We start from the raw sequence: 115,343 nt of genomic DNA on the forward strand, positions 1-115,343 counted from the left end.
AGCTATATCGAAACTTAGTGAAAGTAATGCCGAAGCAGGAAACAAACATCTGCAAGTTTTAGCAGAGATTATGAAACTGCGTCGTGCTTGCTGTAATCCTAGTTTAGTGATGCCTGACACTGAGTTATCTAGTTCCAAGTTACAACTTTTTGGTGAGGTACTGGGTGAACTTCTAGAAAATCGCCATAAGGCTTTGGTGTTTAGTCAGTTTGTTGATCATTTACATATCATCCGTGATTATCTGGATAAGCAAAGTATTAAATATTAATACCTGGATGGCAGTACCCCAATGGCACAACGGAAAAAAAGCGTAGATGCCTTTCAAGCTGGGGATGGGGATGTTTTTCTCATTAGTCTTAAAGCTGGGGGTACAGGACTGAATCTGACGGCTGCTGATTACGTTATCCATACTGACCCTTGGTGGAATCCCGCAGTGGAAGACCAAGCCTCTGACCGCGCCCACCGGATTGGACAACAACGCCCGGTGACTATTTATCGCTTGGTAGCTAAGGATACTATTGAGGATAAGATTGTGGAGCTGCATCACCACAAGCGAGATTTGGCGGATAGTCTGCTAGAGGGTACTGATATGAGTGGTAAAATATCAACGGATGCTTTGCTGCAATTGATTCATGAGGGATGATTAAAAAGGGAACAGTGAGTAACAAAAAGGAGGGATTTAGACCCTACCTGAAACACTCTACTTATAGAAGTCGGGGTCTCTTACTCCCATTTCGGGAATAGGAAATAGGAAAAACTGTTCCCTATTCCCTGTTCCCTTCTTCGATGAAAATTACTGCTAAGAAATCGGAAATCTAAGAAAATCAGTTTTTACTTGTCACCTTCTTTCTAGGAAACCAATCATCTAAAATTGCGTAAAATACTGGAACAACAAATAAACTGAGAATAGTTGAACTTACTAAACCACCAGCTATAGATACGGCCATAGGCGATCGCAATTCCGAACCCGCACCTAAGCCCAAAGCAATGGGAACCATTCCCAAAATTGTCGCCGCCGTAGTCATCATAATTGGCCGCAAACGTACAGGTCCTGCTTTGAGAATTGCCTCAGTTCGTTCTAGTCCAGAATCCCGTAACTGGTTAATGTAATCTACGATTAAGATGGCATTTTTGTTAGTAATCCCCAGCAAAAACACAAAACCAATCAGAGAAATCATCCCAAAATCACTTTTTGTAAATAGCAGTGTCAGCAGCGCCCCAACCACAGCTAAAGGTAAAGAAAGACCAATAACTATGGGGTCTACCCAACTTTTAAACAACCAAACCAGCACCACAATAATACAAAGTGCCGATAATCCCAAAGTTGTGCCGAAACTACCAAAAACTTCATTCTGACGGGCAGAGTCTCCCCCTAAATTCAAAGAAACACCCGCAGGTATAATAGCTTTAGCCTCAGCTACCACCTGATCAGTTGCATCACCTAAAGTTAAATTTTGACCCAGATTAGCACCGATATAAACTACTCGCTGATTATTCAAACGTTCAATTTGTAAAATCGCGTTTTGTTGGTAAGATGCACCTGTAATAGTCACATCAGCAAAACCAGATATTTTTTCAATTCGGTTTTTAACCGCTTTAGCGGCTGTAGTCAAAGCCTTGATATCATTACCCTGTAAAGCTATTTGCAGAGGTTTTTGCCCACCTGTATCTACAAACTGAATATCTTCTACACTTGTAGTTACACCTACCAATTTTGGCAAAGCAGCGCGGAGTTGGTCTTGTACTTCTGCCGTTTGCACTTCTCGCTCCGCTTTGAGCTTAACGTACAGCGTACCCTTGTTTGGCTCACCTTCACGAGAACCCACAGTAGTAAACACCGTTGCCACTGCGGGGGAATTCCTCACTACTTTTTCCAGTTTCTTCGCAACATCCAAAGAATCATTTAAAGGATTAGTCATGGGAATAGAAGATGATAAAGCAGCTAAAGCCGCAGCAGACAAAGACGAATTTCCTAATTTATCTTTTTGTCCCGGTTCTCCTGGTTGTCCTCCTGGTTGTCCTTGTCCTCCTGGCACCCCTTGTGCAAGATCCGCAGGAAAACTAGGTAAAGGAGCAGTATAAACAATATTAAATTCTCCTCGGTCGAGTTTGGGAATAAACCCTTTGGGAATCAGGGGAATCAGGGCGATACCAGCAATGAAACTACCTACAGCCAAACCAACAACTATCAAGCGGTGCTTCAATGACCAGGCTAACAAGTTCCGGTAAGCTTGATCAAATTCTAGCCAAATTTTACTTTGTTTCTGGGGAGAATTGGATGGTTTAGCTTTGAGCCAGTAAATAGCTAAGACTGGTGATAACGTCCGTGCTACTAACAAAGATGTCAGCATAGCAGCGGAAACAGTAATCCCAAAGGGTTTGAAAAACTGACCAATGACTCCACCCATTAAACCGATGGGTAAAAATACTGCTACCGCTGTCAAAGTGGCTGCGGTGACAGTTAAACCAATTTCATTAGTGGCTATCAGGGCGGCTTCGCGGGGGGTTTTCCCTTCTTCAATATGCCGCATGATGTTTTCAACATCTACTATAGCATCATCAACTATTGAGCCAATTACCAAGGCTAAAGCTAATAGGGTGATAGTTTCTAAATTAAATCCATATATCGCCATAACGATAAATGTCCCTAACAAAGATATGGGAATAGCTAAAGCTGAAATCAGGGTAGCTTGCCAATTCCATAAAAAGGGAAAGATAACAACTACCGATAGGACAATTGCTTCTATCAGTGCATCTATGGTGGAATGGGTGGCATTGCGGATATATTCTGCTTGGGTAGCAGCTAAGGTGAGGGTAACATCTTTTAAGCTAGACCTTAGCTGTTGGACTTCTTTCTCTACCCGACTAACTACTTCTAAGGTATTAGCATCACCTTTTTTAATTACCTGAAAGGCTAAAGCGTCTTTACCATTAAACCTGATTAATGTCCCCACTGGGGGTAATAAAGCATTTTCTTTTTTTTCTGCTTTCTGACTCATGGGCGCAGGCCCTGCGCCCCTACGTTGCTGACTCCTTGTTTGGGGTGGTGTATTGTTACCATCTCCTAATAGGGAGACTTTTAGCACTCCTGGTATTTTAGCGATCGCTGGAATAATTTTATCTTTTGCTAGTTGCTGTAAATTATCAATCTTCCCCGAGGCACTTTCAATCGCATAGCTGACAGCGGCTGATTCGTTCAGATTCAAAGGGATGATTTTTTTATTTGCATCCTTGGGTAGATTTAACTGATTGACTATTTGCGAAATTTTGCTTGTCGCAGTTTCTAAATTAGTACCGACAACGAAAGATAGACTAACAGCCGTTTGACCAGGATAAGTTGATGAACGAATATCCTCAAGTCCTGCTAGTGATTTTAGACTTTCCTCCAGTGGTTTAGTCAATTTTTCTTCCGTATCTAAGGCATTGGTTAAGGGTGCTTGAACATTTACCACCACTACGGGAAAGGTGATATCTGGAAATAAAGCATATTTGAGGGAACTGAAAGCGAGGACACCAGCTACCGCTATCCCTATCCAAAAACACACCGTCAACCAAGAAAACTTAATTGCTAATTTGGAAATATTGAAGCTTTCGCGTGCAGATTCTGATTTATTGGTTTGTACCATCTGATAAAATTATCTTAGTCATTGGTCATTAGTCATCGGTTTTTTTATAACTGACAACTGACAGGTTAGTATAGAACTTCTCAGAGGAAAATGGCTATAGTTAATTTAGCTAAGGTGTTCTCAGCAACACCATAATCTATATATAGTTATCTGATTTCCTATTCTTATGTCAACTTTGATCTTAGTCCCCCAGGGAGCAGAATATCAAGCCGTCTGTCGCGGATTAGGTCGCGTTACCAGTTCTTCACCCCAAGTATTAGCGATTCCAATGGGAATCGAACCTGTGCGGCAATATTTACAACAATTAACCCATGACCAAGAGCATCGCATTCTGATGATGGGTTTATGTGGTAGTTTGAGCAAAAATTATCAGGTTGGAGATATTGTTTTATATCAAAATTGTCTTTATCAAGGAAATCTGCAAGAATGTCATAATTCATTTACCGCAGATATACATAATCAACTTGGGGATCATGTATCTTTAGTCAAAGGATTAACGAGCGATGCCTGCGGCGGGCGTAGCCAACGCATCATAAGTACAGCCAAAGAAAAACACCACTTACATCAACAATCTGGTGCTGAGGTTGTGGATATGGAAGGATACGCGTTTCTAGAATTTTTCCAAGAGTTGCCAAAGGTACAAGTAGCTATACTGCGAGTAGTCAGCGATGATGCTCATCATGATATCCCAAATATCACATCAGCCATTAGTGCAGATGGTTCATTGCAACCTTTACCCTTGGCTTGGGAATTAATCTGTCAACCCCTAGCAGGAATAAGACTAATTACTGGTTCATTAAAAGGACTCAAAGCTTTAACAGCAGTCACAGAGTTATTATTTAGGGCTTGCTGAAAAAGTGGCAAACCTCAGAGGCTAAATTTTGTACTGTTCTAATGTACTAAGGAATGTGAATTACAGCAAATTGTCATCAAACCTGGAACAAGAACCCCACCCCCCACCCCCTCCGGTGCAAGCGATGAGGGGGCTAAGATGTACCTTGTATAATTGGAAATCGGTGTAAATAAAGTGCAAAAGTAGGGTGTGTTAGCGATAGCGTAACGCACCATTCCACGTTAACTCAGAATTGCAGGTTATTAAATTTGCGTTCCTAAATGTATCGGTTTTCTTGGGGTGTGATATTTAAGGGTGCGGAATGTGGGTTCAAAGAATCCAGAATCCAGAATCCAGGGAATAAATTCCCTGTCTGATAGCTAAAGTCGGTTAAAACCGACTCTAGTAGTCTGTCAAGAACTAATTGACGGGTTCATTTGTTGCCATTTTGATTCTTCCTTCTTCCTTCGTGTCCTTCGTGCCTTCGTGGTTCGTTTCTTATCCGTCAAAATTTATTTGACAGACTACTAGTTCCCCCCCCTTTCTTCGTTTCGGCCTATTTCGCCCCCTAAATCCCCCAATTTTGGGGCAAGACCAACTGATGACAAGGAAGGATAGTAGACAAGGAGGATTTTATCCACAGAATACTCGGTTTATGGGTTGTTTTGTTACCAATCATCCATTCGTTTGTCCGGTTTTCCTCCCTTGTCACCTTATCTGCCTTGTCCCCCGTAAAAGCAAGACTAGGAAGACAAGGAGGGACAGTAGACAAGGAGGATTTTATCCACGAAATCCTCAATTTATGGTTTGTTTTATGACCAATCATCCATTTCTTGTCCGGTTTTCCTCCCTTGTCACCTTGTCTGCCTTGTCACCTTGTCTGTCTTGTCCTCTTGTCCCCCAAGTCTTGAATTTTGGGGGTTAGGGGGCGATTCAATCACTTGTGTGTACAAGATCCTGTTCCTACCCCCGACTTCTTGGAGAAGTCGGGGATCTGAGGGGATCTGAGGCTGAGAAATGTCTTTTAAGCAAAAGTCAATTTGACTTGAGCAACTATATCATTAAAATCTCTGTCACCACCACCACGTTGATCATCGAAAGCAAAGGTATTATTACCTAAAACCCGCACATGATCAACACCATCTGAGTTAGCACCCAAGAAGGTGAAGTAAGCTTCTGGGTTACTGGTATTTATTGTATTATTCACTACAATAAATGGTACATACATAGCACCACCTGCAAGAGTATTATTGAAATTTGCTGTTCCACCGTTGTTCACACTTAAAGCAATGTCAGAAACACGGCCATTAATAGCTGCTTGAGTATAACCATCCTGTCCTGGGAGGATATCAGCCGTACCATCACCATTGGTATCAATACCGCCATTATCACCAGTCACGCGGTAGAAGCCAACAAAATTGTTGTAACTTGCTTCTCTGTTAACTACAAATTCAACGTTTACTGGACCAGTAATACCCCGTAAATCTAGCGATTCCCTTTGTATTGGATTTTGCTCAGATGAACTCAAAGAGTTACCAGTTCCAGTTCCAGTTCCAGTTCCAGTTCCAGTTCCAGTTTCAGTTCCAGTTTCAGTTCCAGTTCCAGTTCCAGTTCCAGTTCCAGTCAGTCCAGTTCCAGTTCCAGTTCCAGTTCCAGTCCCAGTCCCAGTTCCAGTCCCAGTCCCAGTTCCAGTTTCAGTCCCAGTTTCAGTTCCAGTTCCAGTCCCAGTTCCAGACCCAGTTCCAGTCCCAGTCCCAGTTTCAGTTCCAGTTCCAGTTCCAGTTCCAGTTCCAGTTCCAGACCCAGTTCCAGTTCCAAACACCACTAATGCTTCACCTGCTCCGGAATTAGCAAAGGGTGCGCTAATAATCAAATCGTTAACACCGTCACCATTGACATCTCTAGCACCACTGACTGAGTAACCTAAGTTACTATTTTCAACGCCGTTAATTATAAAGCCCTTTTTACCGTCGTAGTTAGGTGTGTCGAAACTTGAGAGTTCAAAGGTAGGATCAAAGCCTGTTTTGCTGCCATAAATGACATAGCCTTGTCCAGAACTATTAGTAGCATTTATTGCCCCAATAATAATGTCATCAACACCATCACTGTTAAAATCTCCTAAAGCACTGACAGACGCGCCGGTGTTGTCAAAGGGAGCAATACCATTGATGGTAAAGCCATTTGTGCCATTTAGCTCAGAGAGGGTTAAGGTCGAATCTAAACCGCCCTGTTTACCAAATACTACATAGCTGCTGCCAGCAAATTCTTTATTATTAGGGTTTCCATCTTTTGCCCCAATAATGATGTCATCAATACCATCATGGTTGATATCTCCCGCATTGCTAACAGAGAAGCCGGATTTATCAACACCTTGTCCATTGATGGTAAAGCCATCACTGCTAATCAGATTAGAGACGTTGATAATATTGGAAGTAGCGGAGTTTTCGGAGTTAGTCTTCCGTCCATAAATAACAAAACTGCTTCCAGAGTTATTACCATTGGTCTGAGCATAGGGCGCACCAAGAATGATATCATCAATACCATCATCGTTGATATCTCCAGCATCGCTAACAGAATAGGCAAAGCTATTTGGATCATCGCTAATGATTTTTAAGCCATTATTGCTATCTAAATTGGCGAGGTTTAAGTCTGAACTAAAACCATCTTTTTTCCCAAAGATGATATAGGCTGCTCCATTGCTACCTGAACCGTTGTCACTGGGATTAGTTGCACCAATTAATAGGTCTTTAATGCCATCACCATTAAAATCGCCAGCACTGCTAACAGCTAAACCTGCATAATCATCAGACTGACCACCTTGGATGGTAAAACCCTTAGTAATGTCAAGGTTAGAGAGTTCGATGGGATTATTAAAATAGTTGGCCTCTTTACTGCCAAAAATGACATAAACAGCCCCAGAATTATCCCCATTGATGTCAGAAAAGGGTGCGCCAATAGCTAGGTCATCAATACTATCACCGTTAATATCCCCAATATTGCTAACGGAACGGCCTGATTTATCACCTTGTTCAACCCCATTAATCACAAAGTCTGGAGTAACACCGAAAGTGGCAGGATCTATAGTTTGTTGAAAGTTATTTTTGCCAAAGACTATATAAGTTTTCCCGGAGTTACTTCGATCATTAGGATCACTCAAAGGTGAGCCGATGACTATATCCCCAATTCCATCACCGTTAATATCACCAGCATTGCTAACTGAATAGCCTAAATTATCATCATTTACACCTGCGATGACAAAGCCATCATTTTTAGTATCACCATTTGCAGCATTTATATCAGTATTAGTACCAACTAAAGGATCTACAAGTGCTAATTGATTGATGTTATCTTCGGGTATAGTGGAGTTAATATTTGGTTCCATGATCTAGTATTGTTAGTTTTTTGGTTGATAAATTTCGATTACAGCAAAGCGGGTGTAATAGGTCATTTCTCGTTAGTTACACAAATATTTGCTATAAATCTGCGTTAAAAAGTAGCTCTAGGCTGTAGTTGAGTAGCTAGAGTTGGTGTTGATGATGTTATGGATAGAATTTCACACCTTTGGGGTAAATATGCGTGTTCGTCTCCAAGCTTGAGTAGCTAGAGTACCTTTTGACTGAGCTTTAAACTGGTGCAAATGAGTGTTTCTTATCTGTTCCCTGTTCCCAGTTAAGAGTTCCCTTCTTTTGTAATAAAGCGCATAGAGTCTTTCTTTTTATGAACATTGGTTAAGGTGCGCGAAGTTTTGTCATCTTCGCTCTCAATGGTGCTATACTGTTTACAACAGGAATGGTAATCAACCTGTATAAAAACCTAACTGCCTAACGGCAATCTGTACCTTGACAACTGAAGATGTGGGGTTCTATTCCATAGTTCTAGTGACTGCCCTCCGAATAGGTAAAATCTTCATGGGAACTAGACGACACAGAATTTAAACTCAATCAAAATTTGCAGTAATGCAACTACCTTCGGGCAGAGGGAAAGTTAACGCTTGGGGAGAGAACCACCTCTGGCTTAGATACCGCAAGGGTTCTAAGTTAAGTGGACTCGTTGAACCAAGAATCTTAGTGGCTAAAGCCAGTGAGAGTGTCAATTTATCCCCCATTAGCAATGTCCAATCCGGACTTATTTTAAATATTTTGACTACTTTTGATCTACTGTCTTTACCAGTAATCCTGCTTAACGGGTGAGAATGGGCATTTTGGGAAAAAATGTCTGCTACTTGTTTTGAAATACTCTACCTTTCCATGTACCCCCACGCCCTTGCCAATGTTGTAATGCTGAATCTACTGTCATGAGAGTATATAAAAAAGCAATGATTGGTAAACTAAAAGCAAAACTTGGAGAACATTTATAAAAGCGAATCATTGGGAAATAAGCGAAAGTCATGAGTAGATATGCGATGAAAGCGGACAGGGTGATCATCCAATTCCCCAACACCGCACCCAAAATAATTCCTATTGGTGGTAATAAATAAACTAATGTCATTCCCAACAAACTCCCTACTAGTAATAAAGGGGAATAATTTAGTTGGGTATAGGCGCTGCGGGCTACCATATCCCAAATTGTTTTCAGGGAATCATAAGGACGTAAGCTAATTGTGGAGGTGCTGAGTCCTAACCAGATTTTTCCATGATTGGATTTGACGGCTTTGGCTAGGGAACAGTCATCAATTAAAGCCTGACGAATAATTTGTAGTCCTCCAATTCTATTCAGGGCTTCTCTGTGAATTAAGATACAACCTCCAGCAGCAGCGGCGATCGCTTTTTTGGGGTTATTTACCCAGGTAAAGGGGTAAAGTTTTTGGAAGAAAAAGACAAAAGCAGGAATTAATAGTTGTTCCCAAAAGCTTTGACAACGCAAGCGTACCATGATGGATACGAGGTCTAATTTCTGTGTTTCGGCTTTGGCAACTAAGCGGCGTAAGTTGCTGGGATCATGTTCTATATCTGCGTCAGTCAGTAAAAAATAGTCTGGTTTCAATTTACTGGCTGTTTGTACACCTTGTTCCATTGCCCACAATTTTCCTGTCCAACCTGTAGGTAATGAGGTGCTAGATACAATCTGCAATTGTTGCGTTTTGTCGAGGGCGTAGGCTACTCCTTGGGCAAAATTGGCTGTACCATCGCTACTCCCGTCATCTACCAAGAAGATGGTGAAATTACCAGGATAGTCTTGGAGGAGGAGCGATCGCAAGCTAATGGGAATTACATCGGCTTCGTTTCGGGCTGGAACTATTACGCACACAGTTGGCAAAGTGGTGATATCAATATCTTTATTTACTTCTAATTGCTGATCAACTCGCCAAAATTGCCCCCAAAATAAGAGTAAAAATAACCAAATGACTAAGGATAGAAGTGTAGAACTCAATAAAATTGCTGCCATAACTGTTGTTTTATCCCCATTCAAGATGTAAAAAACAAATTTAATTCTCATGCTCCTTGGACAGAATACAATGTTTACTCAATTTTGGGGAATAATGTTCTCTCATTTGCGGTTATGTTATTTAATATTATTTGGTGCTGAGGTAGGTATTTGATGCAAACACAAGATCGGGCAAAAGTCAAGCAAGTTGTAGATGCGATTACAGCTAGTCAACAACATCTGCTTTCCATTCAAAACCCTGATGGTTATTGGTGGGCAGAGTTAGAATCTAATGTTACCATCACTTCTGAAGCTGTTCTACTACATAAGATTTGGGGAACTGACAAAACCAGACCTTTACATAAGGTTGAAAATTATCTCCGTTCTCAACAACGAGAACATGGAGGTTGGGAATTGTTTTATGGTGATGGTGGGGATTTAAATACCACTGTAGAAGCCTATATGGCTTTGAGGTTGTTAGGTGTACCTGCTACAGATCCGGTAATGGTAAAAGCGAAATCGCTAATTTTAGCAAAAGGTGGTATTAGCAAAACTCGCATTTTTACAAAGTTACATCTGGCTTTAATTGGCTGTTATAATTGGCGCGGACTGCCTTCTTTACCATCTTGGGTAATGTTGCTTCCCGATAATTTTCCTTTCAATATTTATGAACTTTCGAGTTGGGCGCGTTCTAGCACTGTGCCATTATTAATTGTTTTTGATCGTAAACCTATTTTTAAAATTGATCAGCCAATTAATTTAGATGAATTATATGCAGAGGGTGTGGATAATGTTCGTTGGGAATTACCAAAAAATGGTGATTGGTCGGATATATTTAACATTCTGGATAATGGTTTTAAATTAGCAGAAAGTCTGAATTTTGTTCCTTTCAGAAATGAAGGTCTTCAAGCGGCAGAAAAGTGGATTTTAGAACGTCAAGAAGTTACAGGTGATTGGGGGGGAATTATTCCCGCTATGTTAAATTCTCTGTTAGCTTTAAAATGTTTAGATTATGATGTTAATGACCCAATTATAGAGCGGGGTTTAAAAGCAGTTGATAATTTTGCCATCGAAACAGAAAATAGTTACTGTGTGCAACCTTGTGTTTCTCCTGTATGGGATACTGCTTGGGCGATTCGGGCTTTGATTGATTCAGGTTTTGCAGCAAATGATCCGGCTGTGGTGAAAGCTGGAGAATGGTTAATAGAGAAACAAATTCTCGATTATGGTGATTGGAATGTCAAAAACAAGCAAGGAAAACCCGGTGCTTGGGCATTTGAATTTGAAAATCGCTTTTATCCTGATGTGGATGATTCGGCTGTAGTTGTTATGGCTTTATATCAAGCAAAATTACCAAATGAAAACCTGAAAAAACAAGCTATTGATAGAGCTTTAAATTGGATCGCTTCGATGCAATGTAAACCAGGAGGTTGGGCGGCTTTTGATCTTGATAATGATCAAGATTGGCTCAATTGGGTCCCCTATGGTGATTTGAAAGCTATGATTGATCCTAATACTGCTGATGTCACAGCTAGAGTATTAGAAATGTTGGGTGCCTGTAACTTATCAATTCAACCAAATAATTTAGAGAAAGCCCTAGATTATCTCACAGAGGAACAAGAAATAGAAGGTTGTTGGTTTGGGCGTTGGGGTGTAAATTACATCTATGGAACTAGCGGCGTTTTATCGGCTTTAGCTTTAATAAATCCTATCAAATATGCGGGAAATATAAATCAAGGTGCAGCTTGGTTAGTGAAAGTACAAAATACTGATGGTGGTTGGGGAGAAACTTGTTTTAGTTACAATGATCCTAGTTTGAAGGGAAAAGGTGACAGTACAGCATCTCAAACTGCATGGGCGTTAATTGGGTTAATAGCCGCAGGTGAAGCTACGGGTAAATTAGCTCTTGATAGTATTGAAAAGGGGATTAATTACCTATTGGAAACACAAAAATTAGATGGTACTTGGGATGAAATTTACTTTACAGGAACTGGTTTTCCTTGTCATTTTTATTTGAAGTATCACCTTTATCAACAGTATTTCCCTTTAATGGCTTTAGGACGATATCAAGCAATACGTTACTAACAGACAATATTGTAGGGATAATTGATGAATTGTCCCTACTATTACAATAGAAATTGTATTTAATAACCAGCCAATGGATAGAATTATATTAATATAAATTAACTTAAATTTATTCGTTAAGAAGCAAAGAGCGTTAAGGGTTAAAGGTGCAGATTACCCCTAGATATTACACAGAGTATAATATCTATAATTTGCTCTGTGTTTATTTATTCTCATCCAGAATAATAGAATAGATCCCCTGAAATCTCTCTTTAGATATATCTCTATTTACTTCTTTAGCGCGAAGTTAAGTTAATGGTTAAAGGTTAGACTGAAGTAAGTTTTCTAAATCAGGAGGGATCATTCTAAAAAGTAGTAAATACGGATTAGATGTGAACCAGACCACCCTGAGCATAGTCAAAGGGTAAACGTTATTTAAGTCATGACACCTTGGGATTCGCTAGTTCCATGATCTGTCGGTACTGATTAAACATTCTGAAAGGAAAGTGTCTTTACCTTAACAAGCTTAGATAACTAGGTTGAAGCAAACTTTACTTAGAAATAATGACTGGTCAAACCGACCGCAAACGTCAATAGCGGGGAAATATTTTCCTGCTATTGACTACGAAACACTACATTATTCTGTGATTAGGACGTATGGCTCAGGTTTTAGAATATTCAATCTTACTCCCTTCCCACTACCGAATATAGATTAAATGAACCACGAAGGAGCGAAGAACGCGAAGGAAGAAGGAAGAAGGAGGAAGGAGGAAGATAGGTAATCGGAGGGGAGTAACAATATTGTTCAGTTAAGGAAATGTATTGCCACTCATAATTATTTCGTTATTGATTTAAATACTGGAGATAAAAAAAATGGAATATACTGAATTTATCACCCATGTCCAAAGTCTAGCGCAATCAGAATCCCGTCAAGAGGCAGAAGTTGCTACCCGTTCTACTTTGGAAATTATTAAACAAATTATTCCTAGTGATGAAAGAGAAAAATTAGCAGCAGAAATACCCCAGGAGTTGAGAGAATATTTGCATGGAGGTGAAACAGAACCTATTCAATCTTTGAATTTACAAGAATTTATTGAATGTATCAGTCAGAAAGAAAAGGTAGAACCTACAATAGCTGTTATTCATGTGCGGGCTGTTTTTGCTGTTGTCCAGCTTGCTGTTTCTCCAGAAAATTTCCGCAAATTCTATGACTATTTTTCCCATGATTATGAGGAATTATTTAATATATCAATGATAAATACAGTCCCTGCTTAGTCAGAAAAATTTGCAAGTCAAAAATTTAAGATACTCGATTTTTATAATAAATCGGGTATCTTTTTGTTTACCAATCGTCGAGAATGAATTACTATAAATAAAGTTACAAAATCATCTAAGTTAATTTCGGGAATTATGCTGACTTTTACCCAACGTCAACTACCTAATAATGATGCTATAGTGACCATTACTCTTTCACTGACTGCCCAAGAACGGACTCGTAGCCGGCATAAATTTATATTAGCAGATGGTAAGGAGGTTTTTTTGCGTTTAGCTAGAGGTACAGTATTACATGATGGCGATATTCTCACAGATGAAAACCAAAGTATTTATATGAAAATTATTGCTGAACCTGAACCTGTTATCACTGTATTGGCAGAAATTTCTTTGTTATTAAGGGCTGCATATCATTTAGGAAATCGTCATGTCCCTGTGGAAATTACTCCCACTTATTTACGCTTATCTCCAGATGTAGTTCTAGCTGCTATGTTAACACAATTGGGGTTAGAAATTAAAGAAGAAATTGTCCCTTTTCAACCAGAATTAGGAGCTTATGGAAATCACTCTCACCCATAGCCATTTTTTGGCGATTTTACAATTCGCAAGTCCCGCTTTACCTGTTGGTGCTTATAGCTATTCGGAAGGGTTAGAAATGTTAATAGAAAATGGTACTATTACTAATGTTGAGAATCTCCAATATTGGCTAAAATCTGAGTTAGTTTATGGCTCAATTCGTCTAGATGCGGCTGTAATGGTGAGGGGTTTTTATGCTGTAAAAAGCGATGATAGGTCGGCTTTAAAGCGGTGGAATTTATGGTTATCAGCCGCCAGAGATACGGAGGAATTACGGGCTGCTAGTTGGCAAATGGGACGGTCTCTGATGCAATTATTAGGTAAGCTAGAACCGGAAATTTTGCCTATGGTTAATGCTGTGGGTTATCCTGGCAATTATGCGATCGCTTTTGCCATAGCTTGCGCTCATTGGGATATAAATATTCAAGCTGCTTTATTAGCATACTTACACAGTTGGGCAAATAATTTAATTACGGCTGGGATTAAACTTATTCCTCTCGGACAAACTGCGGGACAAGAGTTATTACTGGGTTTACAACCTTTATTAACTTCTACTGTGGGGGAAATTCTCACAATGGCAGATGATGATTTGGGATGTTGTAATTGGGGTTTGTCTTTAGCAAGTATGCAGCACGAAACCCAGTATACTAGATTGTTTAGGAGTTAATAATTATGACTGCTTTAAGAGTGGGAGTTGCGGGTCCCGTGGGTTCGGGGAAAACGGCTTTGGTAGATGCTTTATGTAAGGGATTACGAGAAAAATATCAGTTAGCAGTGGTGACAAATGATATCTATACCCAAGAAGATGCTCAGTTTTTAGTCCGTTCTCAAGCTTTATCAAGCGATCGCATTTTAGGAGTAGAAACGGGAGGTTGTCCCCATACTGCTATTCGTGAAGATGCTTCCATGAATTTAGCCGCAATTGAACAATTAGAAGAAAAATTTACAGATTTAGATTTAGTCTTTTTAGAAAGTGGTGGGGATAATTTAGCTGCTACCTTTAGTCCTGAATTAGTAGATTTAACCATTTATGTAATTGATGTAGCTGCTGGTGATAAAATTCCCCGTAAAGGTGGTCCAGGTATTACTAAATCTGATTTATTGGTTATTAATAAAACCGATCTTGCTCCCTATGTGGGTGCTGATTTAAATGTCATGGAACGGGACGCGAAGAAAATGCGCGGTGACAAACCTTTTGTTTTTACAAATCTGAAAACTCAAGCTGGTTTAGGAGATGTTATTCACTTTGTTAATGCAGCTATTTGTTAATTGTCTGAATCAGGATTTACAGGATTAAAGGATTTTCAGGATGTTAGCTTATGATTGATTTTATTTTATATGAAATATGAATTTCGCGTCGGGACGCAAAAGTACAAAGTTTTTAATTTTTGTAGGGATTTAGCATTGCTAAACCGTGATTAGGTAAACAAGATAATGAGGAATTTTTAATTTCTCTTAAAATATAATAGTATAATTAATAACATTTAATTGTGATTTACAGTGCTTCGTCTGGCTATTTATGCGTAAAATTTGTCTACAAATGCGCCTAAACTGCCCTACGGACTGAGGGATGATAGGGTTGATTAACCCTGATCCCTACATCTCTATGATTATTATTCAAAAGTAAACATTACTTAGTTCATTTAATGTACTCTGTTATAATAAATATTAACTCCAACTACAATGAAAAAATAATGATGACAACCCAAGCAGAAATAATTAATCAATTAAAAACTTTAGAAGCACTTTCTCAACAAGGCGGATATAGTGATATCCTGGCTTTATCTCTCAGAAAGATAATTATTCAGGAAAAAAATAATATTCAGGTACAAATTCAAGAACTAGAGATCGATTTACAAGAATTTGAGCAACAGTATCAATTATCATCTAAAGATTTCTATCGCCAATTTAAAACCGGACAATTAGGAGATGACGTAGACTTTGTTGAATGGAGTGCTTTTTATCAAATGTGGTTGGATTTACAAAAGCGTTTAACATTACTTCAATCTTAAATTGAATATGATAATTCAGGATTATTTGACCGAAATAAAAGCTAAATTAATCACCAGTCCTATAATTGATAAAATTACTATTGTTAAAGAAAGAGCATTATCTGATCAAGGTTATTTTCGAGCCAGATTGAATTTAATTAATGGTGATTTTTTAGAAGTGGTGGAATTTTTTAAAATCAAGGGAGATAAATGTATTGCGGAAACCTATCGTCATCAATGGATGGATTCTACTCAAACTCAGTTAAAAAAGAGATGGGATAATGTGGAGCATTTTCCTAATTTACCAAATTTTCCTCATCATGTTCATATTAGTGAAGAATTTAATGTTTATTCAAGTGTTTGTATGAATATTTTAGAAGTTATTGATTTAATCAGTCAAGAAATAAAATAGGATGGGTACAAAGGTAGTTATCATTGATATTCAGGTTTTTTCTTTCCTTCCCCTGATGAATTTTCTTGTAAAAATCAAACACAATTGCTATATGTACAATTACAAACAATATCTTTTATCCTTACTTTTGGTAGCATTCTCCACTGTTATTAGTAGTTGCGATACTAACAACACCGCTAATAACCCAACTCCAGAAACAACACCAAATAGCAAAATTAACACCAGTCCCCCAAAGAAACTACAAAAGTCTCCAACCCCTGTAGTTGAACCATATACCAATAATTCCAATACTAAAGCTATCTCTGGTAAAACTACAAACGTCACCGTATACACAAGTGATGCCCAATGTCAAGAGCTAATTCCCAAAAAAGCTGACGTTTCCGCCCAAGAACCTATGAATGAGGCCATAGGTAAAATATTCAAAGAACAAAATACAGCCGATTTTAGCGTGTCAGGTTATCGTGTTAATGTTAAGAATGGTGTTGCTATTGTTGATTTGAGAGTCTCACCAGAGTCAAAACGACAATTATCTTCTCTGTCTAGTTGTGAACAGTTTGCATTGTTTAGTAGTGTCCGCAAAACCTTAATTAGTAATTCTCAGTGGAAAATAAAAGATGTCCGCTTTACTGAGCGTGGAGAAGACATTACCCTCTAAGGAACGTGAATTTATTAACTTACAATTCTTGGTAACGACTGTCTAACCCAAGGACAGATTACATCCATCAAGAGTTGCACCTTATTTATACTCAAAACGGTTGGGACCTGGACTCTACCCACTTAAATCAAATCAAATAATTAAGCCATGTTGAGTATAATCCTAGTGTGTTAATTTTGATGAAATTTCTCCGTTTTTCGTTCATGCAAATCTTGTAGAGATTTTTGAAAGTGGCTGAGAGTGCATATCTTATAATTTTTGATGAGGAAGTTAATTAATATTAAGAGTGATCGCTGATCAAGATTTGCTGTGAAATAAAATCCTGGGAAAAATACTTATAAGAATACCCGGTAAGTGGGAAACTCAGCGGCTTTAGCCGGTGAGAGGGAAACGGCACGAGCGGTTTTAACCGCCTTGAAATTTTTTCATTACCGCCTTGGAGTTGGTAAGTTCGGTGTACTTTTGTAATGTACTTTCAACGGGACAATTACCGATTCAAATTTCCCAACTCTGTACGCATAATGTTTTGCTCCAAAGAGCCTCCCATTTCTGGGGTAATGTTAGCTTTGACCTGTTATAAGAGCTTGTTATACTTGCAACACTGTTTCAGTGACCTTAAAACTGTTTAATTGCAAATGACAGAGCAGGGAACTAGCTACGCATTCGGTGGGTGTCGTGACTCAAATAACGGCTACCCTTCGACTACCCTTCGACATCGCTCAGGGCAAGTCGCTTGTGGGTGGTCTGGTCAGTACGGCTTGCTTGATTACTCTTGCAAGCCCAGTCCCTTTAGGGCTGGGTTACTGACACTAAAACACTTAATGGCTTAACAATATAATCTTCTTTAGGGATAGGTTGATGATCAGCCATTAGACTTTCAAGATATAATTCTACAGCTTCTGTTATATTGGCGATCGCTTCTTCAAAAGTATCTCCTTGGGAATGACAACCCTTAAGAAGAGGACAAAAAGCGTGATAACCTCCGTCTTCTTCCCTTTCGAGAATGACGGTGTAATTGTAAACTTTTTTGTCGTTGTTATTCATCGTAAGTTTCTCACCAAAATCTATTTCATTATAAACTGTTTTGATAAATTCGCCAAAGGTCATTGAAGCTGTACCCAGACATACAGAAATTAAGGAATTGTTAGCCCAGCAAATTCTCAAAAGCTTAAATGCTGAATAGGGCAATAGTGAAGCGCGACCTAATATAGCGGTATGCACTTGAGTGAGATACAGTCAGCCAATCGCAAACTCTGTAGGGGCGCAGGGTCTGCGCCCTCGATTATATTGCATCAAGAGCGATAACCGCTATAATCGCTTATAGGTAGTTGGTGATAAAATCCCTGTCTTCATCCTCTAATCCTGGACATCTTGATTCTGACAAGTTGCCCCTGACCATACCATAAAAGTGCTATATTTACATAGAACCCAAGCATAGTAAAGATTTTATGCTGATTCTGCTCAAAGGCAAAAACACTCAGATAAGATCAAAAAATCTTAGTTCAAGGATAAAAAATAAATGGATATCAAGCTGATTGTAGTGGGTTTAACTGTTATATTTACGGTTTCGTGCTTATTCTTTGGTACGAAAAATGGCTTTTATGATTCTAAAGACTATCATGGTAATGGTTCTGCACATTAATAAGAGTTATAACCAAGGTTTGCAACTTTTAGAACTTTGCTGAAAAATATTGCTAAAAACCAAATTTCTCAGCCAATAGTTTGATGGAGGTGAGGAGCAAAGGATGGATAATATATCAATTGATGCGGTCGAAACCGGTAATGAGCTAGAATGTTTACCCTATAGTGTTCAGCATCAAGATGAGGGTGTATGTCTACTAGTGAGAATGGGTCCGCACCGTATCCTGTTAGATTTCGGCTTGACAAATATTTCACCTATAGCGCACAATTTAACTGAATCGGCAGACAGTGGTACATCACCAATGCCAGCGGATTTGGTTTTAATTAGTCATGCTCATCCAGATCACTGTAGAGGCTTATTAACACTACATCAAGCGTTTCCCTTGTTGCCGATATATGCTAGTGAGGTGACAACGAAATTATTACCGCTAAATTGGCTAGAAGAAGAAATACCAAGAATTTCTTCATTTTGTCAGGCGTTACCATTGCGATCGCCTGTAGAAATCAGAGAAAATTTAATAGTAGAATTATTTCCCGCAGGTCATTTACCCGGTGCTGTGGTTATTCTCCTCATTTACCACACCCCCAACCGCGATTATAAGTTACTTTACACTGGTGATTTTTTCCTATCCAACTCCCGTTTAGTAGAAGGGTTGCGACTAGATGAACTTAGGGGTTTAAATTTAGACGTGCTATTAATTGAAGGTAGTTATGGAACATCCCGCCATGTCCATCGCCGCAACCAAGAAAATCAACTCGCAGAAAGGATTCATCGCGCTATTAGTGCCACGGAGATATATGAAAGACATTCAGTAATTTTACCAACACCAGCTTTAGGTTTAGGTCAGGAATTGCTCATGCTGTTACGTTCTCATCACCACTTTACCGGCAGAGATTTAGACATTTGGGTTGATGGTACTGTAGCTGATGGTTGCGATGCCTATTTAGAACTTTTACCCCATCTTCCGGCTTCAGTTCAGAATTTTGCTCGTCATCAACCCTTATTTTGGGATGAACGGGTAAAACCTCGTGTCCGCAGATTAAAGCCGGAAAACCTGGCAACTTTAGGGACATCTCCTTGTATTGTTCTCACGGAGTCTTCCGCAGATTTACGTAAATACTGCCAAGCCAACACAGGCAATTGGCTGATTCTTTTACCGGAAAAAATTGATATTAAAGTTAATCAAGAATATTTAGCGCCGACAAAAGTTGAAAGTTATCTTTTAGCGCAACACAGTGATGGACCGGGAACAACTCAACTAATTCATAATTTACGACCCCAGCACGTGATTTTTGTGCATGGTTCTCCTAGTTATCTGGCAGACCTAACTTGTTTAGAAGAGTTACAAAACCGTTATCATGTCCATTCACCAGCAGCCGGGACTCTAGTAGAATTACCGATTGGGGAAACATTTTTACAACCTGCGCCCCCAGAAATTAATTATGAGGGGGAATTGACAGAGTTAGGAACTGTTATTACTATCACTCTCCCCGATGCTGTGACGGCAGATCTCCGCTGGCGACAATTCGCTGATACAGGTTTAATAGAAGCGCGTTGGCAGGGTGAAGATTTGGTATTACGGGGGTTATCTCCACGAGAACTATTAAACTCAAATAACCTTCGTCCTAATTCTGGTGATGTTGCTTGCTGTGGTAGCTGCCGACACCAAAGAGGGCAACGGTGTTGGAACCCCGCTGCCCCCTTATATAATTTCAAAGTTACCCTTGATGGTTACTGTCCTGCTTTTGAACGCTTGACATGAATTTAATTTAGGAGCGTTTAATCTGGATTTAGGTCAGTATAAGGGTTAGGAATACGCTCTGCTTCTGGACAGTCCTCAGTTGTAAGCGGATCTATATTACCGCGTTGCACTGAAGCTAATTTTTGAGTAACAGATCCGATGCTTTCGAGACGAACCATTTCCTCCCAAGAGCAAAGCTCATCTTCTTCGTCTGTTTCATAGCGTAAAGTCACTAAATCGCCTTCGATATCAATGATGCGGGCCCGCTCTATCCAGCGTTGCTGATCCCGCAAAAAAACACATACCTCCCGCCCGTCGCAACAAAGTTGATAAATTTTGCGGTGTAGCATGTAGTGCTTCTGCCTTTTTATACAACGTAGTTAAACCTGTCAGATTTGGGTTTTATCCTGGAAATATCAGCCCCTAAGAGGTGAATTTCTTAGTGAAAACCTAGTAAGTTTAGTGACTCAATTTTACCACTTATTTTTAGTCATTAGTGATTAGATGAAATTTTGGGTCTTAAGCTTTAGTTTACCGCATTAGTTGAACGGCTATGGCAACTGTTAACATCTACAGAGATTTTTGTTTGATTTGGCGTTACTTCCAGGGACAGTTAGTTATCCTTGATAGCACGCTTTACCAATAAAAATATTATTCTGAACATAACACAGCTTTCTGCCCTTTAACCAGACTATCTAGCTAAGTACAGACAACCGAGTAGATAGTATCTAGAAGATTTTCGCCAGGGTTAGAATCTGTATTATCTATAAATGATAACATTATTTTTAATTTCTTAACCGTGAATAATTTTTTGAGTATAAATATTTGAGTAACATGAGGAAGGCGCTACTTAAACAAGATATAAATTTATGTGTAGAGATATTATAACAACACATCTCTACATAGGTTTCGGTACGGCAAAAGTAATTTCATACATTTAATTAACAATCTTATATGCAGTATGCAAGTGAGTAAAATTAATCAAGTTAATTTTTATGCTGTATAATGAAGAATACAGCGGGGAAATTTACAAACACTTCACAATCTTCACAAAAAATTAAGTATTACTTAGTATGGGTAGTTTACGGTGATCTAACTAGGTTAAAAACTGCCGAAAATCTTCATCTTGCTGGCTCAATTGCACCCAATCTAAGTTAATGGCTTGAAATTTCTGGACTAAGCGATCGCAAGCAGGACGTTCTGTGGCATAATGACCAGCATCAATTAATACAAGATTACGATCACGGCTTTCTTGAAATTGATGAAATTTACAGTCAGAAGTTAGGTAAACTTGGGCATTAGTTTTAACTACCTCTGAAATATAACCTGCACCCGAACCACCTAAAACAGCTACCCGTGAAATTTGCTGTTGTAAATCAGCCATTGGAGAAAAAATCAAATGGGACGGATTTAATTGAGCTTGAATATTATTTAGTAATTCTTGTAATGTCAGAGTAGGTTTTAATATTCCTACACGCCCATAACCTAAACCTGCTTGGGTAGGAACAATGGGTGATACTTCTTGAAGTTGGAGAAGTTGCGCTAAAACATCAGCAGTTCCATCTGCAACTTGGTCAAAATTAGTATGAGCGGTGTAAATACCGATATTATGGGTAAAAGCTAACCGCACCATTTCCGTTAAAGCTTCTCCAGTGCGGAAAGATTTGGGGGGGTAAAAAATGAGGGGATGATGGGCAAAAATTAGGTTAGCATGGAGAGCGATCGCTTCCTGCATGACTGCTAAAGTGGGAGTTAAACACACCAAGACCCGCGCTTTTGTGGACAAAATACCTGGTTCTACTTGCCAACCGCAATTATCCCAACTTTCGCACCAAGCGGGATTTGCCCATTCTTCAAACCAAGTAATTAAATCAGCAACTTTCATTAAATTTAAATAAGTTAATATTAAACGTATTTAATTATAATCCTATTGGTGGAGATAACTGAAAAAAGTGGTTCTTAATCCAGAAAGATACACCGACTAAACTAATTAAGACTGGCACTTCTACCAAGGGTCCAATGACAGCAGCAAAAGCCACACCAGATTTAATCCCAAATACAGAAATAGCTACGGCTATTGCTAATTCAAAATTATTACCAGCAGCGGTAAATGCCACACTAGCAGCTTTTGCATAGTCGGCTTTAATTTTCCATGCTAGGTAAAAACTACTTAAAAACATCAATAGAAAGTAGATAATTAGGGGAATGGCAATGCGGACAACATCCAGAGGAATTTGCACAATCAAATTTCCCTTTAAACTAAACATTACCATGATTGTAAATAAGAGAGCAATTAAAGTAATCGGACTTATTGTGGGAATAAACTGCTGATGATACCACTGTTTACCTTTAGCTTTCACTAAAATAACGCGAGTCATAAATCCAGCCAGAAAAGGAATACCTAAATAGATAAAAACGCTGTTGGCAATTTCCCCAATACTGATATTTACAATAGTTCCTTGTAAGCCAAATAAAGGTGGCAAAACAGAAAGAAAAAACCAAGCATAAACGCTGTAAAAGAAAACTTGAAAAATACTATTAAAAGCAACTAATCCGGCTGTATATTCAGTGTCTCCCTTAGCTAAATCACTCCAGACAATTACCATAGCAATACAAGGAGCTATTCCTACCATAATTAACCCAGTCATATATTCAGGTTTATCGCGTAAAAAAAGAATGGCCAGTGTAAACATTACTATTGGAGCAATTATCCAAGTCAGCGATAATGATAATCCGAGAATTTTTAGGTTACGAAATACATCTCCTAATTCTTCATATTTTACCTTTGCTAAAGCTGGGTACATCATCAAAATTAGACCAATGGCAATGGGGATATTAGTAGTTCCCACTTGAAAATGATTGATGAAAACTTCTACTCTGGGGAAAAAATATCCTAAACCGACTCCAATTGCCATTGCAATAAATATCCACAATGTCAAAAAGCGATCCAGAAAAGAAAGGCTTTTGATAGTCGGTTTTTTAGTTATATATTCCACTTAATTAACCTCTTTAGTTTCAGATCCCCAACTTCTTCAAGAAGTCGGGGATCTTGTTGTTATTTATTATAAAATGTGTATTTATTACAAATTAGTATTTGGATAAGAGACAAAAACTGTCACCAATTGCCTATTACCATATTTCAACTCAAATAGATTTTGGAGTCATCCCACTAGGGTAGGATATACTTATTCCCATAGCATATAGCGTGAAATACAAGAACCCCACCCCCAACCCCCTCCCCGCAAGCGAGGAGGGGACTATTATGTATTTTATTCAAGTACATACCACTATATCTTTAGACTGAGGAATATTAATCTCCACCTTTACAAGCTATATAGCAATCCTAAATGAGATGTGAACATCTCTTCCTTCTCTACCTCTGCGAACTCTGCGTCTCTGCGGTTCGTTTAAAAAATCCATTCATAATTCAAATAGGATTGCTATAGCTATTAAATGGTTAAATCTTCTATCAATTTAATCACTCTTTCCTTAACTTCATCACGGACACGGAGAAAAGTTTCAATACCGTGACCTTCAGGATCATCAAGTTGCCAATCTGCAAAGACTTCTCTTAATACCCATACTTCTGGTAAATTAACTCCACAACCACAGAGAGAAATTACCGCATCAAAATCTTCAGGATTAAAATCACTTAAACATTTAGAACTTTGATTACTAATATCAATACCAATTTCTGCCATAACTTCGACAGTGATAGGATCTACATGACTTGATGCTAAACCAGAACTAGCAACGGCTATTTTACCCTCTCCTAAAGTTCTTGCAAAACCTTCTGCCATTTGGGAACGACGAGAATTTTTTTTGCAAACAAACATTACTTTTTTCATGATTTTATTAGTTATGGTAAGGTTTTCAGATCCCCGACTTCTTCGAGAAGTCGGGGATCTAGTTTTTAGTTGTTTTTTTCTTTACGTTCACTGTAACGGTCTGTGAGATAATCAACTTGGTCGCGTAACAGCAAAGTAAACTTATATAATTCTTCCATGACATCAATTACTCTGTCACGATAATCAGAATCTTTCATTGTGCCATCTTCATGAAATTCTTGATAAGCTTTGGCTACAGAAGATTGATTAGGAATGGTAAACATTCGCATCCAACGCCCTAAAATTCGCATTGTATTCACAGCATTGAAAGACTGGGAACCACCACTTACTTGCATTACGGCTAAAGTCCTTCCTTGAGTTGGTCTAACAGCACCAATACTCAAAGGAATCCAATCAATTTGATTTTTTAAAATTCCGGTAATATTACCGTGCATTTCTGGAGAAGACCAAACTTGACCTTCAGACCAGGTACTCAATTCTCGCAGTTCCTGAACTTTAGGATGAGTATCACTAACACTACCATAAATTGGTAATTCACGCGGATCAAAAAACTGGACTTCTGCACCAAATTCTTGAATAATTCTGGCAGCTTCTTCTGCTAACAAACGACTGTAAGAACGTTCGCGCAAAGAACCATATAAAAATAATATTCTGGGGGGATGATCACTCATAAAACTCTTAATTACCTCTCTCTCTTTGACTCTGTGTGAGATAAACTCTTATAAACCCAAACTGCAAAATGTGAACCTAAAATTGGTGCTACCCAATAAATCCAATGATGTTGCCAAATTCCTCCTACCAAAGCTGGTCCAAAAGAACGAGCAGGATTCATACTTGCACCAGTAATTGGACCCATAAAAGCCGCCTCTAATCCTACAGTTAAGCCAATTGCTAAACCTGCAAAACTACTATTTGCACGTTTATCTACTGCTGAACCTAAAATAACTAACATTAAGATAAATGTCAGGATAAATTCTAAAATTAAAGATTGCATCCAGTTATTATTTAAAGGAAGAGTTGCACCTAAATTAGCAACTTTACCTAAACTAATTATTAGTAAAGTAGAAGCTATGGTTGCCCCAACTAACTGGGATAAAATATAGGATAAAACTTGTCTTTTAGGGAAAAAACCACCGTTCCATAATGCTAATGTTACTGCTGGGTTAAGGTGTGTGCCACTAATATGACCTAAACTGTAAATTAATGCAGCTACGACAGCCCCAAACACAAAACTAATGCCAAGATGAGTAACAGCACCTTGACTAATATTATTCACCATTACAGCACCAGTACCAGCAAATACTAAGATAAAAGTGCCAATGGCTTCTACTAAAACTTCGCGTCTAAATTGATAAATTTCCTGGAAAAATGATTTCATTGGCGATAAAACTGACTATATATTAGTATTTGTTTATCATTTCAAAAAAAATTGATATGTTAATGTTTACCCTACCATGAGACATGAAAATTAATCAAGAAAAATTGATATGTTCTTTACAAGCAGTAAAAACAATGTTATTAACCACTCACCACAGTCATATATATTTATTTTTAATTTAAATTACTGTGAACGTTTGTTCACCAACCTCAATCGGAGTAGCAGGTTTTGGACTAAAGTGGAGTAAAAGCTTTTTCCTCGCGTGGAGAATCACAATTGTGAAGTTACAGCGACCAATATTAGTGGGAGGACTAGGACTATCGTTCTCCCTGTGGATGTTAAACAGTTGGCATGATTCAATAGTTCAAGTGGGAGAGTTCGGACTCTTGAGTGCTTTAGCTGTCGGTGGGGGTTTGTGGTTATTCAACAAAAATCAGCCCCAATTAGGTGAACAGCTAAATGATATACTTGTAAACCGGGCATCTATAGATAAAGCGATCGCTCAAACAGAAGTAATAATTAATCAATTGGCTCAAGAAGCAGCTACTCATCCTGCTTTAGAAATTCTCCGGGAAAACCTGGCTAAATTACCTTTAGAACTGGATAGAAAGGAAATTGCCGTTGCGGTTACTGGCGGAAAATTTGTAGGTAAAAGTACGATTGTTGAAGTTATAAAAAATGCTCAGACGTTTCCAGAAATGTCTTTACATTTTGCGGAAACAGCGCCTTTATTTGCGGTAGTTGGTGAAAATTCTGATGTTGTCACTTTATCAGAAATGCAGAAATCTGATTTTGTCTTATTTCTGACAAACGGTGATTTAACAGATTCAGAATTTCAGGTTTTACAACAGTTAAAAACTGCAAAACAGCCGACATTGCTAGTTTTCAACAAACAAGATCAGTATCAGCCCGAAGAACGCGCTACAGTTTTACAATCATTAAAACAGCGCATTGGTGCAAATAATGTAGTTGCAACTGCGGCTGCTCCCCTAGCTGTGAAAGTGCGAAAACATGAAGAAGATGGTTCTTTCCAAGAATGGATGGAACAACCAACGCCAGATATCCAGCAGTTGACACAACAACTAGGGGAAGTTGTGGGACAGCAAGGAGAACAGCTAGTTTGTAATACCACTAACCGCAAAGTATTATTGCTGAAAGCTGATGCTAAAAATTGTTTAAATGGCGTGAGACGCGATCGCTCTACACCGTTCATAGAACAATATCAATGGATTGCAGCAGCAGCAGCTTTCGCTAATCCCGTACCTGCTTTGGATATTCTAGCAACTGCGGCAATTACTGCTCAAATGGTCATGGATTTGGGTAATATTTATCAGCAGAAAATTTCCTTAGAACAGGCGCAACAAGTAGCTGGAACTATGGGAAGCTTGATGTTGAAATTAGGTTTAGTAGAACTTTCAACTAGGGCTGTAACAGGTATTCTTAAAACTAACGTTGCTACCTTTGTCGCTGGGGGAATGGTAGAGGGAGTTAGTGCTGCTTACTTAACAAGAGTAGCCGGATTAAGTTTAGTGGCATATTTTGAACAGCAAGAAATTGCTTTAGAATCAGGAAATGCCTTAAATCTCGACAAGTTGCGTCAAATTTTGCAAAGCGTATTCCAGCAAAATCAAAAAATGGCTGTTTTAGAAGCTTTTGTGAAACAAGGTGTGAAACGGTTGTTACCAGAAGCAAAGCCAGTAGAAGTTGTGGTTTAATTTTCCATCTCCCCGACTTCTTTAAGCAGTCGGGGATCTGAATCTCTCAATTGTCTGAATCAGGATTTCCAGGATTTTAGGATTTTCAGGATATTAGTTTATAGATGGTTTGTTGGTGATGAAAGTTGTATTTGTCTGAATCAGGATAACCAGGATTTTAGGATTTTCAGGATGTTAGTTTATAGATGGTTTGTTTGGTGATGAAAGTTGTATTTGTCTGAATCAGGATAACCAGGATTTTAGGATTTTCAGGATGTTAGTTTATAGATGGTTTGTTTGGTGATGAAAGTTGTATTTGTCTGAATCAGGATAACCAGGATTTTAGGATTTTCAGGATGTTAGTTTATAGATGGTTTGTTTGGTGATGAAAGTTGTATTTGTCTGAATCAGGATAACCAGGATTTTAGGATTTTCAGGATATTAGTTTATAGATGGTTTAAATTATTTAAAAACAATCATTCAAAAACATCCTGAAAAATCCCCAAGTTCCCACCAAAAATCATGCAACAACATCCAGAAAATCCTCAAATCCTGGAAATCCTGATTCAGACAAAATAAAATCCCCAAGTTCCCACCAAAAATCATGCAACAACATCCTGAAAATCCTCAAATCCTGGAAATCCTGATTCAGACAAAATAAAATCCCCAAGTTCCCACCAAAAATCATTCAACAACATCCTGAAAATCCTCAAATCCTGGAAATCCTGATTCAGACAAAATAAAATCCCCAAGTTCCCACCAAAAATCATGCAACAACATCCTGAAAATCCTCAAATCCTGGAAATCCTGATTCAGACAAAATAAAATCCCCAAGTTCCCACCAAAAATCATGCAACAACATCCTGAAAATCCTCAAATCCTGGAAATCCTGATTCAGACAAAATAAAATCCCCAAATCCCCAAAAATCATCCAACAACATCCTGAAAATCCTCAAATCCTGGAAATCCTGATTCAGACAAAATAACAAAAATCATCCAACAACATCCTGAAAATCCTTAAATCCTGGAAATCCTGATTCAGACAAAATAAAATCCCCAAGTTCCCACCAAAAATCATCCAACAACATCCTGAAAATCCTCAAATCCTGGAAATCCTGATTCAGACAAAATAAAATCCCCAAATCCCCAAAAATCATTCAACAACATCCTGAAAATCCTCAAATCCTGGAAATCCTGATTCAGACAAAATAAAATCCCCAAATCCCCAAAAATCATCCAACAACATCCTGAAAATCCTCAAATCCTGGAAATCCTGATTCAGACAAAATAAAATCCCCAAATCCCCAAAAATCATTCAACAACATCCTGAAAATCCTCAAATCCTGGAAATCCTGATTCAGACAAAATAAAATCCCCAAGTTCCCACCAAAAATCATGCAACAACATCCTGAAAATCCTCAAATCCTGGAAATCCTGATTCAGACAAAATAAAATCCCCAAGTTCCCACCAAAAATCATGCAACAACATCCTGAAAATCCTCAAATCCTGGAAATCCTGATTCAGACAAAATAAAATCCCCAAGTTCCCACCAAAAATCATGCAACAACATCCTGAAAATCCTCAAATCCTGGAAATCCTGATTCAGACAAAATAAAATCCCCAAATCCCCAAAAATCATCCAACAACATCCTGAAAATCCTCAAATCCTGGAAATCCTGATTCAGACAAAAAAATCACCAACTCCCACCAAAAATCATTCAACAACATCCTGAAAATCCTCAAATCCTGGAAATCCTGATTCAGACAAAAAAATCACCAACTCCCACCAAAAATCATTCAACAACATCCTGAAAATCCTCAAATCCTGGAAATCCTGATTCAGACAAAATAAAATCCCCAAGTTCCCACCAAAAATCATTCAACAACATCCTGAAAATCCTCAAATCCTGGAAATCCTGATTCAGACAAAATAAAATCCCCAAATCCCCAAAAATCATCCAACAACATCCTGAAAATCCTCAAATCCTGGAAATCCTGATTCAGACAAAAAAATCACCAACTCCCACCAAAAATCATTCAACAACATCCTGAAAATCCTCAAATCCTGGAAATCCTGATTCAGACAAAAAATCACCAACTCCCACCAAAAATCATTCAACAACATCCTGAAAATCCTCAAATCCTGGAAATCCTGATTCAGACAAAATAAAATCCCCAAGTTCCCACCAAAAATCATTCAACAACATCCTGAAAATCCTCAAATCCTGGAAATCCTGATTCAGACAAAATAAAATCCCCAAGTTCCCACCAAAAATCATGCAACAACATCCTGAAAATCCTCAAATCCTGGAAATCCTGATTCAGACAAAATAAAATCCCCAAGTTCCCACCAAAAATCATGCAACAACATCCTGAAAATCCTCAAATCCTGGAAATCCTGATTCAGACAAAATAAAATCCCCAAATCCCCAAAAATCATGCAACAACATCCTGAAAATCCTCAAATCCTGGAAATCCTGATTCAGACAAATAAAAATCCCCAAACTATGTAAAATAATGACAAGATATTTAAATCAACATCTGCGGTATTTAATTCATGATTAAGGCACTCAAACTACCCCAAAAATTAATGCTTCTGGGTTCAGGAGAATTAGGAAAGGAATTTGTAATTGCTGCTCAACGTTTAGGCAATTATATCATTGCTGTTGACAGATATGCCGATGCTCCTGCGATGCAAGTAGCTGATTGTGCAGAAGTTATTTCTATGCTAAGTGCTGATGATTTAGAAGCAGTAGTAAATAAACATCAGCCCGATTTTATTATTCCCGAAATTGAAGCAATTAGAACCGAAAAATTACAAGAATTTGAACAAAGAGGAATTACCGTTATTCCCACAGCAGCAGCGACTAACTATACCATGAACCGCGACAGAATTAGGGAATTAGCACATCAAGAATTAGGAATTAGAACTGCTAAATATGGTTATGCTGTCACCTTAGAAGAGTTAATTACTATTTCTGAAGAAATTGGTTTTCCCAATGTTGTCAAACCTGTGATGTCATCTTCTGGAAAAGGTCAATCTGTAGTTAATGAGAGCAGTGAAGTAGAAAAAGCTTGGAATTATGCTATTTCTAATTCCCGTGGTGATAGCCAAAAAGTAATTGTTGAAGAATTCATTAATTTTGAAATTGAAATTACTTTACTGACAATTAAACAATGGCACGCACCCACGATTTTCTGTTCTCCCATTGGCCACCGTCAAGAAAGAGGAGATTATCAAGAATCTTGGCAACCCGCAGCCATTTCTGAAGATAAAATATTAGCATCTCAAGAAATTGCTAAAAAAGTTACTGATGCTTTAGGTGGTGCGGGAATTTTTGGCGTTGAATTTTTCATTACTAAAGATGAAGTTATTTTTTCTGAACTGTCTCCCAGACCTCATGATACAGGCATGGTGACATTAATTTCTCAGAATTTGAATGAATTTGAATTACATCTGCGAGCAATTTTAGGTTTACCAATTCCCCACATTGAACAGTTAGGATTTTCAGCAAGTGCGGTAATTTTAGCTTCAGAAAAATCTGATTCTTTTAATTTTACTGGGGTTGCGGAAGCCTTAGCAGAAAAAGATGTAGATATTAAGTTATTTGGTAAACCTACGGCTTATCCTTATCGGCGTATGGGTGTAGCTTTAGCCAAAGGTGGGGATATTCAAGAAGCTAGAGAAAAGGCCACAAAAGCAGCTAGTCAAGTGAAAATAAACCCTAATTAACAATTCTTAACCCTATTCCCCTATTCCCTATTCCCTGTTCCCCTATTCCCTATTCCCTGTTCCCCTATTCCCTATTCCCTGTTCCCTGTTCCCTATTCCCTGTTCCCTGTTCCCTACTGTATGAGATCAAGAATTGAAAATAACGTTTTATTTATTCACCATGAAGATGTACCAGAATTTAAAAAAGGTGGTTCTGTGGTTAGAAATTCCTACTTTTGGGCTTTACGTTCAATTGCTGGACGTGCTAGACGTTATCATGATTGGGAATATGAATCAGAAGTTTGGTTTGCACTCGAACGAATGCTTTTATCTTTTACTGAATCTGGGTATTTAGGTTATAAAGAAACAATGTTAGAGTTTCCCTTATCACAGGGTGAAATTCCAACTGTATTAAGAAATGCAGCTACTTGGGAATAAATTCATTTGTTTAAGAATATCTAGCCAATTAGTGTAATTACGTGCAGGAGAGTGATCAATGAGAGAACACAGTAAAAATTTCAAATCTTTATTTACTCAAGAAACTCCTACAGAAGTAACGCAAATGGGACTAACTTGGTTAGTAACAGCGGCTATACTTACAACTATTATCTGGCAATTACCTATAGGTAATTATATTTTATACCCATTTTCTATCCTAGCGACTTGGTTTCATGAAATGGGTCATGGTTTAATGGCCTTGATGTTGGGGGGACAATTTCAAAAATTAGAAATTTTTGCCAACGGTTCTGGCGTAGCTCATTATACTTTAAGTAACACTTGGGGATACCTTGGTATAGGCTTAGTAGCGGCTGCTGGTCCAATGGGTCCACCTATTGCCGGTGCAAGTTTAATTCTCGCTTCTGGGAGTTTAAAAACAACTTCCTTGAGTTTAAAAATTTTAGGCGGATTTTTACTGCTATCTACATTGATTTGGGTGCGTTCTTGGTTTGGTTTTGTGGCAATTCCCCTGTTAGGTTTGATGATATTGGGAGTTGCGTTAAAAACACCCCTTTGGGTACAAGGGTTTACAATTCAATTTTTAGGTGTGCAAGCTTGTGTAAGTACCTATCATCAGCTTGATTATTTATTTAGTTATACTGCGGGTTCCCTAGGATTATCAGATACAGGACAAATGCAGCGGTATTTGTTTTTACCTTATTGGTTTTGGGGCTTATTAATGGCGATCGCATCTCTGATCATCTTAATCCAAAGTCTGCGCGTTGTTTATTCAACAAAATAGTAATAAAAATTCAAAATTAAACATTCAGGACTTTACCCGCATTGTTCACCAATCTCCTCAAATATACAGTGGATTGCAGATAAATCATGTACAGAATCTGACTCCTGATTCCTGATTCCTGACTCCTGCGGTATTATTCAATTTGTTCACAATAAATTAACAGTTTTTCCATAGATTCAGCTAAAGAAATCAACTCTTGCCAAGAAGAACCACTGACTAAGTTTTGAGCGTGTGCTAAACGATTACGTAAATGTTTAATTTGATTATGCAAATTAGATGTTTTTTAGCTTAGAGTATTAATACTGAATGTAATATAACACCATTATTCCCTATGCCAACACAACAATCATCTGTTAGTCTAATTCGGGCTAAGTCCTACGAACAGGAAGCTCTAAAAGAATCCTTGGAAACACTGCTAGAACCTTTAGGGGGAATGGCTGCTTTTGTAAAACCAGGAAACCGGGTTTTACTCAAACCTAATCTCCTGACTGGTTCTCGTCCAACAAAAGAATGTACCACCCGTCCAGAATTAGTGCGTGCCGTTGCCGAAATGGTAATTGCCGTTGGTGGCAATCCATTTTTAGGAGATAGTCCTGCTTTTGGTAGTGCCAAAGGTGTGGCAATTGCTAATGGTTTATTACCAATTTTAGAAGAATTAAATTTACCGCTTGTGGAATTTCACGGTAAACGTTATCAAACAGTAAATGACAATTTTAATCACCTACTTTTATCGAAAGAAGCAATGGAAGCAGACGTGATTATTAATCTGCCAAAAGTTAAATCTCATATGCAATTAACCCTAACTTTGGGAGTTAAAAATCTCTTCGGTTGTGTTCCTGGCAAAATGAAAGCTTGGTGGCACATGGAAGCGGGAAAAGATGCTGATAAATTTGGAGAAATGTTAGTAGAAACTGCCAGAGCAATTAACCCAACTTTAACAATTTTAGATGGTATTATTGGTCATGAAGGTAATGGACCAAGTGGGGGAGAACCTCGAAAGTTAGAAATTTTAGCAGCTTCGACCAATGTATTTGCTTTAGATAGAGCAATGTTAGAAGTTCTCCAAGTTGCACCGGAACAAGTTCCCACAGTTGCAGCTTCCCAAAGATTGGGAATATGTCCCGAATTAAGTGATATTCACTTTCCTAATTTATCACCTGATTTATTACAAATTGCAGATTGGCAATTACCCGAAAAGTTAATGCCCATAGATTTTGCCATGCCTCGTGTCATTAAATCTACATTCAGGCATCTTTATATCCGCTTTATCAAAGAACCTATGAGCGCTTATAGGGTAAATCGGTAATTAAAAAAAGGGGACTCACCCCTTTTTTATCCTAAACGTGATCATTAATTTGAAACCTATAAGTATTCAGCCGTTGTTCATAAGTTATAAATTTATCAATGATAGGCAAAATAGAAGCAATTTTTGCATAAGTTATTGGGAATTGCTATAATTTCCTCACTATAATGAGATTTAATTTTAGCGGTTTAATCGCTGATCCCCGTCAGGGTTACTCCAGGATACGCTATAAAATAAAATGACAAAACAAAACCCTAAAACTCAGAATTGCTGTTGACTGCAACGCCCATGAATCAACTGAACAATGGTTTTACATTATTTCTCAGTCTGCTAGTTGAGGCGATGCCCTTTTTATTGCTAGGTGTATTTTTCTCCAGTGTGTTACTATTCTTTATTGATGAAAGTAAATTAGTCGAGAAAATGCCTAAAAATCCCCTGTTGGGGGCTTTATTTGGCAGCCTGATGGGTCTTTTCTTTCCAGTTTGTGAGTGCGGTAATGTGCCAGTAGCAAGACGCTTATTGATGCAGGGAGTACCCACACCAGTAGCAATTGGCTTTTTATTAGCAGCACCGACAATTAACCCGATTGTAATTTGGTCAACTTGGACTGCATTCCGCGATCAACCAGAAATAGTAGTGTTAAGAGTGGTATTTTCCCTAGCCATTGCTACTATTATTGGCTTTATCTTCAGTTTTCAACCAGACTTAGTTCCTTTTCTCCAACCACAAATCGCCCGTCATCTCAAATTCACCCCCCCCGCTTCATCGAAAACAAACCGCAGAGGAAAACAATCTCAACTACAACTCCAAACTAGTACGTCTAGTTTATTGCAATCAGGAACATATATTCTTGGTGGAACAACGGGAGCATCAAAACGCATAGATAATAATTACGGTGAAGCTGCGGCAATTTCTAACCTCGATAAACCCTTACCAGAGAAACTTCGCTCCCTCTTAGATAATATTGTCCAAGAATTGCGAGAATTGGGAGGAGTAATGGTACTAGGAAGTGCAATAGCCGCTGCCATTCAAGTTTTAGCCCCCCGTGAACTAATTCTTGGTCTTGGCGCTGGGCCAATTACTTCAATTTTAGCTATGCTAGTATTAGCAGCAGTTGTATCAATATGCTCTACAGTTGATGCCTTCTTTGCCCTGTCTTTTGCTTCCACATTTACTAGCGGGTCATTATTAGCATTTCTAGTATTTGGACCGATGATTGATATCAAAGGCATTGGTTTGATGTTATCAATTTTTAAACCCAAAGCCCTTTTCTATCTCTTTTCCTTAGCAGGACTGTTGACACTCTTATTCACTTTATTCCTGAATCTGCACGTAATCTGATGTTAGTTGTCCGTTGTTGTAAAAAAGCAATGTGGGGTGTGGGGTATAGGGTTTAAATCTTAGAAAGGTGGGAATATAGAAATTAGAGATTGGGAAATATGTATTTGGTAATTTGATCAAATGACTTACCAATCATCTTATTCACTGTCAACCGTCAACCGTCAACCGTCAACCGTCAACCATCAACCATCAACTGTCAACTGTCAACCGTCAACCGTCAACCGTCAACCGTCAACCGTCAACCGTCAACCGTCAACCGTCAACCGTCAACCGTCAACCGTCAACCGTCAACCATCAACCGTCAACCATCAACCGTCAACCGTCAACCGTCAACCGTCAACCGTCAACCGTCAACCGTCAACCGTCAACCGTCAACCGTCAACCGTCAACCGTCAATAATGCTGAATTCCCAAACTAAAGCCCCAAATAAATTCATTCCTTGGTTAGATGTGGTAGCCATTACGGCTTGGGGTATTTTGATGTTGAAATACTGGCTGACAGGGAAACTTTACCTGTTGATTCACCCTGATTACTTTTGGTTAGCCATTTTGGCGGGAATAGCTTTATTAGTTATTGGTTTTTTTAAAGCGTTAGAACTTTGGAAACATCGCCGCCGACCTGAAATATCTAATGCTCCACATATTAGCTTATTTCCGCCTGGTTGGGGGAGTTTCCTGCTATTAACAGCGGCAATTTTAGGATTAATTATTACACCCCGTGCCTTTGCTAGTCAAACAGCACTAGATCGAGGTGTAACTGAATCAGTTGGTGCAACCCGCACCCAACCCCAAGCATTTCGGGCTACAGTTCGCCCAGAAGAGCGATCGCTTGTAGACTGGGTACGTACACTAAATGTCTATCCTGAACCCGACGCATACATAGGACAAAAAGTAAAAGTTCAGGGATTTGTGATTCATCAACCTAACGTCACTGAAGACTATATGTTTTTAGCCCGGTTTATCCTCACTTGCTGTGCCGCAGATGCCTATCCTGTGGGATTACCAGTGCAAATATCAGGCTCACGTCAACAGTACCCTCCCGATACATGGTTAGAAATAGAAGGACAAATGACAACCCAAACCATTGCCCAAAAGCGCCAATTAACTATCAAAGCTAACGCGCTGAAAAAAATTCCTCAACCTCAAAATCCTTACAGTTATTAGTCAGTAATCAACTGACAACTGACCAATGAACAAATCCTATAAACTTATTCAACCATTAGACAGAGTTGCGATCGCTGTCATGCTCCTACTGAGTATGCTGATCGGGTTGATCATCTGGAAAGGGGATGTAGTCAAACCTGGTGTCCGCAATTTTACCTGGGAAAACCAACAAATTGGCGCAGAGGATCTTTCCTTTTCCCTTACCTTTAGTCGGCCAATGGATTACAAAAGTATTGAGGAGAATTTAAAAATAGATCCACCTCTAGCCGGTAAAACCAGTTGGGCAGGGAGAAGAATGGTATATACACTGCTGACACCAGCCCCCTACGGGACAAATTACCAAGTTAAATTAGCACAAGGTAAAGATAAATATTCTCAAGCAGAAGGAAAAAACCGCGTCATGCAGCCCTTTACAGGTAGCTTTGCCACCCGTAATCGTGTCATCCTTTACATTGGATCTGCCCCAGACATCCAAGGGCAGTTGGTACTTTATAACTTAACCCAAGAACAAAAAAAAATCCTTACCCCCAAAGACTTAATTATCATGGATTTTGAGCCATTCCCTAATGGTGAAAAAATCCTTTTCTCTGCCCGTTCTTCTAAAAATCCTGACCTCCTTTCAGCCCAACTTTTTACAGTCACCACAGGTGTCCCTAGTCAAATTGGAGGGGAAACAGAAGCCCCTGGTAAAGTTGACCTAATTTTAGATAACAAAGAATATCAAAATCTCAAATTTGACCTGTCAGCAGATGGAAAAATCATTGTTATTCAACGAGGTAAACGAGATAATCCCGGTGACTTTGCTCTGTGGTCTTTATTAACCAGCAATGATAAATCCGGCGAAAAACCCACCCCAAAACGTTTACAAGGGCAACCTGGTGGAGATTTCCTGATTACACCTGATAGCAAAGCCGTAGCAGTTTCCCAAGGAGAGGGAACAGCAATTGTATCTTTAGAAGGTGATAGCGGTAAACCTCTCGATTTTCTCCCTCAATTTGGTTTAGTCCAAGCTTTCTCTAAGGACGGTTCACAGGCAGCAATGGTCAAATTTAATACTGACTATACGAGAGATTTGTTTTTAGTCACCAACCAAGGCGTACAAAAACAATTATTAAAAACTACAGGCTCAATTCTTAGCTGTCAGTTTGATTCTGCTTCCCCTAGTCTTTACTGCTTAGTTACACAACTTATTTCTAAAGAACAATACATAGAACAGCCCTACTTGGTATCCATTGACTTGAAAACAGGAAAGCAAAAACCACTGATGCTTTTACCTCCGGCTCAACGCAATGTGCAAACCAGTTTAGCCCCCGACGGTTTAGGCTTCTTATTTGACCAAGTAGTCCCCATTGCTAATAACACTACACCATTACCCGCAAATACCTTAAAAACTGATGATGGTGAACCGATTGCTAGTAGTAGTCTTTGGTTAATGCCTTTGCTACCTATTGCTGATAATACCAACATTGATATTAAACCTGAACAACTGCCTCTAGTGGGCTTTCATCCCCATTGGCTACCTTAATTAATTGACAATTGACAACTGATAATTAACAATTATGAAATATCCACTGTCAATTTTTCTTTGTGTAAATAAGTAATAACGGCTACGTATTTGTAAACAACCACAATATGACCGTAACAAATTTATCTTTCACAAAGCTCAAGCCACGCTATCGGCCAACTATAGTTCAACTTCACTCACTATAAACGGATTGTTAATGTGAAACCGTAGTTATGGAAAAATTGGAAGACAGCAACCAACAAGACTGGATTGCAGAACCTAACATTGATCAACAAGCACAGGTTAATTTAGAATTCCAGCAGTTAATCAAGTTAAATACAGAATTAACTACAGCTAATAATCATCTATATACTCAGGTAGAGCAGCTAAAAACTGAATTAGCTGAAGCCGAAAAGATTTTGCAGTGGCACAAAACACGGTCTACTGTTACGGAATCCATGTTTAACCAACAAAATCAAGAACTTTCTGCTGGTCAAGAGCAAATTCATTCCCTGTATCAGCAGTTAGAAATCTCTGTACAAACAGTTCAAGAACAAGAAATTTGTATTGAAAATTATAAAGCTAATTTGCAAATTAGCCAACAACGGTTAGCGCATTTAGAAAGAGAATGTTCTCTGCTACAAACTAATTACAGTCAAGAGTCCCAGCAGTTATTACATTCCGAAAATACTTGTCGTGAATTGCGGGCTAGACTAATGCGTCAACAACGACAGACTATGCAATTCAAATCGGCGCTGGAAAAATGTCTAGATACTCCAATTCCTAGTCATGAGAATTTAGAGGATCATATTCATCATCCCCATGATGTCATCCACAAACAAACGAGATTCGCCCGCAAAGCCAGGTCTTTGTTTCCCAACGCTCAACCTATTCGACCTTGGACAGGAGAAGGAGATTCTCTGCACGATTCTGTTAATAGTTCCTGGGTTAAACCGACAGCAACAACGGCTGAAAACTATACACACCATCAAGAACCATCAATTTCCCAGCCTACACAAGTTAATGAATCAACTATACAATCAACAACTGTAGATAATTCTGAAGTATTATCTTTAGACCAGCAATTAGAAGGGATAATTCATCGGTTTTTTATTACACCATCACCGGATGAAGCCACGACCCAGGAGACAGAAACTGAGGTAAATATTCATCAAGCTGATACATCTGTTTTAGAAAGTTTAGTATCTACTCCTGGAAATCATGAACAACCAGAAATAATAATTCAACAGGATTTGCAGCTAGAAATTGATCCTTATGGTATTAATGAAAATTCTGGAAAGGAAGATTTTTCAAGATCATTAATCCAGGAATTACCAATTATTTCCACTTCCCTCAGCCCTCAGATAAATACTGTGGAAATGGAAGATTTTTGGTTAGATATTTCCCCGGAAACAGAATCTAGTTTACCAACTAATGATATTTTGCCGGAGTTATTGGCTGGTAATACATCTGACAATAGGTCTCCTTCACCATTGATTTATCCACAACGACCACCCAAGGGACGCAAATCTTTAGCATCTGTAGAATTGCCGAATTTTCAACCTAAGCACAAATAGATGATTAAGCATTTGATAAAATTGCTATATTTCAGTTGTTATACCATTTTTAGAGAAAGATGCGCTTAGTTAACGAGTATATTGAAACTTCTGTAGAGACGTTCTATGGAACGTCTCTACAATAAATTGCTATTACCTTCTATACTCGTCCCCACAATCACCAATTAACTTATATAAATCTTTTGACTGTTGAGAAACTGCATCTATTTTCCCTATATCTTCAGCATCTAAATTAAAACTAAATACCCTAGCATTATCTTCTAAATGTTCCGCAATTCCTAATCTTGCACCCACAATTACACCACCCACTGCTGGCTGATTTAAAATGTAATTTACAGCCACATTAGTAATACTCACTTGATGTTTATCAGCAATGGTTTTCAAGGTAGTTAATAATTCTTGAAATAATCGCCAACTCCCCCAATTAGCAATCATTTGTTTGTATTTTCTCAAACTTGTAGTATTGATTTCTGAATTTTTTGGTTCTGGTTTACCTAAATATTTTTCTGATAATAAACCACCACAAACACTACCATAGGTAAATAGTTTTATATGATGTTCTTCACAGAATTTCACCATATTTACTTGAGGTCTTCTGTCAACAAGAGAAAACTGGACTTGATTAGAAACAATCTGGATTCCTGCTTCTGTAATAATTTGTAAATGTTCCGTATCAAAATTAGTTAAAGCTAAATGTTTGATTTTTCCTTCTGTTTGCAACTCTGCCATATATTTAAGAGCATCTAAATAATTAGAGTCTTTATAGTCCCACCAATGAAACTGCATTAAATCTAATGATTTAACATCCATTCTTCTCAAGGAAATATCAATATTTTCCTCAACCAGTTTTTTTGTCATTTTCCCAGCCCGGGGAACCCATTTTGTAAAAGCTTGAATATTATTAACTGCTTCCTCACCACGAGTCGCAATTAATTGACGACGAAACTCACCAATTAAATCTTCTGCTGGTCCATAATGATCTGCTAAATCCCAAGTTGTAAAACCAGCATCTACATATTCAAACATCGCTTGAATAGCGGCTGTACGGTCAATGCGTCCATGTCCTCCAGAAACTTGCCACATTCCATTCAAAATTCGGCAAATCTTTAAGTCGGGGGTAAATTGTAAATAGCTGTCTTGAGGTAAAGTCATATTTTTGGTATTATTATTTCCAATCTTTTTCTGCTTGTTCCAAAACATAAGCTGCAACGTTTTGAATTTCCTCTGTTGTTAAACGATCTTTATAGGCTGACATATTATTTTTGCCATTAGTAACAATCGTTGTAATCGCTTCTAAAGAATCCATTCCATATTTTTTGAGTGCATTCTTTTTTAAGTTTTTACCACGTCTAATGATGTTTCCTCCATTAATATGACAACCAGCACAATGGACACTAAAAATTTCCGCCCTTGGGTCTGTATTTAAAGCGTTAGCAGGTAAAGTAAAATTGATAGTCCACAAGCAAAGTGTGCATAATATCAATGTTATGAGTTTTTTCATAAAGCTTCAAAATCAGAAATAAAGCCAATAAACTTTGTACATTCTTCTTGAAAAGCTTCTGCTTCGCTGACATCTTCCATTTTATAGGACATGATCCGGTTTCCATCTGGCATTTTTTTAGAACCAACCAATTCACATTGGTATTTTTCTACCATTTTCTTAAATTCAACACCAGATACTTTCCATGCTTCACTATCACAAGTGATATTTATGCGCCACATAATTAAAATTTACTGATTGACCAATATTGATTATTTCATAAATTGGTAACATTTCCCTAAAAAATCAAAAATTCAGAGATATTCTTGTTAATGTCCTTTGCACTACCTGAAGATAGATATGGTTCTATTTCTTTAGAGGGTGTTTATAGCCAGAAGATTTCGCCAAAATGAGTGTAAGTGTTACATGAGATTTATATTCAGTATGACCATTAATAAGAACGTTAAAGAACAAATTCAAGTAGATTTACGCCAAGCGAAAGAAACAGGACAATTAAAAGCTGAACGGATTCGAGAAATTGTGAAATCTGCTATTTCTCAAGTAGGTTCTGAGTTTCAAGAAGGTTCTCATGAACTGCGTAACTTAGTTAATGATGCTGTTTCTACCGTCATTGATAATTTACAAGAAAAAGGTAGTGAAGTTAAAGAAGGAGTAGTAGCTTCAATTGAAGGGGCTATGGAAGCTATAAATCTGAAAAAACACTCAGATATTGTCAAAACACAAGCAGATATTAAGCGTCTACAAGCTCAATTAGATCGAGAAGAAGAAGAACTACAAACAGAAATTGAAGGAATTTTAACGAAGATAGTAGAAACCAGTCAAAATAAATCAGCAGATACGAAAATTGCGATTGATTCAGCAATTAATTCTATCCAAGATAGTGAAGAAATTGGATTATTAAAGAAACGCTATGCACAATTACAAGCACAATCAGCAATTGTCAGAGCAAATTTATCGGCACGTTATAGTGGAAGTGATCAAGAGGTACAGGATTATTTAAATGAAGCCAAACAATGGTGTGATAAATCCCATCCAAAAGCTGAATCTATCACCTTACAAGTCAAAGAAAGTTACTCACTTCTAGAACAAAAATTGGCAAATGCAGGTGGAGTTATAGCGAAAAAAGAACGTCAATTAAAACAAACTTTACGGGAGTTACTTTTAGCAACGGCTGATTTATTCAAAGAAAAAGATATTCGCGCTTAAATAATTTATTTTAGATCCCCGACTTCTTAAAGAAGTCGGGGATCTTTTCTGTTTTTTCTTCTCGCTATACTTAGTAAGTACCGATACTTTTTTGCTAACAAAAGTTAACAAATACATAAGTTGAGGTTTTCTCTCAACCAAGGCGTATCAACCAATGCACGGAGAAAAATTCCCCGCGCACCATTCAAATCTCTATCCATGACATTATTTGTGGATGGAGATTTTATGGTTTTAGAACCACCAAGATTCTTAACTATTTCGCCAGTCCAACTAACAGTCTTTGAAGTATAGGCTTCATTCACGTCCAGCACTATTTTTCTGTATTCAAATGCTTTGTGTTTAATAAATTGTTTGAATTGATAGTGCGATAGCGTTAGCATTTGCCGGACTGATTTGGATCTAATCCTTCTTTTTCCTTTCTTTGACATCTGAGATGTTTCAAAAGTTGGTAAAAGAATTACATCGAAATTATCAACTAAGAACTTGGTAGTCTTTTTGTGTAATTCAGATCCAAGATTCTTAATCTTTCCTCTCAATTTAGTTGCGGCTAATTTAAGTCTTCTTTTTTGTTTGCATTTAGCTTGAGATATTTTGCTAACTAACTTATCTAGTTTAAAGCAAAGTTTTTGAATTTTGATGTTAGCAGTATCTCCCAACCAACCAAAAGAATCCTCGGAGAAGAATGTTAAAAATGTTCTGATCCCTGGATCTAAAGCCACGACTCGTCCTTGGTTTTCGGCATCGAGTCGCGGTTTTTCTTCGGGAACTGTTAAGTAGTAATCACCATGAGAGAGAACTAATCGGCAGTCTCCACATCCTTTGGGCAAAGATTCCTTATAGGATGTTTCGCCTAATATGGTGTAAAAAATTCCTTTTTCCAGCACTGCCGATTTGGGAATATAACAGGATTGAACTGGATATTTTCTGGATCTAAATCTACATCGACTTATTCCTCCGCCATTTTTGTATTTCTTTTTGGCATTGCTAACTGCTTTGCAAGCATCCTTAATTGCTATTGATTTAATTTGATAAGGAACACTTTTGCACCAGTCAGGTAAATCATTAAGAATACCTGTCTTTATAGCTTGCCAATTAGCCTTGATTTCTCCATCTTGCAATAACTTGATAGTTTTGTTGTAAACAAATCTAGAAATACCAAACCATTGCTTAATTATCGCTTTCTGTGCAGGTGTCAGGCTTAGATAAATCTTCCTTGATTTTTTTAGAGTATTTTCCCCTGCCGTGCATTCTGCATGAAAAGACGTGAAGGATTGAGAGTAAATCCTGGGTGAGTTCAGTATTTGGGCAATGTACAGTTGCGTCGAGAACCACGATTTGTCCACCGTTTTGTTCGACCATATACTGTACAAGTTCAACAAGCTAAGATCCAAATCTTGCGAGTCTATCACGACAGGCAACAACAAGCGTGAACTTATCTCCTCGCAAAAGCTTGTCCAGTAAGGATTGCAATCCTTTCCTTTTGAAGTTGATTCCACAAGGCGATGTCTTTGATGATTTTGGCTTCTGGGTAGAGGGATTGCTTATGGGCGATTTGTCTATCGAGATCATCTCGCTGTTTTGAGGAACTAACTCGACAGTAACAAATAATGGTAGCTCGTTCTGAGCTACCGTTGACATATGATTCGACATCATACAGTCTTTGTCCTGCGGGGTTTTTGATGCTTTTGATTTTCCCTTCATCCGCATATCTCCTCAACGTATTTGGGTGCAATCCCAGAAATTCGACCGCTTTTCACCAGTGGTATGTATGCCATTCGCATACTATAGCATAAGTTAAGAAAAATTAGCAAATAAGCAACTAAGTAGGTAAACAGGAAAATTTAAAGGTATGTAACGGTATACAAAGGTGTCTCAACGCAAGATTCTGATTGAGTTTCAGCCATTTTACAAAACGCAATAAATTTCGCTTTTATTATGTACACCTACTTAGTTACTTGCCTCTCTATTAATATTTTCTTCATGCTTGACAATTACCCAAACTGCATGAATGCTACCAGGAAGCCAACCAAGCAGAGTCAGCAAGATGTTAATTAACAAAGTTGGACCAAATCCAACTGTCAGAAAAACCCCCAATGGGGGTAAAAATACACCGAGCAGTATACGCAATAAGTTCATAAAACCTCGCGGTATGCGGGAAACTCAGTCACTTTAGTGCTGAGAGGGAAGCGACACGGGCGATTTTAACCGCCGTCAATCTTCTGACGGATACAGCACTTTCCGGTGTTATGAGGTACATATATAGCGGGCAAGATGCCCGCACTACAAGAGTTTCATAATTCAAGTTTGTACCTCATTAGAGCGAAATCTGCTGTATTTCCTCGTTTTAAATTTGGCTTATCTATTGACTATCTTGTAATTCAAAACCTTTTTCTGCAAAGTATTTACTGAGAAAGGTATTAGCTAAAGACAGAACTACAGGACCGATAATAAAAGCGATAAATCCTTGAACTTGAAAACCTGGAACTAAAACTGATGCTAACCAAAAGCAAATTCCGTTGACAATTAGGGAAAATCCCCCCAAGGTGAGATATGTTAAAGGTAGAGATAGGATATTGAGAGTTGGTTTAATGCCACTATTAATTGAACCAATCACAACAGCAGCAATTAAAGCGGCAGGAAAATTAGCAATATTGACACCGGGAACAACTAAGTCAACAATTAGCAAACTTAAAGCTGTAGCGAGGGCGATGAAAAAATATCCCAACATTTTTTTACCTCAGTAATAGCAATATCAGGGCTAACCACTATTCTCAAATATGGATTAATGTTTGACATCTTTTGTTGGGTAGAACTATTATCTGTCTGAGGTTAGAGTTGATTTTTTTCACGCAGAGTCGCTCCAGACACAGAGAGAATTAACTTATTAGTGTTGATTCTGTGATTTTATAATTATTCTAATTCCTGATACTATTTCTGAATGAAGATGTGCTTTATTTTTATTTGTAGAGACGTTCCATGGAACGTCTCTACATTTATTTGACGCAACTTCACATAGAATTGGTATGACTCCTAATTCCTGACTCCTGACTCCACAAGAGGGGCAACCACAGGGGGATTGCCCCTACTGACTTCTTCTTCTTATTGCTTAATTCCTTTCATTGATAAACTTATGCGTTTGAGTTTTTCATTTATTTCTAAAACTTGGACTGTGACAACTTGTCCAACTTTGACAATTTTTTTGGGATCATCTACAAATCTATCAGCAAGTTGGGAAATATGCACTAAGCCATCTTGATGTACACCAATATCAACGAAAGCACCAAAGTTAGCAACGTTGGTAATCATTCCTTCTAGTGACATTCCTACTGTTAGATCCCTAATTTCTTTGATTCCCGCTTTAAAGGTAGCATATTTGAATTCAGCCCGAGGATCTCTTCCTGGTTTCTCTAATTCGCTGAGAATATCCCGCAGAGTTGGTTCTCCAATAGTGTCAGTAACGTATTTTTTCAGGTTAGCTTTTTTAAGGTTTTCCGCAATTTGTGTAACTTGATTTAAGGATACTCCTAAATCAGCAGCGATAGATTGCACTAGGGAGTAACTTTCTGGATGAACTGCGGTATTATCTAAAGGGTTTTCACCACCACGAATTCTTAAAAAACCTGCTGCTTGTTCAAAGGCTTTTGGTCCTAATTTGGCTACTTTTAAAAGTTGACGACGATTTTTAAATGCGCCATTTTCGTTGCGATAGGCAATAATATTATTGGCTATGGTTGGGGTAATTCCCGATACAAATGTAAGCAGTTCTTTGGAAGCTGTATTTAAATCTACACCCACATAGTTAACGCAACTTTCTACTGTTTCATCTAATTTCTTTTTCAGTAATTTTTGATCAACGTCATGTTGATATTGTCCGACACCAATTGATTTAGGATCTATTTTCACTAATTCTGCTAAAGGATCTTGTAATCTGCGGCCAATACTAATTGCACCCCGCACGGTAATATCTAAATCCGGAAATTCTTCTCTAGCTACTTCGCTGGCAGAATATATAGATGCACCAGATTCATTTACCATGACTTTAACTGGGTTATGGGCTATATTTGGTAATACTTCTGCTACAAATTCTTCTGTTTCCCGCGAAGCTGTCCCGTTACCAATAGCGATTAATTGAACTTGGTATTTTTCCAGTAATTTTTTAATAGTTTGTCCGGCTTTTTGGCGTTGTTCTACTGCTTGGTGGGGAAATACGGCTTGATATTCTAAAAATTGACCTGTTTCATCTAGTATAGCGACTTTACACCCAGTTCTAAAACCAGGATCTATAGCCATTGTCGGTTTCATTCCTGCTGGTGCTGATAATAGCAATTCTCGCAAGTTTGTTTCAAAGGTTTTGATTGATTTTATGTCAGCAAAGGTTTTTTTCTCGTTAGTTACTTCGCTAATTAAGGAAGTTTTCATCAAGCGGTTAAAACCATCTTTTATCATGGCTTGATAAAAATCTCTAATATTGCTAACTTTGGTTTTTATTTCCTGAGATTCTAAATAACCAAGGACGATATCTTCATCAAAAGCAACTTCAAAACTGAGGATTTTTTCATCTTCTCCTCGACATAAAGCCAACAGATTATGAGGGGCAATATTTTTGACTTTAATCTGATAATTGCGGTACATTTCAAATTTTGTTGTCCCTTCGGGATGTTCGTCTTTAATTCGAGAAATAAACAGCCCATTTTCTAAAAGATAGTCGCGTATATAAGCGCGTGATTCTGCTTTTTCTGCTACTTCTTCCGCTAAGATATCAGATGCACCTTTCAAAGCTTCATCTGCACTTTTTACTCCCAAAGTTTCCGAAATATATTTTGCTGCTTCTGCTTCTAATGATGCGGAAATACCATTTTTAATATTCAGAGCTTGAATAAATCTTGCGAGAGGTTCTAGACCTTTTTCCCTAGCAATGGTAGCACGAGTCCGGCGTTTGGGGCGATAGGGTAAATATAAATCCTCAAGTTCGGTTTTTTGTAAACAGGATGCTATTTTTGCATTTAATTCTGGGGTAAGTTTATCTTGTTGAGCGATCGCATTGACAATAACTTTTTTTCTTTCTTCCAATTCCGTTAAGTAATTATGCCTATCTTGTAAATCTCGCAATTGCACCTCATCCATTTCATCAGTCCGTTCTTTGCGGTAACGGGCAATAAAGGGGATTGTCGCCCCTTCTGCTAACAGTTCCAGGGCATTTTGTACCTGGTTGGGTCTAAGATTGAGTTCAGTAGCAAGGAGTTGGGAAATGTTCAACATTGGATATTCAAATTGAAAGTGTTAAATTGATTTCAGCACGAATAGATAGTGTTAATTTAATTTAGCAAATAATGGCACCATTATAAAACAGCCACACAATAGGATTCCCATCAGGTTCTTGCCATTTTGCCTTACTTAAGTATAATGTTAATAACGCTCCCAAAGATAGTTTTAATCTACTAGTATTAAATAGTAGATCGTAGTTTAGAGATTAGCAAAGATGCCTTTATTTTTTTTAATGACATTAGTTACAGGTGTAATGACTGGTTATCTCTTCCAAAGAGATGGTGATGAAATCACTAATATTGCAGGTGTTTTAACAGCCGTCATTTTTATTGTGAGTTTAGTGTTAGCACCTTGGCAAATTCAGTTTGGTTTGTTGATATTTGTTGTCATTGTTAGTAACAAACTGCTGAAGAAAAATTGGTTTTAAATCAATTTTCGCAATTTAGCACCAAAATACAATTAAGTCGGCAATTATCCACCCTCGTCAAAATTAATAATTGAGGAGAAAGAGGATGTTGACAGTTTTATCAAATATAGTTAGTTTGAAACTATATAATTCACGACTTGCCTAAAATTGTCTGTTCTTTTAGTTGATGAAGGTATGAATATATTTCTTTATTCAGATTAGCCAACTCAGTAATATATCACCAAGATACAAATATCCCATAAATAGTTTGAATATGTTGCTTCATACCAACATCAGTAACTCCTACAAGATATTTTAATAACCCATCAACATCCTTGATAGCTTTAGCTGTCAGTCTAACTTTTCCTGTTGATGTTTGTGTCCAAGAATTTGCAGGAATAGGAAAGCCATGAGCAAAACTGTGTCTTACTTGCAGAATCTCGTTTAGCATCTGCCGAGTGGCTAGTGCATTTATATTTCTTTTTGACCAAACCCAATCATTTATCGGGTCGTAACCAGTATATTGAACTAAAAGATTACGAGAATTATCTGCATTTGGCGTATTAAATTGTTTAAGCGAACGTTCTGCGGCATTTTTCGCAAGGGAATGTACAGCATAAAACTGAGGATTTAAAGGGTTTGCAGTTACATCAAAAAAGTTGCGAACTAGTTCTTCAATATACGTTTCCCATCCTGCTACAAACATTGCTAAAGCTGAATGGTAATATATTTGAGTGTGACTATTTAATATTGGACGTAGGCGAATATCTGTAGCAGTATCACGTAAGACACGAGCCTTCTGAGCTACCAAATCATATTTTAAGGCTGCTGGTGATGACACTGTAATACTCTCAGAGACAGTTTACAAATGCTTCAAGTGCTTTTCGATACCTTTGTAATGGCTCTGGATTTAATTGTATTCGCTGCTCACCAATTGTTTTAGGACCTGGTTTAAGTTTATGTAATGGAGTACCAGTTGTTGCAGCAACGACACAAGCACTGTGATAATCTGGAATTTCAATAAAATTTTCGCTGGGAAAGTCTTTAGGATTAGCAAAAATATGACGATTTTTGTTATGTATATCATCCATAGTTTTCTTAATAATTTTATTAACAGCTATAAATGCGGAGGCAGCTTTACCTTCATACATAGTTACCCTATTACTCACAAATGTATGTAATTTTGGTACAGATAAACCTTCATCTTTTGCGCGTTTTGCAAAACTAATTCGTGCATAAGGGGCAGTATTCGGATCGCTAATACCATATAGAAGTGCCACCACATTTTCAATTGCACGACGTGAACTATCATCCGCAGTGAATGGAACAACTATACCTTCTGCTGCAGCTAGACCAAGCTGTGTATATACAGCAAAACTAGGATTACAATCAATTAAAAACAGAGTATCTCTGTCACCACTATGTGTACGCAGAGCAACTGTTAAATCTCGAATCCAACTCAGCACCTGCTTCCAAGCATCTATTGGTATTTGCAGTTGAGAAGTTTGTCGAATTGCTTCAGAAATTATTTCTAAGAGATTGTCACCACAAATAAGCCTCAAATTTTCTGGTATTTGTGGATTAAATTCTTTTGGCTCACACACATAAGGAGATACATCTTGAATCATTCGGAAGGGTGAGTTAAGACGTGCTTCCAAGTAGCCCGCTACTGTCGCACGAGGTGTCTTACTACTTAAAGAATTGAGAGCTTCAGGACTTTTCAGATATCCCCCTAATAAAGTTTCTGAAACATTAGCTTGCGGACACAAATCAATTACATAAACATCTGTATCGGGATAAAGGTGAGCATATTCAGAAGCAGCTACAAAGCAAAGAAAGCTTTTTCCTACTCCGCCTTTGTTGTTCCAAAAAGCATAAGAACTCATTTTTTAGATTCCTTTTGTTGATAAAACAGTCTCTTTAGTTATTAATAATTTTGGGAAACGTTTACCTCTATTATTGCAAAATTAAGTTGAGTAAACTGGCATTTTATCTCAAATTGTATATAATAACAAAAATCATACCGTATAAAAAATACATTATTTATTTCCGTCATATCCGATCTTACAGTAAATTGCAATCAATTGTGCCACAGAGGGAAATAATCAAAACCAGTGATAGACTTCGTTCTGTGATTTATTTTGTAGCGGGTTTGATTCCTACGAAAAGCTTCACTATTGAACCTTGCTGCAAAAGACAATATGGCGGAAAACCCTACCGCCTAACTGCCAACAACGGCTTTCATAGATTTGTTAGACTGAGTACACCAGGATATTGTCAGTCACATCTATAGATAACGCCAGCAGACGAGGCTTTTAATGCTTACAAACACCCTACTTCTCTCAAATCAACTGCCCAGTTTACAATATTCATCCACCACAGAACGCTTCGATGACACTTGGGAAGCCCCACTGGCAACCCTTTTGGGACTAGGACGCGCTGCCGGGGCTGATTTTGTGGAATACTTCTTGGAACATCGCAACTACATCAGTTGTTTAGCCGAAGAAGACACCATTACCAGTATTTCCCCCAGTTTATCTACTGGTGCAGGAGTGCGGGTATTTCGTGGCAAAGCTGACTGCTACGTTAGCACCAACAACCTCACATTCAACGGTTTAAAAGCCGCCTTAGAAAAAGCTCTTTCCATCTTAGGACTACAACTACCCGGTCCGAGCGCCTTCATTCCCGAAATCAACCTAGAATTACTCAGAGACTACGCCAGCAAACGCGGTAAAGACAGTTGGCTACCTTTGTGCAGTTCTATCCGCGAAATGGGAGAAGTCCTCCTTGATGGTACAGCCCAACTCAATAAAAAAGCTACCCATATTCAATCCCGCCGCGCTTCCTACTTCCGTGATTGGCAAGAAGTATTAGTTGCTGGTAGTGACGGAACATTTGCCCGTGATATCCGCCTCACTCAGTCTGTCGCATTCAACCTGCTTTGTGCTGACGGCGCTAACCGCTCCTCTATTGGTGAACGGGCTGGTAACACAAGTGACCCTAACTTCCTCACAACCTGGGATTATCAAAAAGCTTCCGAACAAATCGCCGAATCTGCTGGTAAAATGCTTTACGCAGATTACGTAGAATCAGGAACTTACCCCATTATCATGGCCAATCATTTTGGCGGCGTAATTTTCCATGAAGCTTGTGGACATCTTTTAGAAACCACCCAAATTGAACGCCAAACCACCCCATTTGCCGATAAAAAAGGCGAAAAAATCGCTCACGAAAGCCTCACAGCATGGGACGAAGGCCGCGCTGATAATGCTTTTGGCACAATTGATATGGATGATGAAGGAATGCCAGCCCAAAGAACATTATTAATTGAAAAAGGCATTCTCAAAAACTTCCTAGCAGACAGAACCGGTTCAGTGCGGACTGGACACCCCAGAACAGGCAGTGGCCGCCGTCAAAATTACACCTATGCAGCCGCAAGTCGGATGCGAAACACCTATATTGATTGTGGAGAACACACAACAGAAGACCTATTTGCCTCCGTTGATAAAGGTATTTACTGTAAGAAAATGGGTGGTGGCAGTGTCGGTGCAACCGGTCAATTTAACTTCAGCGTTGACGAAGCTTACTTAATAGAAAATGGCAAAATTACCAAACCATTAAAAGGTGCTACTTTAATCGGTGAAGCCAAGGAAATCATGAATAAAATTTCCCTATGTTCCCAAGATTTAGAACTAGCTCCCGGCTTTTGTGGCTCAGTCAGCGGCAGCATTTACACCACAGTTGGACAACCCCATATCAAAGTTGATTCCATCACCGTTGGCGGCCGATAAAAAATTTTGGATTAACAAGATTGATGTGATGTTTATGTAGGTTGGGTTGACGTAAGGAAACCCAACGTAACAGATGCTTTTGTTGGGTTGTGCTGTCGCTTAACCCAACCTACAAATTATTAATTGTGAACCGTGAATTAGATTATGAACAAAATCCAAGAAATTGCAACTTACGCCCAAGAAAATGCCGCCAAACTCGGCATTAAAAAATTCGATATTTACGGCTCAACCGTAGATGATACCAGCGTTCAAGTTTACCAAGGAGAACCTAAAGAAGTCAAAGCTTCCAATCGTTCTGGAGTAACAGTTCGAGTCTGGAATGAAGAAAATACAATGGGTGTTACCAGCACCACAGATGTAGATTCTCAAGGATTAGAATTAGCCCTGAAAACAGCTTACGAAGCCAGTTTTTTTGGAGTCAAAGAAAACGTTCCTGATTTTAGTCCAGAAGCGACTATTCCTATCCCTAATAAACATCGAGAAAAAGCCCTGCAAGCACCTGTTTCTGAACTGATAGAAAAGCTATTAGTAGCAGAAAAAGAATTACTAGCAACTCATCCGGCTATTACAAGTGTGCCTTACAATGGTTTAGCACAAAAGGATATTGACAGATTTTATCTCAATAGTGATGGTGCTGTGAGAACTGAATCTCATTCTTTCGCTTATATTTCTTTGTACAGCAAAACTGAAGAAGAAGGTAAGAAACCCCGCAGTGGTAGTGCTTATCGAGTTAAAGAAAGTGTCGCTGATTTAGATATTGCCGGTTGTATCAAAGAAACTGCTGAGAAAACTATCAGTCATTTGCATTATGAAAAAATCAAAACTGGTAAATATCAAGTAGTTTTCTCTGCTGAAGCTTTTTTAAGTTTGTTGGGGGCTTTTTCTAATTTATTTAACGCCCAAAGTATCCTTGATAATCAAAGTTTATCGAAAACTGATGATATTGGTAAAGAACTTGCTTCACCTTTACTTTCAGTTTATGATGATGCTTTACACCCTGCTAATATTGGGGCTGAAAGTTTTGATGGTGAAGGAACACCAACTCGGCAAATTAAGTTAATAGAAAATGGCATTTTAACTAGCTTTTTGCATAGTGCGGGAACTGCTAAACGGTTAAATGCTCAACCTACTGGTAATGCTAGTATTGGCGCAAAAGTCAGCGTCAGTCCTAATTTCTATCATGTGTTTGCAGCAGGTACACCGGAACAAGAATTGAGTTTAGATACTGCGGAAAATGTGATTCTAATTGATGATTTACAAGCGCTTCATGCGGGTGTTAAGGCTTTACAAGGTTCTTTTTCTTTGCCTTTTCATGGTTGGTTAATTAACAAGGGTGAGAAAACCAGTATTGAGTCTGCAACGGTAGCTGGTGATTTTCTGGAGTTGTTGAAATCAATTGTTTATGTGGAGAAGGAAGTTGAGTTAACACCAGGAGGAGTTGCTCCCAGGGTTTGGGTGAGTGAACTTTCTATTACTGGGGATTAAAAGTTAGTCTTTGGGTAGTACCTATAAAATCCAAATAATGGTGGGTATTACCCATTTATTAAGCTAAAAAACATCTAAACAGAGATCGAAAAAATTGAGCGCAGTTTTACAAAAAAATGCTATGAGTTGATAAATGTCAAAAAAACGAAAGTTACTAGATAAAGTTCTTTCTGGTTCTAAAAATATTCAATTTAATGAACTTGTAAGTTTAGTTGAAGCCTTTGGATTTTGTTTATCAAGAGTTAATGGCAGTCATTATATTTTTATTCATCAAAACATAGATGAACTTATTAACTTACAAAATCGAAATGGTCAAGCTGTTCCATATCAAATCAAACAATTTTTAGCTATCATTGAGGAATATGGATTAACTTTAGAGGATTAAGAATGAAAAACTACCATATTAATATTTTCTACAGTGAAGAAGACGGGGGTTATATAGCAGATATTCCTGATTTAAAATACTGTTCTGCATTTGGTGACACTGAAGAAGAAGCATTATCTGAAGTTTTGCAAGCAAAAGCAGCATGGTTAGAAACTGCAAAATTAGAGGGTAAATCTATTCCTGAACCTAAATACCGTCCTGCAATTTATCAAATAGCTTCATGAAGATTATTTACTAATTCTTTCATACAACCAAGCTAAGGACGCGCCAATAGTTTCTACTAAGATACTCATGAGACGATAAAGAGCGATCGCACTAATTACCAAAGCCGCCGGAAAATGATATTGTAGTAGTAATATCGCCGTAGTTTCAAACACTCCCAAACCACCAGGCGCACCCGGAACAACTAACCCCAACACCCACGCACAACTAAAAGCCCCCACTAATAAGGGTATTTGCTGCCAAGTTAAAGAATTTAACGCCAACATAGTTAAAATAAATCCACAAGCACGCAACCCTAAAAAAACTAATTCTCCCAATAAAGGTTTCACCGGATAGCGTTTAATTATAAAACTATTAACTAGCTCATTTTCTGCATTAGACTTCTTATTTTTCCACTTATCTAAAAGTTGAATAGCTGGGTTTAAAAATCGAGGGTGAAGTATACCCAAGACAATTATTAAAGCCAGAGATTGTAAAATAATTAAATTAAAATTCAGATTATTAACAACTAATTTACCACCAAATAAAACAATAATAATTAAAGCTGCTGCTAACATTAATAGTGGTTCTAACAAAACACTCAAAGTAGCAATATTAGTAGGAATATTAGCATTTTTAGCCGCCATAACTCGCCCATAATAATGCCAAACATTACCAGGTAAATATTTAGCAATATTCGTTTTTAAATAAACTCGAATAAACTCAATAGTAGATACAGATTGATTTAACTCCTTGAGTACCCAAGTCCAAATCCAACCCGCCCAAATATGAGCAAATAAAGTTACACCCGTAGCCGTTATTAACATTAACCATCCAGTTCCATTAATGCGAATAGCACTAACCCCCAACCAATTATCTTTCAGAGCTTTCAACAAAAAAAACAGTGTTCCACCCAAAATTAAGCAACGGATAATTTTCTTCATTATTTTCCTAATTCAGCCGTTACTATGATTGCACTTTAAATCTTATATTAAGCCCAGCGACATATCTCAAGCTGATCAACGTTAACAACAATATCTGTCCATAGTTATACTCAAAACGGCTTAATTATTTGATTTAAGCAGGTAAGGGTTTAGCACTGCTCATAAGTGTCAACTTAAATAAGGGTGTATTCCAATAGGTCTTTACTTATCCGTTGGCTTCCACACCCCCTCAGCGTCAGCCATATTTCAGGGCTAATAACCAAAGTCTACTGAAGTGGACTAAAGATTTTTTTTATATTTAGTTATCTTTAGATAACTTTGGCTATTAGACTGGGAATTCATTCCCGGGCGGGCTATGATTTTACGTGAAGTTGACACATATCAGTACTGCTAAACCCCTACAAATCTAGGTTTTTCGTGATTTTATAAAAGTCTATGTCCCAACCGTTTTGAGTATAGATAAAACATAGAATCTATCTGCTCTATAAGAGGATGAATGAACAAGTTTTTAATGTATAAACAAACCCCTCTTGTAAACCTCTCCCCGAAGCGGGGAGAGGCTTTGAAACCCCCCTTCCCTAGGAGGGAAGGGGGGCAGGGGGGTTAGGTTTTTGGAGATTATCGGTTTGGTTTCATCTAATACTTTATGGCTAACGCCACGCTTCGCTATCAAACAACCTCTAATGCCGTATATGCAAAATGCCATAATTATTTTGTATGTTCTAAATGCCAACTTTGTAATGCTAACCGATGAACTTCTTGCCAAGGAAGATTATTTTTGCGGGCTAAAATAGCACAATCTTCATATTCTGGCTGAATATTAGTAATTACCTTGACTGCGGCTGTTCCTGTCCAGGCAACTTTTACTGATATTGTCCCATAAATAGTTTCGACTTTTTGAATTTCCCGTTGTAAAATTGACCGTTCTTGAGTAGTGCGACGAATCCCTAAAGTGCTAGTTTCTCGAAATAACACCGCTTCACAACTAGCTACATTATTTGGATGACAAATAACAGTTAATAAAATTCCCGGACGAGATTTTTTCATTCCTATAGGTTGGGTAAAAACATCCACCGCACCAACAGCAAATAAAGCCTCAAATACATAACCGAATACTTGCGGATTTAAGTCATCTATTTGAGTTTCTAGAACCGTAATGGTTTCTAAATTTGGGGAATATGCCCCTAAATCAGAATTATCAGGCTGTAAAGATTCATTTTCACCGTACCAGAGCCGTAGTATATTAGGAATAGGTAAATCTAGAGAACCCGCTCCTAATCCTACCTGTTTGATAGTCATTGGTGGTGGAGAACCAAAGTCTTGAACTAAGGTAGTAGCGATTGCAGCCCCCGTTGGTGTTACCAATTCTCTATCAATACCATTGCTATAAACTGGACAACCCCGCATTTCCCACAACTTTAACACCGCCGGTACTGGTACTGCCATGCGTCCATGTGCAGCATGAACAGTTCCACCTCCAGTAGGAAACGCAGAACAGTATAGCAAAGGCAACCCTTCCTGATTGCTGTCAATACCCAACCAATCCAACCCTAAACAAGTACCAACAATATCCACAATCGCATCCACAGCACCAACTTCATGGAAATGAACTTTTTCCGGTGCGATGCCATGAACAGCCCCCTCTGCTACTGCTAACCGTCGGAATACAGCTAAACTCCAAGCTTGCGCTCGCGCTGGTAACTTCCCGTGGAGAATCATCTCCTCTATTTCTGGCAAATGACGGTCGTGGTGGTGATGATGTTCATGATCATGATGATGGTGATGATCCACCAAATCCACATGAACCTTAGTCCCTTGCTGGCTTTGACGCTGAACAAATTCCGCCCATAATTGGTATTCCTGCTCAATTCCCAAGCCATTGAGTTTTTCCACCAAATACTCCACAGGCACACCGAGACTGACTAAAGCCCCCAGGCACATATCACCAGAAATTCCTGTTGGACATTGAAGATAAGCGATTTTATTCATAAATTTATTTGTGATTAGTCATTCCCCATTCCCCATTCCCCACCCTATTATGTCCAAAATTTTCACCATTCATCCTGATAATCCTCAAAGCCGCCGAATAGAGGAAGTAAAGTCAGCGCTCTTAGGTGGCGCTATCATGCTCTACCCTACAGATACAGTCTACGCAATTGGTTGTGATTTGAATGCCAAGTCGGCGGTGGAAAGAGTGCGGCAAATCAAACAGTTAGCAAATGATAAACCACTGACATTTTTATGTCCCTCACTCTCCAATGTGGCGACTTATGCCTTCGTAAGTGATACAGCCTACCGACTAATGAAGCGGTTAATACCAGGACCCTACACATTTTTGCTCCCTGCAACCAAACTAGTACCGCGTCTAGTGCAAAGTCCCAAACGCAAAACCACAGGAATTCGAGTGCCAAATCATAACGTTTGTTTGGCATTAATGGAAGCATTAGGAAACCCGATTATTTCTACTTCGGCTCATGTCAGAGCCAATGACGAAGAGGAGGAAATCGTTGAGAATGGACAACAACCAATGTGGTCACGGGTAGATTTATATGACCATTTTGATAAATTGGTAGATATCATTATTGACACCACCGAAGAACCTACATATCAAGTGTCTACCATATTAGATTTGACCGATGAAGAACCAGTTATTATTCGGAGAGGTTTAGGTTGGGAAGCCGTAGCTACTTGGGTTTAAGAATAAAGCTTTATAAGTGCAACCCTTTGTTTTGGACTCCGTTGCGCTAATTTATAAATCTCTCGGTAAGCGTAAAACTCAGCGTCTAAAGACGGTGAGATATAAGCGACTCGTGCGACTTTAGTCGCCTACGTTCTTCTTGATTAATTTATCATTTTGTGAAATCATAAATATAATAGCAAAAATCCAAATCATGGTCAAAAATAAACCCTTAATGGGAGTTCAACAAGTCCTATTATCCCCTGATAAAGATACTAAAGCAATATTAGAGTATCTTTGTCAACAATCAGGTAAACTCTATAACTCAGGGGTCTATTTTGCTAGACAAACACTTTTCAAAACTGGTAAGTTACTCACTGGTAAATTCGACCTAATATATGAGTCAACTGTGAGCAAGACCAGATTAGCAAGTTCACTACCTTCGGTAGTTGCTCAACAAACACTAATCTCAGTAAGCGAAGCTTTTAAATCCTTTAAAGAATTAAAAAACAAGTTCAACAAAGGTGAGTTACTTTTTAAACCTAAGCCTCCTAGTTATCTCGAAGGATCTAAACTTTTTAAAGTTGCCTTTCCTAATACTGGAGCGGGTAAGCCAACTCTTGAAAATAATCAAATTAGATTCCCTTTAGGTTTAACAGTAAAAAGATGGTTTGGAATATCTGAATTCTTTCTCCTGATGCCAATTAACTTAGATTTCTCAAAGATCAAAGAGTTGACTATATTACCCAAAAATGGGGCTTTTTACCTGGAGTTGTCTTATTTGGTTGAGAAAAAGATCACTGACTTAAATATTAGTGAAGCCCTATCAATTGACTTGGGAACTGCCGATAATTTAGCAGCCTGTGTAGACACTTTAGGTAATTCTTTTTTAATTGACTCAAGAAAATTGAAAGCTGACAATCAACTCTGGAATAAAAGAGTCTCTACTAAAAAAGAAGGCAAGTCAAGCGACTACTGGGACAGTTGGTTAGATCGAGTTACCAGAAAACGAAACCATCAAATGAGAGATGGGATCAACAAAAGTGCAAGGTTGATTATTGACCACTGCCTCAAAAATAAAATAGGTAACTTAGTTCTAGGTTGGAACGATGGGTTTAAACTGAATTCCAATATGGGTAACTTGAACAATCAAAAGTTTGTTCAAATGCCATTAGGTAAGTTGAAAGATCGACTTAATCAACTGTGTTGCCAATATGGGATCAACTTTCACCTGACAGAGGAGAGTTATACTTCAAAATCAAGTTTTTTAGATGGAGACTCCCTACCCAAGTACGGTGAAAAACCCGAAGGGTGGAAAGCATCTGGAAGACGAATTTTGAGAGGACTTTACTTAACAGGTGAAAAGTTTTTAGTAAATGCTGATCTTAATGGATCAGCGAATATCTTAAAAAAAGTAACGGGAAAACTTAAACTCAATTTAAGTAAACTCACTAGACGGTGTTTGACCACCGTAACGAGAATTAGATTAAACTAATTCTGTCTGTAGAATCTCAGTGTCTTTAGACCTGAGAGTGTCAAGATTACCTTATTCCAATTTTAAAATTGTCATCCTCACATCCACCGTAATCTATAAGTCACTCGATTTTGGATTTTGGATTTTGGATTGACTCCACCAAACAAGTGTAGAAGCTCGAAAATTTTAGATTTTGGATTGACAATTTTTCCGTTTTGAGAATGACGGGGCTTGTACCAAATTTTTTTAATCTAAAATCTAAAATCTAAAATTCCCGGTCATGAAATTATGGCTACACCACGTATGCCATCAGTCAATCTTACCATGACTAAGCTTTTGGCAATTTGTCCTCAGAGTAAATATCTTATGTGCCATCTTTGATTTAGTGGCTAAAAATACAGCGACACCATTAACAAGCCCTTAACTTTGGAAATTTATGACAGTGTTTATATATCAGCCGTCTAGTTGGTGAATTTTCAGGAATAAATCCCCAAAGATTTTCATCTCTAACACTGGCATTAAATACTGTATCTGCGTTTGAGTTAAGGTGCAATACCAATTTCACCCAAAAGTATGAAAGCTAACATCGCCAATCTGCCTAATTCTACATCTGCTTTTGATAGCTATATTTCTCTTGAAGAATTATCTGTTCCCACCAGCGATACATTGGTGCAACTTTTATCCCATGAGATGCAATCTCAAGTCAAAGCTACATCTGTCGGTGTGCAAGATGTCGTCGGACGCATAGCCAAAGAAGTAGAACGGATATGTGATAAAAGCTCCCGCATTCAAAATTCAGGACAAGTTCAGTCTTGGCAAATTACTTTAGGAAGACATCGTTTACAAAAGTGCCTGCGTTACTACCAACTCGGTTCTAAACAAGGACGTGTAGAATTACACAGCAGTTTGGGCGCAATTGTTTATCGTCATGTGACCATGGCCGGCTCAGATTTAGGGTTTGAGGCTCGTTACAATCTCATTGAAGATTTTTTACAAGCTTTTTATATTGAAGCCATTAAAGCTTTTCGTCGGGAAACCGAATTACCGGAAAATTATACCCCTCGGACTCAGTTACAAGTAGCTGAGTATATGGCATTTACAGAACAGTATGCCAAACGCCGGATTAATTTACCTGGTGGTGCTAATCAACAGTTAATTGTTTTACGCGCTCAAGGTTTTGCCCGTCGTCAACCGCAAGAAACTACTGTAGATATTGAAATGGCGGTAGATTCTGCGAAAACGGAAGAAGCAGAATCTTATCAACGCAATGTAGCCGTCCAGCAAATTCGCTCACAAATGATTGCTAAACCTGGTTTTGATCCTTCTGAGGAGTCAGAACGCAATCGGGTGATTACCGAATTGATGAAATATCTGGAGTCTCAAGGACAATCTGACTGTATGAATTACTTGACTCTCAAACTTCAGGATCTTTCTGCACCAGAAATTGACCAAATTCTCGGTTTAACCAGTCGTCAACGCGATTATTTACAACAAAGATTTAAATATCACGTTGAGAAGTTTGCCAAACAGCATCAATGGCAATTAGTTCATCAATGGTTGGGTGCTGGTTTAGAACACAAATTAGGTTTAACTTCCCTGCAATGGGATATTTTTTGGAATAAACTTACACCACAGCAACAGCAAATTTTTGAATTGAAAACCGCTTGTCAAAGTGATTTACTTATTTCTAAAGCAGTCCAATGTACTCCTAAACAACTGCAAAAACGCTGGACGCAAATGTTAGAATTAGCATGGTCTATTCGTAACGGTCATGCTGAATCTAAGAACAATTAAAGTTAAGGTATTCCTTAAATTAGTAGGTTGGGTTGACGCTCATGTTACCCAACAAAATCATTTACCTAAAAAACCATATATTCCCAGACTTTTAACGCTATTCCCTGCTATAAGAAGTTACTAATATTTCAGTAATTTTCCCTCTTCTCTGCGCGTTAGAATTAATTGATCTCGCTGCTGATATGGTGTGAACATTAAACCCACTATAAAGATCACGAATAAATGGACAGTCAGAATTAGATAGCATGACTTTTACGCCTTTATTAGCTAATTTAATAAAAATGTCCCTGAGTTTTATTTGTTGATTTTCATCAAAACAAAAATTACTGTAAGCCGTAAAATTGCTAGTTGGACTTAGAGGATAATAAGGTGGATCAAAATAAACAAAGTCATTACTACCAGTTGCATAATTTAGCACTTCATCAAAATTAGCGTGTTTAATTTCTACTTTCTCTAGGGCAACAGATGCCACTTTTAAAACTTCTTCCTGACAAACACCAGGATTTTTATATTTTCCTACAGGGACATTAAACTTCCCCTGAGAATTCACCCGATAAAGTCCATTAAAACAAGTTTTATTCAAATAAATAAACCGAGCTGCTTTTTCTAAATCTGTCCCATTCTGACAATTTCTCACATCATAGTAATACTCGGAATTATGTCCTTGCTTATGTTTTTGTAGCAAAGCTATTAATTCCTCAAGATGATCTCTAACGCACCGATAAGTAAGAATTAAATCTGCATTAATATCGGTCAAAATGGCTTGAGATGGTTGCAAATAGAAGAAAATTGCTCCACCACCTAAAAATGGTTCATAGTAAGTTTTGTAATCCTTGGGAAAATAAGCTTGATATTGTGAAATTAGGCGACTTTTACCCCCAGCCCACTTTAAAAATGGCCGTGGGTAAGTTTGTTTAAGGATTTGACTTACCATCTACTTATGATTAAACTAAAAACTAACTAATCAATGAAATCTAGATCAGGCATTGCTGATAGCCTGCGTGGCGAAGCCATATTAAAATATTAACCTTTGCAACCTTAATTCTTTGCGTCTTTGCGCCTTTGCGTGAGACATGAGGTATATTAATACTTTTACTCAGCAATGATAATAAAAAACTCTCTTCTATAGAACAATCAAATAGGATAGCTGTATATTATAATTAGGGCAAGCAAACCACGCAAAAACAAACTTACATTTTATAATAAGGCAGTCTAAATTCAAATGTTTGATGGATTTTGGGATAACGTCTTTCGCTACCCTCGGTACTTGATTAGTATCGTTCTTGGTGTTTTTCTAAACAGCCTAGAGCCGCTGTTTCCACTCTTAAAACGCCCAGTAACGCTAATTGCTATTTTAGGTTTTTTGGCGGGTGGTCTTTTTTTCGTAACGCTTACCGTCCGGGCTATGTTGGGATTGAATACAATCTAGGATAGAGCTAGAAAACGGCTTAGTGCGTTGGACTGTTGCTGTTGATTTTATCACCTCAAGCACCGTTCACTCGAACTTGCATTTAGAATCATGTTATCAAATCTCTGTGAGAAGGCGGAATTTATATGGCTACAAATCGCCGCGTTTCCCGCGTTGCTGAATTAATTAAACGGGAAGTTAGCCAAATGCTACTCAACGGTATTAAAGATGACCGTGTGGGTACAGGAATGGTCAGTGTTACCGATGTGGATGTTTCTGGGGATCTCCAACACGCTACAATCTTTGTCAGTATTTATGGAACCGAGGAAGCTAAAACGGAAACAATGGCTGGTTTAAAATCAGCTACAGGTTACGTCCGCAGTGAATTGGGAGCTAGAATCAGATTACGGCGGACTCCAGAAGTGATCTTTATGGAAGATCATTCTATCGAACGAGGTACTAAGGTGCTGAGTTTGTTGAATCAATTAGAACAAAAACGGACATCATCAAGTATGGATGAAGTAGCAGAAGAAATGGCCGAATGATTGATGCAACATTGACAAAAATATAAAGAAATCTGGAACTTCTGGCTTGTGGGAGCCATCTAAACAAAGATAATTAGCAATGCCTTTATTTCCTATTTTTAGTGAATTATGGGTATTGCAAATCTTGTATCTTAGGGTAGATGTTAAAAAACATGAATCCATATAAACTAGTACAGTTAGCATAGCAGCAAATCTAGCATGGTTTTAATTATTTTTATACAAATTAATGTTGAAAATATAAATATCTAGGTTTGATTAGTAGTCTTAACTACTGTTATCTTAATAATATGAAGTTCAAATACCACGAATGTCATGTTTTCTTGACAAACTTAACATTTCTTTAGATAATTTGGAGGTGTATAGCGTCAAAATGATAATAGTTCCGTATAGCAAACTACAAAACCCTGGACACAGTTTTAATTATTGTCATCTTTGTTCTTCGTGAATAACGGGAACAGTTTCTAAATGTAATTTTGTGAGAAAAAAATCATGAGTGTGAATACGGTGCCTTCTATCAATTACAATTACTACTCTCTGAATGTGATTCAGGACGAAGCACGCCGACTGGTTGAAAGAGGAATGATTGGCCGTCAGCAACCAATATATACACTTTGCCAGTTCATCCCAGCCAGAGAGTGGGTTTGTGTGGAATGTGAATTAGAGAAATGTGATTTTTTACTCCGCGATCGCATTGGTGATTTAATCGGACGTGAAGAATGGGATAACGACTAATTTATTGTTTTTTTAATAAACTACTATTATTTTTTATTGTACTTGTTTGTAGTTTCTGGCTATAAACAGGTATATTTTTTTCTATTTCTACTAGTACACTGCTGAAACCAAGTTCATGTAATTTAGAGACTTCCAAATAAAAAAATATCCCAAAATTTCTTGTGGTGCAGGCATAAACAGCCTGCTAATCATATCAGGACGGGCAGGATGCCCATCCCACAAGATTGGAGCATCTTTTTTATGGAGCTTGTTTGATTTTTCTTGCAAGCTCAGTCCCTTTAGGGCTGGGTTACTGACCTACATCTTCATAGCCGACATTCCGCACTTCATAATGTAGTATGAGCCTTTTCAAGAATTATTCTTAATAAGGGTCAAAGGTTTACGTATTAAAACTTAAAATATTTGATAAAATATGTATTTTTAAGGACAATAAAAAATAAAATTAAGGAAACATTCGCATATTACAAAATGAAGTGCGGAATATGGGTTCATAGATAAATTCACCTTCCCCACTCAATTCATGATCATAGCGAAATACTCCTACTCTGTCAGTATTTAGTAATTGACGGACTTCATTAACTGTGACGGCAAAAATGATATCTATATCTAGAGATTCTCAAATTCTGGCAATTACCCTGGACAAGGCTTGTTGTTTTTCACCCTGATTGAGCGAAAATGGCATATTTGTTTGATATATTGGTTGGGATGTTGATTGTTGGGTTTCCATGTTAAAAGTATTCTCCCTTCCCATTCGGATTTTTAATATTTTTGGACTTATATATAATGTAGCAATAAATATGAGTATTGGTGGGGGTGATAGATATAGATTATGTAGGGATACGAATAGCTGTTATCCCTACATAAACACTTTTTAACGCAGAATACAGCAATGTGTATGCTGTAATAGAATCATTTTCGCTTGCTAGTACTGCGTCGGGTTTCGCGGGTTTCGTCTTCGAGACGACGGCGATCGCGCCAATCTGCTAATGTTAGATAAACAACACCACCAGTGACTCCTAGTAGTAGCACTACGCCAAATACGGCTAAAATACCCAAAAATGGACTTTCCACGATTCCCCTATAGTCCGTTGCGTCCCCAAACTACCATAGAAATCGACCAAGTAAACACAACTAACAGTGATACCCAACCCAGTGTCAAAATCATAGTTCTACTTTTCAAATAATTACAAAAGGTCTCTCATATTTATCATACCGGGAAAACGCGGTTGATTCATTAACTATATTGATGGCAGGTTTGGTAAGTTCATGGAACTAATGGCAGAACGGTTAGAATCTCTCAAAGCAGGAGTAATTGGCAGCATATCTTTAGGTTTAGCTTTCCTTAGCACTAGCTTTATCAATGCTTGGTGGCTATCCAAGTATTTTCCAACACTTAGTTATGAGCAAATTGATCTAGTAAATCTACAGATGTTATTAAATGGTGTTATAGCAGGTTTTTCTGGTTTTCTATTTGGTGTCACTTACCGTTATATTATCCGCTTAGATGCAAATCCTCACCTCAAAACTGGTGGAGTTTGGGCTTTTGGGTTGGTGCGGGGATTAACTCAAATAGAAGTTGGTTGGAATATAAATAATTCGGTTTTACCTTTTTTGATCTTAGCAGGAGAAAGTATCCTCTGGTTTGCTCTTGCTGCTTTTGTTCTCGATACCGCTATTTTACAAAAATGGCTGAAACCTTTTTCCTAAATTTATTGATAATTCCCTATGAATCACTATTTTCTGATTATTGATCTTGAAGCTACTTGCTGTAACCACAAGAGTATTCCCCGTCATATAATGGAAATTATTGAAATTGGTGCGGTGATGCTAAATCGCCAAACTTGGGAAATTGATTCTGAGTTTCAACAATTTATTAAACCTGTGCGAAATTCCCAACTTACAGCTTTTTGTACAGAATTGACTAGTATTTCTCAACAACAAGTTGATATAGCACCAAATTTCTCAGCAGCGATGTTAAATTTAACAAGTTGGATGAATTCATTTCCTAATAATATATTTTGCTCTTGGGGTAATTACGATAAATCGCAATTTATCCAAGATTGCAAATTTCATCATATTTCTTATCCTTTTGGTGGAGAACACAGAAATATTAAAACGGAATTTTCTGAATATTTAGGTGTATCTGATAAATTTGGTATGGCACAAGCCCTGCAACATTTAGGAATAGAATTAAAAGGTACACATCATCGAGGAATTGATGATGCTCGGAATATAGCCGCTATTTATCGTTATATGCAAACTACTAAAAAAATGAAATGATACAAAATATTTAAATAAAAATGGTGGGCATTGCCCACCTTACGAAAAACAGATTATATTTAAATTTTGTCAACTGCAAAATTATGGAGGTTGAGATTTTATTAAGACTTGGAAATAGTATTAATAGTTTTTGTTAATAACTGTAATGATGCTAATAACTTGTTTTTTTGGGGTTTAGAAGCTTTGAGTTCACCAGAAATCTCATCCATACTTTTTTCTACAGCTTCATAATTATCACGGGATTTAGCTTTGATACCATCTTCTACTTCTTTCCAAGCATCTTCAAACTTGTCAAATTCTTTTTTAGCTTGGACAAAATTGCCAGATGTAACTGCGGTTTTAGTTTTGGATACTACAGCTAGTAAACCCTTATTACCTGGTATAGATTTTTTTGTCGTTGCTGTTCCTGTAGATTTGGAAGTTGCTGCGGGGGTAGTTTCTGTGGTAGCTTTTTCCGCACTGGTACAACCTACTAAGGTTAGTAAGCTGATACCTGCAATAATTAACATTGGTTTGAAACTCTTCATTGTCAACTCCTAATAGATATTTTTAGTTGTACTACTACTATTCTCTAAAATAAAATAGCAAAGGTAAAGAATTTAGAAAAGGGCAATATGGCAATTAGCTGGGAAACACTCTGAAATATACGTCTAATGGCGGTCTGATCAGGGTAAAAATCGTTAAATGGGATGATTTTTTTGTCATAGAAGTGGCGGATACTGGCATTGGTATCGCCTTTGATAGCGCAACGTGGACATAAGCCGATAGTTATTAGGAACGCTCCACTGAGAATAACAGTTTTTAGGGGCTTTTATTATAAGTTTTTCTTTATTTTCTGAGCGCTTGCTATATGTGATTTGCACACTACGTGAACATGAAAACAAAACTTTTATTATGAGTCATAAAATTGAACTGGAATCTATTACAGGGTTATCCGTATTAACCGCAAGCGATCGCCTGAAAAAAGAAGGATATAATGAGTTACCATCTACTGAACGACGAAATTTTTTAGGAATTGCGTTAGAAATTTTCAAAGAGCCAATTTTCCTCCTTTTATTAGGCTGTGGTATCATTTATTTGTTTTTGGGTGATGCTCAGGAAGCTTTAATTTTACTAGGCTTCATCTTTTTCATTGTCGCCATTAACTTATACCAAGAACAAAAAACAGAAAAATCCCTAGAAGCACTACGCGATCTTTCTAGCCCTCGTGCATTAGTGATTCGTGATGGCGAACGGCAACGAATTGCAGGGCGGGAAGTAGTCCGTGAAGATGTGATTGTTTTATCAGAGGGTGATAGAGTTCCTGCTGATGCTGTGGTGATGTGGTCTACGCATTTAAGTGTTGATGAATCGCTGTTAACAGGTGAATCTTTACCTGTTCGCAAGCAATCAGTAGAAGATAGCAGGGATTTAGAAAATACCCTCAGAAGGGCAAATCAGCATCGTTTGGGTGGTGAAGATTTACCTTTTGTTTATTCGGGAACGTTGATAGTCCAAGGTCAAGGAATTGCCCAAGTCTATGGAACGGGTATGCAGACAGAAATGGGCAAAATTGGTAAAACCTTGCAAACTCTGGAACAGGAAGATACGGTTTTACAACGGGAAACGCGACGGATTGTTAGTAAATTGACCTTTGTGGCGATCGCTATCTGCGTGGCTGTGATCGTTATTTACGGTGCAAATACGGGAAATTGGCTACAAGGATTTTTAGCCGGTTTGGCTTTAGCTATGGCAATTTTGCCTAATGAAATTCCTGTGGTCTTGGCAATTTTTCTGGCTTTGGGGGCTTGGAGATTTTCCCAAGCAAGGGTTTTAACTCGTCGTGTCCCTGTAGTAGAAACCCTGGGTTCAGCCACCGTTCTCTGTGTAGATAAAACCGGAACTTTGACATTTAATCGGATGTCAATTCAGCAACTTTTTGTATATGAATCTTTAAGTTTAACTCCCCAATTTTATGATGTAAATTTACATGAAAGAGACGCACTGCCAGAAACTTTTCATGAATTAATTGAATTTGGGATTTTAGCCAGTCGTAAAGATCCTTTTGATCCGATGGAAAAAGCCCTTAAACAAGTGGGTGAAGACTATTTAGCCCGCACCGAACATTTACATCATGATTGGCAGATACAGCGCGAATATCCCCTTTCAGGTGAATTGTTAGCCATGTCCTGTGTGTGGGAATCTCCAGAACATAAATTAGTAATTGCGACCAAAGGAGCGCCCGAAGCGATCGCTGATCTCTGTCATTTTAACCCCCAACAGATGCAAGATTTGGAACAGCAGATTAGTAAAATGGCAACTGCTGGTTTGCGGGTTTTGGGTGTGGCAAAAGTCATTGGTCAACATCAAAAAACAAAAAAACCAAATACCCTTCCTGAACAACAGCATGATTTTGAATTTGCCTTTTTAGGACTTTTAGGAATGGCTGATCCTGTGCGTCCCACCGTCGCCCCAGCCATTGCTGAATGTTACACTGCTGGTATCAGAGTAGTGATGATTACAGGAGATTATCCCGCCACAGCCCAAAATATTGCCCGCCAAATTGGACTGACACCCGCTACTGAAGTGATTACTGGGGCAGAATTAGAACAGATACCAGAAGGTGAGTTGCTGTCTCGAATTCAAACCGTAAATATTTTTGCCCGGGTTGTCCCAGAACAAAAATTACTGATTGTTAATGCCCTCAAACGCTGCGGTGAAATCGTGGCTATGACTGGAGATGGGGTCAATGATGCCCCAGCTTTAAAAGCTGCTAATATTGGTATTGCTATGGGGGAAAGAGGTACAGATGTTGCTCGTGAGGCTGCGGATTTGGTCTTGCTAGATGATGATTTTTCTGCCATTGTCCAATCTGTCAGGTTAGGACGGCGAGTATTTGACAACCTGAAAAAAGGTATGGCTTATACCTTAGCAGTTCACATTCCTATTGCCGGAATGTCGTTGATTCCTGTAATATTTCATTGGCCGCTGGTGCTATTGCCTATTCACATTGCTTTTTTACATTTGATTATTGACCCTGCTTGTACTGTAGTATTTGAGGCAGAGCCAGAAGAAAGCAATGTTATGAACCGTCCACCGCGTAATCCCAGAGAGTCCTTATTCAGCCGTCGAACTTTGAGATTAGCACTTCTGCAAGGGGTGAGTGTGTTGGTGGTGCTGGTGGTGGTATTTGGTGTGGCTTTTTACTCTGGACATGGAGAATTTGATGCTCGCGCTTTGGCTTTTACTACTTTAATTGTATCTAATTTGAGTATGATTTTGAGTAATCGTTCTTGGTCGCGGACTATTCCCGAAATGTTACGCACTCCTAATGCAGCACTTTGGTGGGTATTAGGTGGCGGTGTGATATTTATGGGATTAGTGCTTTATGTTCCTTTATTACGTCATCTATTCCGGTTCTCTTTTCTGCATTTTGATGATTTATTAGTCAGTCTCACCTCTGGGGTGTTTAGTGTTTTGTGGTTTGAAGGATTGAAGATTTGGCGACGCAGAAAAGGTCATATAATTGTATAAAAGGAGTCACCGAGTCAGAATTTTAGGAGTCAGGAGTCAGGAGTCAGGAGTCAGGAGAAAGAAGAAAGAAGAAAGAAGAAAGAAGAAAGAAGAAAGAAGAATCACCAATTACCAATTACCAATTACCATGAAAAAGGCATTTCGCAAATATCACCGTATTCTGGGCATTATTGTTTGTTTACCACTGCTATTAACTGTATTGACGGGAATGTTAGCAACTATAGCTGGAGAATGGCCAATTAATCTGGGACTTTCATCTAACCTAATGTTGAAAATTCATACGGGTAAAATTTTTCATTTACAGGCAATTTACCCAATTTTAAATGGCTTTGGGTTAATTGGTTTGCTGGTAACTGGTATGAGTATGTCGGGTTTATTTAATCAGAAAAAAAGACCTAATACTAGTAATTAAGATTAGATTCTTTCTTTCACAAACTTTGACTATTTTACTTCAGTTACCCGCCAGCTTAGTTTTAAGTTAACCCAGAAATTCCAAATTGTGGCAATTGCGATCGCAATAAAGTTAGCAATATAACGATTAGGAATTAGGAAATTAAATACTAAATTCAAAATTACCACATTCAACAATAACCCAGCCAAGCAAACAACATTGAACTTCAAAAACCGTTTCAATCTGGGTTTCCACCCTTGTTGTTGCATCGAAACATCAGCAAATGTCCAAGCATCATTCCACAGGAAATTATTGAAAATAGCAATTTCACCAGCCATTATTTTACTACGTGTTAATGGTAAAGCTAAGGTTGTGGGGTCACTGAGTAAATAAAGTATAAGCATATCTACAAATACTCCACTCAATCCTACTAAGCCAAAACGGAGGAATCGCTGCACGGGAAAGTTGACTTTTTTACTAATTTTTCCTAGTCTACCAGTAGATATTCTTAACCGGATTAAGTGTTGAATATACTCTATATATTGTTTCCATGTTACTTTGCTTTCTCCTTCTGTGCGTTCCCGGAAGACATAACCAGCTTCGGCAATTTCTCCTACCTGTCCCCGGCTAATCACTTCTATAAGAATTTTATACCCTATGGGATTAAGTGTGGCATTAGCGATCGCACTGCGTCGAACCATAAAATAACCACTCATGGGATCAGTAACTCTCCCTAGAACTCCTGGTAAAATTACCAATCCTAGCACCTGCGCCCCACGAGATAAAAAGCGTCTAATTACACTCCAACTACTGACACCACCACCATCTACGTGACGACTAGCTAGGGCTAAATCTGCCCCCTGTTCTATCTTTTGCAACAGTTGGGTTAATACCTCTGGAGGATGCTGTAAATCGCCATCAATCACACCTAATACCCGCCCTGTAGCAGCTTGCCAGCCACGAATTACCGCTGAAGATAGTCCCCGTTCTTCCTGTCTTCGCATTACCCGTAATTGGGGATAATCGGGGATGAGAGATTGTGCTACTTCCCAAGTTCGGTCTGGGCTATCATCATCCACTATAATAATTTCATAATTACCAGGAATAGTCTGATCCAATAACCCACTTAGGATATTAACTACATTTTCGATATTGTCACGTTCTTTATAGGTGGGAATTACTAAAGATAGTAAAATGGGATTGTTTTCAGCTATTTCATCAGTTGTAAATTCAGAAATCCTCAATGCACCGATAGGAACTACTAATAGGGAATTGGATAAGTTTGTATTCATAAAATAAGTAGTAACTTTTAAATTTAAATAGTTAATTTCTGCTGTTTGGCAACTAATTTTAATTTATCAGATTTTGTAATGTAAACAAAGTATTTAGGAAATTTAATGGATTATAATTAGATTGAACCCAGTGTGATGACGTTGAACGCGAATAAACGCGAATAAACGCAGATAAACGCAGATGAGGACGGACAAAGATGTATTAATCAATTGATTTTAAGATTATGTGCAGTTTCACATAAAAAAATTAGTATTACACTGTTTGTCAGCAAAATAATATTTAAAATGTCCAAATTTCCATTTATTATCAAACTTAAATAAGTTGTTTATATTTAATGCCCCGTGAGTAATATAACTTTTGAATCTATTCTTCAGTCTGCTTTAACAGAGGACAGTATATCCCCTGATGATGGAGTATTTTTACTAAGACAGACTGACCCAGAAGCGATCGCTCAAATTCAGTTTACAGCAAATCAACTTCGGCAAAAACAAGTTGGCAATACGGTGACTTATGTAATTAATCGAAATATTAATTTTACTAATATTTGTGAGCAACATTGTAGTTTTTGTGCATTTCGGCGAGATGATGGTGATGCTGATGCTTACTGGTTAGATTGGGCGCAGATTTCGGAAAAATCTACGGATGCGGTGCGTCGAGGAGCAACGGAAATTTGTATGCAAGGGGGATTACATCCACAAGCGCAAATTAATGGCAAGTCTTTACCTTACTATTTGAAATTGGTAGAAACTATCAAAGGTGAATTTCCTCACTTACATCTACACGCTTTTTCTCCCCAAGAAATCCAATTTATCGGCAGATTGGATGGAATTTCTTATGCTGAAGTGATTACAGCTTTGCGAGATGCTGGTGTCGGTTCGATGCCGGGAACAGCCGCAGAAGTGTTAGATGATGATGTCAGACGGGTATTGTGTCCAGAAAAGATTGATACAGCCACTTGGCTAGAAGTTGTAAGTACAGCCCATCAATTAGGTTTACCTACTACCAGTACCATGTTATCGGGGCATATTGAAACCCCAGAACAGCAAATTGGACATTTAGAAAAATTGCGATCGCTCCAACAAACAGCTATAGAAAAGGGATATCCTGCTAGAATCACCGAATTTATTGTCTTACCCTTCGTTGGTCAAGAAGCGCCTAAATCCTTACGAAGACGGGTAGGAAGAGATCAACCAGTTCTCGCTGATTCTCTGTTACTCACGGCTGTAGCCAGAATTTACCTCGGAAATTACATACCGAATCATCAACCAAGCTGGGTAAAACTAGGGTTAGACGGTGCTACAGAAGCCTTAAATTGGGGTTGTAATGATATCGGTGGCACATTAATGGAGGAACACATTACCACCATGGCCGGAGCTATAGGTGGCACTTGTATGGAAGTAGAAACTTTACAAAGCGCAATATCATCTCTAGCAAGACCTTACCAACAAAGGGATACCTTATATCGGGTAATAGGTAATGGGTAATTGGATAATTCTTTTCTTCCTCCTGACAACTGACCACTGACCACTGACAACTGACCTATTGCATACCAATCCAAGATAGGATGGATTTTGATTTACTTGTTTTTTTTACTTAATGCTTATGAAAAGCTATTGGTCGCGTCTGCTTTCTCTAGTTTTAGTTTTAGTTATCGGCTTAGTTGGCTGTGGTGGTAGTCCAGATAGTTTAACTGGGGATTATCGTCAAGATACCCTAGCTGTAGTTAATATTTTGAAACAAGCTATAGAATTACCACAAGATTCTCCTGATAAAGCCGCCCTACAATCAGAAGCACGCCAAAAAATCAATGACTTTTCGGCTCGCTACCAGCGGAATAGTTCAGTTGCTGCTCTTGGCTCTTTTACAACCATGCGAACAGCCCTCAACTCCCTTGCGGGACACTACAGTTCTTATCCTAATCGTCCCGTTCCTGAAAAGCTTAAAAAACGGCTAGATACAGAATTCAAACAAATAGAAGCATCATTAAGACGTGGCGCTTAATTTATTCTTCAAGGATTGTTCTTTGATCACTGAAATTCAATATAAACTTCCTTGAAAGCAGAAATTAACACAGTCAAAATCAGAATTAGGGGATCTCATATATCCAAAGATCCCCTAATTTAGTTATCATAAAAGTTGGGAATATCAATCCCTTCAAACTAATTAAGTAGATGGACACCAAATAATATCACAATAATATTGTTGACTTTGGGGGGACCAGATGCCCACCCCACAATAAGTATAATATTTTTGTGGGGTGGGCTTCTAGCCTGCCCATATTATATTTAATTGTGCCTACCTACTTATGACTCAACTAAAAAATCAGCTTACTGTTGAAGAATTTCTCGCACTTCCCGAAACTGATACTGCTTATGAGTTTGTTAACGGTGAAGCTGTACCTAAATATCAAAATGATCAAATGTCTCCTAAGTTTTTTCATGGCTCAACTACAGGAGCATTATTTATATTATTATCTGCATGGGCGCAAGATCAAGGTCGCGTTGTGGTGGAATGGGGAATCAAATTAACCAGAAATCAAGAAAGTTGGATACCCGTCCCTGATTTAACTTATGTTTCCTATCAACGTCTTGATGCTGACTGGCTCAAAGATGAAGCTTGTCCAGTTATCCCAGAATTAGTGATCGAAATTATTTCTCCTGGTCAAACTTTTGGAGACATGATTGATAAAGCAACTGATTATCTTCAATCTGGGATTTTATTGGTTTGGATAGTAGACACAATATCTCAAACTATCACTGTATTTACACTATCTTCTCTTCCTGTTACTTTTCGAGGAAATCAAATTATTAGTCATGAAATATTACCAGATTTACAAATTACTCCTCATAATATCTTTCAACGGGCTGGTTTAATTCGTTAGTTGAAAGATCCCCGAATTCCGCTACCAATCTTCTCATTTAATCACAATTTATCTGAGAAGTCGGAGATTCCAGTTTTCTAAATAAAGCCCGATATACAGGTTCACCTTTGTTTTGTGTAGCTATTTCTCTTTCTGTGGGGACAGGAAGGGGATTTTCAGTTAACCATGTTGTTGTTCCTATCTTCTCAAATGCGGGGTTTTCTTGAAAGCGATCGCACATTTCCACTGCTACAAATTCTATATCAGATTGCAGGAAAACAACACCACCCACAGTTAGATAATTTGCTAATTCTGTGACTAATTCCGGTTGTACTACCCGACGTTTCGCATGACGATTTTTAAACCAAGGATCAGGAAATTGAATTGTAACTTTTTGTAACATTCCTACAGGTAAGGTGGATAACAAGGAAACTAGGGAATTATTCACATTCGCAAACAGATAATGCAAATTTGTTAACTCCATTTCGTCGCGGATTCTATTGGCTTCGACTACTAGCGGTTCTCGAATTTCTAAACCTAAAAAATTCCAATTTGGTTCTACTTGTGCCATTTTTAGGACAAATCTCCCTCTCGCACAACCAATATCTAAATGTAGAGGTAGGTTTTGTTGGATATAAATCTTTTCCCACTCTGGAGAAGCGGTTGGGGTTTGGAATTTACTCGATAGGGGGTTAACGTGCTGACGAACTCGAACAGGTGACAAAATTTATACTCCTAAAAAAATAATTCTAAACAAATGTATACAAATATTATTAAGTCTACATATTACTACACAGGTATACACAGTGAGCGTTATACTTTGAGAATAAGAATTTTTGCAACTTCATTTTTAACATTTTCTTAAAATCAATGAAACTTAATTTTCGTTTTGCTATTGTTAGCGACTTACATATTGCGCTTCCTGAAACAATCTGGGATCATCCTAGTCGCTTTCATTTGGTGGAAGTGAGTATTCCAGCTTTTGATAGTGTATTAGAACATTTAACACAATTAGATTTAGATTTTCTATTGATCCCTGGAGATTTAACCCAACATGGTGAATTAGCAAACCACAGTTGGTTACAAAACAGGTTATCTCAGTTACCTTTTCCATCTTATGTTATTCCTGGCAATCATGATATCCCTGTTTTAATGGCCAATAAACAATCAATTGGCTTTGCAGATTTTCCCTATTTTTACCAAAAGTTTGGTTATGAAAATCCTCAACAACATTATTACAATCGGCAGATATTCCCAGGAGTTAGGTTAATTGGTCTTAATTCTAACTCTTTTGATGATCAAGGTCAGCAAAGAGGACGGTTAGATAGTCAACAATTTCAGTGGTTAGAACAGGAGTTAGCAGCTATTGAGGATGAGTTAGTTTTAGTCATGATTCATCACAATGTGGTTGAACATTTACCAAATCAATCAAGTCATCCGATGGCAAATCGTTATATGCTGGAAAATGCACCAGAACTCCGGCAGTTATTACAACGCTATGGAGTTAAGTTAGTATTTACAGGACATTTGCACGTTCAAGATGTGGCTTGTGCAGAAGGTATATATGATATTACCACTGGTTCTTTAGTCAGCTATCCTCATCCTTATCGGGTATTGGAATTTAACCGCGATGAATTGGGTAGTGAATCGTTACAAGTTGTCTCTCACCGTGTGGAATCAGTGCCAGATTTTCCCAATTTACAAATATTATCACGGCAATGGATGGGCGATCGCTCTTATCCCTTTGTTCTCAAATTATTGACCTTACCTCCCTTGAGTTTACCACTGGCACAGGCACAAACACTAGCTCCCGGTTTACGGGATTTTTGGGCAACTATTGCTGATGGTGATGCTATGTTAGATTATCCCCACTTCCCTATTCATGTGCGTCGCTACATTGAAGAATATAGTGCCGTTAATGATGGGAATACAACTCTAATTGATAATCACAGTACGCTTTTAATTGGGTAAATTGTCTGAATCAGGATTTCCAGGATTTGAGGATTTTCAGGATGTAATTGGCTTTTTTTCTGTTATGTTTACCCATTAGCTGTTATCACTGATTACAGAACGACAAATGGCAAATTGTCTGATAGCGAAGCGTGGCGTTAGCCATATCAGGATTTCCAGGATTTGAGGATTTTCAGGATGTAATTGGCTTTTCTCTCTATTACATTTACCCATTAGCTATTATCACTGATTAAAGAACGACAAATGGCAAATACAGAAGTATAACCATGAAGAAAAGTTCTCCCACTTACTGGACCGATTTCACCACCGCAGAAAAAGCCACCCATTGGTATGTCGTGAACATAACGGCTAAATAATTGAGAATCAAAATTAGGTTTGCCATAAAGTCCTGTTCCTCGTCCTAAACAGGTGAACATTAAAGCGCCTACAGGAGAAGGTTCACTGGCATTTTGACTTTGATATTCTTGGAGTAAAATTTCTAAATCTTCCGCTGATGCTGCGGCATCTCTTAAATGAAATTGTAACCTTTGACCGGCACGAATGCGATCGCCAATTGCAATTGCGCCAGCATTAGGATCTACTCCCAAAATATTGCGAATTAAAAAATCACCAGAATGTAAATTTAGCCTAAATTCATCCATTGCTAAACCCACAAACAAAGAATGTTGCGCTAAAGTTCGTTCTTCTTCACTCAGACTACTAATTAAATTTCGCAATACCACCAAAGGTACTTTTTCATCTAACTCAACAATAATATTGCGTTCAGCTTTAGTAACTTGTAAAGGTTCACCAATGGGACGACATCCTTGGGCAACAATAGTATCTAATACGATATTACCACTCAAGGCTATTCCTACCGTGCCTTCCCGATATAACTTATCATTACAAAATAACCCTACGCGACCATTCATAAAGCCACTGCTGGCCTGTCCCCCCACCACCACTGAACCAGGATAGGCAAAATCTAAACCCTGTAACAAATCATTAGTTCCCCCAGCAAAAGGACTAGACAAGAGAATAAATTGGGGGACAACCGAAGGTGGTACACCCAGCAAATCAATCCAAGCAGTGGGGGAACTATCGGAATCTGGCAATTCTTCCGCTACTATATGAAATGGTCGGATTTCTACCCCCGGAAGATGGGCTAAAGTCAGACTCAGGGCTGGTTCTGCTTCTATCTCTTCGGTTTCTCCGGCCTGTTTTCTGCCAATTATCCCCCCAGCACTACAACCAATTAATACAGGTACAGCCAGTTTTTCGGCCAATAAAGGCAAAAGTCGGGAATACTCACTCATAAAAGCAGAGGAAATGAATACCAGCCCTAAATCCGCTGGTGCGGTTATTGATGCCATTGCTTGTTCTACGACATCTGTAATAGCCGCTTCTAAGGAAGGACGGGTTGATAGGGCATTTGTCCACTGCATTTGATCTGCCATGAGTTTTCGGCTTCTTTCTGTGTTGAGGTTAGTTGATTATTTTAACTAAGTTTGTGGCATGGTTACAGGGAATTAGGAAGAGACTTGGGGGAATTTTACTTTTTGTGTAAGGATTCAGGAGCAAAGGAGTCATCGAGTCAGAATAAATACAATAGAAGAAAAGAAATCAGCAGCCAAGGAAACACCGAATCAGAATAAATTGCCATAATTCTACCTCAAATCTTCTTTTTTCTTTCTCCTGACTCCTGACTCGGTGACTCCTGAATTCTTACCTTTTGGTTACGTATTTTGGTTTTTTGTTGTTCTACTTAAAATCGCAGAATTGATGTTAAAATAGACAAGTAATTATTGCTTAAATTCTTAGTAATTAGGGTTTGCTGATAGCGTGGTGTAAGCCATAAAAGTCTTTTCGTTAGGGTTAGGAATCAGGAGTTAATGAACCACGTCCGCGCAGCGTCCCGTTAGGGATAGATACGAAGGACACGAAGGAAGAAGGAAGATGCAAAATAAGGGTTAGACTATTAGAGGATGTTTTAAAAGTTTTCAAGGTATAAAATAACCCCTCTTGTAAACCTCTCCCCGAAGCGGGGAGAGGCTTTGAAACCCCCCTTCCCAGCCTTCGGCACGCTGCGCTAACGTAGGGAAGGGGGGCAGGGGGGTCTGACAGGTGTAGGTTTTTTACAATTGGGTGAGGACAGGACTTGGAAGACAAGGCAGACAAGGTGACAAGGGAGGAAAACCGGACAAGAAATGGATGATTGGTCATAAAACAAACCATAAATTGGGTATTTTATGGATAAAATCTTCCTTGTCTACTATCCCTCCTTGTCTTCCTGGTCTTGCCTTTACAGAGAATATTAAAAACCTACACCTGTCAGGGCAGGGGGGTTAGGTTTTTGGAGATTATTGGTTTTATTTAATACTTTTCAAACACCCTCTTAAAGCATTTTTTGATTTGGCTAAGGTATTGATAGGTAGAAGTGAAAAAAGAGCATTAATCAGGAATAGTTAGAAAAAATTAGTTTTTCTCTGGAGGAATAGAAATGATACAGAATAGTGATCGGAAAATTGTTTCGGAGTTTCGCTCCCGACTGGAAGCAATCATTCCTATTTTGGACTTACGGGTATTTGGTTCACGAGCGCGGGGTGATGCTACAGAAGAATCAGATTTAGATGTGTTTATTAAAATTGCTGAGTTAGATAGATCATGTCGGGAAAAAATTAGTGATTTGGCGTGGGAAGTAGGCTTTGAATATGATTTAGTTATTTCCACTTTTGTAGTAACAGAAGCACAGGTAGAAAGGGGAGCTATGGGGGCTAGTCCTTTACTGTTTAAGGTGTTACAAGAGGGTATTCCTATATGATAAATCAGCAACTAAGGCTATTAATTGAGTACCGTTTATCTGAAAGTGAAGAAACGTTAAGAGAAGCGAATATTTTACTAAATCAGTCAGCTTTTCGTGGCAGTATCAATCGCTCTTATTATGCAATGTTTTATATAGCTTTGGGTCTTTTAGCAACTAAAGGTTTAGGGAGTTCTAAACATAGTGGAATAGTTAGTTTTTTTGATCGTGAATTTGTGAAGACAGGAATTTTTTCTAAGGAGTTATCGCGGAGTTTTCATCGGGCATTTGATGAACGACAAGCAAGTGATTATGGGGAAATGTTAGAACCGGATATGGAGTCAGCAATGGCTTTATTTAAGCTATCACAGAATTTTGTTGCTGAAATTACACGGTATTTAAGGTCTTGGATGGAGGTTAACTAAATAATATTGCAGATCAATTAATTCTATTCATATCCCTGGCTTTTTAAGGCAATAGATAATTGTCGTAATCTTTCACTAACTTCTAAATTAGATTCTTGTGATTTTAAATTATTCTAAACACCTTCTAGTTTTATGTCTGCATATTCTTGTTCTGTTAAGGCAAATTCGGGATCTATTATTTTTACTTCTTCATAAGTGAGTTCGTAAAGTTTATAAACCATATTGTCTATTTGTTGTTCTAATGCAGTGGTATCTTTACCTTGTGTTTTATAGAGTAAAATATTATCTACTAATTTAATGAATTTAACTTCGTATTTTGAACTTATTTTCTTGATTGGTATTGATGCCAAAAAATTCGATGAATATTCAAAGCATTGACCCATTTTTTTTGCATTCTTAATAGAGTATTTTTTTATAAAATTTGAATTAAGAATAGCTGTAACGTATTTAATGTTTAGATTTGAGATTTGTTTTTTTGTTAGTACAAAACTCGTCGTTAATGAGATCAACCTCTCAGAACTATAGGCAAATTTATTATAAGTAGAACGGTAGTAACAAAATATTTGTTCTGATATATCTTGATTGAAAACTATTTTGGATAATATTTAACTTCACCCCCGAAGCATTAAATTTAGTCGTATTCCCAAATTCAAAAGTATGTAGAGTTTGTTTTGCGGTAAATATTTCATGTAACAAACCCATAGGAAAAGCACCCGAACCAATAGCAGGATCACAAATCTTTACATTATCCAATGCAATATTCAAATGTCTGAACCATGATTTATAGGATTCCTTTGATTTGCTTGATTTTTCGAGAATATTTATTTTTATGATCCTCTTCAAATAAACCCCCATTTAAATAAGGGATTCTGCAAACTTGATTTTCACCAAGTTGAATTAAATCATTTGGACGTTTTGTATTTAAAGTATCAAAAAATAGAACGGATAAAAATTCTAGATAAAAAAGTTCTTTATGGGGAAAACTTTGAAATTGATTAGTTAAAAAATGATGATCACCTTTTCCCCAATCTTCATTTTCTGGTACACCCAACCAGCCTTTTTTCTGGATAAAATATAAAAATACAATCCTTCCTAATAATTTTTTACTAAAATCACGAATAGCTTTTTCATCACCATTAAAGATAGTTTGAGAAATACCGGGTTGAGAAATGATATATTTACAGAAATCATTATAAGGCCAAACCTGCCTACGCAGGTTAATTATATTATCTTTTAGTCCACGCAGGTGGACTTTGTTTGTGTAGCACCGAATTATATTCGGAGGTTTAAATAAACTTTCTTATTGCTGTTTTACCCACTGTCGAAACTTCCTCAAAGTAGGACTTCTCCCAAGAATCCGACTTTCTTCAACAAATTGGGGAATTATTTCTGCAATTTGTAAATCAGGAAAATTAGGACTAACTTTTGATTCTATATATTTACCATCTTGCCAAATATTAATCTGTAATTTATCATTTTCATATCGCCATACTTCGGGAACTGCTAAAGCCAAATAAGCATCTAATTGTGTTTTGGAAGTAACATCAATTTCTATGACTAAATCAGGAGGAGGATCAATATTTAAATCAATTTTTTCCTTACCAATCATCTGTAGATGATTTTTAATATAAAATGAATCATCTGGTTCTATTCCACTATTCATATCTTGACGTTTAAAAGTGGTTGAACCAAAACATTCACAATCAATTTCTAATTCCTCTAGAATTATTTTAACCAAATCTCCAATAATAACTTTCGCTACTTCATGCTTAGGTAACGGCATTTTAATTTCTAAATTCCCCTGATAATAAGCTAATCTACTAGCACGATTTTCTCCTAATTCTGTTAATATTTCTTCAAATTCTTGCCAAGAAATATTGTGTAATATAATTCTATGTCCTGGTGGTACGCTTAATTGCCTTAGTTGTATTGTTACCATATTAGGAAAGGGGTAATATTATTACATAAAAGATTCAGAAATAATTAATACTGGCTTTTCAACCTTTCTTTTTTCTCCTTTTTGGACATTGGATGAATCTACACTATATTTTTGGGCAATTTTATCAAATTCTAACATAAAATTAATTAATTTTATTTTTTTCTTTTGCAACTTATCAATGTCAGAAGGTAAATTAGTATATTTTCCGATATCAATCAAAATGATAATTTTTTTAATATTTTCTCTTTGTTTTTCGGTTATTTGAGGATTATTAATAATGTCCGATAGGAATTTCTTAGCACTTTGCGCTACACTACCTAACGCTTCTGGATCTATTTGTGATTTTCATGATAAATGCTAAGGATTTAGAATTGATAAGAAAGTTTTTTAAAGTTTTCAGGTAAATCACCAATGGAATCAGCATCATAATTAATATTATCACTAAAATATTCACTCAGCAATTTTATATATAATTCAAAGGGAGTTGTTTCTGCATTTAAATAAGTTTCTTTGGTAATATTCTTGATATCAACAGTAAACCAAAAAGTTTTTCCCAAAGAGTGATTTTTACGGAGTGCTGACGCTATTGCTACAGACGCAGCAGGCATCACTAACAAAATACGACAGATACTCATGTACTATAGAATACCAAATATATAAGAAATAGTTATCATAATTTGCACTGGATCAAAATATGAAATGATGAAAGTAGTGTGTAGCATATTGGCTGAAAAAATTGACTGTTTCATCTCTAACAAAAGCCACGCGGGGCGAGTCTACAGAAGAACTCGTTTTAACCGACTCAGAAACTCTTGATGAGGTTATTCAGTGTTTAGTAGAAAATTTTTCGATTGAAACGCAAGGAGCCTGTGACCAACAAACTTTATTCGAGATTCTGGTTAAAGCAGCCAGCACTGGAGACAGTATTGAAAACACAGCTAAATTGTTAAAAAATATTCCGACAGCTAATGATATTAGATATCATCTCAATAAAATTAACAATTTTGAGGAATTAGAAGCGCAAATAAATCAAGCATTAAAAAGTCGAATTCCTTTAGGATTAAAAAAAGGGTGTTTGAAAATAGCGATTGATTTAAATTTAATTTGTTATTATGGTCAACCAACATCGTCAGAATTACCCTACATATATCGAAGTGAAGCTAAATCTGGTACTAATTCATTTTATGCCTATGCCACTTTATATGTTATTAGTAATAATAAGCGTGTAACTCTAGCAATAAGAGGTGTTCGCCAATTAGATACTAGTGTGGCTTTAATTACTTATTTATTAGCAGAACTTGAATCCCTAAAAATAAATGTAAAAAAACTCTATTTGGATAGGGGATTTTTTAATACTCCTGTAATTAGATGGTTACAGGCATTAGATATTCCCTTTCTTATGCCTGCTATCAAGACTGGAAAAAAAGGAGGAATCAAACAATTCCTCAAGGGTAAAAAAAGTTATAAAACTACCTATACTATTACAAGAGACAAAGATGATTTTGTCACATTTGATTTATGGATCGTCTGTAAATATAGAAAGGGAAAGCATAAAAAGCATGGGGTTCAATACTTTGTTTATGTTGCTTATAAGGTCAAAACAAATTTAAATTATATCTATCAAGATTATCGAAAAAGATTTGGCATTGAAACCAGTTATCGTCTGAAAAATATTTGTCGAATTAAGACGAATAACAAAAATCCAGTCTTGAGATTACTATTCATTGGAATATCCTTTCTTCTAATTAACATCTGGGTGAATCTACTATGGCTCAAAATCAGTCGTAAAAGGAAAGGTAGTAGATTAATTTATCGCACACTTTTTACACTCAAACAGATGTTAGCCTTTTTATCTCAAGCCCTACAGAAGAAATATCAAGTCGTTGAAAGCATTTATATTCCATCCGGTTAGCGTCAAGAAATTATTAACCAGCTAATCATAAGTAATTATTATCTATACTATGTCTGCTGATTAGAGTATCGGGAATAAAAAAGTATTTTATACTACACAGTATTTGGCGATCTCCCTTCAGGAAAAAACTTTTTGGTTTACTGATCAACTGGTAATATATCCACAGATTCAGCCCAAAGTTTTTCAAATTCTGTAGTAGCAAATTGAACATCATCATATTCTGTTAATTGCACATTAAATTTGTTGACATATTTGTATTCAATTATTTACTCTCAAACCCTAACCTTATCTCGTTTATCTCATTATCTCGTTCATTACAGCGGTTTCCGCTCTTATGAGGTACATCTTAGCCCCCTCATCGCTTGCGGGGATGGGGTTGGGGGCTACGGTGTACACACATCTCTAGACAGGATGCTAAACGTTATCCGATCCCCCTAAATCCCCCTTAAAAAGGGGGACTTTGAAGAATTTAGCCCCCCTTTTTAAGGCTACGGTGTACACACATCTCTAGACAGGATGCTAAACGTTATCCGATCCCCCTAAATCCCCCTTAAAAAGCTATCCATTACCCACATCTTTCTTAACAATCTTGAAACATTTATGTGGCAACGGTTTCAACGCTTGAAAATTTCCCTACTCTTGACAAAATGTACCTTATTCTTCTTGATAAAACCCTGATTTTATTGAGAATCATCAACGGAGGATTAAGGTTTGGGGTTTGAGAGCGATCGCTCTTATCGAATGTTAAGAAAGATCCCGGTAATGGATAGCTTAAAAAGGGGGACTTTGAAGAATTTAGCCCCCCTTTTTAAGGGGGGTTGGGGGGATCTAAACGTTGTGGGGCAACTCTAGAAGACTTGTGTGTACACCGTAGCATCGCTTGCGGGGAGGGGGTTGGGGGTGGGGTTCTTGTACCTCATAACATCGGGAAGTGCTGTATCTCGTTCCCATACTCTGTATGGGAATGCTATTCAGAGGCTCTGCCTCTGCTATTATTGAAGGCAGAGCCTTCTAGAATTCATTTCCATACAGAGTATGGGAACGAGAAAAATGTCTGAACTATGATTTTTAGGATTATTTTGATGAAGATGAGGGATTCATCGTAAAAATCATAAAAATCACAAAAATCATAGTTTAGACGTTAATTTAAAACTGCTCTAAATACTGATTAATATCTTCAATCACACGGGTAAGTTCCGCTTCTGTCGTTAACCGAATCCCTAGATTGCGAATTGTTAACAAAACTTTAGCTGCAAAGGGAGTAGGCCAGATATTAGGATTGCAGAATAGTTCTATAAATACATCCCCAGTGTAACGATACTCTAAGGACGGTTGGGGACTGACTTTACCTGTTCCTGGAGTTTTACTAGCAACAGCTTTGAGGCTTTTCATTAATTCATCTATTGCTGCTTTTAATTCCTGTGCTGCTTGGGGTGAAAAACTGACGGAAACAGAACCTTCTACTAGATTCAGTGTGAGAGGTACAGAAGACATAAGCTACTTATTAACAATAATTCGTAATTATCTATATTACCGGAATATGCTCTCTATTATATTTATAATATCCAGATCCCATATCCAGATCCCCGACTTCTTTAAGAAGTCGGGGATCTTTTTGTTCAATAAAGAGATAAATTCTTAATTAGCAATTTTTGACCTATTTCCTATATATTTATTCCTAGCAACAAATACTTATTGCTGTACAGTAAGAGTTAAAGAAAATAAATTCTCTATGCCTTTTTTTCACAAATCACATAAGATTAACAAAAGATTAATATATGACTTACGATAACCGTACTGAAGTAAGAAGAGTCTTAATTATTACTCTATTGCTTAACGTATTTGTAATGGGATTAAAAACCCTGGTGGGTCATTGGACAGGTTCTTTAAGTTTGCTGGCCGATGCTTTACATAGTGTGACGGATAGTGCCAATAATGTCTTAGGATTAGTGGCGATTAAGTTTTCTTCACCATTACCAGATCGAGAGCATCCTTATGGGCATAATAAGTTTGAAGCCGTAGGGGCTTTGGGGATAGCTGCATTTCTAGGAATAGCCTGTTTTGAAATTGTTCAAGGTGCTGTAGAAAGAATTATCAAAGGTGGTGGTGAACCTGTGAGAGTATCACCTCCAGAGTTGTGGTTATTACTAATTGTGTTGGGAATAAATATTTTTGTCGCGTTTTATGAACGCAATGTGGGTAGACGAGTAGGTAGTTCTATTCTAGTCGCTGATGCTACCCATACCATGAGTGATGTCTGGGTAACAATCTCCGTTATTGGTGGTTTAATAGGTGTTTGGCTGGGTTATCAGTGGTTAGATGTGTTACTGGCTTTCCCTGTAGCTTTACTTGTATTTTGGAGTGGTTGGTCAGTTTTAACGGAAAATTTACCTTGGCTTGTGGATCAAATGGCGATCGCTCCAGAAACCATTCATGCGATCGCAGTTTCCGTACCAGGTGTCATTAACTGTCATGATATCGCTTCTCGTGGTGTTATCGGTCGTCAAGTATTTATAGAAATGCACTTAATTGTTGATGCACCAGATGTAGAGACTGCTCACAATATTACAGAAGAAGTCGAAAGACAACTAGAACAACGGTTTCATCCAGTCAGGATTTTAATTCATGTTGAGCCACCTGCATATCATTCTGAGCGCATTACCTTTGACTCTGAACAAACGTAAACGTGAACAATATTCTTCCCAATCCTGTGAGCAAATAATCTTATTTTTCCAAGCGAACCGCATACCACTGTAAATATTCTCCTGGACTTACATCTAAATTACAACTTGTATCAAGCAAATATTGTGCCTGTTCGCTAACTGAATCCAATTTTTGCATATCTAGTGGTAAATCATCATGAGCTATTTGTGATAAAGTCTTTTCCAGCTTTATTAACAATTCAGCCGCTGTCAGAAATTGTTCTGGTTGATTTGTTTCCAAAACAACAAAATCGTCTTGTTGATACATTAATGGATTTGGCATAATTGGTGATTTGTAATAGTTTTATCACTGATGACGGAGAGGGCGCAGGCCCTGCGCCCCTACGATGGATATACTGGCATTGTAAAATGAAACCATGCACCACCGTGGGGAGATGAATCTACCCAAATTTGACCGTAATGAGCGCGGATAATGCGTTGACATAAACAAAGACCAATTCCATAGCCATCTGTGGCTTGATCACGTTGGAGACGGAAAAGATTTTCAAAAATGCGATTGCGGTTTTCTTCAGGAATACCCGGACCTGTATCACCAACACTAAATTGCACTTTTTGCGTAGTCCTATGTAGTCCCGCCACAGTAATAACGCCGCCCGCAGGTGTATATTTGATGGCGTTATCTAAAAGATTAACTAGCACTTGGCGAATTCGTTCAGGATCAGCATATACATAGGGTAAATCTTGGGGAATATCTGTTTCCACTGTTTGGGATTTGGCAATATAGCGATCGCTCAATTCATCTAATACCTGTAAACACAGTTCTCCTAATTGTAACTTTTGTGGGATGATAGGCAGATCTGTATCCTCACTACGCCCGATTTGTAACAAATCAGCAATCATCCGATCAATGATCCGTGTTTGCGCCCGAGCTTGTTTTAATAAATGTATAGCCAGTCCTGGTTTCAGGCGTGTAAACTCCCCTGTATCTGGATTATAAGTAGATTGAAGAGTTTCAATAGCGATCGCCGCAGCCGTGAGAGGATTACGAAGATCATGTGCCAAAATCGCAATTACTCGGTCTTTGAATTGTAGCTGTTCTTGCAGTTTCTCCTTTTCCTGCTTTAACCGAAAAATTTCATCTGATAGTTGAATCGTCTCCGCCGAACTTGCAACCGAATGAATGGTAAACTTAGGCAAGTTTACCCGACTCTTTTCATCCATAAGTTCTGGAGAATCTTCCTGTAAACTCAAAAAAGTATCCACAGAAGTTTGCCAACGTGGCCACCAGATTTTTAATTGCGGAATAATATTAGTACCAGCAATAGTCTGTTGGGGTTGTGGATGAATTTTAACTAAAGCAGGAGTTGCTATTAACTTAAAATGTTCCGCTAAATAGGGTTGTTCGCCAACATCAATAATTTGTAGTTCAAAACTATACCCAGCCTCTAATTCCTTTAAGTAAGCGCGAATTTGCTGTACTTGTTGACGAGACTGAGTTCGTCCATCAACAAACAGCAGTAGTTGGAGTGGAGCCTCAGAATAAATAGGCTGATCCTGGGAAACTTGCATGACATCTTGTTTCAGCACTGGTAACAACCTGGGGACGCTTTACAGACAGTAAAATGCAATGAGATTGCTTAATGTCCGTTGTTTTTTCTAATTTAATATCTATTTTAGATTCTTCCTATTCTAATTCGATCTAGGTTTTTAATCTCAATACCTTGTTCAAATCAAAAAATTCCTTGATTCGTAGGTGGGGTTAAGGCACGTATCCCAACAAATACCTTGGGTTTCTCTTGGCTCAACCCAACAAAGCAAAAAAATGGCGCAAGTATTATTATCACCAAAAATGCTAGTGTAGAAAGTGAAAATCAATTTGTGATTTCTTTGTGTTTTTTCGTAACCGTCCGGCTGTATTCCTGAGTTTTGCTGTTTTACTATCTTCCTTAACAGCTTGTACCAATAGTCAATCCGCTAAAAACCTCCAACAATCATTAGCTGCTGATCCTCAGTTGCAAAATAATCCTGTTCCTTTTGGCAAACCTCAGAGTCAGCAAGTAACACCCAACCCCAACACATCCATAATTAAGTTACCTGCTGATTTTCCCGCAGATATCCCCATTTATCCTAATGCCACACTAGAGGAAGTTATCCCGGCTAATTCTGAAAATAAAATATCAATTCGTTGGCAAAGTGCAGATCCTAGTAATCTCATTACCAGCTTTTATCGTCAGCAATTCCAGGCTAAAAACTGGCAGATTGTCCAACAGCCTCCAGATGATGTAGAGGGGACTGTTTCAGCCCGACGCAATGATTTACTCATCAACCTCACAATTAAACCACAAACAGTTACGAAAGCTGCACCCAATCAACCACAAACAGCAACTAAATTAGTAATTGAATATTCGTCTAATTCTCAAACCACAGCTACTAATCCAGTTACCTCATCCAATAATTCTGAATTTATTGGTCCAGTTTTACCTAATACTAATAGTCCCAACATAACAACCCAGCCAACTAGCCAACCTGAGATTTTAACAACTCAAGAATTTACTGATATTCAAAAAGCACCTCCAGAATGGCGCGGACACATTCAAGATTTAGCAGCATTAGGTGTTTTATCTATCGAACCCAAAACAAATAACGAATTTTTACCTGATAAAATTATCACCCGTCGAGAATATGCTCGCTGGTTAGTTGCGGCTAATAATGCCATGTATGCTAACAATCCAGCTAAAAAAATTCGGTTAGCAGCCACTAGCACACAACCAACTTTCAGGGATATCCTCAGCAAAGATCCTGATTTTCCAGCCATTCAGGGATTAGCCGAAGCAGGTTTAATTCCTAGTGCTTTGTCTGGAGATACCACAGCAGTTTTATTTCGTCCTGATGCACCTTTAACGCGAGAACAATTACTTTTGTGGAAAATTCCTTTAGATACCCGTCAAGCCTTACCTGTTGCTAATTTAGAAGCCGTTAAACAAACTTGGGGTTTTCAAGATGCAGGTAGCATTGAACCCAAAGCTTTAAGAGCAGTTTTGGCTGATTTTCAGAATGCTGAACAATCGAATATTCGCCGAGTTTTTGGCTATACAACCTTATTTCAACCTAAAAAACCTGTAACTCGTGCCGAAGCCAGTGCAGCTTTATGGTATTTCGGTACTCAAGGTGAAGGAATGTCCGCAGCAGAAGCTTTAAAATTGAAAAGCTAAATAGTATTTACGGTTAAGTAAATATACGACAGGCCGAAGAGCCTGTCATTCCTACTTCCTAATTCTTGGCTTTACTTTTCGGGTGTAGGTGTAGGTGTAGGTGTAGTTGTAGGTTTAGCTGTTGGTGTGGCTGTAGGTTTAGCTGTTGGTGTGGCTTTAGGTTTAGCTGTTGGTGTGGCTGTAGGTTTAGCCGTTGGTGTGGCTTTAGGTTTAGCCGTTGGTGTGGCTTTAGGTTTAGCCGTTGGTGTGGCTGTAGGTTTAGCCGTTGGTGTGGCTTTAGGTTTAGCCGTTGGTGTGGCTTTAGGTTTAGCCGTTGGTGTGGCTGTAGGTTTAGCCGTTGGTGTGGCTGTAGGTTTAGCCGTTGGTGTGGCTGTAGGTTTAGCCGTTGGTGTGGCTTTAGGTTTAGCCGTTGGTTTAGCTGTTGGTGTGGCTTTAGGAGTTGGGTTAGTTACCGGGGTACTAATGATAGTTTTAACTTCTTCATTTAGTCTTTGACGAAGTTGTAAATCAGCAATACCAGTTTCTGGAAGTTGATGTTTTTTCTGGTACTCCTTTACTAACTCTTCCGTTTGAGGAGTATAGAATTGATCCCTGGGAAGTGGAGTTTTTGGTTTGAGTACAGTATTTAAATTAGCTTGCAAAATTTGGACAATCATAGCGGCTTGATCTTGGGTTTGGGGACCTACTTTCCCATCCACCTTTAGCTTGTAGCCTGTTTGAAATTGAGTGATGGCTTTTTTAGTTTCCTCATCAGTTAGAGGATCTTTTGTAACTTTAACGTTATAACCCAACCCCCGTAACACAGATCGGAATTCCTCTGGGTTATAGTTGCGCTGACGGGCAGCAAAAGCTATGTCCGAACTCACAACACTAGCTGCTACTATACAGGTTAAAGCTATTGTTATTCTAGATTTGTCGAAACTACACCACATAATAAAAACTCCTTGGAAGTAAACCAGTAAAATCAAGAGTATCACAAGTGGATTTTAAGTTTCTTTAATCACAGTTTTTGCGATCATTCATAAATTTTGATTAATCTGACTCTAATTGATTATTAATCAATATGAAAAATCACCCCGCTAAAGCTGTTTCTGGTTGATAACGGATTTCATTGGCACAGGTACGACCTTTTTCAATGTCAGCTATATTAGCAAAAGTAGTATCAGCAATATTCTGCAAAGCCTCTTTTGTAAAAAAAGCTTGATGTCCAGTAATGAGAACATTAGGGAAAGTTGTCAAATGTTGAAAAACATCATCTTGAATGATTTCTTTAGACAAATCTTCAAAAAATAATTCCGATTCTTGTTCGTAAACATCCACACCCAGATAACCAATTTGTCCCGATTTTAACCCTTCAATTACTGCTTGGGTGTCAATCAATGCACCCCGACTAGTGTTAATAATCATTATACCTGGTTTCATCTGAGCGATCGCTTCGCTATTAATTAAATGATGAGATAATATCAGCATTGGCAAAAAGTTCAGGTAAGTCTACATACTTTCCACCTAAAGCTTCTAATTCTGAGTTGCGATAAACATCATAGGCCAGAATATTACAGCCAAAGCCTTTCATTATATAAAGAATCATGAATAAGTTAACAACTTCCCAGCAGAAAAAATTATGGTTTGAAAAGATAATGGCAATTACCGCCACTGTCAACCTAGTGTTAGTTTTTTTTGATTTAAGTTATGTACCTTGGCGAGATTTTTACTTCCGTAGAGTTCCAGCAATTACTCGCTTGTACGATCCAATTAAAGGAATTGAACCTCATCGAGACACAAAAAAGTATTTAGAAGCAGTAGCTGGATTAGAAAAACAGGTAACTCAAACTGGCTTAGTCTCATCTCAAGTCAAAGCTAAATTAGCAGACATTCGTTTTCTTAGCCAAGAAATGATTGAAACTAATCCTTTTGCAAGTGCCGGAAAGAGTGGAACTCTGGAAAAAATCAAAAATCGAATGCGGGAACACGTCGGCCAAAAATCTGCCAAAGCAGCATTTAATACTTTTTGGAGTCAGGAGTATTTATCTAAAAATGGTTGGAATCAGGAAATAGATTTTTTCAACCAAAAAATTCGCCCTGGAATTGCCATCAACTATTATCGTAAAATTGATGAAAATGGGGGATTGCTCAATAATTTTTGGATAATTGATTTACCCTTTGTAATTCTATTTGCTACAGAATTATTAGGACGGACTTTTTTAATCAAGCAGAAATATAATCATTTAAGTTGGTTAGAAGCAGTTCTCTGGCGATGGTATGATCTATTATTGCTAATACCAATTTGGCAATGGTTACGAATCATTCCAGTAACAGTGCGACTAGATCAAGCAAAGTTAATTGATTTTTATGTAATTAGACGGCAAATTCATCAAGGTCTTCTTGCCAATTTTGCGGAAGAAATTACAGAAATTGTCATAATACAAGTAATCAACCAAATTCAAGGTTCAATTCAACGAGGTGAGATGACCCGTTGGTTATTACAGTCAGATAATGTGCGTTCTTATATAGATATTAATAATATCAATGAAATAGAAGCAATTACTGGATTGTTCATTAAAACCCTTGTTAATCAAGTATTACCAAAAATTCAACCAGAAGTAAATGCGATCTTGTGCCATAGTATTGAAATGGCTTGTCAGCAGTTACCAGGCTATAATAACATTCTCCTGCTACCAGGATTAGGTAAAGCCCAAACACAAATTAGTGAACAACTAGCCACCCAAATTACTAATAATATCTATGCTGCTTTAGCTAGTACCATTAAAGATCCTGTTGCGGCAAAACTTTCCACTCAGCTAATAGAAAAATTTACAACTTCATTAACTTCAGAAATTCAGCAAAAACAAGTGTTGGCAGAAATTCAAAGTTTGCTAAATGACTTTTTAGAAGAAGTAAAAATTAACTACATTCAACGTTTATCTCAAGAGGATATAGACAAAATTCTGGAAGAAACTAGAAAAATGCGAACGCAATCATCAAGTAGTTTATCTATTCGCAAATAAAACAGTTTCAGACAGGAATTTAAACCCTTTCAGTGAGGAAAAAATCCTTCACTCCGTGAAATCCTTAAATCCGTAAAATCCGTGTTCAAAAAGAGGAGTAGCTTAAATATAAGCCTATAGATAGATTAAAATTATCAGGATTTTTGCCAGCATAGAGTATAGATGTATTTATCATTTTCATTAAAACAATGGATAAAATAATAGATTCCAATACTCATCAGATTGATATCAGTTTATTTTTGCAAGAGATAACTCCCATACAGGCAGAGACTTTATTTGGTGGTTATTGCCCATCATTACAGGGTTATCCAGATACTTATACGAACGATATTGCTGAGATTATGAATCAGGCCAAAAAACAAACTAAAGGTGCAGATAATAAGTATAGCAATCAAAAGATTAATACCATAGATAAGTCAAAGAAAACTTACCTAAATGGAGTAGAGATACCCCGCAAAGGAAAAACTGTAGCTATATCTTTTTGAAGTCAGAACGTGAATTTAACAGGCTAAGTTAGGTAAATCATTGACTTTATTGAGAATAAATAAACTTTCATCTCCCCCACGGCCAATTCTTAAAGTTTCATCTAAATAAGTAATATCGAGAGTGGCAATTCTCCCTTGAGGATTATTAGCGACTATAACTTTAAATGGATTTAATTTAGGAGTGTTAATACCTACAATTTTTTCAATGGCTAAATACCGTTTATCAAAATAAACATTGATGCGTTTATCTGCTAGGTTTGATGTGTCCATAGCAGGTTCAAAACTGGCTGTTACTTTCACATATCCTGATATTAAGCCTAGAGGATGTTTAACTTGAGCTATATTAAAAAATAGTTTATCGGCAATATTAATTACTTGATAAACCTTACCTATTTGTAATCCCAATGGTAGAGAATCTAAAGAGCGAATTTCTCTAGCTGTAGAGTATTGTAATTGCCAAGCCCCCTCTAACAAAGCCGTAGCATGGATAAGAGGTTGAGGATGAGGATTGAGACTTTCTAGTTCCCTTGTTAATTCTTCAATTTCTGCACCTAAAGTTTGATCAAGCTTTAAATTAGTAATAGGAGAACCATCATTTTTAGATTGATTGTTTTTGATTGTTGCTTGTAATTTTTCTTTCAGAAGTTGATTATTCATGACAAAACAATATTTTTAAAATAATGAGGAAAATGTCACCTAACACCGTTATTTTATATTTACAATTTTATTTGTAGGGGATGAGATTCTTCAATTATTGGAGGTTATTGGAACTGATACAAGTATACCTTAATATTCCCAGATAAATAACCTGGCAGTTATCATAAGACCTCGCGGTATGCGGGAAACTCAGTGTCTTTAGACCTGAGAGGGAAGCGACACGGGCGGTTTTAACCGCATTGAATCTTGTTTCATTACCGCCTTGGAGTTGGGAAATTCGGGGTACTGTTGTGATGTACTTTCAACGGGACAATTACCGATTCAAATTTCTCAACTCTGTACGCATAATGTTTTGCTCCAAAGAGCCTCCCTTTCGGGGTGATGTTAGCTTCGACCTGTTATAAGAGCTTGTTAAGCTTGCAACACTGTTCCAGTGACCTTAGAACTGTTTAATCACAAGCGACAGAGCAGGGAACTAGCTTCGCATTCGGTGGGTGTCGTGACTCAAATAACGGCTACCCTGAGACTATGCTCAGGGTGGTCTGGTCAGTACAGCTTGTTTGATTTCTCTTGCAAGCTCAGTCCCTTTAGGGCTGGGTTACTGACCAACTACCAGGCTTTTAATTAATCCAAAATCATGTTACGGAAAAATTACAAAATTCCCCAGTAGTGAAGAAAGCCTTGACCAGAAAATATTTCAATTAAAGCTGCTGCTAAAAAACCAATCATTGCTAAACGGCCATTCCAGATTTCTGCTCCCGGTGTAAAACCCCATTGCCACGCATTACGATCAGTTGCTATAGGGGCAGTAGTTGTTTTTGTTGCATTAGTCATGGTTCGCACTCCAAATTAGGATTTATTAAGCTTTGTTGCTTTATATAAATAAATATAACATTTTTTTTGCAAAAAAAAACAACATTTATTTATAAGAGCATCCGGTAAGCGTAAAACTCAGTGTCTTTAGACCTGAGATATAAGCGACTCGTGCGGTTTTAACCGCATAGAGTTTTTCTTTTTGTAAAGATTGGTTAAAATGAGCAAAGGTTTATCGCCTTTGTATTTGATGATGTTATACTATTCACAACAGGAATGGTAATCAACCTGTATAAAAACCTAACTGCCTAACGGCAATCTGTACCTTGACAATTGAGGATATAGGGTTCTATTCCATAGTTTTAGTTTCCTACCCAGGAATAGGTAAAATCTTCATGGGAGCTAGACAACACAGAATTTAAACTCAAGCAAAATTTGCAGTAATGCAACTACCTTCGGGCAAAGGGAAAGTTAACGCTTGGGGAGAGAACCACCTCTGGCTTAGATACTGCAAGGGATCTAAACTAAGTGGACTCGTTGAACCAAGAATCTCAGCGGCTTTAGCCCTGAGAGTGTCAAACAACGTGATCTGGCTCTAAAGCACAGGGATAAGCAGAATCGCCCATTTCTACCTGAACAGTAGAATGTTTGATACCAAAATGGTGTTCCAGTTCCTGAGAAACTTCCCATAAAAAAGCATCACCAGGGTAGCCTCCAGGCATCACTAAATGAACCGTGAGTGCAGTTTCCGTCGTACTCATAGCCCAGATATGTAGATCATGAATTTTCAAAACACCAGGACATTCAATTAAGTAATTTTTCACAGCTCGCGGCTCAATTCCTGCTGGTACTCCGTCAAGTGCCAAATTTACAGAGTCTCTGAGTAAGTGCCACGTCCCAACCACTACAACTGCCACCAGCACTAAGCTAACCAATGGGTCAAGCCATAGCCAATGGGTGAATAAAATAGCAATTCCCGCTACCACAACGCCTAGTGATACCACAGCATCAGCAGCCATGTGCAAAAATGCTCCCCGAATATTCAAGTCGCTTTTGCGTCCTGACATAAACATCAGGGCGGTAACAGTATTAATGATAATTCCCACTAGGGCAACACCAATAATAGTTTCTCCTGACACTGGAGCAGAATCCTGAAAGCGGCGGATAGCTTCCCAGGCAATAGCACCCATAGACAAAAGCAACACCACAGCATTTATTAAAGCTGCTAAAATAGAAGAAGCACGCAAACCATAGGTATAGCGGTGGCTGGGAGGACGACGAGCAAGGGAACTTGCCCCCCATGCTAGGAGAAGTCCTAAAACATCACTCAAGTTGTGACCAGCATCAGCAAACAAAGCTAGAGAGTGGGCTAAATAGCCATAGGTTGCTTCAACTATGACAAATCCTATATTCAGTGCAGTACCAATGGCAAAAGCACGATTAAATGTGGTAGGGGCGTGACTATGGTGTTCATGTCCGTGGTGATGATGGTGTTCGTGGTCGTGGTTGTGTGTCATAGTGATGAGTTAGGAGTAAAGAACTAGATAAATACTATGGTTGGTACATTGCTATTGAACCTGATAGCGGTATTTTAGTGCGTTCTACTTAATATCACCGCAAATACTGTACTTCCCAATCTTCAAGTTGTAGATTTTCAACTCTTTGAAATTCTCTAGTATTATGAGTTACTAAAATAAGATTGTTAGCTAATGCAATAGCAGCAATTTGAAAATCATAAGCACCGATAGGAGTACCTAGTTTTGATAATTGAGAACGAATTTCACCATAAATTTTAGCTGCTTTTCCATCAAAAGGTAAGCTGATATATTGAAAAAAAAAGAACTCATATAAAGCTAAATTTTGCTCTTGTTTTACACTACGATAAGCTCCATAGTATAATTCTGCTTTGACAACATCACACAAATAAATATTTTCACGATGAGTAGTTTTAAATTTATTAATTACATTTTCACTACGTCCGGTTAAATATTGAATACAGGTATTAGTATCTAACAAGTAAATCATCATTCAATATCCCAAATTCTTTGATCACAATCAACTAAATTTTCCCTAACTAAAACTTCACCTTCCCATTTTCCAGCAGTTTTATCAAAAAAATCAGCAGGATATCCTAATTCTTCTGGTGTTGGTATTTTTTCTTCAGAAGAATCCGTAATAATAATTACTAATTCTTGATTAGCTAATTGTTGGGGAAGTTGTAGGAATAATTTACCTTGTGCATCAACTTTCGATTTAAGTTTTATCTGCATATAATTAGCTCCTTAATATCTTTAATCATTATACTGCTTATTGTTTAGAAAATATTCGTCAAGTTACCCTAATATGCCAAAATTTAGGATACACTTTAATTATCACTTCATAATTAATAATATTCAGTATATGCCTATTATACCTAATTTATTTAATCAATTCTTGAAAACGTTCATCTTCCCGAATAGCATCAAAGTCTGAATCAGTTTTTGCCATTTTACGGTACTTATCAGGATTCAAATTAATTGCTGTTTTTAGATTTTTAATTGCTTTTTCAATATTACCTTGCAGGGCATAAACACAAGCTTTATTGTACCAAGCTTGGTATAAATCAGGTTTAAATCCCACAGCTTTTTCGTAGGAAGATATGGCTTCTTCATACCTACCTAATTTACTTAGCAAAATGCCACGGTTGTTCCAAGATTGGTGATCATCAGGTTTAAATTCCACAGCTTTTTCGTAAGAAGATATGGCTTCTTCATACCTGCCTAATCTACTTAGCAAAATACCTCGATTATCCCAAGCTATATAGTAATCAGGTTTAAATTCCACAGCTTTGTTGTAGGAATATATAGCTTCTTCATACCTACCTAAATTATTTAGGGAACGCCCCCTATTGTTCCAAGCCCAAGCAAAGTCTGGTTTAATAGCAATAGCTTGTTCGCAACTAGTAATAGATGCTATGTACAATCCTAGCTCATGTAGGGCTAAACCTCTATCATTCCAAGCTTCGTAATTATTAGGTTTAATTTCTAGAGCTTTGTCGTAGGACGCAACTGCTTCTTTATACCTTTCTAAGTTACGTAGTACAATACCCCGATTGTCCCAAGCTTCGTAGTAATCAGGTTTAAATTCCACAGCTTTGTCGTAGGAAGATATGGCTTCTTCATACCTACCTAAATTGTATAGAGAAATGCCCCGGCTGTACCAAGCTTCGTGATCATCAGGTTTAATTTCCACTGCTTTGTCGTAGGAAGATATGGCTTCTTCATAATTTTTTCTAACTGCTTGCAAATAACCTAATTCAAAAAATAATTTAGCTTTTTGTTCATTATCTATTTCATGTTCAATAATATCTATAATTTCTAGAATTTTCCGATTTGCTTCTTCATTTGTTAAATTCACATATTTCTCATAAGTTCCTTCCTGAATAATCCTTGTGGCTTCTTCTGCTAGAGTTGCGGAATCTAAAGGAAAATCAAATAAACCAGAACGCCAATCAAAGAAATCAGGGGCGCGGTGAATAAAATATTTAATTGCAAACTGCGGTAATAAAAATATAAAACAAATATTAAAACTATCTCTAAACCGTTCTCGCTGTTGGTTGATGTTAATTAAAATCGGTGGTACACCTTCCCAACTATAATGATGAGTTTCTTTGCTACTCCAACCTGATAATTTTTTACATTCTTCATATTCATATAATGCAGACTCTAAACCTGTAATAAATAAAATATTTATCTGGCTTTTATGATCTAATTTATCAACTATCTCATATAAGTTAGTAACGTCTTTATCTAATTTGATAACTTCTATATTTTTATCATTAATATCTTCTTTAACTTTACTAATTAATTGTTCACCTCCAGCGGGAGAACAGCGCACAAATAATATACCAAAGCCTTCTGTAAATTGGAGTGTACGAATAAAGGCTTGATATTCTTCATCTTCTTCTATTGGTAAATCATGATCCCAATCACTGAGTTTAAGAGGCATTGTTTTAAATAGATGATAATAATAAACTTTACGTAAAAACCTCTCTCCAAACCTCTCTCCTACAAGGAGAGAGGCTTTAAAATAACCATTTTAACAACTTTCAAGTTATGTTTATTGTTTTTCCTGTCCCCTCTCCTCTTAGGAGAGGGTTAGGGAGAGGTCTAACTATCCAGGATATAAATGATTATATGTGTCCTGAAATGTTTTTATTCCTTTAATCAGAGGATGAATATCATACCAAACGTTACTTCCTCCATCTGGTTCGAGATAACGATATTCTAAAATACAACGATTAAATAATAAACCCCGATATAGTTGATCATTAACTATTTCTTTGGAATGATGAACATTTGCTAGAGCTTCCCATTCATTCGCATAAATGGTATCTTTATATGTCTTTCGCAATTCGCTAACTGAACGCTGCAAGGCTTTGTTAGAAATAGGTAAAGTGTTTGTGTATTTCAGGGCTTGCTTCATTAATAATAATAAATTCCGCGCATGACCGCCACTCATTAAACATAACATCTCTAAAGATGACCTGCTTTCAAAGAAATCAACAATAGATTTACTAGAATCTACTGTATTTAGTCGTTTTTGGAGAAGTTCAATAACTTTATTAATCCCTTTTTGGTAAGGTTCATTTTCAGAAGTTTGTACCATAATCATTGGTAAAACTTGGGAAGTTCCATAGATATCTGTTAATGATGCTGCGCGGTCAGAATAAAGTAAAGAAATTGGTATGGTATAAACTAAATGACAATCTAAATTTTTCAGTTGTTCATTACGGTCTATAAAAATTTCGTCATGATTGCTGCGGTTATCTGCTTTAGTTATAGGGACAATTCTATCTAAGTTATCAGCAATTAAGACTAACTCATGATATTGAGAAGGGAGATTCTTTTTGGCATCTCGAATAAATTCATTTAATGCCTTAGTTAAGGTAGTTGTATGGGGATTAATCAAATCACGAATTTTTTGGCGTTCACTGGGTTCGCTTCGCATCTTAGTTGTAATTTTCGCAAATTGCGAAACCTGTACTTCAATTGATAATTCTTCTATAGAAATCAAGGAAAGTAGACAAGGGAGTGTGAAGAGAAAGAACCGGAAAATTCTGCCCGATATGTTCCCTATCTTCATAGGTTTTAATTCTTCTCTGTCCTTCCTCCTTGTCCACTTTCCCTCCTTGTCTGCCAAGTCTAGCCCTATTATCAATCTCAATGTAAAAAACCTACACTTGTCAGGGAGGGGGTTGGGGGTGGGGTTCTTGTTCCCACTCAAAACCCTATTCTACTTCCACCACACTGATAATCCTCTCATCTCTGTTGAGTTGACAGATACTTTCACCCTTACTATCCTTACTGAGATTAGGAACTGCATCTACCGATACGCGAATAACTCGCTCCTTATTGGTCAGTAATGCGACCTCCGAACCTGGTTTTGCTGGTACCATAGCCGCTAAATTGTCTGTTTTATTATTAAATTTCAAAAGTTGTATCCCTAAATCGCCCCGATTAGCAGCCCTCAACTGATTTGCATCCATGATTTTGGCAGATCCTTCTTCCGTCACTAGCAATAATTGGTCATCTTTGCTGACATTGACACAGCCAACCATGTGCTGATTTTTCAATAAACGGAATGCCTGTAACCCCATTGCAGCCCGACCCATAATCGGTAATTGTTCATCATTAACCGGAAACCTTAACAGCCGACCGCTAGAACTAGCCAAAATTAGATGTTGTCCGCTGCTCATGAATTGGGTAAAAGCTAATTCGTCATGATCTTTAAGTTTCAAAATTGTAATTCCTCGCCGTGAGAAATTCACAAATTCCGATAAAGATAGGCGTTTAATCCGTCCTTCCTTCGTTAACAGCACCATTTCCGATGTTTCGGGTTTTTCTGGGAGCAAAAAACGGGTAATAATACCTTCAGTGTTACCTTGGGCGGCGCTGGTAAGCATGGTAATCAATGGCGTTCCCCGCGCTGAACGTCCAGTAATGAGGGGAATATCTCCCACAGTAATGGGGTAGACTTTACCACCGCTAGTGAGAATTAACAGGTCTTTGTGGGTATTAGTTAATGCAGTTTGGATCAGGAAATCATGATCTAGTAGTCCGTTTTCCCCTTTTGTTTTTTTGCTATTGGGGGAAATGCGCCGCACGTAACCCCGTTGAGTAACTTCTAAAATGGTTTCTTCTGCGGGTTGTTCCGGTTTGGGATTGGGAATTTTCGCCGGGGAATTATCTTCGGCTACTATTGCTGGTTGTTTAGCTTTACCTTTCTCTTGTGAGACTGGTTTTTCTTGAGTATGGACTATTTTGGTGCGGCGGGGGTCATTATATTTACGTTTAAGCGTGCGTAAATCTTTTTTCAGGGCTTTGAGTAATTCCCGTCTATCTTCCAGTAATGTCCGCAATAGGGTAATTTCCTGGCTGAGTTTATCAAATTCCTGTTGTAAGTTTTGCTGTTCTAAACTGGTAAGACGACGTAAAGGCATAGACAAAATGGCATCTGCTTGGACCTCAGTTAAATCTAACTGGCTACAAAGTGTCATCTTGGCTGTACTGCCATCAGGTGCTTGTCGTAATATAGCAATAACATCATCCAGATTTGATAAAGCTTTCAGCAATCCTGCCAGGATATTTACCCGATTTTCTGCTTTCTCTAATTCGTAATTGTAGCGACGATTGAGGGTTTGTTCTCGAAATTTGAGAAATTCCTCTAATAGTTGCCTTAGGGTTAATTGGCGGGGTTGTCCATCAACTATCGCCAAGAGAATCGCGCCAAATGTTGTTTGTAAAGCGGTTTGGTGATACAAATGCTGGAGTAATTCCTGGGGATTGGTATCGCGTTTAAGTTCAATAACTACGCGCATTCCCTCCCGATCGCTCTCATCTCGAATGTCAGAAATGCCCACTAAACGACCTTGATTGACTAAATCAGCGATTTTTTCAATCCAACCAGCTTTATTAACTTGAAAGGGCAGTTCGGTGACGATTAATGCTGTCCGGCGCTTAGTTCCCCTAGTAGCGGGAATTTCTTCCATTGTGACAATACCGCGCATGACGATACTGCCTTTGCCAGTGGTATAGGCTTCCCTAATGCCGCCATGATCAATAATTTCTCCACCTGTGGGAAAATCTGGACCGGGAATTATTTGAAATAATTTTTCATCGCTTAAATCTGGGTTGTCAATTAAGGCAATTAACCCATCTACGATTTCTCCCAAATTGTGGGGGGGAACATTTGTAGCCATACCTACGGCAATTCCTGCACAACCATTCAGTAACAAAAATGGTAATTGAGCAGGTAGCACTGTTGGTTCTTGTTGGGAATTGTCGAAATTTCCCGTAAAATCCACAGTTTCTTCGGCAATTTCCGCCAACATTCCCTCATGTCCCACAGGTGCGAGACGGGTTTCTGTGTAACGCATTGCTGCCGGGGGGTCATTATCAACACTGCCAAAGTTACCATGTCCCCCTAGTAAGGGATAACGGCTAGAAAAGTCTTGAACTAAGCGAACTAAGGCATCATAAACTGATTGATCACCGTGAGGATGATATTTACCGAGAACATCTCCCACCACACGGGCGCATTTTCGGTAAGGTCGATCTGGTGTTAAACCGAGTTCGTGCATGGCATATAAGATACGCCGATGTACTGGTTTCAACCCATCTCTGACATCTGGTAAGGCTCGCCCCACAATCACACTCATGGCATATTCTAGGTATGACCGTTGCATTTCGGTGTGCAGGGCGGTGGTGATGACCTGTCCCTTGGAGAGAAGGTTTAACTGTTTTGCCATGAGGTTTTTCCCTGAATTTTCACTACACAACAGCCGCTAGAAGATAACACGTTCTAAGATCACAGCATAACGGATAACATAGAAATACTCACACAATCTTGATACTCATAGAGAGAAAAAGCGGTAGTATTATCTTGGATGTGATCTATGCTTATAGACTATTAAAAATACAATAGATATTGATTAGATGTTAGCCCTATTTAGTATAAAGTCTGATGAAAACTGTTCTAATTGTGGAAGATGATTTAATTAATGCTCGGGTTTTTTCTAAAATTCTGACTAAACGCGGGGGTTTAGGGGTAAAACATACAGAAAATGTGGAAGAGGTCATGAAAATTGCCCAAGCTGGTGAAATAGACTTGATTTTAATGGATGTGTCTCTGTCACATAGTGTATATCAAGGGAAATCTGTTGATGGTATAAAAATCACACAAATGTTAAAATCTGACCCACAAACAGCTAACTTACCGATTATTTTAGTGACAGCACACGCTATGGAAGGTGATCGGGAGAACTTTTTAAACCAAAGTGGCGCTGATAGTTATATTTCTAAGCCTGTAATTGATCACCAACTGTTTATTGACCAAATCATGGCACTTTTACCACCTGGATAGTTGGGAAATTAAATTTTGGAGTTTGGATTTAGAGAAATTAAATCTAAAATCTAAAATCTAAAATCTAAAATTCCCTTTTATGGTGTTGGTATTTCCTCCCGTGGTTGTGAGGCTAATTTAATTTCCGGTAATTCTAAGAATTTTTTGGTGTCTGAAAGTAGGCGTTTCCCCCAAAGGTTTTCTTTGAGAAAATTTAAATCGGCATAACGGGAATCTATGCGGAGTGCAGATACTCCCATTTGTAAACTTTTTTGTTTATCGCCCCGATTATAGGAAGCTACAGCTAGGGCTAATAAAGGTTCTGCGGCTTTTTTATCAATACCAACTGCTGTTTGCCATTGCTGAATTGCGCCGGGAACATCACCTTCTTCGTACTTAATTAAGCCAATATTATTAATTGCTGGCCAAAACTTTTTATCTTGGTTGACTGCCAAATTAAATTGAGCGATCGCATCTGGGAATTTATTTAGCATATAGTAAGCATTACCCAAATCAAACAACCCCCCAGAATAATTGGGTTTTAATTTCAAACCCCGTTGATAATGGGTGATAGCTCCTTGGTAATCTTTTTTTTGAAACTTAGCTGAACCTAACGCAAACTGCACTTCCGGATTTTTAGGATTGAGGGTTTGGGCTTTGCTCAAGGAGGTAACAGCCTGATCAAATTCTTGATTTTGTAAATGTAAACTCCCCAGCAGCCACCAGACTTTATCATTCTGCGGGGCTAGTTTGCTCGCTAACCGCGCTCTGATTAAAGCTGGTTCAACCTGTTGAAACTGAGCTAACTGAGCCGCTTCCTGTGCTAAACCCAATCCCTGTTTCTCTAACTGAGCATTATCAATTTGCACGGTATGAGGGATGAATGCCTGAGCCTGAGCAGCTTTCGGCAAACTCCATAAACTACAGGCAACTACAATGGAAATTAACTGAATATGTTTTGGCACACTACCACTTCCTAGTCTGAATATTAAAATCTTATAGCTAACTTAACGCTATCAGATAGCTTAACAAAATCAGAGAGATTGGTCATTAGTCATTAGTCATTAGTCATTAGTCATTAGTCATTAGTCATTAGTCATTAGTCATTAGTCATTAGTCATTAGTCATTAGTCATTAGTCATTAGTCATAAAAATCACATAAATCAAACAAATCATAGTTCAGACTTGATTAGTCATAAGAATCACATAAATCAAACAAATCATAGTTCAGACTTGATTAGTCATAAAAATCACATAAATCAAACAAATCATAGTTCAGACTTGATTAGTCATAAGAATCACATAAATCAAACAAATCATAGTTCAGACTTGATTAGTCATAAAAATCACATAAATCAAACAAATCATAGTTCAGACTTGATTAGTCATAAGAATCACATAAATCAAACAAATCATAGTTCAGACTTGATTAGTCATAAAAATCACATAAATCAAACAAATCATAGTTCAGACTTGATTAGTCATAAGAATCACATAAATCAAACAAATCATAGTTCAGACTTGATTAGTCATAAGAATCACATAAATCAAACAAATCATAGTTCAGACTTGATTAGTCATAAGAATCACATAAATCAAACAAATCATAGTTCAGACTTGATTAGTCATAAGAATCACATAAATCATAGTTCAGACCTGATTAGTCATAAGAATCACATAAATCAAACAAATCATAGTTCAGACTTGATTAGTCATAAGAATCACATAAATCAAACAAATCATAGTTCAGACCTGATTAGTCATAAAAATCACATAAATCAAACAAATCATAGTTCAGACCTGATTAGTCATAAAAATCACATAAATCAAACAAATCATAGTTCAGACTTGATTAGTCATAAAAATCACATAAATCAAACAAATCATAGTTCAGACTTGATTAGTCATAAAAATCACATAAATCAAACAAATCATAGTTCAGACTTGATTAGTCATAAGAATCACATAAATCAAACAAATCATAGTTCAGACTTGATTAGTCATAAGAATCACATAAATCAAACAAATCATAGTTCAGACCTGATTAGTCATAAAAATCACATAAATCAAACAAATCATAGTTCAGACCTGATTAGTCATAAGAATCACATAAATCAAACAAATCATAGTTCAGACTTGATTAGTCATAAAAATCACATAAATCAAACAAATCATAGTTCAGACCTGATTAGTCATAAGAATCACATAAATCAAACAAATCATAGTTCAGACTTGATTAGTCATAAGAATCACATAAATCAAACAAATCATAGTTCAGACTTGATTAGTCATAAGAATCACATAAATCATAGTTCAGACCTGATTAGTCATAAGAATCACATAAATCAAACAAATCATAGTTCAGACCTGATTAGTCATAAGAATCACATAAATCAAACAAATCATAGTTCAGACTTGATTAGTCATAAGAATCACATAAATCAAACAAATCATAGTTCAGACTTGATTATTATTTGGGGGTAAAATGGGTAGAGTTACCGTGAAAGTAGTACCTTCTCCCAGATTACTGGCCACTTGAATTTGTCCTTGATGATGTTCGATAATGGCTTGAGTGATCGCTAATCCTAATCCTGAACCAGTAGTTTTAGCAGTAGCCGTTTTCTCAGTTCTATGCGTTCGTGCTGGATCAACTCGATAAAAGCGGTCAAATAATTTTGGTAGCGCGTCCGTAGGAATACCAATTCCTGTATCACTGACCTTTATTTGTAAATGAGAACTAGTATAACGCATTCCTGTAACTCGATTTATCCCCTCTATTCTTTCTAACTCCACTTTTATTACTCCCTGTGCTGGAGTATATTGCAAAGCATTACCAATTAAATTTGTAAATAATCTGACTAATTGCTCCCAATTCCCCGTGAGAGTAAACCAGTTTTCTAGTAATTCGGGATTAACTGCCGTTAAAGGAGAATCAACTAAATTCAAAACCAGATTAATTTGTTTTTCTCTAGCTACAAATTGTTGTTCTTCGACAACTTCCATCAATAAAGCATCAAGAGGACAAGAGGAAAATAAATCCATGCTTATGCCGCTATCTTGTCTAGCTAAAAATAGCAAATCATTAACTAACTTTCCTAATCTTTGGGTTAATCTTTCTATAACTTTTAATTGTTGTTTATATTCAATTGCATTTTTTTCTTCTTCTGCATCTAAATCAGCTAAGGCAATTTGGACATTAGTTTGAATTAAAGCAATAGGACTTCTTAATTCATGGGAAGCATCAGCAGTAAATTGTTTCAAGCGTTGGTAAGATTCCCCCACTGGTTCCATTGCCTTTCCAGATAAAAACCAACCACTATACGCTACAGCCAATACCATCAAACTAATGCCTAAAGCCAAATCAAAAATTAATTCTCGGCTGGGTTTTGTCACCTCAAACCAAGGATGACTCACTCGCAAATATCCTAAAACCTGCCTGCCTATTTCTATCCTTTTCGTAACTTGTCTAAATAACTGTGCAGATTCTCCCCATCCTCCTATTCCCTCTATTCGCACAGTTTCACCTGTATGATAGGTATGAATAGGAATATCTAATATTTGCGAAAAAGTTGACCACATTAATTGACCATTAGGACTAAACCACTCTAAATCAATGCGATCATCTTCAGCATTTTCTGCATTATTAGGAAAACTAGCTTTTACATTTACTCGCAGTTGATTAGGTTGTAAATTTATAGGTTCAATTACTAAAGAACGCTCGACAACTTCCACCACATGATATAATGTATCGTCAATTCTCTCAATTAATGTACTGCGAACATACAAATACACGCCACTAGCAAATAATAATAATAAAATTGCAGTTATGGCAGTGTACCAAATTGCTAAATGGCGACGAGTTGCTTGAAATAGATAGATAGACATAAAATCAATTTACACTCTTGATATAAAATTTCCTGTTCCTGATTTTTTTTAATTTTTAATTCCTATATTTTCCGTTTAATGCCATAACTTTCTTCCACAAAAATAGCCATACTACCATCGCATAAAGGAAATGTACTTCCAGGAATAATTTTGCCAGTCTTCCATATTTCTATGATTTCCGCTTTTCTTATTGAGAATTCTGCTTCTTTACCTTCATCCTCATATCTTCCCTTTTCCCATTCCAGGAATTGTTTAAGATTATGTGGACTGAAAAAGATTTTTTCCCACTCTTCTGGTTCACCTTCAGCGCATAACCAACCACATTGCCAATCATCATCATCCAGTAGCGGAAACCATACAAGCTTACGCATCAACATCCCATTTAGTCTATGTTCATATACAAATCCATCAATTGAGGTATCACCGTAGATAAAAATAATCTCGTCGAGTTGTTGTGATTTAGCTTCAGTAAGGGATGCTTGTCCTAAAAGTACCTCATCTTCTGGAGGTTCGTCATCTTTGGTAAAATTACACATCAACCAAGATGAGTCTGCAATGGGTACTATCTTACTAAATACTGCTTGAGCGACTGTAATATCTTTAGTGTGGATAAAATAGGCTGAGTATGATTTCATATTAATTACTTGACATAAAGTACACAATATTATGAGATATATCTTGGGTAAAAAAGTTCACTAGCAATTAAGATATTTATATTCATGCTCTATGGGCAATATCTGCCTTAATCTAGGTGATCATGCCGAAACCAAAAAAGAATTCTGCTTCCATGAATTTGAGTGATCCACAATACTACATCAACCGTGAGTTAAGTTGGCTAGAATTTAATCATCGGGTGTTGCATGAAGCTTGTGATCCCAGAACTCCTCTGTTGGAAAGGCTGAAATTCTTGGCCATTTTTAGTTCTAATCTGGATGAGTTTTTTATGGTGCGAGTGGCAGGTTTAAAACAACAGGTAGAAGCCACTGTTAATTTATTAACTCCCGATGGCCGCACACCACAACAACAACTAGATCATATTCGTCTGCAACTAATTCCCCAACTCAAAAAACTTAACGCCGAATTTGAGGACATTCTTCAACCACTGTTAGTACAACAGGGAATCTATATTCTGGATTACATAGAACTAAATCAAAAACAGCGGAGTTACTTAGATAACTATTTTGAAGAACAGGTTTTTCCGGTTCTGACTCCCCTTGCTGTTGATCCTAGTCATCCCTTTCCCCACATTTCTAATCTCAGTTTAAATCTAGCAGTAGTGGTAAAAAATCCCGATACAGAAGAAGAGTTTTTTGCCAGAGTCAAGGTTCCTCAAGTTTTACCAAGATTTTTGCCTTTACCCCCAGAGTTGAGAATGCAAGACAATGGTAAAACTGCTAACTGGACAGGGATTCCTTTAGAACAAGCGATCGCTCATAACCTAGAATCTCTATTCCCAGGGATGAATATTCAAGAATATCACCCCTTCCGCATTACCCGTGACGCTGATTTGGAATTAGAAGAAGACGAAGCAGATGATCTGTTATTAGCCATTGAACAGGAACTTCGCAAACGTCGCATGGGTGGGAATACCGTCAGGTTAGAAATTCGCTCCCAAACCCCTCAATCAGTTCGTTCCCGTCTCTTAGAAGATTTGGGATTAACCGAAAGCGATATTTATGAAGTTGATGGTCTTTTGGCACTGCGGGATTTAATGTATTTTCTGGCACTACCATTACCAGAACTTAAAGATTCCCCACGTCAATCCGTCGTTCCTTCCCGCTTACAACGACTACGAGAACCGAATATTGATGCTGATGTTCTCGAACCAGAAGAAGGAAAAGACTTTTTTTCCGTCATTCGCGAAAAAGATTTGCTGGTACATCATCCCTATCAATCCTTCTCTGGTACAGTGGTACGCTTTATTACTAGTGCCGCCCATGATCCCAATGTCCTAGCCATCAAAATGACTCTCTACCGGACTTCTGGAGACTCACCCATAGTTAATGCTTTAATTGCTGCGGCTGAAAATGGGAAACAAGTTTCCGTATTAGTGGAATTAAAAGCCCGATTTGATGAAGAAAATAACATTTATTGGGCAAGGCGTTTAGAAAGAGTTGGGGTTCATGTTGTCTATGGTTTAGTCGGTTTAAAAACCCATAGCAAAATTGTCTTAGTAGTGCGACGGGAAAAAGACAGAATGCGCCGTTATGTACACATTGGGACTGGGAATTACAACCAGAAAACCGCACGACTCTATACAGATTTAGGCTTATTTAGTTGTCGAGAAGAATTAGGTGCAGATTTAACAGATGTATTTAATTTTTTAACAGGCTACTCTCGCCAAAAATCCTATCGAGAAATTATGGTAGCACCTGTGAATATGCGCGATCGCTTTCTGGAATTAATCTACCGGGAAATTGAAAATGCCCATAATGGATTTTCTGGCCGCATTGTTGCCAAAATGAACGCCCTAGTTGATCCACAAATCATTTTTGCTTTATACGAAGCATCTCGGGCTGGAGTCAAAATTGACCTGATTATTCGCGGGATATGTTGTTTACGTCCCGGACTACCAAATCTTAGCGACAATATTCGCGTTATCAGCATTATTGGCCGCTTTTTGGAACATTCCCGCATATATTACTTCTACAACAATAGTCAAGAAGAAATATATATTGGCAGTGCTGACTGGATGCGTCGCAATTTAGATCGCCGAGTCGAAGTAATTACCCCCATTAAAGACCAAGAAATTGCTAAAGATCTACAAGAGATATTAGGAATTATGTTGGCAGATAATCGTCATGCTTGGGACTTACAATCTGATGGTAGTTATATCCAAAGATGCCCCGGTGAAAACTGTCCAGAAGCTAATTCTCAAAAAACTATTATGGCTATGACTTTACGCTCTGCTGGCATAAATTAAACTCTCATTAGTTGCAGCAAAGGTGAATAATAATCTTAAATTTTCATAGCGCAGGCGTGGCTTTAGCTCATAAGCAAAAGCCTCTGGTAGCCCATCCTTACCCTTTCAACAAAAATGTTTCCAAAGGGTAGGGGAGTCTATGGAGTAATATCACCATATTTGAATTTACATACCATTTTGCGGTGATAACTAACATATGTTGAAGATGATCCACTATGTGAATATGCCAGTTTCCTAAGTTGCGAATCTATTATGCCAACACTATGCAAAAAAACCATTTTAAAATGCGATTTTCGCATGAATATCAGCTTTTTATGACTAAAATTCATCCATAAGATAGAGTGAATTATTCAACTTATACTCATAAACTATAAGAATTGCTACTTATTCTTTTTCTGGAATGTTAATGTTGTCCCATGATTCTTCTAAGTTGCGTGTTCTTGTAGTTGATGATCATGAACTCACTCGTTTAAGCCTACAACTAGTTTTTTCTGTTCAAGAAAATATTCACGTTGTCGGGTTAGCTAGTAATGGTCAAGAAGCTATAGAAATGGTTCAATTCTATCAACCTGACGTGATCATTCTCGATTTACAAATGCCAATTATGGATGGTTGGTCAGCATCTAATTACATCAAAGCTATATCCCCAACTACTCAGATTTTGGCTTATTCATCCGTAGATGAATCATCATTTCAGCACAACAAAACTGAGCATCACTTTGATAAAGTTTGCACAAAAGATATTCCTACCAAAGAACTCATTGCTTTAGTCAGACAATTAGGGAACAGACGGGAATATTCTGCATTTCCAGAAGCAGGGTAGCGTTCTGCTTAATAATAAATTTATGTATCAGTGGTAAAATACCTGTTTTGTAATTGCTCTGTGATTAAAATTAGTACCGCATTTACCTGTAATATACCGTATCAATTCACAGGTAATTGATAATTACAATTATCAATTACCAGCCTCAATTTAGATAACTAACAACTTAAGTTAATTATTTCCTGCTTCGGGAATAGTCCGTTTAAACTCATCAATTAAATCATCTAACTCTTCCAAAGCTTGATTGACATCAACTCTTAAAGTCCCTAAGCTGGGTTGTTCTAATAAACTCAGCAACCGTTCACGTTTACCTTTGACAGTGGTAATTCGGTCTTTAATTATCTGAATATCCATTTTTTTGCTTCCAGTTTTGAAACACTTCAAATCTAAAGTTAACGCAAAAAGGAAAAATCTCAATATTCTCTTTCCCAATATGGCACTAATCAGCGATGATAATAAAAGATGAAAATAAATTATACTAATATTAAATTATGCTCGGCAAAATTTCTTTGGGAACACTTGGTCTAACAATAGGGAGTATACTGACCATCACAGGTTTTGTTGCCTACTTTGCGGATAACGCTACCCTCAATCTAGTGGGATTTTTTTATGGTTTTCCCCTGTTACTGGGAGGTTTAGCCCTGAAAGCTAATGAACTTAAACCCATACCCTTCAGCCAAACTACCACGCCACCAATCCTAGAACTCAGAAAGCAACAAGCAACCGTTACACAAAATAAAATCCGCAAGGACATCACACGCAACTGTTATGGACAAAAAGCTCATCTAGATATAGCACTTGCTTTTCTGGGTTTAAGTCCCACTGACGAAGAAAGACCAATAGTCAAAGGTTTGCGAGAAACCGAAATTAATGGAGCTTATACCTTAATTCTAGAATTTGATTCACCACTAATCACTTTTGATACTTGGCAACAAAAGCACGAAAAAATGACCAAATATTTTGGTCCCAATGTAGAAGTGAGCATTGAACAACCCAGTGAAGATTATATTGAACTGACTTTGATGAAACAAGAATAGGAGTCACCGAGTCAGGAGTCACCGAGTCAGGAGTCAGGAGAAAGAAGGAGAAAGAAGGAGAAAGAAGGAGAAAGAAGGAGAAAGAAGGAGGAGGAAGGAGAGAAAAGAATACCTAAATTTCTTTCCTAACCCCAGATTCTTGTTCCTGCTCCTGCTTCTCTATACCCTAATCATCACCAACAGCGTACTGAATTAATAGAGATAAACGCTGACGCAAAGTTTCCAGTCCTAAACGCTGACTAGCAGAAATAAACACTGCTAAAGGAAACTCTTCTCTAGCCAAAGCCAGTGTTTCACTATTAACTTGATCAATTTTATTAAAAGCAACTAACGCCGGTCCTGGTGTAATCGGCATTTGCGCGAGTATGTCCCGAACTGAGCGAATATGACTTAACCAAGCAGGATGAGATAAATCTACCAAATGCAGCAAGGCATCCGCTTCTGTAACCTCTTCCAAAGTTGCCCGGAAGGCATCCATTAAAGATGCAGGTAACTCATGGATGAAACCTACAGTATCCGTCATTAGAGTTTCCTGGGGTGCGCCCGTCTCCGCATGAGGAAGTGTTAAGCGTCGGGTTGTGGGGTCAAGAGTGGCAAACAGTTGGTCAGCCGTGTATACTTCGGAATTGGTGAGGGCGTTAAGTAAAGTAGATTTACCAGCGTTGGTATAACCCACCAAGGCCACCGAAGGAACTTCTTGATGTTGTCGGCGTTGACGTAATCGGCAACGATGCGCTTGCAATTGATTAACTTCGTGTTGCAGTCGAGAAATCCGTTTTTGAATACCTCGGCGTTCTGTTTCTAGTTTGGTTTCACCCGGTCCCCTTGTCCCAATACCACCCCCTAATCTGGACATGGATTGACCTCTGCCAGTCAGTCGTGGCAGCAGATACCCTAGCTGTGCTAGTTCTACCTGTAATTTACCTGCACCAGATTGAGCGCGTTGGGCAAAGATATCTAAAATTACTTCGGTGCGGTCAACGACTCTGACACCAATTTGCGCCTCTAAATTGCGGACTTGGGAAGGTGAAAGATCACGATCAAACACTACCAAGTTTGCGCCTAAAGTTTGCGCCGTTAGGGCAACTTCTTGGACTTTACCTTCACCAATAACTGTTTGGGGATGAATGCGCGATCGCTTTTGTTGTAATATTTGTAATACAACACCTCCAGCCGTATCCACTAACCGGCTCAATTCCACCATGATATCTTGGAATTGTTGCTGATTGGTATTTTCCGTTAATACCCCAACAAGTAGTACCCGATCATGATCATCATCTACTGCTTGAGCTATATATTCCCGACTAAATTCCTCTTCTAAACCTGCCACTAAGTCTAGAAAATCCTGATCGGCTAAAGCATCTAAACTCAGAGGTGGTGATATGTGGGAATATATTCCGGCCTCTGGAATACTAATACCAGAGGATTGAGTAGCAACTAACTGTCTATTATTGGCTACCAGATGCGCTAAATAAGCTTCTTTCACGTATCCAGTTGAACCACCACCACGCTTGGTAAATCCTCCCCCAGTAATATTTAAAACTACTAAGACATCCAACCTTTGTAAAGCCATCGCTGTCAATGCTGACTCATGCGGTGGTTCTGATTTGAGGTTGGTGGATAAACAACGAATACCGCTCAGACGTTCTGCACCATAACGAGGCAGTTCTAGAGGCGGAATTTGAGTTTGACGCGGATTACCTACACCTACCCGAATCACTTGTCCGCGACGGTTAATGTAAGTACAAACAGGCTGATTAATTTCCGTACTAATTGCTGCCAGACGTTGAGCAAACTCAGTTGTAGTAATGCAATCACCCGATATGCGTTGGTGGTACAGTCGCTGGAGTTGTTTTAGCTGACTGGACTTTAAACCTTGAACATTGCCAAAGATAGTCTCTATAGGCGTTTATGACCAGTTACCTGGTTCCCCCTTAATCCTTACACTGTCTATTTTACAACAGTAATTGGTCAGTTGTCAGTTGTCAGTTGTCAGTTGTCAGTTGTCAGTTGTTAGTTGTTAGTTGTCAGTTGTTAGTTGTCAGTTGTCAGTTGTCAGTTGTCAGTTGTCAGTTGTTAGGTAAAAGGTTTTGGAAACTTGTAAATAATTTTTATTTAAATAATGGAAATTTTTAAACTCTCAGGCAATTATGGATTTATAATAGACGATTGTGAGTTTTTTCAAAAAAGATAAAGAGTAATGAACGCGCAAGAGATTATCCGCTCAATTGAAGCGGAACAGATGAAATCTGATTTACCCGATATCTATGTCGGTGACACAGTTAAGGTAGGAGTCAAAATTCAGGAAGGCACTAAATTCCGTGTGCAACCTTACGAAGGTGTAGTTATAGCTAGACGCAATGGCGGCATTAACGAAACTATCACAGTCCGTAAAGTTTTCCAAGGTGTGGGTGTGGAACGAGTATTTTTACTCCATTCTCCTCTAGTTGAAAGCATTAAAGTATTGCGTCGTGGTAAAGTTAGACGGGCTAAACTGTACTATCTCCGCGATCTAGTTGGTAAGGCAACCCGGATTAAACAAAGATTTGACCGCCCTCTGTAATTGCCAATGGTGAATTAACAGATAAAACCCAGTCTGCAAGCGGCATCCGCCGCTAACTTGCCAAAAGAAAAAAAATAAGTTACAATCAGAGTCGAAATTGTGTTAGAATAAAAAAAGTTCAGCGCAATGACTGTAACGAGAAAAGCTTGTGCGCTCTTAGTTCAGTTGGTAGAACGCAGGTCTCCAAAACCTGATGTCGGGGGTTCAAGTCCTCCAGGGCGCGCTAAAAAAGAAAAATATTGCCCGAAGCAATAACGTCACTGCCAAAACAGCAGAAAGCGTTAATTATTTCGGGTATAATTTTTTTAACATATAGCTTTACTATTACTAGTTAATTGAGGCCGAAGCTGTAAACCTTGAAAATAAAATCACAAGGTTGGGCTATTTAAGAAACGGGGGTATAACGACTGTGGCCAAAAAAAATGAAGCAGAAATGCCAGAAACCGAAAATGGGTTTAACTTAAACAATTTTTTCCAAGGAACAAAGGAAGAACTTGAGAAAGTAATTTGGCCCAGTCGGAAACAGTTGGTGAGTGAATCAGCCGCTGTACTATTAATGGTTACACTCTCCGCATCTTTGATATATTTGGTCGATGGATTGTTCGCTTGGGCAGCAAAACAGGTGTTCTGATGACTTCTGCAACAGACGAACCGCGCAACTCCGAGTTGCAGTTAGAGGAAACACTCTTAACAGCGATAAAAGAAACACGCTGGTATGCAGTGCAAGTAGCCTCTGGCTGTGAGAAACGGGTAAAGACAAATTTAGAGCAACGAATCCAAACTTTTGATGTCGCTGACAAAATCATCCAAGTGGAAATTCCCCACACTCCAACGGTGAAAATCCGTAAGGATGGTAAACGTCTACCTTCAGAAGAAAAGGTTTTTCCTGGTTATGTGTTAGTACGAATGGTGATGAGTGATGATACATGGCAGGTGGTAAGAAACACCTCTCACGTCATTAACTTTGTGGGCGCAGAGCAAAAACGTGGAAGCGGTAGAGGCCGTGGCCACGTCAAGCCAGTTCCCCTGAATCCTTCGGAAGTTGAACGCATATTCAAGCAAACCATGGAACAAGAGCCAGTAGTCATAATTGATATGGCTACAGGTGATAAGATAGTTGTGCTTTCTGGTCCATTTAAGGATTTTGAAGGCGAGGTGATTGAAGTTTCCCCAGAACGGAGTAAACTAAAAGCTCTACTCTCAATCTTTGGACGAGATACACCAGTAGAATTGGAATTTAATCAGGTTAAAAAACAGAGCTAAATACAAATGGCGAAGAAAGTAGTAGCGGTCATTAAGTTGGCCCTGAATGCTGGGAAAGCCAACCCAGCACCGCCAGTTGGTCCTGCACTGGGTCAACATGGTGTTAATATCATGATGTTCTGCAAAGAGTACAACGCCAAAACAGCAGACCAAGCTGGAATGGTAATACCTGTAGAAATTTCTGTTTATGAAGATAGAAGTTTTACATTTGTCCTCAAAACTCCACCAGCATCAGTGTTGATTCGCAAGGCAGCGAAGATTGAAAAAGGCTCAAATGAACCCAACAAAACCAAAGTTGGTAGCATTAGCAGAACGCAATTACGCGAAATTGCTCAAACCAAGCTTCCTGACCTCAACGCTAATGATATTGATGCAGCCATGAATATCGTGGAAGGAACTGCTAAAAATATGGGCGTAACTATCACAGAATAGGTGACAGGTGACAGGTGACAGTAAAAATAACAACTGAAGACTGACAACTGAGCATTAACTAAAAAATTATCGGGGGAGAAGCACAGCTTCGAGATCACCCCAGGAGAAAAAAATGGCAAAAAAAGTATCACGCCGCTTACAGGCGTTGCTAGAAAAAGTAGAAGATCGGGATTATACACCCTTAGAAGCATTAGCTCTGTTAAAAGAAACAGCAACCGCTAAATTTCCCGAAGCTGCTGAAGCTCACATCCGTTTAGGAATTGACCCTAAATATACAGACCAACAATTGCGGACAACAGTAGCACTACCCAAAGGTACAGGACAGATAATTCGGGTAGCGGTTATCGCTAGAGGCGAAAAAGTCACAGAAGCAACTAATGCTGGTGCTGATTTGGCTGGTTCAGAAGAACTAATTGACCAGATTCAGAAAGGTTTCATGGACTTTGATAAGCTGATTGCTACACCAGATGTGATGCCACAGGTAGCAAAGCTGGGTAAATTACTCGGTCCACGGGGTTTGATGCCTTCACCTAAGGGGGGAACAGTGACATTTGATGTTGCTAGTGCGATCGCTGAATTCAAAGCTGGTAAATTAGAATATCGGGCTGATCGAACTGGGATTGTCCATGTTATGTTTGGTAAGACTGCTTTTTCACCTGAAGATTTATTAATAAACCTGAAGGCATTACAAGAGTCAGTTGACCGTAACCGTCCTTCAGGCGCTAAAGGTCGTTATTGGCGGTCATTGTATATTTCCTCAACAATGGGTCCATCAATTGCCATTGACATCAGCGCCCTACGGGATTTAAAACTGACTGACGCTGCATAATTTGGTAATGGGTAATTGGTAATAGATGAATATCATCAATAATTAGCAAAGACCAAAATTAAATAAGCAAAGCCGGAGACAGCAGGTGCTATGCGAATAGCTTAATACCCTGCCGAGGTTGTAATTTTAACCGCCTGAAGTTTGATAACTGCGGCTTTAAAAATACTACTTTGAAACCCTGGCTAAGATAGCTGGGGTTAAGTTTTTTCCGGGTGTCAGCAAAAAGGTGACAGCTGACAGGTGACAGGAAATAGAGTA

General features: G+C 38.0%; 108 protein-coding genes, 1 tRNA gene, 3 pseudogenes and 1 other annotated feature (1 of these 113 only partly in view). Of the genes and pseudogenes, 58 read left to right on the plus strand and 54 right to left on the minus strand.

The window, feature by feature from the left end:
* Nucleotides 1–643, plus strand: a pseudogene (locus EZY12_07065) (DEAD/DEAH box helicase); it begins 296 nt to the left of the window's first position.
* 181 nt (nt 644–824) lie between these two features.
* Here EZY12_07065 and EZY12_07070 read toward each other — a convergent pair.
* Entirely contained in the window at nt 825–3,626 is a 2,802-nt protein-coding gene (locus tag EZY12_07070) for an efflux RND transporter permease subunit (protein QSX69379.1), read from the minus strand.
* Between the two features lie 166 nt (nt 3,627–3,792).
* On the opposite strand from EZY12_07070, the gene EZY12_07075 reads away from it, so the two are divergent.
* On the plus strand, nt 3,793–4,479 hold the full coding sequence (locus tag EZY12_07075) for a phosphorylase (GenBank protein ID QSX69380.1): 687 nt from the start codon (nt 3,793–3,795) through the stop codon (nt 4,477–4,479).
* A gap of 1,003 nt (nt 4,480–5,482) precedes the next feature.
* On the opposite strand, the gene EZY12_07080 is transcribed toward EZY12_07075, so the two are convergent.
* Together EZY12_07080 and EZY12_07085 are read right to left on the minus strand one after the other, a co-directional pair.
* Complete coding sequence (locus EZY12_07080; GenBank protein ID QSX69381.1) at nt 5,483–7,840, minus strand: FG-GAP repeat protein; 2,358 nt, start codon at nt 7,838–7,840, stop codon at nt 5,483–5,485.
* A gap of 836 nt (nt 7,841–8,676) precedes the next feature.
* Nucleotides 8,677–9,843 carry a glycosyltransferase gene (locus EZY12_07085; GenBank protein QSX69382.1) on the minus strand — a complete coding sequence of 389 codons (1,167 nt, stop codon included), beginning with the start codon at nt 9,841–9,843 and terminating at the stop codon, nt 8,677–8,679.
* A gap of 153 nt (nt 9,844–9,996) precedes the next feature.
* Here EZY12_07085 and shc point away from each other — a divergent pair, with 153 nt between their 5' ends.
* The 8 genes from shc (at nt 9,997) to EZY12_07125 (ending at nt 16,792) form a co-directional block, all read left to right on the plus strand.
* Nucleotides 9,997–11,907: a squalene--hopene cyclase gene (gene shc, locus EZY12_07090; GenBank protein ID QSX69383.1), complete on the plus strand. Its 1,911-nt coding sequence runs from the start codon at nt 9,997–9,999 to the stop codon at nt 11,905–11,907.
* 852 nt (nt 11,908–12,759) lie between these two features.
* Complete coding sequence (locus EZY12_07095; protein ID QSX69384.1) at nt 12,760–13,161, plus strand: DUF2267 domain-containing protein; 402 nt, start codon at nt 12,760–12,762, stop codon at nt 13,159–13,161.
* Between the two features lie 135 nt (nt 13,162–13,296).
* The gene (ureE, locus tag EZY12_07100; protein ID QSX69385.1) at nt 13,297–13,737 is read left to right on the plus strand and encodes an urease accessory protein UreE; all 441 of its coding nucleotides are present in this window, start codon (nt 13,297–13,299) and stop codon (nt 13,735–13,737) included.
* A complete protein-coding gene (locus EZY12_07105) occupies nt 13,715–14,401 on the plus strand; it encodes an urease accessory protein UreF (protein QSX69386.1) in 687 nt (228 codons plus the stop codon). The genes ureE and EZY12_07105 overlap by 23 nt, the downstream gene beginning before the upstream one ends.
* Nucleotides 14,402–14,406: 5 nt before the next feature.
* Nucleotides 14,407–15,003 carry an urease accessory protein UreG gene (gene ureG / locus EZY12_07110; protein QSX69387.1) on the plus strand — a complete coding sequence of 199 codons (597 nt, stop codon included), beginning with the start codon at nt 14,407–14,409 and terminating at the stop codon, nt 15,001–15,003.
* A gap of 428 nt (nt 15,004–15,431) precedes the next feature.
* A complete protein-coding gene (locus EZY12_07115) occupies nt 15,432–15,746 on the plus strand; it encodes a hypothetical protein (protein QSX70554.1) in 315 nt (104 codons plus the stop codon).
* A gap of 7 nt (nt 15,747–15,753) precedes the next feature.
* Nucleotides 15,754–16,137, plus strand: a complete 384-nt coding sequence (locus tag EZY12_07120) for a hypothetical protein (GenBank protein QSX69388.1) — start codon at nt 15,754–15,756, stop codon at nt 16,135–16,137.
* Between the two features lie 91 nt (nt 16,138–16,228).
* On the plus strand, nt 16,229–16,792 hold the full coding sequence (locus EZY12_07125; protein ID QSX69389.1) for a sporulation/spore germination protein: 564 nt from the start codon (nt 16,229–16,231) through the stop codon (nt 16,790–16,792).
* 789 nt (nt 16,793–17,581) lie between these two features.
* Here EZY12_07125 and EZY12_07130 read toward each other — a convergent pair.
* Nucleotides 17,582–17,836, minus strand: a complete 255-nt coding sequence (locus EZY12_07130) for a type II toxin-antitoxin system HicB family antitoxin (GenBank protein ID QSX70555.1) — start codon at nt 17,834–17,836, stop codon at nt 17,582–17,584.
* Between the two features lie 701 nt (nt 17,837–18,537).
* On the opposite strand from EZY12_07130, the gene EZY12_07135 reads away from it, so the two are divergent.
* On the plus strand, nt 18,538–20,196 hold the full coding sequence (locus EZY12_07135) for an MBL fold metallo-hydrolase (GenBank protein ID QSX69390.1): 1,659 nt from the start codon (nt 18,538–18,540) through the stop codon (nt 20,194–20,196).
* A 17-nt stretch (nt 20,197–20,213) separates the two neighbouring features.
* Here EZY12_07135 and EZY12_07140 read toward each other — a convergent pair whose 3' ends face one another.
* The 6 genes from EZY12_07140 to EZY12_07165 form a co-directional block, all read right to left on the minus strand.
* Complete coding sequence (locus EZY12_07140) at nt 20,214–20,525, minus strand: hypothetical protein (GenBank protein QSX69391.1); 312 nt, start codon at nt 20,523–20,525, stop codon at nt 20,214–20,216.
* Between the two features lie 746 nt (nt 20,526–21,271).
* Nucleotides 21,272–22,060, minus strand: a complete 789-nt coding sequence (locus EZY12_07145) for a Nif3-like dinuclear metal center hexameric protein (GenBank protein ID QSX69392.1) — start codon at nt 22,058–22,060, stop codon at nt 21,272–21,274.
* A 34-nt stretch (nt 22,061–22,094) separates the two neighbouring features.
* Nucleotides 22,095–23,144 carry an ACR3 family arsenite efflux transporter gene (arsB, locus tag EZY12_07150; protein ID QSX70556.1) on the minus strand — a complete coding sequence of 350 codons (1,050 nt, stop codon included), beginning with the start codon at nt 23,142–23,144 and terminating at the stop codon, nt 22,095–22,097.
* A 480-nt stretch (nt 23,145–23,624) separates the two neighbouring features.
* Complete coding sequence (gene arsC / locus EZY12_07155) at nt 23,625–24,023, minus strand: arsenate reductase, glutathione/glutaredoxin type (protein QSX69393.1); 399 nt, start codon at nt 24,021–24,023, stop codon at nt 23,625–23,627.
* A 65-nt stretch (nt 24,024–24,088) separates the two neighbouring features.
* On the minus strand, nt 24,089–24,706 hold the full coding sequence (gene arsH / locus EZY12_07160; protein QSX70557.1) for an arsenical resistance protein ArsH: 618 nt from the start codon (nt 24,704–24,706) through the stop codon (nt 24,089–24,091).
* Nucleotides 24,706–25,401 (minus strand): MIP family channel protein, encoded by a 696-nt coding sequence (locus EZY12_07165; GenBank protein QSX69394.1) that lies wholly within the window; start codon nt 25,399–25,401, stop codon nt 24,706–24,708. Before EZY12_07165 ends, arsH begins: the two co-directional genes overlap by 1 nt.
* 278 nt (nt 25,402–25,679) lie before the next feature.
* Between EZY12_07165 and EZY12_07170 the strand changes: the two genes are divergently transcribed.
* The 4 genes from EZY12_07170 to EZY12_07185 all read left to right on the plus strand — a co-directional run bounded on the left by EZY12_07170 (nt 25,680) and on the right by EZY12_07185 (nt 32,048).
* The gene (locus tag EZY12_07170; protein QSX69395.1) at nt 25,680–27,116 is read left to right on the plus strand and encodes a DUF697 domain-containing protein; all 1,437 of its coding nucleotides are present in this window, start codon (nt 25,680–25,682) and stop codon (nt 27,114–27,116) included.
* A 2,537-nt stretch (nt 27,117–29,653) separates the two neighbouring features.
* A complete protein-coding gene (purT, locus tag EZY12_07175; protein QSX69396.1) occupies nt 29,654–30,829 on the plus strand; it encodes a formate-dependent phosphoribosylglycinamide formyltransferase in 1,176 nt (391 codons plus the stop codon).
* Nucleotides 30,830–30,949: 120 nt separating this feature from the next.
* Entirely contained in the window at nt 30,950–31,246 is a 297-nt protein-coding gene (locus EZY12_07180; protein ID QSX69397.1) for a hypothetical protein, read from the plus strand.
* 58 nt (nt 31,247–31,304) lie between these two features.
* Nucleotides 31,305–32,048 (plus strand): M50 family metallopeptidase, encoded by a 744-nt coding sequence (locus tag EZY12_07185; GenBank protein ID QSX69398.1) that lies wholly within the window; start codon nt 31,305–31,307, stop codon nt 32,046–32,048.
* A 133-nt stretch (nt 32,049–32,181) separates the two neighbouring features.
* On the opposite strand, the gene EZY12_07190 is transcribed toward EZY12_07185, so the two are convergent.
* On the minus strand, nt 32,182–32,319 hold the full coding sequence (locus EZY12_07190) for a hypothetical protein (GenBank protein QSX70870.1): 138 nt from the start codon (nt 32,317–32,319) through the stop codon (nt 32,182–32,184).
* 60 nt (nt 32,320–32,379) lie between these two features.
* On the opposite strand from EZY12_07190, the gene EZY12_07195 reads away from it, so the two are divergent.
* The 5 genes from EZY12_07195 (at nt 32,380) to EZY12_07215 (ending at nt 38,936) form a co-directional block, all read left to right on the plus strand.
* A complete protein-coding gene (locus EZY12_07195) occupies nt 32,380–33,354 on the plus strand; it encodes a DUF362 domain-containing protein (GenBank protein ID QSX69399.1) in 975 nt (324 codons plus the stop codon).
* Between the two features lie 285 nt (nt 33,355–33,639).
* Nucleotides 33,640–34,692 (plus strand): permease, encoded by a 1,053-nt coding sequence (locus EZY12_07200; GenBank protein ID QSX69400.1) that lies wholly within the window; start codon nt 33,640–33,642, stop codon nt 34,690–34,692.
* A 398-nt stretch (nt 34,693–35,090) separates the two neighbouring features.
* Nucleotides 35,091–35,855, plus strand: a complete 765-nt coding sequence (locus tag EZY12_07205) for a TIGR03943 family protein (protein ID QSX69401.1) — start codon at nt 35,091–35,093, stop codon at nt 35,853–35,855.
* 25 nt (nt 35,856–35,880) lie between these two features.
* Nucleotides 35,881–37,380: a hypothetical protein gene (locus tag EZY12_07210; GenBank protein ID QSX69402.1), complete on the plus strand. Its 1,500-nt coding sequence runs from the start codon at nt 35,881–35,883 to the stop codon at nt 37,378–37,380.
* 212 nt (nt 37,381–37,592) lie between these two features.
* The gene (locus EZY12_07215; GenBank protein ID QSX69403.1) at nt 37,593–38,936 is read left to right on the plus strand and encodes a hypothetical protein; all 1,344 of its coding nucleotides are present in this window, start codon (nt 37,593–37,595) and stop codon (nt 38,934–38,936) included.
* Nucleotides 38,937–39,068: 132 nt separating this feature from the next.
* On the opposite strand, the gene EZY12_07220 is transcribed toward EZY12_07215, so the two are convergent.
* Genes EZY12_07220 through EZY12_07230 form a run of 3 tightly spaced genes read right to left on the minus strand, consistent with a single transcriptional unit; the run spans nt 39,069 to nt 40,658 of the window.
* The gene (locus EZY12_07220) at nt 39,069–40,088 is read right to left on the minus strand and encodes an aldo/keto reductase (protein ID QSX69404.1); all 1,020 of its coding nucleotides are present in this window, start codon (nt 40,086–40,088) and stop codon (nt 39,069–39,071) included.
* Between the two features lie 13 nt (nt 40,089–40,101).
* On the minus strand, nt 40,102–40,437 hold the full coding sequence (locus tag EZY12_07225; GenBank protein QSX69405.1) for a c-type cytochrome: 336 nt from the start codon (nt 40,435–40,437) through the stop codon (nt 40,102–40,104).
* Nucleotides 40,434–40,658 carry a hypothetical protein gene (locus EZY12_07230; protein QSX69406.1) on the minus strand — a complete coding sequence of 75 codons (225 nt, stop codon included), beginning with the start codon at nt 40,656–40,658 and terminating at the stop codon, nt 40,434–40,436. Before EZY12_07230 ends, EZY12_07225 begins: the two co-directional genes overlap by 4 nt.
* A 208-nt stretch (nt 40,659–40,866) precedes the next feature.
* Between EZY12_07230 and EZY12_07235 the strand changes: the two genes are divergently transcribed.
* Nucleotides 40,867–41,643, plus strand: coding sequence for a histidine kinase (locus tag EZY12_07235; GenBank protein QSX70558.1), 777 nt, complete (start codon nt 40,867–40,869; stop codon nt 41,641–41,643).
* Nucleotides 41,644–41,747: 104 nt separating this feature from the next.
* Here EZY12_07235 and EZY12_07240 read toward each other — a convergent pair whose 3' ends face one another.
* The 5 genes and pseudogenes from EZY12_07240 to EZY12_07260 all read right to left on the minus strand — a co-directional run bounded on the left by EZY12_07240 (nt 41,748) and on the right by EZY12_07260 (nt 46,902).
* Nucleotides 41,748–42,839, minus strand: a complete 1,092-nt coding sequence (locus EZY12_07240; protein QSX70559.1) for a transposase — start codon at nt 42,837–42,839, stop codon at nt 41,748–41,750.
* A pseudogene (locus EZY12_07245) lies at nt 42,811–43,418 on the minus strand (IS607 family transposase). Before EZY12_07245 ends, EZY12_07240 begins: the two are co-directional and overlap by 29 nt.
* Nucleotides 43,419–43,590: 172 nt before the next feature.
* A complete protein-coding gene (locus EZY12_07250; GenBank protein ID QSX69407.1) occupies nt 43,591–43,779 on the minus strand; it encodes a YqaE/Pmp3 family membrane protein in 189 nt (62 codons plus the stop codon).
* 223 nt (nt 43,780–44,002) lie between these two features.
* Nucleotides 44,003–44,371 carry a phage holin family protein gene (locus tag EZY12_07255; protein ID QSX69408.1) on the minus strand — a complete coding sequence of 123 codons (369 nt, stop codon included), beginning with the start codon at nt 44,369–44,371 and terminating at the stop codon, nt 44,003–44,005.
* Nucleotides 44,372–44,742: 371 nt separating this feature from the next.
* A complete protein-coding gene (locus EZY12_07260; GenBank protein ID QSX69409.1) occupies nt 44,743–46,902 on the minus strand; it encodes an RNA-binding transcriptional accessory protein in 2,160 nt (719 codons plus the stop codon).
* A gap of 220 nt (nt 46,903–47,122) precedes the next feature.
* Here EZY12_07260 and EZY12_07265 point away from each other — a divergent pair, with 220 nt between their 5' ends.
* A complete protein-coding gene (locus EZY12_07265) occupies nt 47,123–47,335 on the plus strand; it encodes a hypothetical protein (protein ID QSX69410.1) in 213 nt (70 codons plus the stop codon).
* Between the two features lie 217 nt (nt 47,336–47,552).
* Here EZY12_07265 and EZY12_07270 read toward each other — a convergent pair whose 3' ends face one another.
* Both EZY12_07270 and EZY12_07275 read right to left on the minus strand, forming a co-directional pair.
* Nucleotides 47,553–48,155, minus strand: a complete 603-nt coding sequence (locus EZY12_07270; protein QSX69411.1) for a hypothetical protein — start codon at nt 48,153–48,155, stop codon at nt 47,553–47,555.
* A gap of 10 nt (nt 48,156–48,165) precedes the next feature.
* Nucleotides 48,166–49,200 (minus strand): AAA family ATPase, encoded by a 1,035-nt coding sequence (locus EZY12_07275; protein ID QSX69412.1) that lies wholly within the window; start codon nt 49,198–49,200, stop codon nt 48,166–48,168.
* Between the two features lie 432 nt (nt 49,201–49,632).
* On the opposite strand from EZY12_07275, the gene EZY12_07280 reads away from it, so the two are divergent.
* From EZY12_07280 to EZY12_07295, 4 genes are all read left to right on the plus strand, one after another.
* Nucleotides 49,633–51,105 (plus strand): TldD/PmbA family protein, encoded by a 1,473-nt coding sequence (locus tag EZY12_07280; GenBank protein QSX69413.1) that lies wholly within the window; start codon nt 49,633–49,635, stop codon nt 51,103–51,105.
* 144 nt (nt 51,106–51,249) lie between these two features.
* Nucleotides 51,250–52,590 (plus strand): TldD/PmbA family protein, encoded by a 1,341-nt coding sequence (locus EZY12_07285; GenBank protein QSX69414.1) that lies wholly within the window; start codon nt 51,250–51,252, stop codon nt 52,588–52,590.
* 133 nt (nt 52,591–52,723) lie between these two features.
* Nucleotides 52,724–52,975 carry a type II toxin-antitoxin system HicA family toxin gene (locus EZY12_07290; GenBank protein ID QSX69415.1) on the plus strand — a complete coding sequence of 84 codons (252 nt, stop codon included), beginning with the start codon at nt 52,724–52,726 and terminating at the stop codon, nt 52,973–52,975.
* Between the two features lie 2 nt (nt 52,976–52,977).
* Nucleotides 52,978–53,199 carry a type II toxin-antitoxin system HicB family antitoxin gene (locus tag EZY12_07295; GenBank protein QSX69416.1) on the plus strand — a complete coding sequence of 74 codons (222 nt, stop codon included), beginning with the start codon at nt 52,978–52,980 and terminating at the stop codon, nt 53,197–53,199.
* A 3-nt stretch (nt 53,200–53,202) separates the two neighbouring features.
* Here the strand turns inward: EZY12_07295 and EZY12_07300 are convergent, their stop codons facing one another.
* Complete coding sequence (locus EZY12_07300; protein QSX69417.1) at nt 53,203–54,120, minus strand: UPF0104 family protein; 918 nt, start codon at nt 54,118–54,120, stop codon at nt 53,203–53,205.
* Nucleotides 54,121–54,828: 708 nt separating this feature from the next.
* Complete coding sequence (gene larC, locus EZY12_07305; protein QSX69418.1) at nt 54,829–56,109, minus strand: nickel pincer cofactor biosynthesis protein LarC; 1,281 nt, start codon at nt 56,107–56,109, stop codon at nt 54,829–54,831.
* 49 nt (nt 56,110–56,158) lie between these two features.
* Here larC and EZY12_07310 point away from each other — a divergent pair, with 49 nt between their 5' ends.
* The 3 genes from EZY12_07310 (at nt 56,159) to EZY12_07320 (ending at nt 60,065) form a co-directional block, all read left to right on the plus strand.
* A complete protein-coding gene (locus EZY12_07310) occupies nt 56,159–56,818 on the plus strand; it encodes a threonylcarbamoyl-AMP synthase (GenBank protein QSX69419.1) in 660 nt (219 codons plus the stop codon).
* A gap of 214 nt (nt 56,819–57,032) precedes the next feature.
* Nucleotides 57,033–58,292 carry a transposase gene (locus tag EZY12_07315; protein QSX70560.1) on the plus strand — a complete coding sequence of 420 codons (1,260 nt, stop codon included), beginning with the start codon at nt 57,033–57,035 and terminating at the stop codon, nt 58,290–58,292.
* A gap of 552 nt (nt 58,293–58,844) precedes the next feature.
* Nucleotides 58,845–60,065 (plus strand): HetZ-related protein, encoded by a 1,221-nt coding sequence (locus tag EZY12_07320; protein QSX69420.1) that lies wholly within the window; start codon nt 58,845–58,847, stop codon nt 60,063–60,065.
* A 97-nt stretch (nt 60,066–60,162) separates the two neighbouring features.
* On the opposite strand, the gene EZY12_07325 is transcribed toward EZY12_07320, so the two are convergent.
* Nucleotides 60,163–60,999, minus strand: coding sequence for a DNA adenine methylase (locus tag EZY12_07325; GenBank protein ID QSX69421.1), 837 nt, complete (start codon nt 60,997–60,999; stop codon nt 60,163–60,165).
* A gap of 288 nt (nt 61,000–61,287) precedes the next feature.
* Between EZY12_07325 and EZY12_07330 the strand changes: the two genes are divergently transcribed.
* From EZY12_07330 to EZY12_07340, 3 genes are all read left to right on the plus strand, one after another.
* Complete coding sequence (locus EZY12_07330) at nt 61,288–61,494, plus strand: DUF751 family protein (protein QSX69422.1); 207 nt, start codon at nt 61,288–61,290, stop codon at nt 61,492–61,494.
* 125 nt (nt 61,495–61,619) lie between these two features.
* Nucleotides 61,620–62,018 carry a 30S ribosome-binding factor RbfA gene (gene rbfA, locus EZY12_07335; GenBank protein ID QSX69423.1) on the plus strand — a complete coding sequence of 133 codons (399 nt, stop codon included), beginning with the start codon at nt 61,620–61,622 and terminating at the stop codon, nt 62,016–62,018.
* 489 nt (nt 62,019–62,507) lie between these two features.
* A complete protein-coding gene (locus tag EZY12_07340; protein QSX69424.1) occupies nt 62,508–62,750 on the plus strand; it encodes a DUF4327 family protein in 243 nt (80 codons plus the stop codon).
* Between the two features lie 909 nt (nt 62,751–63,659).
* On the opposite strand, the gene EZY12_07345 is transcribed toward EZY12_07340, so the two are convergent.
* Both EZY12_07345 and petN read right to left on the minus strand, forming a co-directional pair.
* Nucleotides 63,660–63,821, minus strand: coding sequence for a hypothetical protein (locus EZY12_07345; GenBank protein QSX69425.1), 162 nt, complete (start codon nt 63,819–63,821; stop codon nt 63,660–63,662).
* Between the two features lie 7 nt (nt 63,822–63,828).
* Nucleotides 63,829–63,915, minus strand: a complete 87-nt coding sequence (gene petN / locus EZY12_07350; GenBank protein ID QSX70561.1) for a cytochrome b6-f complex subunit PetN — start codon at nt 63,913–63,915, stop codon at nt 63,829–63,831.
* A gap of 101 nt (nt 63,916–64,016) precedes the next feature.
* Here petN and EZY12_07355 point away from each other — a divergent pair, with 101 nt between their 5' ends.
* Together EZY12_07355 and EZY12_07360 are read left to right on the plus strand one after the other, a co-directional pair.
* Nucleotides 64,017–64,457, plus strand: a complete 441-nt coding sequence (locus tag EZY12_07355) for a hypothetical protein (protein ID QSX69426.1) — start codon at nt 64,017–64,019, stop codon at nt 64,455–64,457.
* A gap of 18 nt (nt 64,458–64,475) precedes the next feature.
* Nucleotides 64,476–65,030, plus strand: a complete 555-nt coding sequence (locus EZY12_07360) for an exonuclease domain-containing protein (protein QSX69427.1) — start codon at nt 64,476–64,478, stop codon at nt 65,028–65,030.
* A gap of 101 nt (nt 65,031–65,131) precedes the next feature.
* Here the strand turns inward: EZY12_07360 and EZY12_07365 are convergent, their stop codons facing one another.
* Complete coding sequence (locus EZY12_07365; protein ID QSX69428.1) at nt 65,132–65,557, minus strand: DUF4363 domain-containing protein; 426 nt, start codon at nt 65,555–65,557, stop codon at nt 65,132–65,134.
* 367 nt (nt 65,558–65,924) lie between these two features.
* On the opposite strand from EZY12_07365, the gene EZY12_07370 reads away from it, so the two are divergent.
* Together EZY12_07370 and EZY12_07375 are read left to right on the plus strand one after the other, a co-directional pair.
* Nucleotides 65,925–68,543: a cation-translocating P-type ATPase gene (locus EZY12_07370; GenBank protein QSX69429.1), complete on the plus strand. Its 2,619-nt coding sequence runs from the start codon at nt 65,925–65,927 to the stop codon at nt 68,541–68,543.
* 127 nt (nt 68,544–68,670) lie between these two features.
* On the plus strand, nt 68,671–68,955 hold the full coding sequence (locus EZY12_07375) for a peptidase (protein ID QSX70562.1): 285 nt from the start codon (nt 68,671–68,673) through the stop codon (nt 68,953–68,955).
* Nucleotides 68,956–68,984: 29 nt separating this feature from the next.
* Here EZY12_07375 and EZY12_07380 read toward each other — a convergent pair whose 3' ends face one another.
* A complete protein-coding gene (locus EZY12_07380; protein QSX69430.1) occupies nt 68,985–70,226 on the minus strand; it encodes a glycosyltransferase in 1,242 nt (413 codons plus the stop codon).
* A gap of 342 nt (nt 70,227–70,568) precedes the next feature.
* On the opposite strand from EZY12_07380, the gene cofH reads away from it, so the two are divergent.
* The 3 genes from cofH to EZY12_07395 all read left to right on the plus strand — a co-directional run bounded on the left by cofH (nt 70,569) and on the right by EZY12_07395 (nt 73,108).
* Nucleotides 70,569–71,711: a 7,8-didemethyl-8-hydroxy-5-deazariboflavin synthase subunit CofH gene (cofH, locus tag EZY12_07385; protein QSX69431.1), complete on the plus strand. Its 1,143-nt coding sequence runs from the start codon at nt 70,569–70,571 to the stop codon at nt 71,709–71,711.
* Nucleotides 71,712–71,823: 112 nt separating this feature from the next.
* Nucleotides 71,824–72,228 (plus strand): photosystem II protein Psb27, encoded by a 405-nt coding sequence (psb27, locus tag EZY12_07390; protein QSX69432.1) that lies wholly within the window; start codon nt 71,824–71,826, stop codon nt 72,226–72,228.
* Between the two features lie 304 nt (nt 72,229–72,532).
* Nucleotides 72,533–73,108: a Uma2 family endonuclease gene (locus EZY12_07395; protein ID QSX69433.1), complete on the plus strand. Its 576-nt coding sequence runs from the start codon at nt 72,533–72,535 to the stop codon at nt 73,106–73,108.
* 37 nt (nt 73,109–73,145) lie between these two features.
* Here EZY12_07395 and trmB read toward each other — a convergent pair whose 3' ends face one another.
* Nucleotides 73,146–73,811 (minus strand): tRNA (guanosine(46)-N7)-methyltransferase TrmB, encoded by a 666-nt coding sequence (gene trmB, locus EZY12_07400; GenBank protein ID QSX69434.1) that lies wholly within the window; start codon nt 73,809–73,811, stop codon nt 73,146–73,148.
* A 146-nt stretch (nt 73,812–73,957) separates the two neighbouring features.
* Here trmB and EZY12_07405 point away from each other — a divergent pair, with 146 nt between their 5' ends.
* The gene (locus EZY12_07405) at nt 73,958–75,058 is read left to right on the plus strand and encodes a metallophosphoesterase (protein ID QSX69435.1); all 1,101 of its coding nucleotides are present in this window, start codon (nt 73,958–73,960) and stop codon (nt 75,056–75,058) included.
* Between the two features lie 75 nt (nt 75,059–75,133).
* Here the strand turns inward: EZY12_07405 and EZY12_07410 are convergent, their stop codons facing one another.
* Together EZY12_07410 and EZY12_07415 are read right to left on the minus strand one after the other, a co-directional pair.
* On the minus strand, nt 75,134–75,271 hold the full coding sequence (locus EZY12_07410; GenBank protein ID QSX69436.1) for a hypothetical protein: 138 nt from the start codon (nt 75,269–75,271) through the stop codon (nt 75,134–75,136).
* A complete protein-coding gene (locus tag EZY12_07415; GenBank protein ID QSX69437.1) occupies nt 75,271–76,494 on the minus strand; it encodes an FIST C-terminal domain-containing protein in 1,224 nt (407 codons plus the stop codon). The genes EZY12_07410 and EZY12_07415 overlap by 1 nt, the downstream gene beginning before the upstream one ends.
* A 1,043-nt stretch (nt 76,495–77,537) precedes the next feature.
* Here EZY12_07415 and EZY12_07420 point away from each other — a divergent pair.
* Nucleotides 77,538–77,858: a nucleotidyltransferase domain-containing protein gene (locus EZY12_07420; protein ID QSX69438.1), complete on the plus strand. Its 321-nt coding sequence runs from the start codon at nt 77,538–77,540 to the stop codon at nt 77,856–77,858.
* Nucleotides 77,855–78,262 (plus strand): HEPN domain-containing protein, encoded by a 408-nt coding sequence (locus EZY12_07425; protein QSX69439.1) that lies wholly within the window; start codon nt 77,855–77,857, stop codon nt 78,260–78,262. The genes EZY12_07420 and EZY12_07425 overlap by 4 nt, the downstream gene beginning before the upstream one ends.
* Nucleotides 78,263–78,375: 113 nt before the next feature.
* On the opposite strand, the gene EZY12_07430 is transcribed toward EZY12_07425, so the two are convergent.
* The 5 genes from EZY12_07430 to EZY12_07450 all read right to left on the minus strand — a co-directional run bounded on the left by EZY12_07430 (nt 78,376) and on the right by EZY12_07450 (nt 80,836).
* Nucleotides 78,376–78,867 (minus strand): hypothetical protein, encoded by a 492-nt coding sequence (locus tag EZY12_07430; protein ID QSX70563.1) that lies wholly within the window; start codon nt 78,865–78,867, stop codon nt 78,376–78,378.
* A gap of 176 nt (nt 78,868–79,043) precedes the next feature.
* Entirely contained in the window at nt 79,044–79,313 is a 270-nt protein-coding gene (locus EZY12_07435; GenBank protein QSX69440.1) for a hypothetical protein, read from the minus strand.
* Nucleotides 79,314–79,562: 249 nt separating this feature from the next.
* Nucleotides 79,563–80,201, minus strand: a complete 639-nt coding sequence (locus EZY12_07440) for a Uma2 family endonuclease (GenBank protein QSX69441.1) — start codon at nt 80,199–80,201, stop codon at nt 79,563–79,565.
* 21 nt (nt 80,202–80,222) lie between these two features.
* Complete coding sequence (locus EZY12_07445) at nt 80,223–80,420, minus strand: hypothetical protein (protein QSX69442.1); 198 nt, start codon at nt 80,418–80,420, stop codon at nt 80,223–80,225.
* Nucleotides 80,421–80,566: 146 nt separating this feature from the next.
* Nucleotides 80,567–80,836, minus strand: coding sequence for a hypothetical protein (locus EZY12_07450; GenBank protein ID QSX69443.1), 270 nt, complete (start codon nt 80,834–80,836; stop codon nt 80,567–80,569).
* Nucleotides 80,837–80,937: 101 nt separating this feature from the next.
* On the opposite strand from EZY12_07450, the gene EZY12_07455 reads away from it, so the two are divergent.
* Entirely contained in the window at nt 80,938–82,113 is a 1,176-nt protein-coding gene (locus tag EZY12_07455; protein ID QSX69444.1) for an ISH3 family transposase, read from the plus strand.
* Nucleotides 82,114–83,259: 1,146 nt separating this feature from the next.
* Here EZY12_07455 and EZY12_07460 read toward each other — a convergent pair.
* Nucleotides 83,260–83,607: a hypothetical protein gene (locus EZY12_07460; protein QSX69445.1), complete on the minus strand. Its 348-nt coding sequence runs from the start codon at nt 83,605–83,607 to the stop codon at nt 83,260–83,262.
* Nucleotides 83,608–83,891: 284 nt separating this feature from the next.
* On the opposite strand from EZY12_07460, the gene EZY12_07465 reads away from it, so the two are divergent.
* A complete protein-coding gene (locus EZY12_07465) occupies nt 83,892–84,797 on the plus strand; it encodes a cation transporter (protein ID QSX69446.1) in 906 nt (301 codons plus the stop codon).
* Nucleotides 84,798–84,837: 40 nt separating this feature from the next.
* On the opposite strand, the gene EZY12_07470 is transcribed toward EZY12_07465, so the two are convergent.
* Together EZY12_07470 and EZY12_07475 are read right to left on the minus strand one after the other, a co-directional pair.
* Complete coding sequence (locus EZY12_07470; GenBank protein ID QSX69447.1) at nt 84,838–85,098, minus strand: chlororespiratory reduction protein 7; 261 nt, start codon at nt 85,096–85,098, stop codon at nt 84,838–84,840.
* A 59-nt stretch (nt 85,099–85,157) separates the two neighbouring features.
* Complete coding sequence (locus EZY12_07475) at nt 85,158–86,363, minus strand: histidine kinase (GenBank protein QSX69448.1); 1,206 nt, start codon at nt 86,361–86,363, stop codon at nt 85,158–85,160.
* 302 nt (nt 86,364–86,665) lie between these two features.
* Here EZY12_07475 and EZY12_07480 point away from each other — a divergent pair, with 302 nt between their 5' ends.
* Nucleotides 86,666–87,988 (plus strand): S-layer homology domain-containing protein, encoded by a 1,323-nt coding sequence (locus tag EZY12_07480; GenBank protein ID QSX69449.1) that lies wholly within the window; start codon nt 86,666–86,668, stop codon nt 87,986–87,988.
* 71 nt (nt 87,989–88,059) lie between these two features.
* On the opposite strand, the gene EZY12_07485 is transcribed toward EZY12_07480, so the two are convergent.
* Both EZY12_07485 and EZY12_07490 read right to left on the minus strand, forming a co-directional pair.
* Nucleotides 88,060–88,920 (minus strand): peptidoglycan-binding protein, encoded by an 861-nt coding sequence (locus EZY12_07485; protein QSX69450.1) that lies wholly within the window; start codon nt 88,918–88,920, stop codon nt 88,060–88,062.
* A gap of 139 nt (nt 88,921–89,059) precedes the next feature.
* A pseudogene (locus EZY12_07490) lies at nt 89,060–89,582 on the minus strand (2-hydroxyacid dehydrogenase).
* On the opposite strand from EZY12_07490, the gene EZY12_07495 reads away from it, so the two are divergent.
* A complete protein-coding gene (locus tag EZY12_07495; GenBank protein QSX69451.1) occupies nt 89,575–90,993 on the plus strand; it encodes a hypothetical protein in 1,419 nt (472 codons plus the stop codon). The pseudogene EZY12_07490 and the gene EZY12_07495 sit on opposite strands and share 8 nt — an antisense overlap.
* 188 nt (nt 90,994–91,181) lie before the next feature.
* A complete protein-coding gene (locus EZY12_07500; GenBank protein QSX69452.1) occupies nt 91,182–91,478 on the plus strand; it encodes a hypothetical protein in 297 nt (98 codons plus the stop codon).
* Nucleotides 91,479–91,493: 15 nt separating this feature from the next.
* Here the strand turns inward: EZY12_07500 and EZY12_07505 are convergent, their stop codons facing one another.
* The 8 genes from EZY12_07505 to EZY12_07540 form a co-directional block, all read right to left on the minus strand.
* Nucleotides 91,494–92,135: a fimbrial protein gene (locus tag EZY12_07505; protein QSX69453.1), complete on the minus strand. Its 642-nt coding sequence runs from the start codon at nt 92,133–92,135 to the stop codon at nt 91,494–91,496.
* Nucleotides 92,136–92,786: 651 nt separating this feature from the next.
* A complete protein-coding gene (locus tag EZY12_07510; GenBank protein ID QSX69454.1) occupies nt 92,787–92,969 on the minus strand; it encodes a high light inducible protein in 183 nt (60 codons plus the stop codon).
* Nucleotides 92,970–93,523: 554 nt separating this feature from the next.
* Nucleotides 93,524–94,465 (minus strand): cation transporter, encoded by a 942-nt coding sequence (locus tag EZY12_07515; protein QSX69455.1) that lies wholly within the window; start codon nt 94,463–94,465, stop codon nt 93,524–93,526.
* 94 nt (nt 94,466–94,559) lie between these two features.
* On the minus strand, nt 94,560–94,973 hold the full coding sequence (locus tag EZY12_07520) for a type II toxin-antitoxin system VapC family toxin (protein QSX70564.1): 414 nt from the start codon (nt 94,971–94,973) through the stop codon (nt 94,560–94,562).
* The gene (locus EZY12_07525) at nt 94,973–95,218 is read right to left on the minus strand and encodes a hypothetical protein (protein ID QSX69456.1); all 246 of its coding nucleotides are present in this window, start codon (nt 95,216–95,218) and stop codon (nt 94,973–94,975) included. The genes EZY12_07520 and EZY12_07525 overlap by 1 nt, the downstream gene beginning before the upstream one ends.
* Before the next feature lie 148 nt (nt 95,219–95,366).
* Nucleotides 95,367–96,935 carry a tetratricopeptide repeat protein gene (locus EZY12_07530; protein QSX69457.1) on the minus strand — a complete coding sequence of 523 codons (1,569 nt, stop codon included), beginning with the start codon at nt 96,933–96,935 and terminating at the stop codon, nt 95,367–95,369.
* Between the two features lie 165 nt (nt 96,936–97,100).
* The gene (locus EZY12_07535; protein QSX69458.1) at nt 97,101–98,072 is read right to left on the minus strand and encodes a hypothetical protein; all 972 of its coding nucleotides are present in this window, start codon (nt 98,070–98,072) and stop codon (nt 97,101–97,103) included.
* A gap of 145 nt (nt 98,073–98,217) precedes the next feature.
* Nucleotides 98,218–100,737 carry a DNA topoisomerase 4 subunit A gene (locus EZY12_07540; protein QSX69459.1) on the minus strand — a complete coding sequence of 840 codons (2,520 nt, stop codon included), beginning with the start codon at nt 100,735–100,737 and terminating at the stop codon, nt 98,218–98,220.
* 215 nt (nt 100,738–100,952) lie between these two features.
* On the opposite strand from EZY12_07540, the gene EZY12_07545 reads away from it, so the two are divergent.
* Nucleotides 100,953–101,351, plus strand: coding sequence for a response regulator (locus EZY12_07545; GenBank protein ID QSX69460.1), 399 nt, complete (start codon nt 100,953–100,955; stop codon nt 101,349–101,351).
* A gap of 77 nt (nt 101,352–101,428) precedes the next feature.
* On the opposite strand, the gene EZY12_07550 is transcribed toward EZY12_07545, so the two are convergent.
* The 3 genes from EZY12_07550 to EZY12_07560 all read right to left on the minus strand — a co-directional run bounded on the left by EZY12_07550 (nt 101,429) and on the right by EZY12_07560 (nt 105,850).
* Nucleotides 101,429–102,295, minus strand: coding sequence for a tetratricopeptide repeat protein (locus EZY12_07550; protein ID QSX69461.1), 867 nt, complete (start codon nt 102,293–102,295; stop codon nt 101,429–101,431).
* A gap of 1,492 nt (nt 102,296–103,787) precedes the next feature.
* On the minus strand, nt 103,788–105,215 hold the full coding sequence (locus EZY12_07555) for a HAMP domain-containing histidine kinase (protein ID QSX69462.1): 1,428 nt from the start codon (nt 105,213–105,215) through the stop codon (nt 103,788–103,790).
* Nucleotides 105,216–105,277: 62 nt separating this feature from the next.
* Nucleotides 105,278–105,850 (minus strand): hypothetical protein, encoded by a 573-nt coding sequence (locus tag EZY12_07560; GenBank protein ID QSX69463.1) that lies wholly within the window; start codon nt 105,848–105,850, stop codon nt 105,278–105,280.
* A gap of 122 nt (nt 105,851–105,972) precedes the next feature.
* On the opposite strand from EZY12_07560, the gene ppk1 reads away from it, so the two are divergent.
* Together ppk1 and EZY12_07570 are read left to right on the plus strand one after the other, a co-directional pair.
* Nucleotides 105,973–108,138 (plus strand): polyphosphate kinase 1, encoded by a 2,166-nt coding sequence (ppk1, locus tag EZY12_07565; GenBank protein QSX69464.1) that lies wholly within the window; start codon nt 105,973–105,975, stop codon nt 108,136–108,138.
* A 400-nt stretch (nt 108,139–108,538) separates the two neighbouring features.
* Nucleotides 108,539–108,961, plus strand: coding sequence for a response regulator transcription factor (locus EZY12_07570; protein ID QSX69465.1), 423 nt, complete (start codon nt 108,539–108,541; stop codon nt 108,959–108,961).
* A gap of 171 nt (nt 108,962–109,132) precedes the next feature.
* Here the strand turns inward: EZY12_07570 and EZY12_07575 are convergent, their stop codons facing one another.
* Complete coding sequence (locus EZY12_07575) at nt 109,133–109,315, minus strand: hypothetical protein (GenBank protein QSX69466.1); 183 nt, start codon at nt 109,313–109,315, stop codon at nt 109,133–109,135.
* 137 nt (nt 109,316–109,452) lie between these two features.
* Here EZY12_07575 and EZY12_07580 point away from each other — a divergent pair, with 137 nt between their 5' ends.
* Nucleotides 109,453–109,998: a DUF2854 domain-containing protein gene (locus EZY12_07580; GenBank protein QSX69467.1), complete on the plus strand. Its 546-nt coding sequence runs from the start codon at nt 109,453–109,455 to the stop codon at nt 109,996–109,998.
* A 166-nt stretch (nt 109,999–110,164) separates the two neighbouring features.
* Here EZY12_07580 and hflX read toward each other — a convergent pair whose 3' ends face one another.
* Nucleotides 110,165–111,901 (minus strand): GTPase HflX, encoded by a 1,737-nt coding sequence (gene hflX / locus EZY12_07585; protein ID QSX70565.1) that lies wholly within the window; start codon nt 111,899–111,901, stop codon nt 110,165–110,167.
* Nucleotides 111,902–111,987: 86 nt separating this feature from the next.
* Here hflX and EZY12_07590 point away from each other — a divergent pair, with 86 nt between their 5' ends.
* The 7 genes from EZY12_07590 to rplA all read left to right on the plus strand — a co-directional run bounded on the left by EZY12_07590 (nt 111,988) and on the right by rplA (nt 115,085).
* Entirely contained in the window at nt 111,988–112,134 is a 147-nt protein-coding gene (locus EZY12_07590) for a hypothetical protein (GenBank protein QSX69468.1), read from the plus strand.
* A gap of 64 nt (nt 112,135–112,198) precedes the next feature.
* On the plus strand, nt 112,199–112,561 hold the full coding sequence (gene rplS / locus EZY12_07595) for a 50S ribosomal protein L19 (protein QSX69469.1): 363 nt from the start codon (nt 112,199–112,201) through the stop codon (nt 112,559–112,561).
* 150 nt (nt 112,562–112,711) lie between these two features.
* A tRNA-Trp gene (locus tag EZY12_07600) sits at nt 112,712–112,784 on the plus strand.
* Between the two features lie 186 nt (nt 112,785–112,970).
* A complete protein-coding gene (gene secE / locus EZY12_07605; protein ID QSX69470.1) occupies nt 112,971–113,192 on the plus strand; it encodes a preprotein translocase subunit SecE in 222 nt (73 codons plus the stop codon).
* Entirely contained in the window at nt 113,192–113,824 is a 633-nt protein-coding gene (gene nusG, locus EZY12_07610; protein ID QSX69471.1) for a transcription termination/antitermination protein NusG, read from the plus strand. The genes secE and nusG overlap by 1 nt, the downstream gene beginning before the upstream one ends.
* Before the next feature lie 6 nt (nt 113,825–113,830).
* Nucleotides 113,831–114,256 carry a 50S ribosomal protein L11 gene (rplK, locus tag EZY12_07615; GenBank protein ID QSX69472.1) on the plus strand — a complete coding sequence of 142 codons (426 nt, stop codon included), beginning with the start codon at nt 113,831–113,833 and terminating at the stop codon, nt 114,254–114,256.
* Nucleotides 114,257–114,368: 112 nt separating this feature from the next.
* A complete protein-coding gene (gene rplA / locus EZY12_07620; protein QSX69473.1) occupies nt 114,369–115,085 on the plus strand; it encodes a 50S ribosomal protein L1 in 717 nt (238 codons plus the stop codon).
* 54 nt (nt 115,086–115,139) lie between these two features.
* Nucleotides 115,140–115,297, plus strand: a sequence feature (ribosomal protein L10 leader region).
* Nucleotides 115,298–115,343: the final 46 nt, after the last annotated feature.

The organism is Dolichospermum sp. DET69 (genome assembly GCA_017355425.1).
GTDB lineage: Bacteria > Cyanobacteriota > Cyanobacteriia > Cyanobacteriales > Nostocaceae > Dolichospermum.

Bases quoted from the DNA above. Each gene is read 5' to 3' on its own strand.
- EZY12_07070 (QSX69379.1), bottom strand. From the start codon at position 3,626: ATGGTACAAACCAATAAATCAGAATCTGCACGCGAAAGCTTCAATATT.
- EZY12_07075 (QSX69380.1), top strand. From the start codon at position 3,793: ATGTCAACTTTGATCTTAGTCCCCCAGGGAGCAGAATATCAAGCCGTC.
- EZY12_07080 (QSX69381.1), bottom strand. From the start codon at position 7,840: ATGGAACCAAATATTAACTCCACTATACCCGAAGATAACATCAATCAA.
- EZY12_07085 (QSX69382.1), bottom strand. From the start codon at position 9,843: ATGGCAGCAATTTTATTGAGTTCTACACTTCTATCCTTAGTCATTTGG.
- shc (QSX69383.1), top strand. From the start codon at position 9,997: ATGCAAACACAAGATCGGGCAAAAGTCAAGCAAGTTGTAGATGCGATT.
- EZY12_07095 (QSX69384.1), top strand. From the start codon at position 12,760: ATGGAATATACTGAATTTATCACCCATGTCCAAAGTCTAGCGCAATCA.
- ureE (QSX69385.1), top strand. From the start codon at position 13,297: ATGCTGACTTTTACCCAACGTCAACTACCTAATAATGATGCTATAGTG.
- EZY12_07105 (QSX69386.1), top strand. From the start codon at position 13,715: ATGGAAATCACTCTCACCCATAGCCATTTTTTGGCGATTTTACAATTC.
- ureG (QSX69387.1), top strand. From the start codon at position 14,407: ATGACTGCTTTAAGAGTGGGAGTTGCGGGTCCCGTGGGTTCGGGGAAA.
- EZY12_07115 (QSX70554.1), top strand. From the start codon at position 15,432: ATGACAACCCAAGCAGAAATAATTAATCAATTAAAAACTTTAGAAGCA.
- EZY12_07120 (QSX69388.1), top strand. From the start codon at position 15,754: ATGATAATTCAGGATTATTTGACCGAAATAAAAGCTAAATTAATCACC.
- EZY12_07125 (QSX69389.1), top strand. From the start codon at position 16,229: ATGTACAATTACAAACAATATCTTTTATCCTTACTTTTGGTAGCATTC.
- EZY12_07130 (QSX70555.1), bottom strand. From the start codon at position 17,836: ATGAATAACAACGACAAAAAAGTTTACAATTACACCGTCATTCTCGAA.
- EZY12_07135 (QSX69390.1), top strand. From the start codon at position 18,538: ATGGATAATATATCAATTGATGCGGTCGAAACCGGTAATGAGCTAGAA.
- EZY12_07140 (QSX69391.1), bottom strand. From the start codon at position 20,525: ATGCTACACCGCAAAATTTATCAACTTTGTTGCGACGGGCGGGAGGTA.
- EZY12_07145 (QSX69392.1), bottom strand. From the start codon at position 22,060: ATGAAAGTTGCTGATTTAATTACTTGGTTTGAAGAATGGGCAAATCCC.
- arsC (QSX69393.1), bottom strand. From the start codon at position 24,023: ATGAAAAAAGTAATGTTTGTTTGCAAAAAAAATTCTCGTCGTTCCCAA.
- EZY12_07165 (QSX69394.1), bottom strand. From the start codon at position 25,401: ATGAAATCATTTTTCCAGGAAATTTATCAATTTAGACGCGAAGTTTTA.
- purT (QSX69396.1), top strand. From the start codon at position 29,654: ATGATTAAGGCACTCAAACTACCCCAAAAATTAATGCTTCTGGGTTCA.
- EZY12_07180 (QSX69397.1), top strand. From the start codon at position 30,950: ATGAGATCAAGAATTGAAAATAACGTTTTATTTATTCACCATGAAGAT.
- EZY12_07185 (QSX69398.1), top strand. From the start codon at position 31,305: ATGAGAGAACACAGTAAAAATTTCAAATCTTTATTTACTCAAGAAACT.
- EZY12_07195 (QSX69399.1), top strand. From the start codon at position 32,380: ATGCCAACACAACAATCATCTGTTAGTCTAATTCGGGCTAAGTCCTAC.
- EZY12_07200 (QSX69400.1), top strand. From the start codon at position 33,640: ATGAATCAACTGAACAATGGTTTTACATTATTTCTCAGTCTGCTAGTT.
- EZY12_07205 (QSX69401.1), top strand. From the start codon at position 35,091: ATGCTGAATTCCCAAACTAAAGCCCCAAATAAATTCATTCCTTGGTTA.
- EZY12_07210 (QSX69402.1), top strand. From the start codon at position 35,881: ATGAACAAATCCTATAAACTTATTCAACCATTAGACAGAGTTGCGATC.
- EZY12_07215 (QSX69403.1), top strand. From the start codon at position 37,593: ATGGAAAAATTGGAAGACAGCAACCAACAAGACTGGATTGCAGAACCT.
- EZY12_07220 (QSX69404.1), bottom strand. From the start codon at position 40,088: ATGACTTTACCTCAAGACAGCTATTTACAATTTACCCCCGACTTAAAG.
- EZY12_07225 (QSX69405.1), bottom strand. From the start codon at position 40,437: ATGAAAAAACTCATAACATTGATATTATGCACACTTTGCTTGTGGACT.
- EZY12_07230 (QSX69406.1), bottom strand. From the start codon at position 40,658: ATGTGGCGCATAAATATCACTTGTGATAGTGAAGCATGGAAAGTATCT.
- EZY12_07250 (QSX69407.1), bottom strand. From the start codon at position 43,779: ATGAACTTATTGCGTATACTGCTCGGTGTATTTTTACCCCCATTGGGG.
- EZY12_07255 (QSX69408.1), bottom strand. From the start codon at position 44,371: ATGTTGGGATATTTTTTCATCGCCCTCGCTACAGCTTTAAGTTTGCTA.
- EZY12_07260 (QSX69409.1), bottom strand. From the start codon at position 46,902: ATGTTGAACATTTCCCAACTCCTTGCTACTGAACTCAATCTTAGACCC.
- EZY12_07265 (QSX69410.1), top strand. From the start codon at position 47,123: ATGCCTTTATTTTTTTTAATGACATTAGTTACAGGTGTAATGACTGGT.
- EZY12_07275 (QSX69412.1), bottom strand. From the start codon at position 49,200: ATGAGTTCTTATGCTTTTTGGAACAACAAAGGCGGAGTAGGAAAAAGC.
- EZY12_07280 (QSX69413.1), top strand. From the start codon at position 49,633: ATGCTTACAAACACCCTACTTCTCTCAAATCAACTGCCCAGTTTACAA.
- EZY12_07285 (QSX69414.1), top strand. From the start codon at position 51,250: ATGAACAAAATCCAAGAAATTGCAACTTACGCCCAAGAAAATGCCGCC.
- EZY12_07290 (QSX69415.1), top strand. From the start codon at position 52,724: ATGTCAAAAAAACGAAAGTTACTAGATAAAGTTCTTTCTGGTTCTAAA.
- EZY12_07295 (QSX69416.1), top strand. From the start codon at position 52,978: ATGAAAAACTACCATATTAATATTTTCTACAGTGAAGAAGACGGGGGT.
- EZY12_07300 (QSX69417.1), bottom strand. From the start codon at position 54,120: ATGAAGAAAATTATCCGTTGCTTAATTTTGGGTGGAACACTGTTTTTT.
- larC (QSX69418.1), bottom strand. From the start codon at position 56,109: ATGAATAAAATCGCTTATCTTCAATGTCCAACAGGAATTTCTGGTGAT.
- EZY12_07310 (QSX69419.1), top strand. From the start codon at position 56,159: ATGTCCAAAATTTTCACCATTCATCCTGATAATCCTCAAAGCCGCCGA.
- EZY12_07315 (QSX70560.1), top strand. From the start codon at position 57,033: ATGGGAGTTCAACAAGTCCTATTATCCCCTGATAAAGATACTAAAGCA.
- EZY12_07320 (QSX69420.1), top strand. From the start codon at position 58,845: ATGAAAGCTAACATCGCCAATCTGCCTAATTCTACATCTGCTTTTGAT.
- EZY12_07325 (QSX69421.1), bottom strand. From the start codon at position 60,999: ATGGTAAGTCAAATCCTTAAACAAACTTACCCACGGCCATTTTTAAAG.
- EZY12_07330 (QSX69422.1), top strand. From the start codon at position 61,288: ATGTTTGATGGATTTTGGGATAACGTCTTTCGCTACCCTCGGTACTTG.
- rbfA (QSX69423.1), top strand. From the start codon at position 61,620: ATGGCTACAAATCGCCGCGTTTCCCGCGTTGCTGAATTAATTAAACGG.
- EZY12_07340 (QSX69424.1), top strand. From the start codon at position 62,508: ATGAGTGTGAATACGGTGCCTTCTATCAATTACAATTACTACTCTCTG.
- petN (QSX70561.1), bottom strand. From the start codon at position 63,915: ATGATTTTGACACTGGGTTGGGTATCACTGTTAGTTGTGTTTACTTGG.
- EZY12_07355 (QSX69426.1), top strand. From the start codon at position 64,017: ATGGAACTAATGGCAGAACGGTTAGAATCTCTCAAAGCAGGAGTAATT.
- EZY12_07360 (QSX69427.1), top strand. From the start codon at position 64,476: ATGAATCACTATTTTCTGATTATTGATCTTGAAGCTACTTGCTGTAAC.
- EZY12_07365 (QSX69428.1), bottom strand. From the start codon at position 65,557: ATGAAGAGTTTCAAACCAATGTTAATTATTGCAGGTATCAGCTTACTA.
- EZY12_07370 (QSX69429.1), top strand. From the start codon at position 65,925: ATGAGTCATAAAATTGAACTGGAATCTATTACAGGGTTATCCGTATTA.
- EZY12_07375 (QSX70562.1), top strand. From the start codon at position 68,671: ATGAAAAAGGCATTTCGCAAATATCACCGTATTCTGGGCATTATTGTT.
- EZY12_07380 (QSX69430.1), bottom strand. From the start codon at position 70,226: ATGAATACAAACTTATCCAATTCCCTATTAGTAGTTCCTATCGGTGCA.
- psb27 (QSX69432.1), top strand. From the start codon at position 71,824: ATGCTTATGAAAAGCTATTGGTCGCGTCTGCTTTCTCTAGTTTTAGTT.
- EZY12_07395 (QSX69433.1), top strand. From the start codon at position 72,533: ATGACTCAACTAAAAAATCAGCTTACTGTTGAAGAATTTCTCGCACTT.
- EZY12_07405 (QSX69435.1), top strand. From the start codon at position 73,958: ATGAAACTTAATTTTCGTTTTGCTATTGTTAGCGACTTACATATTGCG.
- EZY12_07410 (QSX69436.1), bottom strand. From the start codon at position 75,271: ATGGGTAAATGTAATAGAGAGAAAAGCCAATTACATCCTGAAAATCCT.
- EZY12_07415 (QSX69437.1), bottom strand. From the start codon at position 76,494: ATGGCAGATCAAATGCAGTGGACAAATGCCCTATCAACCCGTCCTTCC.
- EZY12_07420 (QSX69438.1), top strand. From the start codon at position 77,538: ATGATACAGAATAGTGATCGGAAAATTGTTTCGGAGTTTCGCTCCCGA.
- EZY12_07425 (QSX69439.1), top strand. From the start codon at position 77,855: ATGATAAATCAGCAACTAAGGCTATTAATTGAGTACCGTTTATCTGAA.
- EZY12_07440 (QSX69441.1), bottom strand. From the start codon at position 80,201: ATGGTAACAATACAACTAAGGCAATTAAGCGTACCACCAGGACATAGA.
- EZY12_07450 (QSX69443.1), bottom strand. From the start codon at position 80,836: ATGAGTATCTGTCGTATTTTGTTAGTGATGCCTGCTGCGTCTGTAGCA.
- EZY12_07460 (QSX69445.1), bottom strand. From the start codon at position 83,607: ATGTCTTCTGTACCTCTCACACTGAATCTAGTAGAAGGTTCTGTTTCC.
- EZY12_07465 (QSX69446.1), top strand. From the start codon at position 83,892: ATGACTTACGATAACCGTACTGAAGTAAGAAGAGTCTTAATTATTACT.
- EZY12_07470 (QSX69447.1), bottom strand. From the start codon at position 85,098: ATGCCAAATCCATTAATGTATCAACAAGACGATTTTGTTGTTTTGGAA.
- EZY12_07485 (QSX69450.1), bottom strand. From the start codon at position 88,920: ATGTGGTGTAGTTTCGACAAATCTAGAATAACAATAGCTTTAACCTGT.
- EZY12_07495 (QSX69451.1), top strand. From the start codon at position 89,575: ATGAATAAGTTAACAACTTCCCAGCAGAAAAAATTATGGTTTGAAAAG.
- EZY12_07500 (QSX69452.1), top strand. From the start codon at position 91,182: ATGGATAAAATAATAGATTCCAATACTCATCAGATTGATATCAGTTTA.
- EZY12_07505 (QSX69453.1), bottom strand. From the start codon at position 92,135: ATGAATAATCAACTTCTGAAAGAAAAATTACAAGCAACAATCAAAAAC.
- EZY12_07510 (QSX69454.1), bottom strand. From the start codon at position 92,969: ATGACTAATGCAACAAAAACAACTACTGCCCCTATAGCAACTGATCGT.
- EZY12_07515 (QSX69455.1), bottom strand. From the start codon at position 94,465: ATGACACACAACCACGACCACGAACACCATCATCACCACGGACATGAA.
- EZY12_07520 (QSX70564.1), bottom strand. From the start codon at position 94,973: ATGATTTACTTGTTAGATACTAATACCTGTATTCAATATTTAACCGGA.
- EZY12_07525 (QSX69456.1), bottom strand. From the start codon at position 95,218: ATGCAGATAAAACTTAAATCGAAAGTTGATGCACAAGGTAAATTATTC.
- EZY12_07530 (QSX69457.1), bottom strand. From the start codon at position 96,935: ATGCCTCTTAAACTCAGTGATTGGGATCATGATTTACCAATAGAAGAA.
- EZY12_07535 (QSX69458.1), bottom strand. From the start codon at position 98,072: ATGAAGATAGGGAACATATCGGGCAGAATTTTCCGGTTCTTTCTCTTC.
- EZY12_07540 (QSX69459.1), bottom strand. From the start codon at position 100,737: ATGGCAAAACAGTTAAACCTTCTCTCCAAGGGACAGGTCATCACCACC.
- EZY12_07545 (QSX69460.1), top strand. From the start codon at position 100,953: ATGAAAACTGTTCTAATTGTGGAAGATGATTTAATTAATGCTCGGGTT.
- EZY12_07555 (QSX69462.1), bottom strand. From the start codon at position 105,215: ATGTCTATCTATCTATTTCAAGCAACTCGTCGCCATTTAGCAATTTGG.
- EZY12_07560 (QSX69463.1), bottom strand. From the start codon at position 105,850: ATGAAATCATACTCAGCCTATTTTATCCACACTAAAGATATTACAGTC.
- ppk1 (QSX69464.1), top strand. From the start codon at position 105,973: ATGCCGAAACCAAAAAAGAATTCTGCTTCCATGAATTTGAGTGATCCA.
- EZY12_07570 (QSX69465.1), top strand. From the start codon at position 108,539: ATGTTAATGTTGTCCCATGATTCTTCTAAGTTGCGTGTTCTTGTAGTT.
- EZY12_07575 (QSX69466.1), bottom strand. From the start codon at position 109,315: ATGGATATTCAGATAATTAAAGACCGAATTACCACTGTCAAAGGTAAA.
- EZY12_07580 (QSX69467.1), top strand. From the start codon at position 109,453: ATGCTCGGCAAAATTTCTTTGGGAACACTTGGTCTAACAATAGGGAGT.
- rplS (QSX69469.1), top strand. From the start codon at position 112,199: ATGAACGCGCAAGAGATTATCCGCTCAATTGAAGCGGAACAGATGAAA.
- nusG (QSX69471.1), top strand. From the start codon at position 113,192: ATGACTTCTGCAACAGACGAACCGCGCAACTCCGAGTTGCAGTTAGAG.
- rplK (QSX69472.1), top strand. From the start codon at position 113,831: ATGGCGAAGAAAGTAGTAGCGGTCATTAAGTTGGCCCTGAATGCTGGG.
- rplA (QSX69473.1), top strand. From the start codon at position 114,369: ATGGCAAAAAAAGTATCACGCCGCTTACAGGCGTTGCTAGAAAAAGTA.